Origin of the sequence: Pseudomonas sp. B3(2017) (assembly GCF_002113595.1) — a bacterium.
Classification (GTDB): Bacteria; Pseudomonadota; Gammaproteobacteria; order Pseudomonadales; family Pseudomonadaceae; genus Aquipseudomonas; species Aquipseudomonas ekonensis.
Genome location: NZ_NEIU01000005.1, coordinates 162,837 through 278,179, shown reverse-complemented (window position 1 = coordinate 278,179; position 115,343 = coordinate 162,837). Strand labels below are relative to the sequence as shown.

Genomic DNA, 115,343 nt, shown 5'->3' with positions numbered 1-115,343 from the left:
GGCATAGCCGGCCGGGTCGCTGCCGTCCCAGACCTTGCCGTCGATCATTTGGCTGCTGCGCATGTCGGCGAAACCTGCCGGCACGCCAACGGCAGCGGCGGCGTCGCGGTACAGCGCCAGTTGCTGCACCTGGCGGGCGACGCCGAGGTAGTCCGGGTCGTCGCGCAGCAGGCCCCAGCGACGGAACTGGGTCATGAACCACATGCCGTCGGAGAGGTACGGCAGGTTGACGGCGCCTTCGCGGTGGAAACTCAATGCATGCGGATCCTGCCAGCGGTGGCCGAGGCCGTCGGCGTAGTCGCCGAGAAAGCGCGGCTCGATGCACGAGGCCGGCGCGTCCAGGTAGGGCGGCGCGCTCAGGAGTTGCGCGGTGCTGCGCCGGTTTTCCGTACTGGCCTCGATGAAGCGGCTGGCTTCCAACACGGCCATCACCAGGGCCCGGGCGGTGTTGGGGTATTGCTCGACGAACGCGCGGGTGCAGCCCAGCACTTTCTCGGGGTGATCGGGCCACAGGGCCTGGGTGGTCGCCATCGTGAAGCCGAGGTCCTGCTGCACGGCTGCGGCGGCCCAGGGCTCGCCGGCACAGAAGCCGTCGATGCGCCCGGCCTGCAGGTGGGCGACCATCTGCGGCGGCGGCACCACCACGCTGTCGACGTCCCGCAACGGGTGAATGCCCTGGCTCGCCAGCCAGTAATAGAGCCACAGGGCGTGGGTGCCGGTGGGGAAGGTCTGGGCGAAGGTCAGTTTTGCCCGGGATTGGTGCACATGGGCCACCAGCGCTTCAGGAGCGGTCACCCCCAGGCGTTGCAGACCGTGGGACAGGTTCAGGCTCTGGCCGTTCTGGTTCAGGCCCATCAGTACCGCCATGTCGGTGGGCGCCACGCCGCCGATGCCCAGGTGCACGGCATAGATCAGGCCGTACAGGCTGTGGGCGGCGTCCAGTTCGCCGCTGACCAGCCTGTCGCGCAGGTTGGCCCAGGAGCTCTGGCGCTTGAGGTTCAGGGTCAGGCCATAGGGCTGGGCGAAGCCCTGGGTGGCGGCGACCACCACCGAGGCGCAGTCGCTCAGGGCCATGAAGCCGAGGTCGATCGCGTTCTTTTCCGGAGCGTCGCTGCCGTTGACCCAGGCCAAGGGCCCGGCGGAGGGTTCATTCATCGCAAGCACCTGCCAAAGCGGCTTCAAAAAAAACGTCGTCCCCCGGCCTTGTCCGTGCAATGCCGGGTGACGACGCCCTTGTCTTTGCCCGCCGGCCGACGTTGGCTCGCGGGCGGATGGAATGGTGGGTGCAAGGCATATGCCAGCGCGGGCCGATTTGCGCGTGCGCCTCGCGCGCCAGGCGGATGCCCGGCTATAATCGCCGCCTCTTTTCGCCGCCCGAGTCATCGCCGACCATGTACACCCTGGCCCGTCAGCTGTTGTTCAAACTCTCCCCGGAAACCTCCCACGATCTGTCGCTGGACCTGATCGGCGCGGGCGGGCGTTTGGGCCTCAACGGCTTGCTGTGCAAGGCCCCGGCGCAGGTGCCGGTGAATGTCATGGGCCTGGACTTCCCCAACCCGGTGGGCCTGGCGGCCGGCCTGGACAAGAACGGCGCGGCCATCGACGGTTTCTCGCAGCTGGGCTTCGGCTTCGTCGAGATCGGCACCGTCACCCCGCGCGCGCAGCCGGGCAACCCCAAGCCCCGGCTGTTCCGCCTGCCGGAGGCCGAGGCGATCATCAACCGCATGGGCTTCAACAACCTCGGCGTGGACAACCTGCTGGCGCGGGTCGCGGCGGCCAAGTACAAGGGCGTGCTGGGGATCAACATCGGCAAGAACTTCGACACCCCGGTCGAGCGCGCGGTGGACGACTACCTGATCTGCCTGGAGAAGGTCTACGCCCACGCCAGTTACGTCACGGTCAACGTCAGTTCGCCGAACACCCCGGGCCTGCGCAGCCTGCAGTTCGGCGATTCGCTCAAGCAACTGCTGGCGGACCTGGCGGCGCGCCGCGCCGAACTGGCCCTGCAGCACGGCAAGCATGTGCCGCTGGCGATCAAGATCGCGCCGGACATGAGCGATGAGGAAACCGCCCAGGTGGCGCAGGCGCTGATCGAGACCGGGATGGACGCGGTGATCGCCACCAACACCACCCTGAGCCGCGCGGGCGTCGAAGGCATGGAGCACGGCGACGAGGCGGGCGGCCTCTCCGGCGCGCCGGTCCGCGACAAGAGCACCCACACCGTCAAGGTGCTGGCTGCCGAACTGGGCGGGCGTCTGCCGATCATTGCGGCCGGCGGCATCACTGAAGGCAAGCACGCGGCGGAGAAGATCACCGCGGGCGCGAGCCTGGTGCAGATCTATTCCGGCTTCATCTACAAGGGCCCGGCGCTGATCCGCGAGTCCGTGGACGCGATCGCCGCCCTGCGCTGAAGTCTAGGACGCCATCGCCGGCAGGCTGGCTCCCACAGGGATTTTTGGCGACCGCCGGATTCTGTAGGAGCCAGCCTGCTGGCGATGGTGTCGGCGGGAGCGCTGCCGGGATACGGTCAGGCATAAAAAAGGGCTCCTCGAAGGAGCCCCTGGGCCGTAGCCCGCCGTCCGGGAAGGACGTGCGTGGTTAAATCGTTGCGAATTCAGATTGTCGTGTCGGAATTAGTGCCCTGTGTCAGCCGACGGCGTGAAGTTCGTTGAGTCTGTGGATTCCCGCAGTGCCGGTCATACCGTCCCAGTTGTCGCCGCGTCCTTCCCGCCAGCCGTTGATCCAGGCTTGGCGTACCGACGGTAGAGTAAATGGGCAAAGCTCACGGGATTTGCCACCAACGCCATATTGATATCCGCGCAAAAATGCTCTTTCCAACGGATCACGCTTAAGTCTTCTCATAGGGTGTTTCCCTCACTTGTTGACTGTTTGTGTCGCGTCGACCCCCATCGGGGTCAGGCAGAAAAACTCTGCCGTTGGCGGCTCGCTGCCGGCGTGGCGAGCCAAGGTGTTGACGCCGTTGCGACGTCAACCTGGAGTCAGTTCTAACCAATGAGTCACATCGAGGGAATGACCGTTTTGTCATAAGGACGTAACGAAAAGCGTGCTATGGCGATAAGTAACAGCGTATTTTTCCAATGTTTATTGGCTAAACCCCGGTATGATCGGCGCTGCGTCGGATGATGGGGTTAATCCATTAGTGAGAATGACCCACGCTTGCAGTCAGGTACTATTCGACGAAGGGTTGCTTTGAGTCATTTTGTTGCATCAACTTTTTTATCTGTCCCGGCATCTAAGCTCTTTTGACCCGAGCAGCGGGGGATGGAACGGCACACCTTCGTGCCACGCGGGCGCTCTTGCAGAAAAGCGCCTGATTGAAAACCGGGTCGGCGATGCGTTGCCGGCCCACACAGCCAAAGGCTCTGGAAATACCATGTCCGATCGTTTCGAACTCTTCCTCACCTGCCCAAAAGGCCTTGAAGGCCTGCTCATCGAGGAAGCCGTCGGGCTTGGCCTTGAAGAGGCCCGCGAACACACCTCCGCGGTGCGTGGCATGGCCACCATGGAAACCGCCTACCGCCTGTGCCTCTGGTCGCGCCTGGCCAACCGCGTGCTGCTGGTGCTCAAACGCTTTTCGATGAAGAACGCCGACGACCTGTACGACGGCGTGCACGACATCGACTGGCAGGATCACATGCTCAGCGACGGCACCCTGGCCGTCGAGTTCAGCGGCCACGGCTCGGGCATCGACAACACCCATTTCGGCGCCCTGAAAGTCAAGGACGCCATCGTCGACAAGCTGCGCACGCCGCAGGGCGACCGTCCTTCCATCGACAAGCTGAACCCGGACCTGCGCATCCACCTGCGCCTGGACCGCGGCGAAGCGATCCTGTCCCTCGACCTTTCCGGCCACAGCCTGCACCAGCGCGGCTACCGTCTGCAGCAGGGCGCGGCGCCGCTCAAGGAAAACCTGGCGGCCGCGGTGCTGATCCGCGCCGGCTGGCCGCGCATCGCCGCCGAGGGCGGCGCGCTGGCCGACCCGATGTGCGGCGTCGGCACGTTCCTGGTCGAAGCGGGGATGATCGCCGCCGACATGGCGCCCAACCTGCGCCGCGAGCACTGGGGCTTCACCCACTGGCTGGGCCATGTGCCGGCGCTGTGGCGCAAGCTCCATGACGAAGCCCAGGAACGCGCCGCCGCCGGCCTGGCCAAGCCGCCGCTGTGGATCCGCGGCTACGAGGCCGATCCGCGGCTGATCCAGCCGGGCCGCAACAACGTCGAGCGCGCCGGCCTGAGCGAGTGGATCAAGATCTACCAGGGCGAAGTGGCGACCTTCGAGCCGCGCCCGGATCAGAACCAGAAAGGCCTGGTGATCTGCAACCCGCCGTACGGTGAGCGTCTGGGCGACGAAGCCAGCCTGCTGTACCTCTACCAGAATCTCGGCGAACGCCTGCGCCAAGCCTGCCTGAACTGGGAGGCGGCGGTGTTCACCGGCGCGCCGGACCTGGGCAAGCGCATGGGCATCCGCAGCCACAAGCAATATTCCTTCTGGAACGGTGCGCTGCCGTGCAAGCTGCTGCTGATCAGGGTGCGCCCTGACCAGTTCGTCACCGGCGAGCGCCGCACCCCGGAGCAGCGCCAGGCCGAGCGCGAGCAGGCGGCCTACGACCAACTGCCGGACGCGCCGCAGGAACGCCAGTTCAACAAGAACGGCAACCCGATCAAGCCGGCGCCGGCCCCGGCGGTCGAGCAGCCGCGCCTGAGCGAAGGCGGGCAGATGTTCGCCAACCGCCTGCAGAAGAACCTCAAGGCGCTGGGCAAGTGGGTCAAGCGCGAGGGCATCGATTGCTACCGGGTCTACGATGCGGACATGCCGGAATACGCCATGGCCATCGACCTGTACCAGGACTGGGTGCACGTCCAGGAATACGCCGCGCCGAAGTCCGTCGATCCGGAAAAGGCCTCGGTGCGCATGTTCGACGCCCTGGCGGCGATTCCCCAGGCGCTGAACATCGACAAGAGCCGCGTGGTGGTCAAGCGCCGCGAGCGTCAGAGCGGCACCAAGCAGTACGAACGCCAGAGCGCCCAGGGCAAGTTCAATGAAGTGACCGAGGGCGGCGTGAAGCTGCTGGTCAACCTCACCGACTACCTCGACACCGGGCTGTTCCTCGACCACCGTCCGATCCGCATGCGCATCCAGAAGGAGGCCGCCGGCAAGCGGTTCCTCAACCTGTTCTGCTACACCGCGACCGCCAGCGTGCACGCGGCCAAGGGCGGTGCGCGCAGCACCACCAGCGTCGACCTGTCCAAGACCTACCTCGACTGGGCGCGGCGCAACCTGTCGCTCAACGGGTTTTCCGACAAGAACCGCCTGGAGCAGGGCGACGTGATGGCGTGGCTGGAGAACAGCCGTGACGAGTACGACCTGATCTTCATCGACCCGCCGACCTTCTCCAACTCCAAGCGCATGGAAGGCGTGTTCGACGTGCAGCGCGACCAGGTGCAACTGATCGACCTGGCCATGGCCCGCCTGGCGCCGGGGGGCGTGCTGTACTTCTCCAACAACTTCCGCAAGTTCCAGCTGGAGGACAACCTGGCCGAGCGGTATGCGGTCGAGGAGATCACCGCCAGCACCATCGATCCGGATTTCGCCCGTAACGGCAAAATCCACCGCGCCTGGAAAATCACGGCCCGTTGACGCCCGGCCTGATTGGATCCACAGAGCCTTGATTTTTAAAGGCTCCTGGATCCGATCAGTGCTAGCCAAATTAGTGGCTAATAGCTATAACTCAACTCACGGCCAATGAGGGTTTCCAAGGAAACACTGGCGTAGTGAGTGGCCTCTATGTCGTTGCACCCCGTGCGCCCAAAGATCCTGGGTTTCATCAGCGAAGAAGTCTCGGCCTGGCTGGTCGCGCTGCTGGTTCTGCTCGCCGGTGCGATTCTCACGGGGTTGCTGGCCTGGGCCACCGTCAATCAGTTCCACAACCAGTTGCGCCAGCGCTTTCAGTTGCTGGCCAGCGAACGCTACAGCCGCATCGAAGAACGCTTTCAGGACCAGGAGCAGCGTCTGGACGGCCTGCGCCGGTTCTTCACCAATTCCGATTCCGTGTCCCGCGCCGAATTCGACGGCTATGCCAAGCCGCTTCTGCTGCGCACCCAAGCCTATTCCTACGCGCCCCGGGTGAGCCGTGCTCAACGTCCGGCGCTGGAGCAAGCGGTGCGCGACGAGGGCCTGCCGACGTTCACGTTCCGTGAGCTTAACGCCGACGGTCAATTGCAGGTGGCCGGGGATCGCGACGTCTATGTGCCGGTGCTCTACACGCAGACCCAAAGCCGCCTGCCCACGCCGCTGGGCTACGACCTGCTGGCCCAGCCGCTGCGCCGCACCACCCTGGAGCGCGCCGACCGCAGCGGGCGCATGGCGGTGTCGCAGCCGCTGCACCTGGTGGGCATCGAGCCGGCCTATGCCCGGGGCGTGCTGCTGCTGGCGCCGGTCATCCGCGCGGGGGCGGCGGATCGCCAGCCGCAGGGGTACGTGATGGCGGTGATCAGCATGCGCCAGTTGCTGGCGGACGGCTTGCCGGCCGAAGACCATGACTTCCTGACGGTGCGCATCCTCGACCTGTCCACCGACGACCAACATGAGGTGCTGTACGAATCCTCCAACAAACCGGGGGACAGCGATCTGTCGTCCACCCAGTTGCTGCGCTTGGCCGACCACGACTACCAGGTGGACATCCAGCCCAGCGCCGCCTTCATGCAGGCCAACCATTCCTCGGTGAGCAGCCAGATCGTCCTGGGGATTTTGCTCAGCGTGCTGTTGAGCGCCTTGCTGTACGTGCTGGTCAGCCAGCGTCAGCGCGCCCTGCGCATGGTTGAGCAGCGGACTCAGGAACTGCACGCCAGCGAGCGGGAACTGCGCGGCACCCACGGCCAGTTGCGCGGCGTGCTCAACGCGGCGACCCAGGTGGCGATCATCGCCACCGACCTGCGCGGGGTAATCAACACCTTCAACCCCGGCGCCGAACAGATGCTCGGCTACCGCAGCAGCGAAGTCATCGGCCACATGACCCTGGAGAACCTGCACTTTCCCCGGGAACTGAGCGCACGGGCCGCGGAGTTGAGCGCCCGCTACGGCAAGACCATCCCGGCCTGCCAGGCGATGCTGGTGGAGGGCGGCGAGGTCGGCGGCCACGAGGCCCGGGAGTGGACGCTGGTGCGCAAGGACGGCAGCCACATCCCGGTGAACATGCTGGCCACGCCGGTGCTCGACGAGCAGGGGCTGTGGGTCGGGCATCTGGCGATCTGCATCGACATCACCGAACGCAAGCGCGTGCACGAAGCCCTGGCGGCGCGGGACGTGCTGCTCAAGAAGCTCAGCGCCCACGTTCCCGGCGGCATCTATCAGTTCAAGATGGAGTTCGACGGCCGCTTCAGCGTGATCTACGCCAGCGACGGGATCCGCGAGATCTACGAACTGGAGCCGGACGTGCTGCTGCTCAACGCCGAGGCGATCTTCACCCGCATCCACCCCCAGGACACCACGCGCGTGCGCTCATCGATCCGCGCCTCGGCCGACAACCTCAGCCCGTGGCGCGAGGAATACCGCGTGCAATTGCCCGAGCGCGGCCTGCGCTGGGTGCGCGGCGAAGCGACCCCGGAAGAGCTGCCGGGCGGCGGGGTGCTGTGGCACGGCTACATTTCCGACATTTCCGACCTCAAGCGGGTAGAAGAGGAACTGCGCGCCCTGTCGGTGACCGACGCCCTGACCGGCATCCACAACCGGCGCTACTTCCAGGAGCGGCTGACCACTGAGATGGCCCGGGTCGAGCGGGGCGGCGGGGAGCTGTCGGTGATCATGCTCGACATCGACCATTTCAAGCGGATCAACGACCAGTACGGGCATGCGGTGGGCGACAGGGTCCTGCAGGCCGTGTGCGAGCGCATCGGCCATCGCCTGCGGCGCACCGACGTGTTCTGCCGTCTGGGCGGCGAGGAGTTCATGGTGCTGTGCCCGGACATCGACGGCGACCACGCCTACATGCTGGCGGTGGAGCTGTGGCAGGGCCTGCGCAGTGCGCCGGTGGACGTGGTCGGCACGGTGACCGCCAGTTTCGGCATCGCCAGCTGGCGCCCGGGAGAGGGCGCCGACGCCTTGCTGCTGCGGGCAGACTCCGGGGTGTATGCGGCGAAGCAGGGCGGCCGCGACCGGGTGGAGCGGCAGACGAACTGAGCACCGATCCCTGGTAGGCGCGAGCCCGCTCGCGATGGCGTCACCCGTCCACCGCTGGCACACGGCTGTGCGGCGACCACGGATTCTGGCGTCGCCGATGTCCCGGTGGGAGCCAGCCCGCTGGCGATGGCGTCAGCCAAGGCACCGCCCGGCAGGCGCCCCCACAGAGAAAACGCTTAAAGAACCGACGCGGTCTGCGGCGCCTTCGGCTGGCGGTACAGGTCCAGCAGCACCTGGTCGAGCACCGACGAGGCGCCGAACGGGGCCTTGTCGTTGAGGATCGCCACCACCGCCCAGGTATTGCCGTTATTGTCGCGGCTGAAGCCGGCGATCGCCCGCACGGTGTTCAGGGTGCCGGTCTTGATGTGGGCCTCGCCGCGCATCGCGGTGTTCTTCAGGCGCTTGCGCATGGTGCCGTCGGTGCCGACGATCGGCATCGAGCTGATGTACTCGGCGGCATACGGGCTGTGCCACGCGGCCTGCAGCATGCTGGCCATCTCGCGGGCGCTGACGCGCTCGGCGCGGGACAGGCCGGAGCCGTTCTCCATCACCAGGTGCGGCGCGGTGATGCCTTTCTTCGCCAGCCACTGGCGCACCACGCGCTGGGCCGCCTTGGCGTCGTCGCCGTCGGCCTCGTTGCGAAAGCGCTGGCCCAGGCTCAGGAACAACTGCTGGGCCATGGTGTTGTTGCTGTACTTGTTGATGTCGCGGATGACTTCCGCCAGGTCCGGCGAGAAGGCACGGGCCAGCACCTTGGCGTTGCCCGGCGTCGCGCCCTGGCGATCCTTGCCCTGGATGCTGCCGCCCAGTTCCTTCCAGATCGCCCGCACGGCGCCGGCGGTGTAGGTGGCATGGTCGAGCAGCGACAGGTAGGTCTGCGAGCTGCAGCCTTCGCCCAACTGGCCGCCGACGGTCACGGTCACGCTGCCGTCGGCCTGAGGCACCGGGTTGTAGCGCACGCCGCCGGTGCATTGCTTGGAATTGAGCGCCTTGACCTGGTTGTCGATGCGGATGCTGGCGATCGGCGGCTCCACGGACACCAGCACCCGGCCGTCGTCATTGCGGGCCACGAAGCGCAGGGCCTTGAGGTTGACCAGCAGGGCGTCCGGCTTGACCAGGAACGGTTTGTTCTCGTCGTTGCCGTCGTCGTTGAATTCCGGCAATTGCGGCTGGACGAAGAAATTGCGATCCAGCACCAGGTCGCCGGTGATCTGGGTCACGCCGTTGGCGCGCAGGTCGCGCATCAGCAGCCAGAGTTTCTCCATGTTCAGCTTCGGATCGCCGCCGCCCTTGAGGTAGAGGTTGCCGTTGAGGATGCCGCCGCTCAGGTCGCCGTCGGTGTAGAACTCGGTCTTCCACTGGTGGTTGGGGCCGAGCATTTCCAGGGCCGCGTAGGTGGTCACCAGTTTCATGGTCGAGGCCGGGTTGACCGACACGTCGGCGTTGTACACGGTCGGGGTGCCGGGGCCTTCCAGCGGCACCATCACCAGCGACAGCGCACTGGGCGGCAGCTTGCTGGCCTTGAGGGCCTTTTCGACGTTGGGGGTCAGGGACGTGTTGATGGCGGCGGCGGAAACGGGCAGGGCCAGGGGCAGGAGAAGGCTGGCCAACAGCAGGGGACGCAACGATTTGATCATGTGAAATAAAACCCTACAGCCGAGGGGAAAAAAGAAGGAGGCATGGATGAAAAGGCCCCCGATGGTCATGAAAGTGTCGGCATTATGCCCCAAGGTGTAACAGCTTGTGCCTTTCGCAGGCGGGCCATTTCATGATTTTTTTACAGATGGCCGGGTGCTCGCGCCAGAGAGTCGGGCAATCGGCGCCTTAAACTGCTAAAGTGCCGCCCGTATTTACTCAAGAGGATTGTTCCAATGGCGACTAACCGTTCCCGGCGTCTGCGCAAAAAACTGTGCGTCGATGAATTTCAAGAGCTGGGATGCGAGCTGAACCTGGAGTTCAAAGAAGACCTGTCCGAAGAGGCCATTGATGCGTTCCTCGACGCTTTCCTCAAGGAAGGCATGGAAGCCAACGGTCTGGGCTACGTCGGCGGCGACGACTACGGTCTGATCTGCTCGATCAAGCGCGGTTCGGTCAGCGAAGAGCAGCGCGCCAAGGTTGAAGCCTGGCTGAAGGCCCGCTCGGAACTGACCAGCGTCGAAGTCAGCCCGCTGCTGGACGTGTGGTACCCGGAAAAGCCGATCAATCAGGCTTGATTCCATGAAAGACGGCGACCTGAGGGTCGCCGTTTTTTTATGCCCGTTCTTTCGCGCTCACGCCTTGCGGCCGTTGAGGATCAGCAGGGTCAGCACGCCGGCGACGATGCCCCAGAAGGCCGAACCGATGGAAAACAGCGTCAGCCCCGATGCCGTGACCATGAAGGTGATCAGCGCCGCTTCCCGTTCCTTGACCTCGCTCATGGCGATGCTCAGGCCGTTGATGATCGAGCCGAACAGCGCCAGCGCGGCGATCGACAGCACCAGTTCCTTGGGCAGCGCGGCGAACAGCGCCGCCAGCGTGGCGCCGAACACCCCGGCGATGCCGTAGAACACCCCGCACCACACCGCGGCGGTGTAGCGCTTGTTGCGGTCTTCATGGGCGTGGGGGCCGGTGCAGATCGCTGCGCTGATGGCCGCCAGGTTGATGCCGTGGGAGCCGAACGGCGCCAGCAGCAGCGACGCCACCCCGGTGGCGGTGATCAGCGGCGAGGCCGGCACGTTGTAGCCGTCGGCGCGCAGCACGGCGACGCCGGGCATGTTCTGCGAGGTCATGGCCACCACGAACAGCGGGATGCCGATGCTGATGGTGGCGGCGAGGGAGAAGTGCGGGGTGGTCCAGACCGGCGTCGCCACTTCCAGGCGGAAACCGCTGAAATCGAGCAGGCCCAGGACTCCCGACAGCGCGGTGCCCACCAGCAGCGCGGCCAGCACCGCATAGCGCGGCGACAGACGCTTGACCGCCAGATAGGTGAAGAACATCCCCAGCACCAGCCCGGTGCGGTGCTGCGCGGCGACGAAGATTTCGCTGCCGATCTTGAACAGGATCCCCGCCAGCAGCGCCGCCGCCAGCGACGCCGGGATCTTTTTCACCAGCCGCTCGAAACTGCCGGTCAGGCCGCAGACCGTCACCAGCACGGCGCAGGTGATGTAGGCGCCGATGGCCTCGCCGTAGCTGACGCCGCCCAGGCTTGTGATCAGCAGCGCCGCGCCCGGCGTGGACCAGGCGATGGTGATCGGTGTGCGGTAGCGCAGGGACAGGCCGATGGAGCACACCGCCATGCCGACGGAGATCGCCCAGATCCACGAGGAGATCTGCCCGCTGGTCAGGCCCGCCGCTTGCCCGGCCTGGAACATCAGCACCAGCGAACTGGTGTAGCCGGTCATCATCGCGATGAACCCGGCGACGATGGCCGAAGGGGAGGTGTCGGCCAGCGGGCGCAGCCGGGCGTGGGTGACGTCGTTCATGACGGCGGTGTTCCTTGTACTGATGAAGAGGCCCGCCATCGCCGGCAGGCTGGCGCCCACGGGGGACGGGGACAGGGGCGGGCGGCGGATTCTGCGAACAAGCCTAAACTCAAACGTAACGAAGCGTTGCGATACAGCCGAAGCCGCAAACAGCCGTACAGTCGTGTTGCCACCTTCCATTGTGTACAATCGCGCTGTTTTTTACGCGATACTTGCCAGCGACCCACTGCGCCGTATTACAGTTTCCGCTAATCCGCCGCCGTTCTCCCGACCCGAGTGCCCATGAACGATCAGTTGCAACCCCTCAAGAAACAACCGCGAGCAGGCAAAGCCGGCCGCAGCGGAACCCAGGACGACATCGTCTATGCGCATATCTTCGAGGCCATCCTCGAACAGCGCCTGGCGCCCGGCACCAAGTTGAGCGAAGAAGCGCTGGGGGAAATCTTCGGGGTCAGCCGCACCATCATCCGCCGCGCGCTGTCGCGCCTGGCCCATGAAGGCGTGGTGCTGTTGCGGCCGAACCGTGGCGCGGTGGTGGCCAGCCCGAGCGTCGAAGAGGCGCGGCAAGTGTTCCTGGCCCGTCGCCTGGTGGAGCGGGCGATCACCGAGCTCGCCGTGCAGCACGCGACCGCCGAGCAGATCGCCGAATTGCGCCAGATGGTCAACGACGAACGCGACAGCTTCTCCCGCGGCGACCGCGGCGCCGGCATCCGGCTGTCGGGCGAGTTCCACCTGAAACTGGCCGAAGCGGCGAAGAACGCGCCGTTGATCAGCTTCCAGCGCAGCCTGGTCTCGCAGACCTCGCTGATCATCGCCCAGTACGAAAGCGGCAACCGTTCCCACTGTTCCTACGACGAACACACCCAACTGATCGACGCCATCGAAAAGCGCGACGGCGAGCTGGCGGTGAACCTGATGATGCACCACATGGATCACATCGACAGCAAGCTCAACCTCGATGAGGAAAGCGCGTCGGACGACCTGCACGCGGTGTTCTCGCACCTGTTGCAGACCAAGAAGCCGGGGCGTCCTGCGGCCAAGCTCTGAGCCGCAAGCATCCTCAGCCCGCTGCGGTGCCCTGACTGACGCCATCGCCAGCAGGCTGGCTCCCACGGTGTCATGCAGTGGCGACAGATTCTGCAAACACCCCAACTCCTGTGGGTTCCAGCCTGTTGGCGATGGCTGCATGCACAATCCTGTGGGAGCTGGCTTGCCAGCGATGAGGCCCTGACCGGCAACAAAAATCCCCCGGACCGAAAAGGCCCGGGGGATTTTTTATGCCTCAACGACTCAGCGCTGATGCACCAGCGCACCGGCGGCGTAGGTCTGCGCCACAGTGCGGTCATCCCCCAGCGTCATCAGCACGAACAGCGTCTCGGCGATGTTGTTCGCCTGCTTCAGGCGATAGCCCAGCAGCGGCGTGGCGTTGTAGTCCAGCACCAGGAAGTCGGCGTCGGTGCCCGGCTGCAGGTTGCCGATCTTGTCTTCCAGGCGCAGCGCCCGGGCACCGCCGAGGGTGGCCAGGTACAGCGACTTGAACGGGCTCAGGCGGGCGCCTTGCAGCTGCATCACCTTGTAGGCTTCGTTCAGGGTCTGCAGCAGCGAGAAACTGGTGCCGCCGCCCACGTCCGTGCCCAGGCCGACGTTGAGCTTGTGCTTCTCGGCCATCGGCAGGTTGAACAGGCCGCTGCCGAGGAAGAAGTTCGAGGTCGGGCAGAACGAAATCGCCGAGCCGGTCTCCGCCAGCCGCGCGCATTCCTCGTCGCACAGGTGCACGCCGTGGGCGAACACCGAGCGCTCGCCGAGCAGCCGGTAGTGGTCGTAGACGTCCAGGTAGCCCTTGCGCTCCGGGAACAGTGCCTTGACCCACTCGATTTCCTTGAGGTTTTCGCTGATGTGGGTCTGCATGTACAGATCCGGGTATTCGGTGAGCAACTGGCCGGCGAGGGTGAGCTGTTCCGGGGTGCTGGTGGGGGCGAAGCGCGGGGTGACCGCGTAGTGCAGGCGGCCCTTGCCGTGCCAGCGCTCGATCAGCGCCTTGCTGTCCAGGTAGCTGGATTCGGCGGTGTCGGTCAGGTAGTCCGGCGCGTTGCGATCCATCATCACCTTGCCGGCGATCATGCGCAGGTCCAGCTTCTCGGCGGCCTCGAAGAATGAGTTCACCGACTGCGGGTGCACGCTGCCGAACACCAGCGCGGTGGTGGTGCCGTTACGCAGCAGTTCCTTGATGAAGATGTCGGCCACCTCGTCGGCGTGGGCCTTGTCGCCGAACTGGCTTTCGCATGGGAAGGTGTAGGTGTTCAGCCAGTCCAGCAGTTGCTCGCCGTAGGCGCCGACCATGCCGGTCTGCGGCAGGTGGATGTGGGTGTCGATGAAGCCCGGGGTGATCAGCGCGTCCTGGTAGTGGGTGATCTCGATGTCCGCCGCCAGGGTCGGCAGCAGTTCGCTGGCGTGGCCCAGGGCGCTGATCTTGCCGTCGTCGACCACCAGCAGGCCGTCCTCGAAGTATTCGTGGGAGGCTTCGATGCCGACCTCGGCGGGGTCGGCGATGCTGTGCAGGATGGCGGCGCGGTAGGCTTTGCGGGTCAAAGGCATGACGGTTCTCAATTTGAGGCTTTAAGGTGGGCGGCCTGGCTGCGGCGGGAAACCGGCAGCAGCTTGGCGATCGGTTCGGCGCCGGCGGTGTGCTGGCCGAAGTTGGCGTTGTAGGTGGCGATGATCTCGCCGGCGATGGAGATGGCGATTTCCGCAGGCAGCTTGCCTTTGACTTCGCCGATGCCCATCGGGCAGCGCATGCGTTGCACGACGCCGGCGTCGAAGCCGCGGTCACGCAGGCGGTGTTCGAACTTGGCGCGCTTGGTCTTGGAGCCGATCAGGCCGAAGTAGGCGAAGTCGTTGCGCTTGAGGATCGCGGCGGTGAGCTCCAGGTCCAGCTGATGGTTGTGGGTCATGACGATGCAGTAGCTGCCGGCGGGCAGGTCGTCGATTTCATCCACGGGCTCTTCGGCGACGATCTTGCGCACGCCGTGGGGGATCTGTCCGGGGAATTCCTCTTCCCGCGAATCGATCCAGCGCACCCGGCACGGCAGGCCGGCGAGCAGCGGCACCAGCGCCCGGCCGACATGGCCGGCGCCGAATACGGCGACCTGCGCCTGCACCTGGCCCATCGGCTCGAACAGCAGCACGGTGGCGCCGCCGCAGCACTGGCCGAGGCTGGCGCCGAGGCTGAAGCGCTCCAGGTGGGTGTCCTGCCGGCCGCTGGCGAGCATGTCGCGGGCGATCTGCATGGCCTTGTATTCCAGGTGCCCGCCGCCGATGGTGTCGAACGCCTGACGGGCGCTGACGACCATTTTCGAGCCGGCGTTGCGCGGCGTCGAGCCGAGCTCTTCGATGATGGTCACCAGCACGTAGGGCTCGCCCTGGTTCTGCAGGTCGGCGAGGGCGTCGATCCAGTTGTACATGTTCACCTCGACATCGTCGTTGTCTGTTCGGGCCTTATCGCTGGCAAGCCAGCTCCCACAGTGTTTGGTGGTGCTCACAGAATCCGGAATCTATCCGGACCTGTCGGAGCTGGCTCCACAGTGTTTGGTGGTGCTCACAGAATCCGGAATCTATCCGGCCCTGTCGGAGCTGGCTCCACAGTGTTTGGTGGTGCTCACAGAGTCCGGAATCTATCCGGACCTGTCGGAGCTGGCTCCCACAGTGTTTTGTGGTGTCCACAGAAACCGGATTCCACCCGGATCCTGTGGGAGCTGGCTTGCCAGCGATCGGCGCGCCTCGGTCTCAGAGCGGAGCCAGCTCGGTTTCGGCCTCGACCGCTTTCGCGACCTTCAGCCGGCGCATCTGCTCGCAGCCCCACAGCACCCGCTCCGGCGTCGCCGGGGCGTCGATCTTGGGCTGGTGCCTGTAGTCGCCGAGGCTCGCCACGGCATCCTTGATCGCGCACCAGGCCGCGATGCCGAGCATGAACGGCGGCTCGCCCACGGCCTTGGAATGGAACACGGTGTCTTCCGGGTTCTTGCGGTTCTCCACCAGCTTCACCCGCAGGTCCACTGGCATGTCCGCCACGGCCGGGATCTTGTAGCTGGCCGGGCCGTTGGTCATCAGCTTGCCCTTGTTGTTCCACACCAGCTCTTCGGTGGTCAGCCAACCCATGCCCTGGACGAAGCCGCCCTCGACCTGGCCGATGTCGATGGCCGGGTTCAGCGAGGCGCCGACGTCGTGGAGGATGTCGGTGCGCAGCATCTTGTACTCGCCGGTCAGGGTGTCGACGATCACCTCGCAGCACGCCGCGCCGAAGGCGAAGTAGTAGAACGGCCGGCCGCGGGCCTGGCTGCGGTCGTAGTAGATCTTCGGGGTCTTGTAGAACCCGGTGCTCGACAGCGACACCTGATTGAAATACGCCTGCTGGATCAGCGCCTCGAAGGTCAGGATGTGATCGCGGATGCGCACATGGCCGTTGTGGAACACCACGTCCTCTTCGCTGACCTTGTACTGGCGGGCGGCGAATTCGATCAGGCGTTTCTTGATGGTCTCGGCAGCGTTCTGCGCGGCCTTGCCGTTGAGGTCGGCGCCGCTGGAGGCGGCGGTCGGCGAGGTGTTCGGCACCTTGTCGGTGTTGGTCGCGGTGATCTGCACCCGGTCGATCTCGACCTGGAACACTTCGGCCACCACCTGGGCGACTTTGGTGTTCAGGCCCTGGCCCATTTCCGTGCCGCCGTGGTTCAGGTGGATGCTGCCGTCGGTGTAGACGTGCACCAAGGCCCCGGCCTGGTTGAGAAAACTGGCGGTGAAGGAAATGCCGAACTTCACCGGGGTCAGCGCCAGGCCTTTCTTCAGGATCGGGCTGTTGGCGTTGTAGCGGCGGATCGCTTCGCGGCGCTCGGCGTACTGGCTGCTCTCTTCCAGCTCGGCGGTCATTTCCTCGAGCATGTTGTGCTCGACCGTCTGGTAGTAGTGGGTGACGTTGCGCTCGGTCTTGCCGTAGTAGTTGGCTTTGCGCACCGCCAGCGGATCGAGGTTCAGGTGGCGGGCGATGGCGTCCATCACCTCTTCGATGGCGACCATCCCCTGCGGGCCGCCGAAGCCGCGGTAGGCGGTGTTCGAGGCTGTGTTGGTCTTGCAGCGGTGACCGTTGATGGTCGCGTCGCCCAGGTAGTACGAGTTGTCGGAGTGGAACATCGCCCGGTCGACGATGGACGCCGACAGGTCCGGTGAGCAACCGCAGTTGCCGGCCAGTTCCATGGCGATGCCGTGCAGGCGCCCGGTGCTGTCGAAGCCGACGTCGTACTCGACGTAGAAGGGGTGGCGCTTGCCGGTCATCAGCATGTCCTCGACCCGCGGCAGGCGCATCTTGGTCGGCTGGCCGGTGAGGTGCGCGACCACCGCGCACAGGCACGCGGGGCTGGCGGCCTGGGTTTCCTTGCCGCCGAAGCCGCCGCCCATGCGGCGCATGTCGACCACCACCTTGTTCATCGACACGTCCAGCACTTCGGCCACCAGCTTCTGCACTTCGGTGGGGTTCTGCGTGGAGCAGTAGACGATCATGCCGCCGTCTTCGGTGGGCATCACCGAGGAAATCTGCGTCTCCAGGTAGAAATGCTCCTGGCCGCCGATGTGCAAGGTGCCCTGGATGCGGTGTTCGGCGGTGGCCAGCGCGTTGGCCGAGTCGCCGCGTTGGTGGGTGTGGCTGTCCAGGACGAAGTGGCGTTTGCGCAGGGCTTCGACCACGTCCAGCACAGGCTCCAGGTCTTCGTATTCGACGATCGCGGCCATGGCGGCCTTGCGAGCGGTCTCAAGGTCCCGGGCGGCCACGGCCAGCACCGGCTGACCGACGAACTGCACGTCATCGATGGCCAGCAGCGGGTCGCCCGGCAGCAGCGGGCCGATGTCCTTCAGGCCCGGCACGTCCTCGTGGGTGATGGCGATGCGCACGCCTTCGAAGGCGTAGCAGGGGCTGGTGTCGATGCGCAGGATCTTCGCGTGGGCGCGGTCCGACAGCCGCGCGTAGACGTGAAGCTGGTTGGGGAATTCCAGGCGGTCGTCGATGTACTGCGCTTCACCGGACACATGCTTGGCGGCGCTGTCGTGCTTGACGCTGCGGCCGACACCGGTGGTCAGGTCCTGGGCGAACAGTTGCGCCAGCTCGGCCTGGGACTTCTCTGCGGCGTGATGGTTAGACATAAGCGGTCACCCGGGTCTCGATGTGCGGTGTTTGCAGTTCGATGAAGTACTTGCGCAGCAGGTTCTGCGCGCTGAGCAGGCGGTATTCCTTGCTGGCGCGAAAGTCCGAGAGCGGCGTGAAGTCATCGGCCAGGGCGGCGCAGGCGCGTTCGACCACGGCGTTGCCGAACGGCTGGCCCAAAAGGACGGCTTCGCAGTGGGTGGCGCGTTTGGGGATCGCGGCCATGCCGCCGAAGGCGACGCGGGCGTCGGCGATCACGCCGTTGTCGATGCGCAGATTGAACGCGGCGCAGACGGCGGAGATGTCGTCGTCCAGGCGCTTGGACACCTTGTACGCACGGAAAAGCTGCTCGGCGCTGGCGCGGGGCACGATGATCTTCTCGATGAATTCGCTTTCCTGGCGGGCGGTCACCCGGTAATCGATGAAGTAATCCTCCAGGGCCAGGGTGCGCCGGGTGTCGCCCTTGCACAGCACGATCTGCGCGCCGAGGGCGATCAGCAGGGGCGGGGAGTCGCCGATCGGCGAGGCGTTGCCGATGTTGCCGCCCAGGGTGCCCTGGTTGCGGATCTGCAGGGAGGCGAAGCGGTGCAGCAGTTCGCCGAAGTCCGGGTATTCGGCGTTCAGGGCGTCGTAGCAGTCGGAGAGGGCGGCGGCCGCGCCGATCTCCAGGCGGTCGTCGAAGCGCTCGATGCGCTTCATTTCGGCGACATTGCCCACGTAGATCATCACCGGCAGCGGCCGGTGGAACTGGGTGACCTCCAGCGCCAGGTCAGTGCCGCCGGCCAGCAGGCGGGCCTGTGGATAAGCGTCGTAGAGGTCGGCCAGGTCGGCGACGGTCAGCGGCACCAGGCAACGCTTGTCGCCGCTGTTGAGTTCGCCGATGTCGGTGGGGGCGATGGCCTTGAGGCGGGCGATGGTCTCGGTTTCGCGGGCGTCGAACTGGTCCGCCTGCTTGCCGCAGCACGACTGCTCGGCGGCGGCCAGGATCGGCCGGTAGCCGGTGCAGCGGCAGAGGTTGCCGGCCAGCGCTTCGTGGGCCTTGTGGGTGTCCGGCGCGTCGCTGTTCTTTTGCAGGGCGAACAGCGACATCACGAAACCGGGGGTGCAGAAGCCGCACTGCGAACCGTGGCACTCGACCATGGCCTTCTGCACGCTGTGCAGTTCGCCCTTGTGCTTGAGGTCTTCGACGCTGATCAACTGCTTGCCGTGCAGGGACGAAACGAACGTCAGGCACGAGTTGAGGCTGCGGTAGCGGATGCGTTCGCGGCCATCGTCATCCGTCTGCAGTTCGCCGACCACCACGGTGCACGCGCCGCAGTCGCCGCTGGCGCAGCCTTCTTTGGTGCCGGTCTTGCCCACGTGTTCGCGCAGGTAGTTGAGCACCGTCAGGTTCGGGTCCAGGGCGTGCTCGCTTCGGAGTTCCTGGTTGAGTAAAAACTGGATCACGGATGGCCTCGCAGACTCATTATTGTTGTTGACCGATGGGAACCGAATTTAGCAGGTCTGACTTTTCGGTCAATGGTTTTCTGACTTAAAGGTCAGGAAAACTGCTTTTGTCGATCGGCAACGTGTCTCTTCAGTATTGACCCTTGCCGGGATACCCGCTTTTTTGCGGGATTCGTGCCAAAAACCGCCGAGTGGGCACTCCGCCACACCCCCTCAATTGCGCTACACTGCGCCGCTTGTGCAGATCGAAGAGTTTGAAGGACAACCATGACGTTCAAGGCGCCGGACAGCCTCGCCGAGCAAATCGCTCACCACCTCGCCGAACGGATCATCCGCGGCGAAATGAAGCCGGGAGAGCGCATCCAGGAACAGAAGGTCACGCAGGCGCTCAACGTCAGCCGCGGTTCGGTCCGCGAAGCCTTGCTGATCCTCGAACGCCGCCACCTGATCGCGATCCTGCCGCGCCGCGGCGCCCACGTGACCGAGCTGACCGCGCACAAGGTGCGCAGCCTGTGCACGCTGATGAGCGAGCTGTACATCCTGCTCGGCAACTCGGTGGCCAACGGCTGGCAGGTGCAGGCCGACATGGCGCCGTTCGTGCAGATCCAGCAGCGCCTGGCCGCCAGCTACGCGCGCCAGGACATCCGCTCCTTCGTCGACGACAGCTTCAGCGTGATGCGCGCCGCCTACCCGTTCGCCGACAACCCGTACCTGCAGGAAACCGTCGAGAACCTGCAGCCGGCCATGAGCCGCGCCTACTTCCTGGCGCTGGAGCAGCGCAAGGCCGAGATGAGCGAGTTCCTCGAACTGTTCGAACGCCTGCTGGCCGCGGTGCTCGCCCGTGACCTGCCGCAGATCCGCATCGTGCTGACGGCGTACGCCCAGCGCAGCTGCGATCTGGTGGTGTCTGCCCTGACGGCGGCCTGACCTTGCGGCTCAAGTGCATCAAGCTGGCGGGGTTCAAGTCCTTCGTCGATCCGACCACGGTCAACTTCCCCAGCAACATGGCGGCGGTGGTCGGGCCGAACGGCTGCGGCAAGTCGAACATCATCGACGCCGTGCGCTGGGTCATGGGCGAGAGCTCGGCCAAGAACCTGCGCGGCGAGTCGATGACCGACGTCATCTTCAACGGTTCGACCAGCCGCAAGCCGGTGAGCCAGGCCAGCATCGAACTGGTGTTCGACAACGCCGACGGCACGCTGGTCGGCGAGTACGCGGCCTACGCCGAGATCTCGATCCGCCGCAAAGTCACCCGCGACAGCCAGAACAGCTATTACCTCAACGGCGCCAAGTGCCGCCGCAAGGACATCACCGACATTTTCCTCGGCACCGGCCTCGGCCCGCGCAGCTACTCGATCATCGAGCAGGGGATGATCTCCAAGCTGATCGAGGCCAAGCCGGAAGACCTGCGCAACTTCATCGAAGAGGCGGCGGGGATCTCCAAGTACAAGGAGCGCCGGCGCGAGACGGAAAACCGCATCCGCCGCACCCACGAGAACCTCGCCCGCCTGACCGACCTGCGCGAAGAGCTCGAGCGCCAGCTCGAACGCCTGCACCGCCAGGCCCAGTCCGCCGAGAAGTATCAGGAATACAAGGCCGAAGAGCGTCAGCTCAAGGCGCAACTGTCGGCCCTGCGCTGGCAGGACCTGAACGATCAGGTCGGCCAGCGCGAATCGGTGATCGGCAGCCAGGAAGTCAGCTTCGAGGCGCTGGTCGCCGAGCAGCGCAACGCCGATGCGGCCATCGAACGCCTGCGCGACGGTCACCATGACCTGTCCGAGCGCTTCAATCTGGTGCAGGGGCGCTTCTATTCGGTCGGCGGCGACATCGCCCGGGTCGAGCAGAGCATCCAGCACGGCCAGCAGCGCCTGCGCCAGTTGCAGGACGACCTGAAAGAGGCCGAGCGCGCAAGGCTTGAAACCGAATCGCACCTGGGCCACGACCGCACGCTGCTGCTGACCCTGGCCGAAGAGCTGGACATGCTCACCCCCGAGCAGGAAGTCACCAGCGCCGCCGCCGAGGAATCCGCCGCGGCCCTGGAAGAAGCCGAGCTGACCATGCACGGCTGGCAGGAGCAGTGGGACACCTTCAACCTGGCGTCCGCCGAGCCCCGGCGTCAGGCCGAGGTGCAGCAGGCGCGGATCCAGCAGCTCGAAACCAGCCTGGAACGTCTGGCCGACCGTCAGAAGCGTCTTGGCGAGGAGCGGGCGCTGCTGTCGGCCGATCCGGAAGACGCGGCGATCATGGAATTGAGCGAGCAGCTCGCCGAATCCGAAGCGACCCTCGAGGATCTGCAGACCAGCGAAGAGGCGCAGGTCGAGAAGCTCGAACAGCTGCGCCAGGACCTGCAACAGGCGTTGACCGCCCAGCAGCAGGCCCAGGGCGACCTGCAACGGCTCAACGGCCGTCTGGCGTCGCTGGAGGCCTTGCAGCAGGCGGCGCTCGATCCGGGCACCGGCACCGCCGAGTGGCTGCGCGAGCACCACTTGGCCGAGCGTCCGCGTCTGGCCGAAGGGCTGAAGGTGGAAGCCGGTTGGGAGCTGGCGGTGGAAACCGTGCTTGGCGCCGACCTGCAAGCGGTGCTGGTGGATGATTTCGCCGGTTTGGACCTGTCCGGGTTCGAGCAGGGCGACCTGCGGCTGCTCACCCTGGCCGGCGACGGCGCGCGGATGCCGGGCAGCCTGCTGGACAAGGTCGAGGCGCAGGCCGATCTGTCGCCGTGGCTGGGCCAGGTCAAGCCGGTGGACAGCCTGGAGCAGGCCCTGGCCCTGCGCGCTCAGTTGGGCGCCGGGCAAAGCGCGATCAGCCGCGACGGCTACTGGGTCGGTCGGCATTTCCTGCGGGTGCGCCGTGCCAGCGAGGCCGAAAGTGGCGTGTTGGCGCGGGGGCAGGAAATCGACAACCTGCAGCTCGAACGCGAAGAGCGCGAAGCCACGGTCGAGGCCATGGAAACCCGCCTGCAGAACCTGCGTGCGCAACAGCGCCAGCAGGAGAACGGCCGCGAGCATCTGCGCCGGCTGCTGCAGGACGAGGCCCGTCAGCAAGGCGAGCTCAAGGCTCAGCTATCCGCCGGCAAGGCCAAGATCGAACAATTGACCCTGCGCCGCACCCGCCTGGACGAAGAGCTGATCGAGCTCGACGAGCAGCGGGCGCTGGAGCACGAACACATCGGCGAATCGCGGATGCAGCTGCAGGACGCCCTCGATGCCATGGCCCTGGACACCGAGCAGCGCGAACTGCTGCTGGCCCAGCGCGACAGCCTGCGCGAGCGGCTCGACCGGGTGCGCCAGGAGGCCCGCCAGCACAAGGATCACGCCCATCAACTGGCGGTGCGCCTGGGGTCGTTGCGCGCCCAGCATGATTCCACCCGGCAGGCGCTGGAGCGTCTGGAGATGCAGGCCGAGCGCCTCACGGAAAAGCGTGAGCAGTTGAACCTGAACCTGGAGGAGGGCGAGGCGCCGCTGGAAGAGCTGCGCCTCAAGCTGGAAGAGTTGCTCGAAAAGCGCATGAGCGTCGACGAAGAGCTCAAGACCGCCCAGATCGCCCTGGAAGACGCCGACCGCGAACTGCGCGACGCGGAAAAGCGCCGCACCCAGGCCGAGCAGCAATCGCACCTGATCCGCGGCCAGCTCGAACAGCAGCGCATGGAATGGCAAGCCCTGACCGTGCGCCGCACGGCCCTGCAGGACCAACTGCTGGCCGACGGCTACGACCTGCACGGCGTGCTCAATACCCTGAGCGCCGAAGCCAACGAGAAGGACGCCGAAGAGGAACTGGAACGCATCGCCGCGCGCATTCAGCGCCTGGGTGCGATCAACCTCGCGGCGATCGACGAATATCAGCAACAATCCGAGCGTAAACGTTATCTGGATGCCCAGGACGCCGATCTGGTGGAAGCGCTGGAGACCCTGGAAAACGTCATCCGCAAGATCGACAAGGAGACCCGCAACCGCTTCAAGGATACCTTTGATCAGATCAACGGCGGTTTGCAGGCCCTTTTCCCGAAAGTTTTCGGTGGCGGCAGCGCGTATTTGGAACTGACGGGCGAAGATCTACTCGATACAGGGGTGACGATCATGGCGCGGCCGCCAGGAAAGAAGAACAGCACCATCCATTTGCTCTCCGGCGGCGAAAAGGCCCTGACCGCGTTGGCACTGGTCTTTGCGATCTTCAAGTTGAATCCGGCGCCGTTCTGCATGCTCGATGAAGTTGACGCGCCACTGGATGACGCTAACGTTGGACGCTACGCACGATTGGTCAAAGAGATGTCGCAGACGGTGCAGTTCATCTATATCACCCACAACAAGATCGCCATGGAAATGGCCGATCAGCTGATGGGGGTGACGATGCACGAGCCCGGTTGCTCGCGGTTGGTGGCGGTGGATGTCGAGGAGGCGATGGCGATGGTGGATGCCTGAGCCGGTGGGTTGTCGGAAAGGTGTTTTCGGTCTGTAGGACTTCATAACCGGTTCCGACTTGCTGGCCAATCGACATAAACGCGCAAGCCAATGTGACAGACGGTGTAAAGTTGCCTTTGGTCGTGCTAGTTTAATGTCAATTTTTCGTATACGTGGGCAAAACGCCTGTCAGAACATAGAGTTGGCGCCACGTTTTAAAGCGGTTTGCACAATGTAAACCCCTTATTTTTCAGCATTTTTCATAGAGGCACGGGATTACATGGAAATCGGTCTGCGCGAGTGGCTGATCGTCATCGGCATCATTGTGATAGCCGGTATTCTTTTCGATGGCTGGCGCCGCATGCGCGGCGGCAAGGGAAAACTGAAATTCCGTCTTGACCGCAATCTGTCCAACCTGCCGGACGAGGACAGCAATGCCGAGTTGCTGGGCCCGGCCCGCGTGCTGGAAACCCACAAGGAACCGCAGCTGGACGAGCATGATTTGCCGTCGGTGAGCATGCCCGCCCGTGAGCCGCGCGAGCCGCGTGAGTCCGGCTCCAAGCGCAGCAAGCGCGGCAGCAACAGCCCGGCCCAGGGCGACCTCGACCTGGACGTGGACGCCGGCCCGAGCTTCAGCAGCCGTGACGACGACTTCATCGCCGACACCAAGCCGTCGCCGGCGGTGGGCGACAAGGATCAGCCGCAGGCCGAGGAAGTGCTGGTGATCAGCGTGATCTGCCGCGACCCGGCCGGCTTCAAGGGCCCTGCGCTGTTGCAGAACATCCTGGAAAGCGGCCTGCGCTTCGGCGAGATGGACATCTTCCACCGCCACGAAAGCATGGCCGGCAACGGCGAAGTGCTGTTCTCCATGGCCAACGCGGTCAAGCCGGGCATCTTCGATCTGGACGACATCGACCATTTCAGCACCCCGGCCGTGAGCTTCTTCCTCGGCCTGCCGGGCCCGCGTCATCCGAAACAGGCCTTCGACGTGATGGTGGCCGCCGCCCGCAAGCTGTCCCAGGAACTGAACGGCGAGCTCAAAGATGACCAGCGCAGCGTCCTGACCGCGCAGACCATCGAGCACTACCGTCAGCGCATCGTCGAGTTCGAACGTCGCGCCCTGACCCAGAAACGTTGATCCAAAAGGTTGCCCTGCGATGCACCGGGCAATCGGCAAAACAGATTGAGCAGCTTCGGCTGCTCTTTTGCTTTATGAGAGAACACCCATGACTGCCGTCGAAACCCGCATTCTAGAGCTGCGCGCCGAGCTCGATCAGCACAACTACCGTTACCACGTCCTCGACGAGCCGAGCATTCCGGACGCCGAGTACGACCGGCTGTTCCACGAGCTCAAGGCCCTGGAAGCGGCCCACCCGGAACTGGTCACCCGCGACTCGCCGACCCAGCGCGTCGGCAGCGTGGCGCTGACGGCATTCACCCAGGTGCGCCATGAAGTGCCGATGCTCAGCCTCGGCAACGCCTTCGAAGAGACCGACATGCGCGAGTTCGACCGACGGGTGACCGAAGGCCTGGACCTGCCGGCCGGCGACCTGTTCGGCGGCGGTGCGGCGGTGGAGTACAGCTGCGAGCCGAAGCTCGACGGCCTGGCCGTCAGCCTGCTGTACCAGGACGGCCTGCTGGTGCGCGGCGCCACCCGTGGCGACGGCACCACCGGCGAAGACATCAGCGTCAACGTGCGCACCGTGCGCAACATCCCGCTGAAGCTGCACGGCAGCGGCTGGCCGGCGACCCTGGAAGTGCGCGGCGAAGTGTTCATGTCCAAGGCCGGTTTCGAGCGCCTCAACGAGTCTCAGCTGGAGAGCGGCGGCAAGACCTTCGCCAACCCGCGCAACGCCGCCGCCGGCAGCCTGCGTCAGCTCGACTCGAAGATCACCGCCAACCGCCCGCTGGAATTCTGCTGCTACGGCATCGGCCAGGTGTCCCACGACATCGCCGACACCCACATCGGCAATCTCAAGCAGCTCCAGGCCTGGGGCATGCCGATCAGCCACGAGCTGAAACTGGCCAAGGGCATCGACCAGTGCCTGGACTACTACCGCGACATCGGCGAGCGGCGCAACGGGCTGGCCTACGAGATCGACGGCGTGGTGTTCAAGGTCAACAGCATCGCCGACCAACGCGAGCTGGGTTTCCGCGCACGGGAGCCGCGCTGGGCCATCGCACACAAGTTTCCGGCCATGGAAGAGCTCACCGAACTGCTCGACGTGGAATTCCAGGTCGGCCGCACCGGCGCCGTCACGCCGGTGGCGCGCCTCAAACCGGTCAAGGTCGCCGGCGTCACCGTGGCCAACGCCACGCTGCACAACATGGACGAAGTGGCGCGCCTGGGCCTGATGATCGGCGACACCGTGATCATCCGCCGCGCCGGCGACGTGATCCCGCAGGTGGTGCAGGTCGTCGCCGAGCGCCGGCCCCACGATGCGCGTCCGGTGCAGATCCCCGAGAACTGTCCGGTCTGCGGCTCCCATGTCGAGCGCACGCAACTGGTCAAGCGCAGCAAGGGCCGCGAAACCGTCAGCGAGGGCGCGGTGTACCGCTGCGTCGGCCGTCTGGCCTGCGGGGCGCAGCTCAAGCAGGCGATCATCCACTTCGTGTCCCGTCGGGCCATGGACATCGAAGGGCTGGGCGACAAGAGCGTCGAGCAGTTGGTGGATGAAGGGCTGGTGAATTCGCCGGCCGATCTCTACGCGCTCAAGTTCGACGACATCGTCGATCTGGAAGGCTTCGCCGAGGTGTCGAGCAACAAGCTGCTGGCCGCCATCGACGACAGCAAGAAGCCGGGGCTGGCGCGCTTCATCTATGCGCTCGGCATCCCTGACGTCGGCGAGGAGACGGCCAAGGTGCTGGCGCGTTCGCTGGGTTCCCTTGAGCGCGTGCAGCAGGCCTTGCCGCAGGTGCTGACCTACCTGCCGGACATCGGCCTGGAGGTGGCGCACGAAATCCACAGCTTCTTCGAAGACGACCACAACCGTCAGGTGATCGGCGAACTGCTGGGCCATGGCCTGCAGATTCAGGACCAAGGCGAGCTGGGGGCGGAATTCGCCGCCAGCACCACGCTGGGCGGTTTGCTCGACAAACTGCACATTCCGTCGGTCGGCCCGGGCGGAGCGCAGAAGCTGGCGGACAAGTTCGGTTCGCTCGAAGGGGTGATGAACGCCGACTGGCTGGACATGCGTCAGGCATTGCCGGAGAAGCAGGCCAATTCGGTTCGCGAGTTCTTCGCGTTGCCCGAGCACCGTCAGCTGGCCGAGTCCGCCGAGCGACAATTGCGCGATTTCGGCATGCACTGGCAGAGCGAAAAGAAAGTCGTCGAAGGCCTGCCGCTGGCCGGCCAGACCTGGGTGCTGACCGGCACGCTGGAGCTGATGAGCCGCGACATCGCCAAGGAAAAGCTCGAAAGCCTCGGCGCCAAGGTGGCCGGCTCCGTGTCGGCCAAGACCCACTGCGTGGTCGCCGGCCCCGGCGCAGGCTCGAAGCTGATCAAGGCTAATGAGCTGGGGCTCAAGGTGCTGGACGAAGAGGCGTTCGTGGCGTTCCTGAAGGGGCACGGTATCGCTGTTTGATCGAATGCCCTGCGGGAACGGTCAAGGCGCCGCAATGATCTAGTCTTGGCTAACCCCAGGGAGAGATCGCCATGTATCGCTTTTTCGAGCAGCTCGGTTCCCGCCTCATCGCGCCGTTCGCGGGCGAACCTTCGCGCAGCAGCAAAGTCTGGCCGTGCCGTTGCGGCCAGTCGCTGTTCTTCCGCAACAGCCAATGTCTGGCCTGCAATGCGGTGCTCGGCTACCAGCCGGGCCGGGCGCTGCTGACCTCGCTGCAGCCGGGGCCGGAGCAGGGCACCTGGACGCTGGATGCGGCCCCGGACGCCGGCCTGTTCCGCCGCTGCGCCAACCTCGACACGCCCGCCGCCTGCAACTGGCTGCTGCCGGCCATCGGCGATGATGTCCTTTGCGCTGCCTGCCGGCTCAACCGCACCGTTCCGGACTTGTCCGATGCGCAGAACCCCGAGCGCTGGCGCAAGGTGGAGATCGCCAAACGACGGCTGGTGGCGCAACTGATCAGCCTCGGCCTGCCGGTGATCCCCAAGTCCGTGAATGAGGACACCGGCCTGGCCTTCGACTTCATCGGCATCGACCGCGAGGGCAACGCGCCCGTCACCGGCCATGCCAACGGCCTGATCACCCTCGACATCAAAGAAGCCGACGACGCCCACCGCGAGCAGGTGCGGGCGGCGATGCACGAACCCTACCGCACGCTGCTCGGGCACTTCCGTCATGAGGTCGGGCACTATTACTGGGATCGGCTGATCGCCGACGGGCCCTGGCTGGGGGCGTTCCGTAACCTGTTCGGCGACGAGCGGGCCAGCTACGCCGAAGCATTGGAGCGGCACTATCGGGAAGGCGCCCCGGCGGACTGGCAGCAGAGCCACGTCAGCGCCTACGCCACCATGCACCCTTGGGAAGACTGGGCGGAAACCTGGGCGCACTACCTGCACATGATGGATGCCGTCGACACCGCGCTGGGCTTCGGCATGAGTGCGCGGGAGGTGGAGCTGGACTATCCGCCGTTCCCGGCCAGCGTGCTGTATGACCCGGAGCATCCCGAAGGGCCGGCGTTCCTTTCGTTCGTCAACGCCTGGATCGAGCTGGCGGGGATGCTCAACGAACTGTCGCGCAGCATGGGCCAACCGGATTTCTATCCCTTCGCGCTGCCGGCGGCGGTCATCGCCAAGCTGCATTTCATCCACCTGGTGACCCAGCAGGCGGGCGGCAGGGCGGACGAAGTGCTTCAGGCGCAATAGCAAGTGCTTGAACCTCTTCATGTTTTTATTCTGCAACCAGCGGTTGTAACTTCGCCTCAGATAGGTACAATGGCGCGGCTCGCCGACAGGTGAGCGTCGTTATGGTGACCCTATCGGTCCCCCCGCAACGATTACCCGTGAACCTGGTCAGAGCCGGAAGGCAGCAGCCACAGCGGGAACATTGTGTGCCGGGGTGTGGCTGGTAGGGTTGCCACCTTAACGAACACCGAACGCGTCAACACCGAACTGCATGGGTTTCGCCCACTGCGGTTTTTTTGTGTCTGCGATTTGCCTGTTTGGCCTCGATCCTTTGCGCAGGCGGGCCTGCCCGCGGTGGCGCCATCGTGGCGTTAATATTTCCAATCAGGTTCCCGTGCCTGCGTCGAGGACGGGGGTGGCATACTCCAGCACCTGTCATCGAGAAAGTGGAGCGGACGAAATGGATGACTTGATCCGAGAAAGGATCCGCGACTGGCAGTTCAGGCGCCTGGAGATCAAGGAGCGGATGCAGTCGCACCCCGAGGAGACGCTGGAGCTGGCGCAGGTGCTGGACCTGATGGATGAAGAGCATGCCGCGATCCTCAGCGGCGCGGCCGGCCATGAAGCGGACGCCGGCGTCGCAGCCGACGAGGCGCCGCAGCCGGCTGCCGGTGCGTTCAGCCTGCAACTGCATGTGGCTGCGCACAGCGGCGAGGACTTGAGCCGCCTGCTCGACCTGGCCGTCCACGAGCTGCAGAAGCGCATCCAGGCCAACGAGGCACCGGGAGGCTGCCCCGGCAACATGTCGGGCACCCTCGGCGACTATCGTTTCGAGCTTCACCTCAACGACGGGGTCGCCGATGAATGACCCTGTGACCCGTTTTCTGCCGGCGACGAGGGCGTATGCACCCGGAACACGTTGATCTGTCCAGCCCCGTGTACTTGCCGGTCACCGATGACACCTGCACAGGGCTGCTGCAGGCGGACGGCGCCACCCTGCTCGGCACCCTGACGGATCCGGAGCTGGCGGCGGTGCTGGTCATCCAGAACCTGGCGCAAGCGGCGCAGCAGGCGCTGACCGCCAGTGCGGCGGAAGCGGTGCTGACCAGGCTGATCGCCTGGTCCGTCGAGGCGCGGCCCGGTGGCGGGGCGGGCTTGCTGGCGGAGGCGCAACGGCTGTTCGACCCGCGCAAGCTGTACTTCGGCCTGAACGTCATCAAAGGCTTGGGACTGCGCCTCCTGCCGGCCGACGAGGTGGCGGCGAAGCGTTACCTGCTGCCCGACGGCCAATGGGATACCGGATTCAAGATCCGCCATTTCACCGCCAACAATCCGTTCAGCCAGCAGATGGTGACGCCCCGGCACCGCGAGCGCTGGCTGAGCCCTGCGCAAGACAAGCTGATTCGAACCTTCCGCGCCAACCTGGACGAAGACCTGCACGTGCAGGGCTACGCCGGCATCGGCAAAAGCCACGTGCTGGGCGCCCTGATGGAGTGCCTGCGGCCGGGCGCCACGCTGGTGCTGGCGCGCACCGCCGAAAAGCTGGCGACCCTGCGCGAGCGGGCTGGCCAGGGGCGGATGGGCAGCGCGTGCGCCACCTTCGAGGGGTTTGCGCGCAACCTGTTGCACGAGCCGGTTTCCCGATCGGCGGGTAAGCGCTCGGCAGGGCCGGGCCGGCAAGCGCTGTGCGAAGCGTTGAACATCCTCGGTTTTCAGGCCCGTGACGTTCAGGCGACTCTGGATCTTTGCCTCAAGGTGGTTGAAACCTACTGCGGCTCACGGGATCGCAGCCTGTCGAGCAGGCATTTCCCCGTGTTCAGGACGCCGTTGACCGGTCTGGAGGCCAACGTGCTGCTCGAGTATTCGAGTCGGCTGTGGGGCTATCTGCAGGCCGATCCGGCGTGGGCCGGCCAGACCGGCTTCGAGGCGCTGCTGCTGATCAAGCGGGCGAGCCTCGCAGGCTGCCGGGTGCCCGACCGTTACACGCATGTGCTGATCGACGAAAGCCAGGACGTTCCAGCCTCCCTGCTGCAGATGCTGGAGCGGGGCCGGCAGGTGCTGATCACTTTGGGGGATGAGTACCAGCACGCCAGCCGCGACATCGTCAAAAGAAAGCGTGAAGTGCGCCGCAGTGACATCAACTGCTCCGTGCGTTCTGGCCGCAGCGTCGAGCGCCTGGTCAACCCGTTGATCTTGCTGCACTCGCAAAAGAGCAAGGTGCCCTTTGAAGGCGCCCGCGACGCCGATGTCGGCATCGAGCATTACCCGCAAGGCTTTGTGCCGCCTGAAGGCTGCGTAGTGTTGACGGCCTCCCGCTGGGACACCATGAAGTGGGCCCTGGAGCTGCTCGACGCCAACTGCCCGTTCAGCTTTGCGGACGCGGCGGCGCAGGCGGGCTTCATGACGTCGGCCATCGAGCTGTTCAGGTCGGAGCGCTACGGCGGCGGATTGCGCGAAGGCGCGCTGCATCCGGCGTTCAGCGATCTGCCCGACTGGCGGCAGGTGCGTGAGGCCAACCGGTTCGACGGGTCGTTCCTGTGGGTCGAGGCCAGACTGGAAAAGGGCCTGACGGTAGCCGACCTGAACCGCATTCACCTGATGGCCGGCATCCCGGGCAAGCGCTGCCTGCTGATGCGGGCGGAGGAGGCGGGTGGCATGGAGTTCGACCGGGTTCTGCTGACGCCCGAGCTGCTCACCACCGAGCCATTCAGGGACGCCGACGAATTCGACCACCGGATCTGCGCCGTGTACATCGCCGTGTCCCGCGCCAGGCAGCAGCTTTACCTGCCGTTCGATGCCGTCGAATGGGTCGAGTACCACAAGGACCGGCCGTTCCGGGAGCGGCAGGGTTACTGACCGGGACCGCCACAAGGCCCCTGTGGGAGCCTGTTGGCGATGGCGATGGCGGTGGGTCAGGCGCCGGCGATGTCGGCCGTGATGGCCCAATCGCTGGCAAGCCAGCTCCCACAGGTTTTTGTGGCGTACCTAGATCCTGCAAACACCCGGGATACCTGTGGGAGCCAGCCTGCTGGCGATGGCGGCGGGGCAGGCACTGGTGATGCCGGATGTGCCGGCCTCATCGCTTGCAGGCAAGCTCCTACAGGTTTGCGGTGGCCGCTGATCTGGCTTTCATAGGGTCATTTGGAGCTTTCGGGCGTGCCGGTGTAGAGCCGGATGATGTCATCGATCTCCCCCGACATTTTCATCCTCAGCAGCGTGCGCAGGATCCGCTGCGCCGGCACCTGCGGATCGTTCCTCACGTAGCAGCCGACATGCTGCTCCTGCAGCACCGCCACCCCTTGCAGTTGCTGCCCCGGCAGCAGGCGTTGGTTGAACCAGTCCAGGGTCCATTGATTGCTCACGGCGTAGCGGTAGCGCCCGGCGATGAGCTTCTCCAGCACCTGTTCCTGGTTGCGTGCGTCTTCGCGTTGCAGGCGGCCGCTGTCGAACAGCGGTTGCAGGGTGGGGTAGGCGTAACCCAGCACCGTGCCGACGGGTTGGTGCGCAAGGTCAGCGGGGTCGATGCCGGTGGGCGGGCCCTGAAGGCTGATCAGCAGGTCGCGCTGGAACAGCAGCGGCACGCTCCAGAGGTAGTCGCCGGACTGGTTGGGCAGCCAGGACTGCGCGGCATAGCAGCGCACGTCGACCTCGCCGTGCTCCATGGCGTTCTGCACCCGGGTGCGGGGTAGCACATGAAATTGCGCCGGCACGCCGACCTGGGTCGCGAGGCTGAGCATCATGTCGTACAGGATGCCCTGGGTCGGGCGGCCGCGTTCGAACTGCACCATCGGCATCGCCCAGCTGTCGGCGACGACGAAGCGCAGCGGCGCGTCCGACGCCGCCACATTCAGGCTGATCCCCAGCATTGTCCCCAAGGCCCACCGCATAAACGCTCCGGCAATTCCCGATCCCGAACCGATAAACGCCTCTGAGCATGCAGCTTAGCCAGATTAGGCGAGGACACCGGATGCAATTTTGCCCTTGCTCCGCTAGCATTAGCCGCTTCTGCTTCCTTTGCCGCGACGGTTTTCGATGAGTTATCAGGTTCTTGCACGTAAATGGCGTCCGCGCTCGTTCCGCGAAATGGTCGGCCAGACCCATGTGCTCAAGGCTCTGATCAATGCCTTGGACAGCCAGCGGCTGCACCACGCCTACCTGTTCACCGGCACCCGCGGGGTCGGCAAGACCACCATTGCGCGGATCATCGCCAAATGCCTGAACTGTGAGACAGGCATCACTTCCAGCCCCTGCGGCGAGTGTTCGGTGTGCCGCGAGATCGACGAAGGCCGTTTCGTCGACCTGATCGAGATCGACGCCGCGAGCCGCACCAAGGTCGAAGACACCCGCGAGCTGCTCGACAACGTGCAGTACGCCCCGAGCCGCGGACGCTTCAAGGTCTACCTGATCGACGAAGTGCACATGCTCTCCAGCCACTCGTTCAACGCGTTGCTCAAGACGCTCGAAGAGCCGCCGCCCTACGTCAAGTTCATCCTGGCGACCACCGACCCGCAGAAACTTCCGGCAACGATTCTGTCGCGCTGCCTGCAGTTCTCCCTGAAGAACATGACCCCGGAGCGGGTGGTCGAGCACCTGACCCACGTGCTCGGCGCCGAAAACGTGCCGTTCGAGGACGACGCCCTGTGGCTGCTGGGCCGCGCGGCGGACGGCTCGATGCGCGACGCCATGAGCCTGACCGACCAGGCCATCGCGTTCGGTGAAGGCAAGGTGCTGGCCGCCGATGTGCGGGCGATGCTCGGCACCCTGGATCACGGCCAGGTCTACGACGTGCTGCATGCGTTGATCGAAGGCGATGCCAAGGCCTTGCTCGAAGCCGTGCGCCATCTGGCCGAGCAAGGGCCTGACTGGAACGGCGTGCTCTCGGAGATGCTCAACGTGCTGCACCGCGTGGCCATCGCCCAGGCGCTGCCGGACGGCGTCGACAACGGCCACGGCGACCGTGACCGCGTGCTGGCGCTGGCACAGGCGCTGCCTGCCGAAGACGTGCAGTTCTATTACCAGATGGGCCTGATCGGCCGCCGCGACCTGCCGCTGGCGCCGGATCCGCGCGGCGGCTTCGAGATGGTGCTGTTGCGGATGCTGGCCTTCCGGCCCGCCGACGCGACGGACGCCCCGAGGCAAACGCTAAAGCCGGTGGGGATCAGCCAGGCCACAGTTGATTCCGCGAACGCAGTGGCTGCCGCGCCGAAGGCTGCTCCGGTGGCGGCGGTTGCTCCCGATCCTGAGCCGGCCCCCGCGCCGGCGGCCGTTGCGCCGGTGCCCGCACCTGCGCCTGCCCCGGAACCGGCCCCGGAGCCTGTCCAGGCCGCTCCAGCAGCGGAGCCCGAGCCGGAACCCGTCGCCGAGCCCGAGCCGGTCGTCGACCTGCCGTGGAACGATCCGGTGGATGCGGTTCCGGTGCAGCAGCCGGCCGTCGAGCCGGTGCTGGATACCGTCGCCGAGCAGCCGGACCTGCCGCCGGTGCTGTCGCCGACCCCGGACAGCGTGGTGCCGGACGCGCCGGAGTGGGCCTCGGCGGCGATTCCCGAGCCGTCCATGGCCGATGTCGATGCCGCGACCCCCGGCATGGACGCCGACGACGAACCGCCGCTGGACGAGGACTACATCGAGCCGGACATGGATTCGGCCTACAGTTACCTCGATGACCTGGCCAGCGAACATGCCGCCGAACCTGCGCCGGAGCCCGAGCCTGAACCCGCTGCGGCACCGGCCACCGGCCTGGCCCTGCAATGGCTGGAGCTGTTCCCGAAACTGCCGGTCTCCGGCATGACCGGCAGCATCGCCGCCAACTGCACGCTGATCGCGGTCGACGGCGACCATTGGCTGCTGCACCTGGACCCGGCCCACAGCGCGCTGTTCAACGCCACCCAGCAACGCCGGCTCAACGATGCGCTGAACCAGTACCACGGGCGCACGCTGAGCCTGTCCATCGAGCTGATCAAGCCTGAGCAGGAAACGCCGGCCCAGGCCGCGTCCCGCCGACGCGCCGACCGTCAGCGCGAGGCGGAGGAGTCGATCCACGGCGATCCGTTCATCCAGCAGATGGTGCAGCAGTTCGGCGCGGTCGTGCGGCACGATACTATTGAACCTGTCGATGCCCTGGTCGCCCAGGGCTAACCAATGAAGGCGCCGGGCCGCGAACGCCGGGCGCCGTTTTGATCCAAGTACTTTTTGAGGTGATTCCCATGATGAAAGGTGGCATGGCCGGCCTGATGAAGCAGGCGCAGCAGATGCAGGAAAAAATGGCCAAGATGCAGGAAGAGCTGGCCAACGCCGAAGTCACCGGCAAGGCGGGCGGCGACATGGTGAGCGTGGTCATGACCGGCCGTCACGACCTCAAGCGCGTCAGCATCGACCCGAGCCTGCTGCCGGGCCTGGACGATGACGACCGCGAAGTGATCGAAGACCTGGTGGCCGCCGCCGTCAACGACGCCGTGCGCAAGATCGAAGCCAACAGCCAGGAGAAAATGGGCAGCATGACCGCCGGCATGCAACTGCCGCCGGGCATGAAACTGCCGTTCTGATCGGCTTCGCGCATCGCACGCAACACGAAAATGCCAGGCGTTTGCCTGGCATTTTTGCAGGTGCCGCCTTCAAGAGGCGTCCCGGGCCCGTAGGGCCGGACAATTGACGCTGTCCGGAGGCGCGGGTATAAACCGCGTCTCGTTGTTTTGTCGGACTTTTCCCCATGAGCTTCAGCCCTTTGATTCGCCAACTGATCGACGCCCTGCGAACCTTGCCGGGAGTGGGTCAGAAAACTGCCCAGCGCATGGCGTTGCAGTTGCTCGAACGCGACCGCAGCGGCGGTACGCGTCTGGCCCAGGCGCTGAGCCAGGCCATGGAGGGGGTCGGGCATTGCCGCCAGTGCCGCACGCTGACCGAAGACGACCTGTGCCCGCAATGCGCCGATCCGCGCCGCGACGACACGCTGCTGTGCGTGGTGGAAGGGCCGATGGATGTCTACGCGGTCGAGCAGACCGGGTTCCGCGGGCGCTACTTCGTGCTCAAGGGGCACCTGTCGCCGCTGGACGGCCTGGGTCCTGAGGCCATCGGCATTCCCCAACTGATGGCGCGCATCGAAGAGGCGGGCACCTTCACCGAAGTCATTCTCGCCACCAACCCGACGGTGGAAGGCGAGGCCACGGCGCACTACATCGCCCAACTGCTGCACAACAAAGGCCTGGTCGCCTCGCGCATCGCCCATGGCGTACCGCTGGGCGGCGAGCTGGAGCTGGTGGACGGCGGGACGCTGGCCCACTCGTTCGCCGGGCGCAAGCCGATTTCCCTCTGAAGGTCGGCTGCCGGTTTCGGCCCCATCGCCAGCAGGCTGGCCCCCACACTATTTCAATGTGGGAGCCAGCCTGCTGGCGATAGAATCCCCTCGATCCTTCTGATACCCACACAATCCTGTTGAAAACCAAGCAAGCGCTCGGTTAACGTCGGCGAACCTTTCCGTGGAGTTCGCCGATGCCCGCCTTCCAGGAATACTTCGACCCCAGCCACCAGATGATCCGCGACAGCGTCAGACGTTTCGTCGAGCGCGAGATCCTGCCCGACATCGATGCGTGGGAAGAAGCCGAAAGCTTCCCCCGTGAGCTGTACCTGAAGGCCGGCGCCGCCGGCATCCTCGGCATCGGCTATCCAGAGGCGCTGGGCGGCAGCCACGAAGGCGACCTGTTCGCCAAGGTCGCCGCCAGCGAAGAATTGATGCGCTGCGGCTCCGGCGGCCTGGTGGCGGGCCTCGGCTCGCTGGACATCGGTTTGCCGCCGATCCTCAAGTGGGCCAGGCCCCACGTGCGTGACCGCGTGGTGCCGGCGGTGCTGCGCGGCGAGAAAATCTGTGCCTTGGCCGTCACCGAGCCCGGCGGAGGATCCGACGTCGCCAACCTGCAGACCCGCGCCGTGCGCGACGGGGACGTCTACCGGGTCAGCGGCAGCAAGACCTTCATCACCAGCGGCGTGCGCGCGGACGTCTACACCGTCGCGGTGCGCACCGGCGCGCCCGGGTTCGGCGGCATCAGCCTGCTGATGATCGAGAAGGGCACGCCGGGTTTCACCGTGGGTCGGCAACTGAAGAAAATGGGCTGGTGGGCGTCGGACACGGCCGAGTTGTTCTTCGACGATTGCCCTGTGCCGGCGGGCAATCTGATCGGGGCCGAAAACATGGGCTTCGCCTGCATCATGGGCAACTTCCAGAGCGAGCGCCTGGCCCTGGCGCTGATGGCCAACATGACCTCGCAGATGGCCCTGGAGGACAGCCTGGCCTGGGCCCGGGAGCGTGAAGCGTTCGGCAAGCCCATCGGCAAGTTCCAGGTGATCCGGCACAAGCTGGCCGAAATGGCCACGGCGCTGGAGGTGTCGCGGGAGTTCACTTACCGGCAGGCGGCGAAGATGGCGGCGGGGCAGAGCGTGATCAAGGAGATCTCCATGGCCAAGAACTTCGCCACGGACACCTCGGAGCGCATCACCACCGAAGCCGTGCAGATCCTCGGCGGCCTGGGCTACATGCGCGAGAGCCGGGTGGAGCGGCTGTACCGGGATAACCGGATCCTGTCCATCGGCGGCGGGACGCGGGAAGTGATGAACGAGATCATCGGCAAGCAGATGGGGCTGTGAGGCTGCGGTGCTGCAACAGGGGGGGAGCACGATCCCCACCCCTGTGGGAGCCAGCCTGCTGGCGCTGACGGCCGAACAGGCGCCGCTTACTTGTCGGTCAGGGCGAACCGGGTCAGGCAGAACGTAGGAATCCCCATGTCCTGCAGACGCTGGGAACCGCCCAGCTCCGGCAGGTCGATGATCGCGGCCGCCTCGTGCACCCGGGCGCCCATGCGGCGGATCAGGTTGGCGGCTGCGATCAGGGTGCCGCCGGTGGCGATCAGGTCATCGAACATCACCACCGAATCGCCTTCGCACAGGCTGTCGGCATGCACTTCCAGGAAGGCTTCGCCGTACTCGGTCGCGTAACCCTCGGCCAGCACGTCGGCCGGCAGCTTGCCCTGTTTGCGGAACAGCACCAGCGGCTTGTTCAGCTGGTAGGCCAGCACCGAACCGATCAGGAACCCGCGTGCGTCCATCGCCCCGATGTGGGTGAAGTCGGCTTCCACGTAGCGGTGGGCGAAACTGTCCATCACCTGGCGCAGGGCGGTCGGGGACTGGAACAGCGGGGTGATGTCGCGAAAGATCACGCCCGGTTTCGGAAAGTCGATCACGGGGCGGATCAGGGATTTGATGTCGAAGGAATCGAAGGGCATCGTCGAGGTGTCCTGGCAGGGCTGCAAACGGCGCAGTATACCCGCGGCTGAAACGGTTCGCTCGGCCGCGGGTCGAGATCAGCCTTCGATGGAGCCGCCGGCCAGCGCGCACAGCTGGATCGGGTCGAGGATGTGGATTTCCTTGCCTTCGGCGGCGATCAGCTCGTTCTGCTGGAAGCGGGTGAAGACCCGGGACACGGTTTCCACCGCCAGGCCCAGGTAGTTGCCGATCTCGTTGCGCGACATGCTCAGGCGGAACTGGTTGGCCGAGAAGCCGCGGGCGCGGAAGCGGGCGGACAGGTTGACCAGGAACGTGGCGATGCGCTCGTCGGCGGTCTTCTTCGACAGCAGCAGCATCATCTGCTGGTCGTCGCGGATCTCGCGGCTCATCACCCGCATCAGTTGGCGGCGCAGCTGCGGCAGTTGCAGGGCCAGTTCGTCGAGGCGCTCGAACGGGATCTCGCAGACCGACGTGGTCTCCAGGGCCTGGGCGGACACCGGGTGCTTCTCGGTGTCCATGCCGGACAGGCCGACCAGTTCGCTGGGCAGATGGAAGCCGGTCAGTTGCTCCTCGCCGGTGTCGCTCAGGCTGAAGGTCTTGAGGGCGCCGGAGCGTACTGCAAAGACGGAATCGAACACGTCGCCCTGGCGGAACAGGAACTCGCCCTTTTTCAGCGGACGGCCGCGTTTGACGATTTCGTCCAGCGCATCCATGTCTTCCAGATTCAGAGAAAGTGGCAGGCAGAGAGGGGCCAGGCTGCAGTCCTTGCAATGGGCCTGGTTGTGAGCGCGCAGTTTAACTGGCTCGGACATTTCTTTGATCCTTGTGGGAAAACACACATAAGGCGTAAGGGTAACTCAGCACAGGACATTCAGGCCAGCCTGTGGCGAGACGGCCCCAGGGATGTAAAGCCCACGGGGCTGTGGCCGATAACCTGCTATCAGAAGGCATGCAAGGAACCGTTCCGATGGCCGCCATTGGCACGTTGAACCCCGGCAGCAGCGGTGTTGTGCCGTTGCCGGAAGGTGTTAGAGACTCCGCCGGCGCCGAGCCGGAAACCGTATCGGCGCTGTCGGCAACCCCGACCTTGGTCGAGAGCGTCAAAGTGTCGCTGTCCGGCGAGGCCTTGGAGAAGTCCGCCGGTTTCGGCGGCGACAACCATGACATCGAAGGCAGCGACTTGCCGGAGAACGTCCAGCAGTTGCTCAAGATGATCCGCAAGTTTCGGCAGCAGATCACCGAGAAGAACGCGCGCATCAACGCCGTGATGGCCGACAAGACCCTCTCCAACGAAGAGCGGACGGCCAAGATCGCCGCACTCAAGAGCGCCATCTCCGCCCTCAACACTGGCCTGATCACGGCCAACCTGTCCCTCGCCAAGGTTGTGGATCAATCGGGCCTGACCTCGGAGCAGAACATGAAGACCGCCTCGCTGCTGACGAAGGACTAGATCACCCGGGAAAAGCGCTGGCGGTTCTGCTGCTCAAGGTAGGCGTCGAACACCATGCACACCGAGCGCACCAGCAAGCGTCCTGCAGGCAGTACGTTGATCCGTTCGCTGTCCAACTCGATCAGGCCGTCCCGGGCCATGTCCTGCAGTTGCGGCCAGAGCGCGCCGAAGTAGCCTTGGAAGTCGATGTTGAAGGCGCGTTCGATGTCGGCGAAGTCCAGGCTGAAATTGCAGATCAACTGCTGGATCACCGCCCGGCGCAGACGGTCGTCGGCGTTGCAGACCAGGCCGCGGCTGGTGGCCAGCTGGGCCCCGGCCAGGGTGTTCTGGTACTGGTTCAGGTCGCTGCTGTTCTGGCAGTACAGATCGCCCACCTGGCTGATCGCCGACACGCCAAGGCCGATCAGGTCGCAATGGCCGTGGGTGGTGTAGCCCTGAAAGTTGCGTTGCAGGGTCGACTCTTCCTGGGCCACCGCCAGTTCGTCGTCGGGCAGGGCGAAATGGTCCATGCCGATGTAGCGGTAACCGGCGGCGGTCAGTTGCTCGATGCTGCGTTGCAGCATCTCCAGCTTCTGCGCCGGGCTCGGCAGCTCGTTGCCGTTGATCCGCCGCTGCGGCATGAAGCGTTCCGGCAGGTGCGCGTAGTTGAACACCGAGAGCCGGTCCGGTTGCAGGTGGATGACTTCCTCGACGGTGCGGGCGAAGTTGTCCGGGGTCTGCTTCGGCAGGCCGTAGATCAGGTCGATGTTGATCGAGCGAAACTGCAGGGTGCGTGCCGCATCGATCACCGCACGGGTTTCCTCCAGGCTCTGCAGGCGGTTGACCGCCCGCTGCACGGCGGGGTCGAGGTCCTGCAACCCGATGCTGACCCGGTTGAAGCCCAGTTCGCGCAGAAGGCCCATGGTCGACCAGTCGGCTTCGCGGGGATCGATCTCGATGCCGTAGTCGCCGGAATCGTCGTCCAGCAGGTTGAAGTGCTTGCGCAGGTGCGCCATCAGTTGGCGCAGCTCGTCATGGCTGAGGAAGGTCGGGGTGCCGCCGCCGAAGTGCAGCTGCTCGACCTTCTGCGCAGGATCCAGGTGGCAGGCGATCAGCTGGATTTCCTGCTCCAGGCGTTGCAGGTAGGGCAGCGCGCGGCCGCGGTCCTTGGTGATGACTTTGTTGCAGGCGCAGTAGTAGCAGATGTTCGCGCAGAACGGCACGTGCACATACAGCGACAACGGGCGCAGGGCCTTGCGGCTGTCGCGCAGGGCGTGGAACAGGTCGAAGGTGCCGACCTGGCTGTTGAATTGCACGGCCGTCGGGTACGAGGTGTAGCGCGGCCCCGCCAGGTCGTAGCGGCGGATCAAATCGGTGTCCCAACGAATGGCGTCGAGCATGCGGGCATTCCCCCGGATAGGCTGGCAGTGTCGGCGAGTCTAGGGGAGACGGCGAGGGGGCATCTTGATTTGCATCAAGGCCGGTCGGCGGGCCGGCCTGGAACCTGTGGCGAGGGGGCAAGCCCCTTGCCACTCAGTGGCCCATCAGCCAATGCTGATGCGGTCCGGGCAGGGTCCACAGGCCGAACAGCAGCACCAGCACACCGCCCGCCACACGTACGCTGCGCTGGCGCAGCAGCGCCGTGACCCGCTCGGCGGCCAGCCCGGTGGCCAGCAGCACGGGCCAGGTGCCGAGCCCGAAGGCGAGCATCAGCAGCGCGCTGTCCAGCGCATTGCCTTGGCTGGCCGACCACAGCAGGGTGCTGTAGACCAGCCCGCAGGGCAGCCAGCCCCACAGCGCCCCGAGCAGCAGGGCGCGGGGCAGGCTCGACACCGGCAGCAACCGGTTGGCCACAGGCTGGATATGGCGCCACAGCCCGCGGCCGAGGCTTTCGATGCGAGTCAGGCCGCTCCACCACCCGGCCAGGTACAGCCCCATGGCGATCAGCAGCAGCCCGGCCAGCACCCGCATGAACAGCGCGGCGGGGCTGTTGGCCACGGCCCAGCCCGCGAGGCCGATCAGCAGGCCGGCGGCGGCGTAGCTCAGGATGCGCCCCAGGTTATAGGCCAGCAGCAGGCGAAAGCGCCGGCTGCGCTGTTCCTTGGGGCTTGCCAGGGTCAAGGCGCCCATCAGGCCGCCGCACATCCCCAGGCAATGCCCGCCGCCCAGCAGGCCGAGGATCAGCGCAGACACCAGCAGCGGCGCAAGCTCAAGCATGGGGCGGCGCCTTGTCGTCCGGCGGGGTCGCCTTGGCTTCGTCCACCGCGGCGGTGTGGTTCGGGTCCTGGTCGTCGAACAGGATGCTGTGGGCCGGGCCGTCGAGGTCGTCGTACTGGCCGCTGTCCACCGCCCAGAAGAAGATGTACACGGCGATGGCCACGATCAGCAGCGCGGCCGGGATCATTACGTAAAGAGCTGGCATCTGTACTCCATGCCCGCGCGGCTCAGGCCGGCAGCGGGCGGGTTTCTGACGTGGCGTGGACGGCCGGCGCGCCCGGCAGGCGGGTCAGGCGCAGGGCGTTGAGCACCACGGTCAGCGAACTGATCGACATGCCGACCGCCGCCCACACCGGGGTGATCCAGCCGAGGGCGGCGAACGGCAACATGAGGCCATTGTACAGCGCGGCCCACAGCAGGTTCTCGATGATCACCCGGCGTGTGCGGCGGGCCAGGGTGAAGGCCTGCACCAAGGCGTCCAGACGGTTGGAGAGCAGCACCGCGTCGGCGCTGGTCTTGGCCAAGTCCGTGGCCGAGCCCATGGCCACGCTGATGTCGGCGGCGGCCAGCACCGGCACGTCGTTGACCCCGTCGCCGAGCATCAGCACCTTGCGGCCTTCCTTGTGCAACTGCTGCAGCACCTGCAGCTTGTCGTCCGGGCGCAGGCCGCCGCGGGCCTCGTCGATGCCCAGCTCGGCGGCTACGCCGGCGACCATCGGCGAACTGTCGCCGGACAGCAGCAGCGTGCGCCAGCCCCGCGCCTTGCACGCGGCCAGCAAGGCCGGCGCATCGGCGCGCAGGCGGTCGTCGAGGACAAACCAGGCCAGCGGGCCTTGGGTGTCGCCCAGCAGCAGCCATTGGCCGGGCTCGTCCGGCATCGGCGGCACGCCGGCGCCGCTCAGGCCGCAGACGAAACCGGCCTGGCCGATCCGCAGCCGCTGTTCGCCGACCCGGCCTTCAAGGCCCAGCCCCGGCAGGCTGTGGACTTCCTCGGCGGCCAGCGGGGCGCGGCCGAAGGCCCGGGCGATCGGGTGTTCCGAGCGGTTCTCCAGGGCAGCGGCGAGGCTCAGGCAACGGTCGCCGTCCAGCGCGCCGAGAGGACGCACCGCGCGCAGCATCAGGCGTCCCTCGGTGAGGGTGCCGGTCTTGTCGAAGATCACCGTGTCGATCTGGTTGAGGCCTTCGAGCACATGGCCGCGGGTCAGCAGCAGGCCGAGCTTGTGCAGGGTGCCGGTGGCGGCGGTGAGCGCGGTCGGCGTGGCCAGGGACAGCGCGCAGGGGCAGGTGGCGACGAGCATCGCCAGCACGATCCAGAAGGCCCGCGACGCGTCCAGTTCCCACCACAGCAAGCCGATGGCGGCTGCGGCGATCAACGACAGCAGCAGGAACCATTGGGCGGCGCGGTCGGCGATTTCCGCCAGCCGGGGCTTTTCGGCCTGGGCGCGGTCGAGCAGGCGGACGATGGCCGACAGCCGGGTGTCCTGGCCCAGGGCCTGCACCTGCACGGTCAGCGCGCCTTCGACATTGAGGGTGCCGGCGGTGACCGCGTCGCCCACGCTGCGCGCCTGCGGCAGGTATTCGCCGGTCAGCAGCGACTCGTCGACGCTGGAGCGGCCGTCCAGGATCCTGCCGTCCGCCGGCAGGACTGCGCCGGGCGGCACCAGCACATGGTCGCCCAGGCACAGTTCGCTGAGCAGGATGCGCTCGCTCTGCCCGGCGGCGTCGAGCCGCAGGCACGAGGCCGGCAGCAGGTTCACCAGTTGCGCGGTGGCGGCGGCGGTGCGTTCCCGGGCGCGGCGCTCCAGGTAGCGTCCGGCGAGCAGGAACAGGGCGAACATGCCCACCGCATCGAAATACAGTTCGCCGACCCCGGTGATCGAGGTCCAGATCCCGGCGACGTAGGCCGCGCCGATGGCCAGCGACACCGAGACGTCCATGGTCAGGTGGCGGGTGCGCAGGTCGCGCATGGCGCCCTTGAAGAACGGCGCGCAGCTGTAGAACACGATGGGCGTGGTGAGGAACAGCGCGACCCAGCGCAGGATGGTGTGCAGCTCGGGGCTCAGGTCGATGTTGAACTCCGGCCAGGTGGCCATCGTCGCCATCATGGCCTGGAACCACAGCAGGCCGGCGACGCCGAGCTGACGCAGGGCCCGGCGGTTTTCGCCGGCCAACTGCTCGCTGGCGCGATCGGGCTGGTACGGGTGCGCGGCGTAGCCGATCTGGCGCAGTTCGGCGAGGATCCGGCTCAGCGGCAGTTGCGCGTCGGCCCAGCGCACGTGCAGGCGATGGTTGGACAGGTTCAGGCGTGCCTCGGCCACGGCCGGCAGCGTGCGCAGGTGTTTCTCGATCAGCCAGCCGCAGGCGGCGCAGCTGATGCCTTCCATCAGCAGCGTGGTTTCGGCCAGCTCGCCTTCGTGGCGCACGAACGGTTGCTGCACGTCGGCGCGGTCGTACAGCGCCAGTTCATCCACCAGTTGCACCGGCAGCGCCTCGGGGTTGGCCGAGGCTTCGCTGCGGTGCCGGTAGTAGCTGTCCAGGCCGCCGGCGACGATGGCTTCGGCCACGGCCTGGCAGCCGGGGCAGCAGAACTCGCGGGGCTCCCCGAGCACGACGGCGGTGAAGCGGCTGCCGGGCGGGACGGGCAGGGCGCAGTGGTAGCAGGGGAGTGGGGTGGTCATCAGGTGGAGTCTTTCATGTCCGGGAGGGCCTCATCGCGAGCAGGCCCGCTCCCACAGGTTCTGTGAACGCCGCAGATCCGGTGTGGGAGCGGGGCTGCCCGCGAATGCACTTCGTGCAGCCTTTTACTTGTCCAGGTCTTCCGCGCCTTGCAGCGGCTCGTCGCCCAGCAGCAGGTCCTTGTCGTGGCTGACCAGCTCTTCTTCGAACATGCGCCAGACGTGGTCGTCCTGGCTGCCGAGCAGCTCGACGAACCGGCGTCCTTCGATCTTGTCCGCCAGTTGGCCGATGTAGCGGCCGTTCTCGGCCTCGCTGCGGGTCAGGACGATCTTGCGGTCCTTTTCCGGCTGGGTCGGCGAGATCAGGTTCAGCTCCAGGGTCTTGGGTTGGCTGTTGCCGCTCAGGCGCAGGTCGACCTCGCCGGTGACGCCGTCCAGGTGCACGCTGGCGCGCAGGTTCAGGGTCTGGGCCAGCAGTTCGCGGTCCAGCGAACGGTTGATGCCTTTGCCGGCCTCGTAGTAGTTGTCGTTGACCAGGTTGTCCGGGTGGTTCACCGCAATGGTCACCATGGACAGGGTCAGGGTCACCGAGCAGGCCAGGATCCCGATGATGATCCAGGGCCAGAGGTGCTTGTACCATGGGTTTGCGGCAGTGGCTGCGGGCATGTTCACTTCTCTCAACGGTTTTGTGGGCCGATGAATCGGCTCTTGGCTTCAACGTGGACGCTGTCGTCATCGGCGTCCTTGAGGATGAATTTCACCTCGTTGGTGCTCGACGGCAGTTGCTCCGGTGCGCTCGACAGCTCGACCGGCATGCTGAAGATTTCGCCGGCAGGCACCTTGATCTCGCGCTTGCCCTGCAGGCGCAGGTCCGGCAAGCCGGCGGCCTCCAGCACGTAGGTGTGGTCGCGCTGGTCCTTGTTCATGATCTTCAGGCTGTAGACGTTCTCGATCCGGCCTTCGGCGTTCTCGCGGTACAGCACGCGGTCCTTGCTGACGTCGAACCCGACCAGCGAGCGCATCAAGAACGCGGTCACCAGCAGGCTGATCATGGCCAGCAGCACCACGGCGTAGCCGATCAGGCGCGGACGCAGCTTGTGGGTCTTCTGTCCGGACAGGTTGTGCTCGGTGGTGTAGCTGATCAGGCCGCGCGGATAGTCCATCTTGTCCATGATGCTGTCGCAGGCGTCGATGCACGCGGCGCAGCCGATGCATTCGATCTGCAGGCCGTCGCGGATGTCGATGCCGGTCGGGCAGACCTGGACGCACATGGTGCAGTCGATGCAGTCGCCCAGGCCCTGGGCCTTGTAGTCCGTGCCTTTCTTGCGCGGGCCGCGGGTTTCGCCCCGGCGCGGGTCGTAGGAGACGATCAGGGTGTCCTTGTCGAACATCACGCTCTGGAAGCGGGCGTACGGGCACATGTAGATGCACACCTGCTCGCGCAGCCAGCCGGCGTTGCCGTAGGTGGCGAGGGTGAAGAACCCCACCCAGAAGTACGACCAGCCGTCGGCCTGGCCGGTGAAGAACTCGAACACCAGTTCGCGGATCGGCGAGAAGTAGCCGACGAAGGTCATGCCGGTGACGAAGCCGATCAGCAGCCACAGCGCATGCTTGGCGAACTTGCGCAGGAACTTGTTGGCGCTCATGGGCGCCTTGTCCAGCTTGATGCGCTGGTTGCGGTCGCCTTCGGTGACTTTCTCGCACCACATGAAGATCCACGTCCACACGCTTTGCGGGCAGGTGTAGCCGCACCAGACGCGGCCGGCGTACACGGTGATGAAGAACAGGCCGAACGCGGCGATGATCAGCATGCCCGACAGCAGGATGAAGTCCTGGGGCCAGAAGGTTGCGCCGAAGATGAAGAACTTGCGCTCCGGCAGGTTCCACCACACGGCCTGATGGCCGCCCCAGTCGAGCCAGACTGTGCCGAAGTACAGCAGGAACAGCACGGTGCCGCCCATCATCCGCAGGTTGCGGAACAGGCCGGTGAAGGCGCGGGTGTAGATCTTTTCTCGTGAGGCGTAAAGGTCGACGCTGGTGCTTGCGTTCTTGTTGGGGGGCGTGACGTCGTGTACCGGAATCTGGTTGCTCATCATTGCATCCCACGGCAGTGGAAAAATGCCTCGGTCGATGCGTGCCGACCGGGGTCAGAAAGGGGTGTTGCAGTGGCGCAATGATACGCCTGTCGCTCTGGCTCAAGGGTGCGACCTTTGGTCGCGTTGGGGAAAAATCTTGAATGGTGTAGCGAATGCAGCAAAGCATGATGCAGGTCAATTGACTATAGACGATTACGTCTGTCGACCTGGCGGTTGCCGGTGGAGCGCAGCACAGGTGCCGCGCTCCGTTGATCCCTGGAGTGATCAAGGAAGGTGACCGCCTCCCAGGCTGTCGAGCCCGCTGTTGCGGGGTTTCTTGCGGGGAGGCTTTCGGGGTCCGTCGCTGTGTGCCCGGAAGGAAAGGGCGCCGAACTCCACCTTCGCCTCGATCAGGGGCGCAGGCCCTGGGTTCGGGATGTCGGTGTCTGCCGTTGAGGGTGTCTTGCGTCGGGTCATCGAGTTGCTTCCTTGCAGCTTGATTGGTGGGTGTCGAATGTGGGTGCCGGCCCGCCATACGGGGACGGAAACTATCGTCTTAGCCGGTTCGGGCCCAATCAATTTGGGTTGCGAAATGTAAGGGGATTGCAGGCTGGCGAGCGCGCCACCCAGCGGTGACGGCCGCCTGGAACGAAAAAGCCCCGCCAGGGATCTGGCGGGGCTTTTTGTTGCAGCATGCGTCGGGATTACTCGGCCTGAGTTTCCGGCGCCTTTTCACCGTGGGACAGGCTGTAGACGTAGGCGGCCAGCAGGTGCACCTTGTCGTTGCCTTGCAGCTGTTCCTGGGCAGGCATCTGGCCCTGGCGGCCGTAGCGGATGGTCTGCTGCAGCTGGGCGAAGCTCGAACCGTAGATGAACGCCGCCGGGTGGGTCAGGTTGGGCGCGCCCATGGCAGGGGTGCCTTTGCCTTCCGGACCGTGGCAGGCCACGCAGTTGGCGGCGAACAGCTTCTGGCCGTTGGCCGGGTCGGCCTTGGTGCCTTCAGGCAGCTTGCGCCCGTCGAGGTTGGTCAGCACGAACGCGGCCACGTCGGCCACGCCTTGCTCGCCGATCACGTCGGCCCAGGCCGGCATCACCGCGTGGCGACCGCCCATGATGGTGGTCTTGATGGTTTCCGGCTCGCCGCCCCAGCGCCAGTCGGCGTCGGTCAGGTTCGGGAAGCCGTAGGCGCCCTTGGCGTCGGAGCCGTGGCAGACCGAGCAGTTGGAGGCGAACAGGCGGCCGCCCATCTTCAGGGCCTGGGGATCCTTGGCCACTTCTTCGATCGGCATGGCGGCGAACTTGGCGAAGATCGGACCGAACTTGGCGTCCGAACGGGCCATTTCCTTCTCCCATTCGTGCACGCCGGTCCAGCCGGTCTGGCCGTTGGCGAACGCGGTCTGCTTCTCGGTGTCGAGGTAGTTGTAGCCCGGCAGCAGGCCTTTCCAGTTGCCCAGGCCCGGGTACAGCACCAGGTAGCCCAGGGCGAAGACGATGGTGCCCACGAACAGCATGAACCACCATTTGGGCAGGGGGTTGTCGTACTCTTCGATCCCGTCGAAAGAGTGGCCGACGGTCTCGTCGGTCTGCTCGGCGCGCTGGCCCTTGCGGGTCGACAGCAACAGCCAGGTCAGGGAAAAGATCGTACCGAGACTGAGGACTGTGACGTACAGACTCCAGAATGTAGTCATTCTTTGTTACTCCTAGAAGCTTGCTCGACGTGCTTGATGGCTTCGGGATCATCCGCAAAAGGCAGCAAGGTCGCGTCTTCGAACTCTGACTTGCGCTTGGGGCTGAACACCCACAGCGCCAGACCGATGAAAGCCACCATTACGACAACGGTGCCCAGGCCGCGAATCATCCCGATATCCATGAAGAATCACCGTTTGCTTTTGATGATGGTGCCCAGGCCTTGCAGATAGGCCACCAGCGCGTCCATTTCGGTCTTGCCTTTTACGGCATCCTTCGCACCGGCGATGTCTTCGTCGGTGTAAGGGACGCCGAGCGAGCGCAGGACCTCCATTTTCTTGGCAGTGTCTTTGCCGTCGAGCTTGTTTTCCACGAGGAACGGGTAAGCCGGCATCTTCGACTCGGGGACGACGTTGCGCGGGTTGTACAGGTGCGCACGCTGCCAGTCGTCGGAGTAGCGGCCGCCGACGCGGGCCAGGTCCGGGCCGGTGCGCTTGGAGCCCCACAGGAACGGGTGGTCCCAGACGCTTTCGCCGGCGACGGAGTAGTGGCCGTAACGTTCGGTTTCGGCGCGGAACGGACGGATCATCTGCGAGTGGCAGCCGACGCATCCGTTGGCGATGTAGACGTCGCGGCCTTCCAGTTCAAGGGCGGTGCGCGGCTTCATGCCTTCGACCGGCTTGTTGGTGACATCCTGGAAAAACAGCGGGACGATCTGGGTCAGGCCGCCGACGCTGACGGCGATGACCATGAAGAAGGCCAGCAGGCCAATGTTCTTCTCAACGGCTTCATGCTTCATCAGTGAGCTCCAACGACAGCGATCTTGGCGGCGGCTTCGGCTTCAGCCGGGTTCGAGGCGCGCACGGTGCGCCATACGTTGTACGCCATCAGCAGCATGCCGCTGGCGAAGAACGCACCGCCCAGGGCGCGGACGATGAAGCCCGGATGGCTGGCCTGCAGCGCTTCGACGAACGAGTAGGTGAGGGTGCCGTCGTCGTTGATCGCACGCCACATCAGGCCTTGGGTGATGCCGTTGACCCACATCGAGGCGATGTACAGCACGGTGCCGATGGTGGCGAGCCAGAAGTGCGCGTTGATCAGGCCGGTGCTGTGCATCTGCGCGCGGCCGAACAGTTTCGGGATCATGTGGTAGATCGCGCCGATGGAGATCATCGCCACCCAGCCGAGGGCGCCGGCGTGCACGTGGCCGATGGTCCAGTCGGTGTAGTGGGAGAGCGAGTTGACGGTCTTGATGGCCATCATCGGGCCTTCGAAGGTCGACATGCCGTAGAACGCCAGGGAGACCACGAGGAAGCGCAGGATCGGGTCGGTGCGCAGCTTATGCCAGGCGCCCGACAGGGTCATCATGCCGTTGATCATGCCGCCCCAGCTCGGGGCCAGCAGGATGATCGACATCGCCATGCCCAGCGATTGTGCCCAATCCGGCAGCGCGGTGTAGTGCAGGTGGTGGGGACCTGCCCAGATATACAGGGTGATCAGGGCCCAGAAATGCACGATGGACAGGCGATAGGAGTAGATCGGACGCTCGGCCTGCTTCGGCACGAAGTAGTACATCATCCCCAGGAAGCCGGTGGTCAGGAAGAAGCCCACGGCGTTGTGGCCGTACCACCACTGGATCATCGCGTCGGTCGCGCCGGAGTAGGCGGAGTAGGACTTGAACAGGCTGACCGGCAGCGACATGTGGTTGACGATGTGCAGCATCGCGGTCACGACGATGAATGCGCCGTAGAACCAGTTGCCCACGTAGATGTGCTTGGTCTTGCGCTTGGTGATGGTGCCGAAGAACACCAGACCGTAGGTGACCCAGACAATGGCCAGCAGAATGGCCAGCGGCCACTCCAGTTCAGCGTATTCCTTGGTGGTGGTGAAACCCATCGGCAAGGTAATGATCGCGCCGACGATCACCGCTTGCCAGCCCCAGAAGGTGAAGGCCGCGAGGCTGTCGGAAATCAGTCGCGTCTGGCAGGTTCGCTGCACGACATAGTAGGAAGTGGCAAACAGTGCACACCCGCCGAAGGCAAAAATCACCAGGTTTGTGTGCAACGGGCGAAGGCGTCCAAAGCTCGTCCACGGCAGACCGAAGTTCAGTTCCGGCCAGACCAGTTGCGAGGCGATGAAGACACCGAGCCCCATGCCAAGGATCCCCCAGACCACCGTCATGATGGCGAACTGGCGGACTACCTTATAGTTATAAGCAGTCGGACTGATTGCTGTGCTCATTCTAAGGTTCCACGGTTTGGGTGTTTTATTAGGATTGAAATCGGCCGCAAGTATGGAGAAAGCAGGGGGTCAATGCAACGCGCCATGACCTGGGTCAATGCTTTCCAACGCTGATTCTGCGGCCTTTCCATGTTCCGCGTAGGGACAAAATCACCCTCGGGAAAAATGTCCCGGCGGAGCGGAAAAGTGATCGGTCCAGAGCACCTGTAACGGGGTGTGTTCAAAAGCCCGGTTCGGGCGACGGACGGCATTCGGCACGACAGCCGGTATTCACCGGCGCTTGCGGCCATCCCGTCAGCCGATTCGTCGAACACATCCGTTGGGGTCGACCTGGAACCGGCACGGACCGGTCCGCATCGAGCAAGCGTAGTCGTGAATCCGGGGATTCGAAAGGCAGGCGCCAGACAGGGTGCGACAATGGGTCGCAAAGGGGAAGGGAACTGCCGCATCCGGACGGAGGCGGCAGTGGAGGGGCAGGGACTACTCTTTTTTGCCTTCGGCTTGCAGGTTCTCTGTATTCAGTTTGTGCGACAGGCTGTACACATAAGCGGCCACTAACTGCACTTTATCGTTGCCGAGCAGTTCGCTCTGTGCCGGCATGTGGCCCTGGCGGCCATGGCGGATGGTCTGCTCCAGTTGGGTCAGGCCGGTGCCGTAGATGAAGCCGGCCGGGTGCGTCAGGTTCGGCGCGCCCATGGCTTCGGTGCCCTGGCCGTTGGCCCCGTGGCAGGCGACACAGGTGGTGCTGAACGCTTGCTGCCCGGCCTGCAGGTCGGCCTTGCTGTCCGCCGGCAGCGGCAGGCCGGCCAGGCTATGGCGCACGTACGCAGCGACGTTCTTCACGCCGGCCTCGCCCAGCACTTCGCCCCAGGCCGGCATCGCCGCCATCCGCCCGCCCATGATGGTGGCCTTGATGGTGTCGGCGCTGCCGCCCCAGCGCCAGTCGCTGTCGGTCAGGTTGGGGAAGCCGAAAGCGCCCTTGGCGTCGGAGCCGTGGCACACCGAGCAGTTGGAGGCGAACAGGCGGCCGCCCATCTTCAGCGCCTGGGGATCCTTCGCCACTTCTTCCACCGGCATCGCCGCGAACTTGGCGAAGATCGGCCCGAACTTGGCGTCGGCCTTGGCCATTTCCTTTTCCCACTCATGCTCGCCGGTCCAGCCGTTCTCGTAGCCGGGCAGGATGCCTTTCCAGTTGCCCAGGCCCGGATACAGGATCAGGTAGCCCACGGAAAACACCAGGGTGCCGGCGAACAGCATGAACCACCACTGAGGCAGCGGGTTGTCGTACTCCTCGATGCCGTCGAAGCTGTGGCCCATGGTCTGGTCGACGCTGCCTTTGGTCTCGCCCCGGCGGGTGCCGACCAGCAGCCAGGTCAGGCCGATCAGGCTGCCGATGGTCAGTACGCAGATCCACGTACTCCAGAAGGTGGTCATGGCCGGGTACTCCTTGTTGGTGCAGATTCTTGGGGGGTGTCGGGTTGCGGCTCGTCGGCGAACGGCAGCAGGCGCGCTTCGGCGAATTCCGGCTGGCGCTTGCCGTTGAACACCCATAGGGTCAGGCCGACGAAGGCCACGAACACGACAACGGTGCCCAGGCCGCGGATCAGCCCTGTGCTCATTTCAATGACCATGGCTCACCTCTTGCTCTTGATCGCAGTGCCGAGCACTTGCAGGTAGGAGACGAGGGCGTCCATTTCGGTCTTGCCCTTGAGGCTGGCCACCGCGCCGCCGATGTCGTCGTCGGTGTACGGCACGCCGAGGGTGCGCATGGCCTTGAGCTTGGTTTCGGTGTGGCTGCTGTCGACCGCCTGGGTCACCAGCCACGGGTAGGCCGGCATCTTCGACTCCGGCACCACGTTGCGCGGGTTGTACAGGTGCGCGCGGTGCCAGTCGTCGGAGTAGCGGCCGCCGACGCGGGCCAGGTCCGGGCCGGTGCGCTTGGAGCCCCACAGGAACGGGTGATCCCACACGCTTTCGCCGGCTACCGAGTAGTGGCCGTAGCGTTCGGTCTCGGCGCGGAACGGACGGACCATCTGCGAGTGGCAGCCCACGCACCCTTCGCGGATGTAGATGTCGCGGCCTTCCAGCTGCAGCGCGGTGTAGGGCTTCATGCCTTCGACCGGCTTGTTGGTCACGTCCTGGAAGAACAGCGGGACGATCTGGGTCAGGCCGCCGATGCTCACGGCGAACACCATCAGCAGCATCAGGAGGCCGACGTTCTTTTCAATCGTTTCGTGTTTCATGGCGGACTCCTCAGGCCATCTGCGCGGCGGCAACGACGTCTGCAGGCTGCGAGGCCCGCACGGTGCGCCAGGTGTTGTAAGCCATCAGCAGCATGCCGCTGAGGAAGATCGCGCCGCCGACCAGCCGTACGACGAAGCCTGGGTGGCTGGCCACCAGGGTCTCGACGAAGGAGTAGGTCAGGGTGCCGTCCTCGTTCACCGCACGCCACATCAGGCCCTGGGCGATGCCGTTGACCCACATCGAGGCGATGTACAGCACGGTGCCGATGGTGGCGAGCCAGAAGTGCGCGTTGATCAGGCCGATGCTGTGCATCTGCTCCTTGCCGAAGACTTTCGGGATCATGTGGTACAGCGCGCCGATGGAGATCATCGCCACCCAGCCGAGGGCGCCGGCGTGCACGTGGCCGATGGTCCAGTCGGTGTAGTGGGAGAGGGCGTTGACGGTCTTGATGGCCATCATCGGGCCTTCGAAGGTCGACATGCCGTAGAACGCCAGGGAGACCACGAGGAAGCGCAGGATCGGGTCGCTGCGCAGCTTATGCCAGGCGCCCGAGAGGGTCATCATGCCGTTGATCATGCCGCCCCAGCTCGGGGCCAGCAGCACCAGCGACATCACCATGCCCAGCGACTGCGCCCAGTCCGGCAGCGCGGTGTAGTGCAGGTGGTGGGGGCCTGCCCAGATGTACAGGGTGATCAGCGCCCAGAAGTGCACGATCGACAGGCGATACGAGTACACCGGACGTTCGGCCTGTTTCGGCACGAAGTAGTACATCATCCCCAGGAAGCCCGCGGTGAGGAAGAAGCCCACGGCGTTGTGGCCGTACCACCATTGCACCATGGCGTCGGTGGCGCCGGCGTACACCGAATAGGACTTGGTCAGGCTCACCGGCAACTCAAGGTTGTTGACGATGTGCAGGATCGCCACGGTGATGATGAAGCCGCCGAAGAACCAGTTGCCCACATAGATGTGCTTGGTGTTGCGCTTCATCACCGTGCCGAAGAACACGATGGCGTAGGCGACCCAGACGATGGTGATCAGGATGTCGATCGGCCATTCCAGCTCGGCGTATTCCTTGGAGCTGGTGTAGCCCAGCGGCAGGCTGATGGCCGCCAGCAGGATCACCAGTTGCCAGCCCCAGAAGCAGAACGCGGCGATCTTCGGCGCGAACAGTTGGGTCTGGCAGGTGCGCTGGACCGAGTAGAACGAACTGGCGAACAAGGCACAGCCGCCGAACGCGAAGATCACCGCGTTGGTGTGCAGCGGGCGCAGGCGGCCGAAGCTGGTCCACGGCAGGTTGAAGTTGAGTTCGGGCCAGACCAATTGGGCCGCGAGAAAAACCCCGAGGCCCATGCCGACGATGCCCCACACCACCGTCATAATGGCGAATTGGCGGACCACCTTGTAGTTGTAGGCGGTACTGATAGAAGTGTTCATGGTTCCCCATCCACGGTTCAGCCGAAGAGCACGCGCGTGCAGAAAAGCCGCGCGCCCTTCGCCTGGAGTTATAGGCAGACTAAAAGCGAGGCAAGCATGGACAAACAGCACAAGGCCAGTATTGACGGGGATCAATGGGCGCAGTGCGTGCGGGATCATGGATGGCTGTGGGACGCGGCTGCGGGCGAGGCTCACGCGACGTTGATCCTCGCCCATGGCGCCGGCGCGCCGATGGACAGCGACTGGATGACCGACATGGCCCGGCGCCTCGCCGCGCATGGCGTCAACGTGCTGCGTTTCGAATTCCCCTACATGGCCCAGCGCCGCGTCGACGGCGGCAAACGCCCGCCGAACCCGGCGGCAAAACTGCTGGAATGCTGGCGCGGGGTGTACGCCGACGTGCGACGACATGCCGCCGGCCCGCTGGCCATCGGCGGCAAGTCCATGGGCGGGCGCATGGCCAGCCTGCTGGCCGATGAGCTGGGCGCGGATGCGCTGGTGTGCCTGGGGTATCCGTTCTATGCGGCGGGCAAGCCTGAGAAACCGCGGGTGGAGCATCTGGCGGCTTTGCAGACGCGGACGTTGATTGTTCAGGGGGAGCGGGATGCGCTTGGCAATCGCGAGACAGTCGAGGGGTATGCGTTATCGCCGAGTGTCGAGCTGTGTTGGTTGGCGGCGGGGGATCATGACCTGAAGCCGCTGAAGGCGTCGGGGTTCAGCCATGAGCAGCACTTGGCGACGGCGGCGGGGAAGGTGGCTGCGTTTCTTCGGTGAGCGTGAGGGCCTCCCACACGGGATCTGCGTCGTGCGCCTATCCCTGTGGGGGCCCGCCTGCTGGCGATGGCGTCAGCCCAGGCGCCGCCGTGTCGGATCAAGACGTTCCTGACAGCGGCAAAGCGAAGTGGCCCTCACGATGCCTCAGCTTTCTTCCTTGTTAGTAAATTGCGTCAGGGTGAATTCCCCCTCCGGAAAAAGGCGATAGCCATGGCTTTTGAACAGTGCCTTGAAATTGCCTTTGACGACTTTTGTGACAAGGTTATATTCGCTGATCTCCAGGGTTGCCGAATCGGCATCCTCAGCATGGAAACCTTCGAACCCGGGCGGGGCGGGGATGGAGTGGACGTGTGTGCATGTGAGGCCATTTTCCAGGTTGTAGGTGCCGACGAGCGATTCGTCCCCCTCATAGGGCAGGGTGAAGCTGAAGCTGAAATAGTCCTCGGCTTCAGACGTCCCCGTTCCGCCGCTGATTGACCAGTAGTACTTGCCATCTCCGGGAAACAGGAACCTATAGAATTCGCTGAATTCAGCAGTCTTTTCGATATCACCGTAAGTCCACTTAAAAGAGCTGTCATGCTTGGCCTTGGGCTTTTTTGCGATCAGCAGGGTTTGCGCAGTCATTTGGGCACCTTCCTTCTCAGATTTGGATGATGTTCGACCGACTGCTCTAACGGTCACGCACTTAATATCCACTGATAGGGCGGGCGTCTACTGTCAAACCTGACAGGTGTTTTGCCTGTGAAGGCGGCAGCCAGGCGACGTCAGAAGAGAGGCGTGTCTGGCGTTTTCATGCGCGTAAACATGATTTCGTGAGCGCGTTTAAAGTACACGAGGCGTTACGTCATAAGGGCCACAGTGCCTTGCGTCGTTGCCTACGCCTACGCCAGAATCCGCCGGCTTACGCGGCTTGGAGAGGGCTCTATCGTGTCCCTGTCACTGAGAAACAGTGATCGGGTTTGGTAGCCCGCTTCGAGTTGTGATGACAGCGACACCGTCAATGCTGCCTCTTTTTTGGTTCAGCGTTCTATGGTGGACGTGCGTGGGGCTCATTCGTGAGCGCCGGGTTTTCCAATTCGACCGGTCTACCAACCCGCGCATGGCCACCGCCCGCCGTTTGGTAGCGAGGGTGATGGCTCCCATTTTTCGAATTGGAGTCTTATCTATGTTCAAAGCTACGCCCAACCCTCCAGCTACAGATCCAACCTCCCACGACCCCAAGCTTGAGTCTCAAAAGACAAAAGAAGCCGTCGACCGCGCACTCGACTATTACCTGGGCCCTGAAATCCCGGAGTACTTCCCTCCGAAGGCCCGTCCCATCTACTTCGTCGATCCCACGCTGGATGACGAAACGCTGCTGATCGAAGCCTGCGAATCGCTGTCGACGGCCAACGCCATGGCCGGCAACATCGCGAACTCGGCGAGAGGCCCGGAGCGTAAACCGCTGCTGGCGCTGCAACAGCTGATCATGTTGAACGAGTTGTTGGTGAATCGACTGCTAGACAGGCTGCGCTTGCTGCAGTAATCGCAGGTTACCGTGATCAACGCCCAATCAAAAAAAACCGGATGGCTCACGCTATCCGGTTTTTTGTTATCTCCCATTCAATCAACGATTAACCCGCTCCGCCAACGGGCAATGAGCCTGAACCATTCAGCAATGCCAAATTCTGCTGCTCCGTAACAGGCAACTTGCCGGACGTCACAAACTCATCGAACGCTTTCTTCCCATCACTCGCGGCTTGCCGGACATCGAGAAAACTCAACTGATCGCAAACCGTCTTTTCGTCGTTCTTTCTGATGGTGGTCATTGGCGCCGCCCGATTTTGAGTTCTTGATGAGTGCGAACGATGGCGCCTGCTCCTTCGGCACGCAAGTCAGTCGATTCTGGTTTGGCTGTCGGGCGGGGAGGGTGTAAACGCAATTCTGCGGGCGCGTTGAAAGTACACGGGACGTTACGCCATAAGGGCCACAATGCCTTGCGTCGTTGCCTACGCCTACGCCAGAATCCGCCGGCTTACGCGGCTTGGAGAGGGCTCTATCGTGTCCCTGTCACTGAGAACAGTGATCGGGTTTGGTAGCCCGTCTGTAATAGCTGTGTGGCAACACCGTAAGCAGTCCCCTTTTGTGTGGGCTCGTTTTCATGGTGGTCATGCGTGGGGCTCATTCGTGAGCGCCGGGTTCCTATTGCAGCCGGTCTACCAACCCGCGTATGGCCGCCACCCATCGTTTGGTAGCGTGGGTGAAGGCTCCTTGAAATCTGCGATAGGAGTTACATCCATGTTCAAAGCCACACCCAACCCGCCAGAAACCGATCCAACCTCCCACGACCCCAAGCTTGAGTCTCAAAAGACAAAAGAAGCCGTCGACCGCGCACTCGACTATTACCTGGGCCCTGAAATCCCGGAATACTTCCCCCCGAAGGCCCGTCCCATCTACTTCGTCGATCCCACGCTGGATGACGAAACGCTGCTGGTCGAAGCCTGCGAGTCGCTGTCGACGGCCAACGCCATGGCCGGCAACATCGCGAACTCGGCGAGAGGCCCGGAGCGTAAACCGCTGCTGGCGCTGCAACAGCTGATCATGCTCAACGAACTGTTGGTCAATCGACTGCTGGATAAGCTGAAGTTGCCACAATAATTTCGCTGGCTGTTTTGGCCTCATCGCGAGCAGGCTCGCTCCTACAGTGGATTTGTGTACGACGCATTTCCCTTGTAGGAGTGAGCCTGCTCGCGATGGCGATTCACCCGTCAGCCTTGATTCCAGATTGGCAATAAAAAACCCGGAAGCGTTCGCTGTCCGGGTTTTCTTGTTGCCAGTCCAATCAGCGGTTAAACCGCTCCACCAACGAGTACTGCGTGTTCGCCGTCTTCGTCAGCTCTTCGCTCAGCAGCGCCGAGTTGTGAGCCTGTTCCGAGGTCTGATCCGCCAGTTCCGAGATGTTGCTGATGTTGCGGCTGATTTCTTCAGCCACGGCACTTTGCTCTTCGGTCGCGGCGGCGATCTGGGTGGTCATGTCGGTGATGTTGGCCACCGCTTCGCTGATGCCCACCAGGGCCTGGTCCGCTTCCAGCACCCGCGCCACGCCTTCTTCGGCCTGGCGGTGCCCGGCTTCCATGGTCTGTACGGCGCTGGTGGCGGTCTGTTGCAGCTTGGCGATCAGGGCGTGGATCTGCCCGGTGGATTCGCTGGTGCGCTGCGCCAGTTGGCGGACTTCGTCGGCCACCACGGCGAAGCCGCGGCCCATCTCGCCGGCGCGGGCCGCTTCGATGGCGGCGTTGAGCGCCAGCAGGTTGGTCTGGTCGGCGATGCCTTTGATCACGTCTACCACGCCGCCGATCTCGTCGCTGTCCCGGGCCAGTTGGGTCACGGTCAGGCCGGTTTCGCCCACCACCACCGACAGGCGCTGGATGGCTTCGCGGGTTTCGCCGGCGATGTCGCGGCCGCGGCCGGTCAGGCGATTGGCTTCCTGGGTGGCGTCGGCGGTGCGCTGCACGTGGCTGGCCACTTCCTGGGTGGTGGCGGCCATCTGGTTGACGGCGGTGGCGACCTGTTCGGTCTCCACGCGCTGGCGTTCCAGGCCGCTGGAGCTGTTGTGCGCCAGGGCGTCGGACTGCTTGGCCTGATCGGTCAAGTGCTCGGCGGTGTCCTGCAGGCGGGTCAGGCAGGTCTTCAGGCGCGCTTCCTGGCTGAGGATCGACATCTCCAGGCGCGCCTGGGCGCCGCGGCTGTCGGTGTACATCTGCGCGATCAGCGGGTCGGAGGTGGTCTGCTCGGCCAGGCGCAGCAGGCGCTTGAGGCCGCGCTGCTGCCATTGCAGGCCCATCAGGCCCAGCGGCACCGAGAGGCCGGCGGCGAGGGCGAAGCCCCACTGGGAGTTGAGCGTGGCGCCGATCATGAAGCTCAGCTGGCTGACCAGGATGAACGGCAGCCAGTCCTGGAGCACCGGCAGCCATTTGTCCGCTTTGGGAATCGCCGACTTGCCCTGGTTGATGCGTTGGTAGAGCGCTTCGGCACGGCGGATCTGCTCGGCGGTGGGTTTGACCCGCACCGATTCGTAGCCGACCACCTGACTGCCTTCGAACACCGGTGTCACATAGGCGTTGACCCAATAGTGGTCACCGGTCTTGCAGCGGTTCTTGACAATGCCCATCCATGGCAAGCCTTGTTTCAGTGTGCCCCACATGTGCGAAAACACCGCGGCCGGGACGTCGGGGTGACGGACCAGGTTGTGCGGCGCACGGATCAGTTCCTCGCGCGAGAACCCGCTGATTTCGACGAAAGCGTCGTTGCAGTAGGTGATCACGCCCTTGGCGTCGGTTGTGGAGATCAACCGTTGCTGAGCCGGGAAAGTCCGTTCGCGCTGTGTAATGGGCTGGTTATTACGCATGGTTTTTCAATCCGCAAGGCTTTGAAAGGTTGTCGGCGGGCTTGGCCGTTTATTGAAGTTTTTTTTCATTAATCAGTACGGCGTCGCAAAACGGGGCTTGCCTCACCCGGCGAGCATCGGGTAGGTGAACAGTCCGAAATGCAGCAGGTTCAGCGCAAAATGCGTGGAGATCGCCGCGCCCAGGCCGCCGAAACGGTAGGCCAGACCATAGCCGACCCCCGCCAGGCTCGCCAGCAGCACCCACGTCCAGCCGGCGCCGATGTGCGCCAGGCCGAACAGCAGCGACGCCAGCAGCAGCGCGAGGTTGTCGCCGTAGGGCAGGGACTTGAAGCGCTGGCTCAGGCCGCCCTGTATATAGCCGCGAAACAGCGCTTCCTCCACCAGCGTCACCAGCAGCAGGTTGTTCAGCACCCACAGCCAGGCCTGGTCCGGCCACTTCGGCGTCCAGGCGATGATGCCGAGCGCCAGCGCGCCGCCCAGAGCCAGCACCACGGTCAGCACCAAGGCCAGCGCGGCGGCGTACACCTGCAGGCGCAGCGGCCTGCGCGCGACGATCCACGGGCAGGCCAGCAGCAGCCAGAAGCCGATCAGGGGTTTGTCCAGGTTCAGGTACATCGAGAACGGCACGGCGTCGTCGGTGAAGCGTTGCGGCTCGATGGCCCGACCGTTGTGAAAGCCCGGCAGCCAGTGCAGGGCCAACGCCAGCGCCAGCACGACAAACAGCCCGTGGCCGAGGTAACGGGCCACCGGCAGGTGCTGCTGGCGGACGGCGAAACCGGCGGCCAGCAACAGGCCCACGGAAATGAGCGCCAGCCAACCGAGGGCGCCGACGCTCAGCGCCCATCCGTAACCGAGGCCGAGAAGGCCGAGATAGAGCCATGGCAAGGCAGGCATGGGAAGTCCTTGTGCGCAGAATGTGGGGTTGCTTTCTACACGGCAAGGCACGGGGGGACAAGTGAAGATGCGCAGAGTCCCGGTATGCAGGTTGTACCTCTGGGACAGGGATTGCCCGCGTGGGTGGCATGTCAGCATCCATGTTGGAGGCTGACAGACCGTCATCGCGGGCAAGCCCGCGCCCACAGGGTTTTGCGGTGCCTCCTCACTTTGCATTCAATCGAGAACTCTGTGGGAGCTGGCTTGCCAGCGATGGCGGCAGTCCAGGCGCCGCAGGGCAGAAGCAAGACAGTTGCTCCCACAGGGTTTTGCGGTGGCCGCAGATTTTTCAGTCAAACGGGATAACTGCGGGAGCCAGCCTGCTGGCGATGGCGTCCGCCAAGGCGCCGCAGGGCTGGGGCAGATAATGAATCCTGGTGGTTCAGCGCAAGCCAAGCTTCGCCGCAGCGCGTTCGGTGATTTCCCGCCGCTTGCTCAGCGACGGAGCGGCGAGCCGCACGGCTTCTTCGACGATGTGGCCGGGCGCGCGTTCCGGGCTGCCCGAATCGAACGGCGGCGCCGGCGCGTATTCCAGCTGCAGCTGCACCCGCTGCGCCGTGTCGGCGCCCACCAGCTCAGCCGCCAGCACCAGCGCAAAATCGATCCCGGCCGTGATGCCGCCACCGGTGAACAAGTTGCCGTCGCGCACCACGCGATCCTTTACCGGGATCGCCCCCAGCGTTTCCAGCAGGTCGTGATAGGCCCAATGGGTGGTCGCCCGTTTGCCCTTGAGCAGGCCGGCCGCCCCGAGCACCAGGGAGCCGGTGCACACCGAGGTCACGTACCGGGCCTGAGCGGCCTGCCGCTTGAGGAAGCTCAAGGTCTGATCGTCCTCCATCAACGGCCCGACGCCTGCGCCGCCGGGCACACACAGCACATCGAGCGCCGGGCAGTCGTCGAAGGTCACGGTCGGCTTGAGCACCAGGCCGGTGCTGGCGGTGACCGGAATCAGATCCTTCCACACCAGGTGCACCTGTACGCCCGGCAGCGAGGCCAGCACATCGTAGGGGCCGGTCAGGTCCAGTTGCTGCACCTGGGGAAACAACAGAAAGCCGATCTGCACGGTCATGGCGTTTTACTCCTGTAGTGGGGGTGGACGGCTTCACTGTAGGCGCGTAGCGTTTGGCGCATACGCCAATCAACCCACGAATCTCGCCAAATGCCCAAATCCATCCATGTCCTCGCGTTCGCCGATGTCCAGGTGCTCGATGTCACAGGTCCCTTGCAGGTGTTCGCCTCGGCCAACGACATCTTCCGTCGGCGCGGCCAGCCGCTGCCCTATGCGCCGTCGGTGGTCGCCAGTGGCGGCGGGGCGGTGAATTCGTCGGCCGGTCTGGCGCTGCTGGCCGAGCCGTTGCCGCAGGCGCCCAGCGACACGTTGATCATCGCCGGCGGCTGGGGCATCTACGCGGCCGCCGACCATGCGCCGCTGGTGGACTGGGTGCGCGTGCACGCCGCCACGTGCCGGCGCGTGGCGTCGGTGTGCACCGGCGCCTTCCTGCTGGCCGCCAGCGGCTGGCTGGACGGACGCCGGGTGGTCACCCATTGGACGCGCTGCGAGCAACTGGCCCGCCAGCACCCCAAGCTTCGGGTCGAAGCCAATCCGATCTTCATCAACGACGGCCCGGTCTGGACCTCGGCGGGCGTCACCGCCGGCATCGACCTGGCGCTGGCCATGGTGGAGGAGGATCTGGGCCGCGACATCGCCCTGGAGGTCGCCCGCCATCTGGTGGTGTTCCTCAAGCGGCCCGGCGGGCAGTCGCAGTTCAGCGTGATGCTGTCGCTGCAGAACCAGTCGCTGCACCGGCAAGGCAACCGGTTCGACAACCTGCATGTGTGGATCACCGAAAACCTCACCCGTGACCTGGGCATCGCCGCCCTGGCCGAGCAGGCCGGCATGAGCGAGCGCAGCTTCGTGCGCCACTACCGCGCCGACACCGGCCAGACCCCGGCCCGGGCCATCGAGCAAATCCGCGTCGAAACCGCCCGGCGGCTGCTGAGCGACACTGGACTTGCGGTCAAGCGGATCGCCGCCAACTGCGGCTTCGGCAGCGAAGAGACCCTGCGCCGCAGTTTCCTGAGGGCCATGGGGGTGACGCCGCAGGCGTACCGGGAGCGGTTTTCGGTGGGGTTGGCGCAGGCTTGATGACGGCAGGCGTCCCGCTCACACTGCCGTGCTCATGCTGGAGGGAGTGGCGGTCATGACATTGGGTGTTTCTTATTCCATCCATCAGCAACCTGTGGTGCTGGGGGATCTGTTGTTGTCGGGTGACGAACGGGAGCACGACGTGTTCGTCCCGTCGGTGGGCAACGTCGAGGAAGTGTTCTGCAAGGGGTCGGGCTATTCGATCACGGGCATGACCCAGAAAGTCATCGTGATCAGCAAGGACATGGCGATCACTTGGGCGGGCAACGAAGTGGCGGCCAGGCTGGCCATCGCAGAACTCAGGGCGCTGGCCGCCAAGGGGCTTGATCCGGATCGGGTTCAAGCATTGCTCGATGGATTGCCCGCGGTACTGATGACGCTGGACCTGGAATTGACGGGTTGGTACGTTTACGAGAACTGCGGTTATCCCATCGAGTTCAGGTCGAGCGAAGGCCACTCCTGCGACTGTGATCACCTACGTCTGGTCGGCAACGGCGCGCCGCTGTTCCAGGCGCTGCTGGACGGCCATCAATGGGTCACGGGCGCGAACCGTGGCATGGACGCCGAAGGGGGAAAGTGCCTGAGCACCACCTGCGCGTTTGCCGGCATGCTGCTGGAGTTGGAACTGAAGAAAAGCCCCACCTCATTGTTGAATTTCTTCGGTGGAGGTTATGAAGTGGCGCTGTTCGACGAGGGTAGCTTTCGCAAGCTGGATGATGTGACCCACGTCTACTGGAATGTTCAGGTGTCCGAAAAGGGTGTCGGAATCACCCAGCCCTTTCATATCCGCAAGCAGTTCTACCGCGACGCAAACCTGATGATCATGCCTGTGCGGTTCGTGCGGGACGGGGCGAAGACGGGCATCGTCCATCAGGAACTGTATGTGGTTCAGGAACCGGGAGGCACGCTCAAGCGTGAGGACGTGAGCGTCGACGATCTGCCTTCGCTCAACTCGCGGCACACCTGCCATTACTTCATTCAAGGCGAGGCTGCGCAGGTCTTCACGCGGGTGCAGTACCGCGAACGTCCGGAAGACAATGACTTGACGATCAAGGAGACCGCAACGGGCCTGCAATTGAAGATCCGCAAGCGCTTCTTCAACGAGATCGGCGCAATCCTACAAAGCGACCCCCGCTGGCATCCCCAAACCTGAACCTCAGGCGCGCAACAGATCCCGCAACGCCCTGAGCGTCTCCTGCGGCGCCTCTTCGGGAATGTTGTGCCCCACGCCCGCCAGCACCCGGCGCTCGTAGGGGCCGGTGAAGCGGTCGGCGTCTTCGTCTTCCTCCGGCGCGGGGCCGACGCCGTCGTCGGCGCCGCACAGGGAAACGGTCGGCACGCTGATCGCCGGCTGCTGCTCCAGGGCCTTTTCCATCCACTCCAGCGCGGGATCACCCGGTGCGTACATGAAGCGGTGACGGTAGGAGTGGATCACCACTTCGACGAAGTCCGGATTGTCGAAGGCCGGGGCGGTCAGGGGATAGCGCTCGGCATTGCGGGCCCAGGTGGGCGACCACAGGCGCCAGAGCAGTTCGCACAGCGCCCGCCGGTTCTGCGTCAGGCCTTCGACGCCGCGGGGTGTGTGGAAGTAGTACTGATACCAGTACAGGTGCTCGGTGGCCGGATCCAGCGGCCGGACGGAGGCCGGAATGTTCTGGAGGTTGTAGCCGTCGCCGGTGACCAGCCCGCGCACCCGCTCGGGAAACAGCGCCGCGACGATGCACGCGGCCCGGCCGCCCCAGTCGTAGCCGCACAGCGTGGCCTGGGCGATGCCCAGTGCATCCATCAGGTCCAGCAGGTCCTGGGCCAGCGCCGCCTGTTGGCCGGAGCGCAACGTGTCCGCACGGTTGAACCGGGTCGGGCCGTAGCCGCGCAGGTACGGCACGATCACCCGGCAGCCCTCGGCGGCGAGGGCCGGGGCGACCTCGTCGTAGGCGCGGGGGGAGTAGGGGAAGCCGTGGAGGAGAATCACCGCAGGGCCGTCGCTCGGGCCGTGCTGCTCATAGGCGATGGTCAGGGTGGGCGTTGTGCTGAACAGGATCGCGTCACGGCTCATGCGGCACTCCTCGTTGTCAGGCCTCTTCCGCCACCTGATTGAAATACTTGCTCCGGTCCGGCGTGAACGTCACCACCATGCGGGTGCGTGAGCAGGTCAGCGCCCGTTCCTCACCCAGGTCGATGTCCAGAGGCTCGCCGCGCAGGCCCTGCCATTCGGCCAGGTATTTGAGGGAGCCGTACTTTTCGTTCTTCTTCAGGCTGCGGCTGACCCCGCCTTTCCAGCCCAGCACCGGCAGTTCGTCGGCCAGGCAGCGCTTGGCCAGATCGGGAAAGCGCACGGCGCGCTGGCGGCCGATCTCCCAGCATTTGATCAGGCCTTTGTCGTGGGCTTCCCACAACTGGCTGCGGGTCAGGCCCGTGCGAAGGGGAACGTCGATCTGACGGTGGATGCGCTGGCTCATTCTGGTTCCTTGAAATCGGGTTTTATTGGACAGCTCCGCTGTGCCCGTTGCGGTGGATGGTAGGGGCGGGCGACACGGCTGGCAACAAGGTATTTCAGGGTGTAAGTGCAAGTTACGGGGGGAGGCATTGCGCGACTTTTGTTGAACATTTGTAGGCCTTCACTTGTGCGCTTATGGCGAGGGCGCTGGCTCCCGCTCGACCGCGAAATAGCCGCAGATCAGGGCCCTGCGCTGTTCCAGTAAAAATCCGGTGGCACAAAGAGGGGGCCGCTTCGCCCACCTGCCGGAGCCAGAGTCTTCGCCGCAGAGGGGGTGAAATGTTTAATTGTTGTAGGAATTCATTCCGCTAACCGGGATTGATGCGGGAGATGTCTGACAGTCTCTGGCGAAAAACGATGACGCCTTACGGTTGCCAACAGTTCTTCGCGCCGCTCAGTTTGCGGTCGAGGAAGCACGCCGCGCTGATCAGCGCCAGGTGCGTCAGGGCCTGGGGCGTGTTGCCCAGGTGGCGGCCGCGGCTGTCGAACTCTTCGGCGTACAGGCCCAGCGGATTGGCGTAGCGCAGCAGCTGTTCGAATTCCAGGTGGGCCTTGTCCACTTGGCCTGCGCGGGCCAGGCATTCGACGTACCAGAACGAGCAGGCGGCGAACGCACCTTCGGTGCCGGGCAGGCCGTCGATGCCGGTGTCGTCGTTGCGGTAGCGGTAGACCATGCCGTCGCGCACCAGGTGCCGTTCGATGGCGTCCAGGGTCGAGAGCCAGCGCGGATCCTTGGCGCTGACGAAGCGCACCAGGGGCATCAGCAGCATCGAGCCGTCGAGGGCGGTGCCGCCCAGGTACTGCACGAAATGGCCGCGCTCTTCGTTCCAGAAGTTGTCCCAGATGTCGCTGTGGATCGCCTGGCGCGTTTGGTCCCAGCGGGCGAACGGCGCCGGCAGCGAACGCTTCGAGGCCAGGCGGATGGCCCGGTCCAGCGCCACCCAGCCCATCAGCCGCGAGTGCAGGAAGTGATGCTGCTCACCGCGCATTTCCCAGATGCCCACGTCTTCGTTCTGCCAGGTCTCACAGACCTGATCGACCACTTCCTGCACGTGCTTCCAGCCCTCGTGGGAAATGGCGTCGCCGTACTTGTTGACCAGGTACACCGCGTCCATCAGTTCGCCGAAGATGTCCAGCTGGATCTGTTCATAGGCCTGGTTGCCGATGCGCACCGGCCGGGCCCCGCCGTGGCCGGACAAATGGGTGAGTTCGGTCTCCGGCAGTTCCTGACGCCCGTCGACGGCGTACAGGATGTTGAGTTTCATCGGCTGGCCCCGGCAGTCGCTGACCCGGCCGCGCAGCCAGCGCATGTAGTCGTTGGCCTCGTCGACGAAGCCCAGGCGCATGAAGGCGTACACGGTGAAGGAGGCGTCGCGGATCCAGGTGTAGCGGTAGTCCCAGTTGCGTGTGCCGGCGGGCGTTTCCGGCAGGCCGAACGTGGCGGCGGCGAGGATCGCGCCGTGCTCGCGGGAGGTCAGCAGTTTCATCGCCAGGGCCGAGCGGTTGACCATTTCCCGCCAGCGTCCGCGGTAGGTGGATTGGCGGAGCCAGTCGCGCCAGAACTTCAGCGTGCGCTCCAGGTAGAGGTCGCCGTGGTCTTCGCCCAGGCGCGGGTCGTCGCCGGCACCGAGCATGAAGGCGGCGCGCTGATCCTGCTTGAGGGTGAATTCGGCGACGGCGGCCTGCGCCTCGATGCGCATCGGCTGATCCGAGGTCAGGCGCAGGGTCGGCTGGCCGGCGGCGCTGAAGGTCACGTCCTGTTTGTCCACTTGGGCGCGGGTGGCGGCGCGGCCATAGTCGTGGCGCACCGCGCAGCGCAACCGGAACGTCGCCTGGCCGCTGACCACCCGCACCCGGCGCATCAGCAGCGGCAAGGTGTCGCTGCGGTCGCCGACCGGCAGCAGGTCAGTGATCTCGACCACGGCGCGCTCACTGAGCCAGCGCGTCTGCAGGACGTTGGTGTCCGGCAGGTAGATCTGTTCCCGGCGTGCCTCGGGCAGGTCCGGCGCCAGCTGGAAGATCCCCGCGTCGGGGGTGTCCAGCAGCGAGCAGAAGATCGACGGGCTGTCGAACTCGGGCCAGCAGAAGAAATCCACGCTGCCCTGGTCGTTGACCAGCGCGGCGCTGCGCATGTCGCCGATGATGCCGTGGGCATCGATGGCGCTCTGGCGTTCCGGTTGATGCTCGGCCATGGCGTGGGGGCTCCGGGGCAGGGGATGTATTCAGCTGACCGGAGCGTGGCGGTCAGAGTTCATCCCCGAACATGAAAACCCAGACCGCTCCAGAGCCGTTCGCGGCCGCTGTGGCGGTGCCGGTCGAGGCTGCCCGCCCCCCAGCGTGTGACCGCTCTCAGGTGGCGGGCCGGCAGCGGGCCGTTTCGGCCCAGCGTGCGACGGTGTCGACGCCGAACGTCTCGACGATGCGTCGCAGCCAAACGGTGAAACGCTGCGGATCCGCTTGCAGTTGCTGCGTCAGCGTCTCCAGCGTCAGCCATTGCCAGTCCTGGGCCTCTTCGGGATTGGCCTGCGGGTCGGCCGTGCCGAGCCCGATCAGGATGTGGTCGTATTCATGTTCGATGAGCTGGTCGGTCACCTGTTCGCGATAGAGCATCGCGGTGACTTCTTGCAGTTCGCAGTCGAGCCCCATCTCCTCCCGGAGGCGCCGTCGGGCGGCCGCCGAGGTGCGTTCGCCCGGCCGGGGATGGCCGCAGCAGGTGTTGGTCCACAGGCCGGCGGAATGGTATTTGCCGGCCGCGCGCCGCTGCAGCAGCAAGCGCCCGTGCAGGTCGAAAATGAAGATGGAAAAGGCGCGGTGGCGCAGGCCTTGGCGGTGCACCTGCATCTTGGGCGCGCTGCCCGTGGGGCGGTCTTGGGGGGAGACCAGGATCAGCATCTCTTCCATGGCTTTGGCTCGCATGAAGGCCTTCGCGGCTGGGCGTGACGGCTGACCCGACTGGCGGGTGAACAACAGGCGCGGGTGATCGGTACCGTTGAAAAAATAGCCCGACGCCACCGGTTTCGCCAAACGGCCCGACGGACGCGGGCTTCACACTCCACCAACAAATCGGCGCTTTTGCGCCCACGGGCCTTTGTGGCAAGTTGCAGGCCCCTGACGAGACCGCACCCGATGGCCAACCCTTACCGCGAACTGTTCAACGCCCCCGGCGCCCGCAATTTTGTGATCGCCGGGATGATCGCGCGCATGCCGATCTCCATGACCGGCATCGGCGTGATCACCATGCTGTCCCAGCTCAAGGGCGGCTACAGCCTGGCCGGTGGGGTGGCGGCGACGTTCGCGCTCGCCACGGCGTTTTGTGCGCCGCAGGTGTCGCGGCTGGTGGACCGGTTCGGCCAGGGCCGGGTGCTGCCGGTGTCGGCGCTGATCGGCGGCGGGGCGCTGCTGATGTTGCTGCTGTGCACCCGCTTGCAGATGCCGTACTGGACGCTGTTCGTCTGCGCCGCGTTGGCCGGCTGCATGCCGAGCATGTCGGCGATGGTGCGGGCGCGCTGGACCGAGATCTACCGCGGCCAGCCGCAGTTGCAGACCGCCTATGCGCTGGAGTCGGTGCTCGACGAGGTCTGCTTCATCGTCGGCCCGCCGCTGTCGGTGGGCCTGTGCGTGGCGGTGTTCCCCGAGGCCGGGCCGCTGGCGGCGCTGCTGATGCTGGCGGTGGGCGTCACGGCGTTCGTGGCCCAGCGCGGCACCGAGCCGCCGGTGCATCCTCATGAAGAACACCATCAGGGCTCGATCATCCGTTCCCCGGATATCCGCCTGCTGTTGCTGCTGATGGTCGCGATGGGCGTCATCGTCGGCGTGGTGGATGTGGTCAGCGTGGCCTTCGCCCAGCAGCAGGGCCAGCCGGCGGCGGCGAGCATCGTGCTGTCGGTGTACGCCATCGGCTCGTGCCTGGCCGGCATCGCGTTCGGGGCGATGCGCTCGCGGCTGCCGCTGCCGCAACTGTTCATGTACGGCGGGATAGCGACGGCAGTGACCACGCTGCCGTTGTTGCTGGCGGGCAACATCGTCGGGCTGTCGGTGGCGGTGTTCATCGCCGGGCTGTTCTTCTCGCCGACCCTGATCGTCGCCATGGCGCTGGTCGAGCGCATCGTGCCGCCGGCCAAGCTCACCGAAGGGCTGACCTGGCTGGTCACGGGCCTGAGCATCGGCGTGGCGGTGGGCGCGGCCGGTTCCGGCGCGCTGGTGGATGCCTTCGGCGCCCGCAGCGGGTTCTGGCTGGCGATCGCGGCGGGGGCGGTGGTGCTGGGTTCTGCGATCCAGAGCTACCGACACCTCAAGTAACGCCCGATCTTCTGTGGAAGTCGCTGTCCGGCGGTGCCCATACTGACGTCATCGCTGGCAAGCCAGCTCCCACAGGTTAGCCTGCACGACACAGATCCGATGTGGGAGCCAGCCTGCTGGCGATGGCGTCAGCGAGGGCGCCGCCGGGCAGGGTCAAGGCTGCCGCTTCACCAGCCCCGGCCGGAATTCACCCAGAAGTTCACCGACAGCGACGTCGAGACCGACTCCACCTGATGGAACCAGCCCTCAGGCAGGAACAGCAGGTCCCCGGCCTCCAGCACCACCCGCAGGAACGTCACGTCGCGGGCGGCGGGGAAGCGCCCGTAGTCCGGCGCGTCCGGGTTGAAGTCGCAGCCGTCCAGGCCGCCTTCCGGCGCGGTGGACCAGGTGCCCAGCGCTTCGCGGTGATGGGGCGCGGCGAGGGTGAACCGCTTCTGGCCCCAGACCTGGGCGAACAGGTTGTCGGTGTCGTCGCGGTGCAGCGGCGTGAGGGTGCCTTTGGGGCCGATCCAGATCCGGGGCGGGATGAACAGCCCGGCGTCGAAGTAGGCCGGCAGGCGGATTTGTTCCATCAGCTTGGCCGGCAGGATGTTGTTGCCCATGTAGGCCGGCGGTTCGCCGTTTTCGCCCTTGACCGCCGGGCTGTCGAGGGAGGCGATGAACTCGGCCATGGATGTGGAGCGAAAGTCCCGCTCCGTGGAGAACGTCTTCTTCACGTAGTCGCCGTGGCGGGTGATGCCTTGCAGCTCGGCGAAGTGCTCCAGCGATTCTTCACGGCTGAGGTTGAACAGCGGCCAGTCGTGCAATGCATTGCTGATCACCACGGGAATGCCCTGGGGCAGGTAGCGGCGCCTGAATTCGTCCACCGGCAATTCGCTGCGCGGGCGCCGTTCGATCTGGGTCTGCACCGGCAGCCCCGCGGTGAGTCGCTCGCTTACGCGCGCCGGCGTCGGGTAACGTTTGTTCATGTCGACCTTTTCGGTCGGGGCGCCGCCGTGCATGGCTTGGTCGATGATTTGCGGCAGCAGCGTGGCCAGGCCCATGTTGCCGCCGATCTTCAGGCGACCGCTGGCGAACAGTTCCTCGACGTTGGCCGTGCCGCCCATGATCCCGAGGAAATCCTGCTGCGCCACCTCGATGGTCACATCGGGGCTGGCATGGCGCCCGGGCCCGGTGCGGCTGGTGGTTCCGACCTCGGCCCAGTACGCCGCCTGCGGGCCGAACACGAATTGGAACACGCCTTCGATGCCGACGGCGCCGGCATTGGCGAACAGTTTGCCCAGAATGCTGTGCAGATCCACGGTGATTCCCCGCTGTGACGTTGTTGTTTTGGTCTGAACGGTTAACGAGCGCTTGTCGGGGGAATTTACCGGGCGCCGACTAATTTGCCGGGCGGGCCATCCGTCCCCCCTCTATAGAGACGTTCATGAGAGGGAAGCGTGGTGACCAAGTTGACCCTGCTGTGCCTGCCGTATTCCGGCGCCAGTGCCATGGTCTACAGCCGCTGGCGGCCCAAGCTGCCGCAATGGCTGCAATTGCAGCCGGTGGAACTGCCGGGGCGCGGCGCCCGGTTCGACGAGCCGCTGCACACCGACATGCGGGGGCTGGCGATGCAGTTGGCCAAAGAATTGCGCCCGACGCTCAAAACCCCGTACGCATTGTTCGGCCACAGCCTGGGCGCGTTGCTGGCCTGCGAACTGGCCCATGCCCTGCGCGCCTTGGGCTGCCCGGAGCCGGTGGCGCTGTTCGCCTCCGGCACGGCGGCGCCGACCCTGCGGGCCGACTACGACCGCGGCTTCGCCGACCCCAAGACCGATGCCGAACTGATCGAGCAGCTGCGCACGCTCAACGGCACCAGCGAAGAAGTGTTGGCCAACAAAGAGTTGATGAGCCTGACCCTGCCGATCCTGCGCGCGGACTTCCTGCTCTGCGGCACCTTCGAGCCTATGCAGCGCCCCTTGCTCAACTGCCCGGTGCACGTGCTGGGCGGCAAGGCCGACCGCGCCACCACCGAACAGCTGATCGGCTGGAGCAAGGAGACCCGCGGCAGCTTCTCGGTGGACATGCTGGCCGGCGGGCACTTCTTCATCCATGAGCACGAGGCCAAGGTGCTGAAGGTGATCAAGGACCAACTGGAGATCCATCACCGGCGGCATGCCCTGGCCGTGAGCGCCTGACATTCCCCTCCAGTCCGGCAGGCGGTGCCCTCACTGAAGCCATCGCCAGCAGGCTGGCTCCCGCAGAGTGCCGGGTGAATGCAAAATCTGCGGCCACCGCAGCCCGGTGGGAGCCAGCCTGCTGGCGATGGCGTCAGCCCGGGCGCCGCCGAGCAAGGGCAAGACAACCCCTCCCGCCTTCAAGAATTCCCTCCTGCGCCCCCGCTTTACCTTCCCGCTGACAGTTGTTCTCAATCGCTAATTTTTCAGGTCTGGGTTCGTTTTATAGGGACGACGTGCCTTTGTGCTTCTTGCCTACTGAATCCGGATCCCAAGAAATGAATGCTGATGACTCCTTGAAACTCGCTCGCCGGTTTATCGGGTTGCCGCTGGAAAAGCGCCAGATGTTCCTCGCCGCCCTGCAACGCGAAGGCGTGGACTTTTCAAGGTTTCCGATTCCGGCCGGGGTCGAGGCCGAGGATCGCCAGGCGCTGTCCTACGCCCAGCAGCGCATGTGGTTTCTCTGGCACCTGGATCCGCAGAGCGGCGCCTACAACCTGCCGGCGGCGGTGCGCCTGACCGGGCGCCTGAACCGGCCAGCGCTGGAGCAGGCCTTCGCCAGCCTCATCGAGCGTCACGAGACCCTGCGCACCGTGTTCCGCCAGCAGGCCGACGACAGCCTGCTGCAAGTGCCGCTGCAACAGCCGCTGGAGATCCGCCGCATCGACCTGTCGACCCTGCCGGCCAACGAGCGTGAGGTACAGGTGGCGGCCGCCGCCCAGGAACAATCGCTGATGCCGTTCGACCTGGCCAACGGTCCGCTGCTGCGGGTGGTGCTGCTGCAACTGGGCGAGCAGGAACACGTGCTGCTGCTGACCTTGCACCACATCGTGTCCGACGGTTGGTCGATGAACGTGCTGATCGACGAGTTCTGCCGCTTCTACGACGCTCACGACCAGGGCATCGTCGCCGAACTGCCGCCGTTGCCGGTGCAGTACAGCGACTACGCACTGTGGCAGCGCCGCTGGCTGGAGGCCGGCGAGCAGCAGCGCCAGCTCGACTACTGGCTGGCGCAGATGGGCGATGAACACCCGGTGCTGGAACTGCCGCTGGACCGTCCGCGCCCGGTGCTGCCGAGCAACCTGGGCCGGCGCCTGGAGCACGTCGTCGAGGCCGGGCTGGTCGAGCAGTTGCGCGGCGTGGCCCGCCAGCACGGCGTCACCCTGTTCATGCTGTTGCTGGGCACCTTCAATGTGCTGCTGCACCGCTACACCGGGCAGACCGACCTGCGCGTCGGCGTGCCCATCGCCAACCGCAACCGCCGCGAGATCGAAGGGCTGATCGGCTTCTTCGTCAACACCCAGGTGTTGCGTGCGCAACTGGACGGCCAGACCCGCTTCGCCGACCTGCTGCGCGACCTCAAGGAAACCGCCCTCGGCGCCCAGGCCCACCAGGACTTGCCGTTCGAGCGCCTGGTCGAGGCGCTGAAGCTGGAGCGCAGCCTGAGCTACAACCCGCTGTTTCAGGTGATGTACAACCACCAGCCGGAAGTCGCCGACGTCACCGCGCTCAAGGTCGGCAACGGCCTGGAGCTGGGCGTCATCGAGTGGGAAAGCCGCAGCACCCAGTTCGACCTGAGCCTGGACACCTACGAGAAGGGCGGCCAGCTGCACGCGGCGTTCACCTACGCCAGCGACCTGTTCGATGCGCAGACCATCGAACGCATGGCGCGGCACTGGAGCGAGCTGCTGCGCAGCGTCGCCGCCGATCCGCAGCAGCGGGTCGGCGACATCGGCCTGATGCAGGCGCAGGAACACGAGCAGTTGATCCGCCAGTGGGGCCGTCATGACGCCGCATGGCCGAGCGAGCGCCCGGTGCATGAGCTGTTCGAGGCCGAGGCGGCGAAGACCCCGGACGCGGTCGCCCTGATCTTCGACGGCGAGCAACTGACCTATGCCCAGCTCAACGCCCGGGCCAACCGCCTGGCCCGCACGCTGCTGGCCGAAGGGGTCGGCCCGGAGGTGCTGGTGGGCATCGCGGTCGACCGGGGGCTGGAGCTGATCGTCGCCATCCTCGCCGTGCTCAAGGCCGGCGGCGCCTATGTGCCGCTGGATCCGCAATACCCGCGCGACCGCCTGCTGTGCATGATCGAAGACAGCGGCAGCCGCCTGCTGCTGACCCAAAGCCATCTGCTCGGGCGTCTGCCGGTGCCCGAGAACGTCCGGAGCCTGTGCCTGGACCAGGCCGAAGCCTGGCTGCACGACGAGGACGGCAACCCGCAACGCACCGTCTGGGCCGACAACCTGGCCTATGTGATGTTCACCTCCGGCTCCACCGGGCGCCCGAAAGGCGTCGGCATCAGCCATGGCGCCCTGAGCAAGCACGCCTTCGCTTCGCAGCACTACTACGGCCTGAGCGCCGCCGATTGCGCGCTGCAGTTCGCCACGTTCAACTTCGATGCGTTCGGCGAGCAACTGTTCGGCCCGCTGACCTGCGGCGCCCGCGTGCTGCTGCGCGGCAACGAGGTGTGGGACAGCGAAACCCTGTACCGCCAGATCGTCGGGCAGGGCATCACGGTGATGGACCTGACCACCGCCTACTGGAACATGATCGCCAAGGAGTTCGCCGCCGCAGGCCCGCGCGACTACGCCGCGCTGCGCCAGGTGCACAGCGGCGGCGAGGCGATGCCGCCGGAAGGCGTGCAGGCCTGGCGCGAGGCGGGCCTGGGGCACGTGAGGCTGCTCAACACCTACGGCCCGACCGAGGCCACCGTCACCGCCACCACCCTCGATTGCAGCGACTACGTCAGCGGGCAGCAGGCGCTTCCGCTGACGATGCCCATCGGCCACCCGCTGCCGGGCCGCCATGCCTACCTGCTGGACGCCGAGGGCCAGCCGACCCCGGTCGGCGTGGTCGGCGAACTGATGCTCGGCGGCGAACTGCTGGCGCGGGGTTACTTCCAGCGCGCCGACCTGACCGCCGAGCGCTTCATCCCCGATCCGTTCTCCGCCGACGGCGCGCGCCTGTACCGCACCGGCGACCTGGCGCGCTACAACGCCCTCGGCCAGATCGAGTACGTCGGCCGGGTCGACCATCAAGTGAAGATCCGCGGCTTCCGGATCGAACTGGGCGAGGTGGAGGCGCGCCTGCTGGCGCTGGACGCGGTCAGCGAGACCGTGGTGCTCGCGGTGCAGGGCGGCAGCAGCCTGCAACTGGTCGCCTACGTGGTGCCGGCGGACGCCGCCGTGGTCGACGCCTCGGCCGACGGCCAGGGCGCAACCCGCGAGGCGATCAAGGCGCAGCTCAAGGACAGCCTGCCGGACTACATGGTGCCGACCCAGATGGTGTTCCTCGCCGCGCTGCCCCTGAGCCCCAACGGCAAGCTCGACCGCAAGGCCTTGCCGGCGCCGGACGCCAGCCAGATGCAGCAGGCGTTCGTCGCGCCGCGCAGCGAGCTGGAACAGAAGATCGCGGCGATCTGGCAGGACGTGCTCAAGCTCGACCAGGTCGGCCTGACCGACAACTTCTTCGAGCTGGGCGGCGACTCGATCATTTCCATTCAGGTGGTCAGCCGCTCGCGTCAGGCCGGGATTCACTTCAGTCCGCGCGACCTGTTCCAGCACCAGACCGTGCAGGCGCTGGCGGCGGTGGCGCAGCAGGGCAGCGGCGGGGTGAGCATCGATCAGGGGCCGGTGACCGGCGAGCTGCCGCTGCTGCCGATCCAGCAGACCTTTTTCGAAGACGACATTCCCCAGCGTCACCACTGGAACCAGGCGGTGCTGCTGCGCAGCCATCAGGCCCTGAATGCCGACGCGCTGCTGCAAGCGCTCAACGGGCTGGCGGCGCACCACGACGGCCTGCGTTCGCGCTTCGTCGAGGGCACCGACGGTTGGCGCGCCGACGTGGCGCCGGTGGCGGCCGACCCTGAGCTGCTGTGGACGGCGGACGGCTTGGCCGATGCCGACCTGCAAGCGCTGTACGGCAAGGCCCAGCAGAGCCTGAGCCTGCAACATGGCCCGCTGCTGCGTGCGGTGCTGGCCACCGTCGCCGACGGCAGCCAGCGCCTGTTGCTGGCGGTGCATCACCTGGCGGTGGACGGCGTGTCGTGGCGGATCCTGCTGGAGGACCTGCAACAGGCCTATCAGCAAGCGGCGCAAGGCACGGGCATCCAGCTGCCGGCCAAGACCAGCCCGTACAAGGCCTGGGGCGAGCATCTGCAGGCCTACGCCGCAACCGACGCGGTGCAGGCCGAACTGGGCTTCTGGCAACGTCAGCTCGACGGCGCCGAGCTGGCGCTGCCGTGCGACAACCCGCAGGGCAGCCGCCAGAGCCGTCACGCCAAGGTTGTCCACAGCCGCCTCGACAAGCGCCTCACCCAACAGCTGCTGCAACAGGCCCCGGCGGCCTACCGCACCCAGGTCAACGACCTGCTGCTGACCGCCCTGGCGCGGGTGATCTGCCGCTGGACCGGCCACGCCGACACCCTGATCCAACTGGAAGGCCACGGCCGCGAAGACCTGTTCGACGACATCGACCTGACCCGCACCGTGGGCTGGTTCACCAGCCTGTTCCCGGTGCGCCTGACCCCAGCGCAATCCGTCGCGGCGGCGATCAAGCAGGTCAAGGAACAGCTGCGCGCGATCCCCAACAAAGGCATCGGCTTCGGCGTGCTGCGCCACCTGGGCGAGGCTTCTGTGCAGGCCAGCCTGAAAGCGCTGCCGATGCCGCGCATCACCTTCAACTACCTCGGCCAGTTCGACGGCAGTTTCGATGCCGAAGAGGGCGCGCTGTTCAGCCCGGCCGGCGAGGGCGCCGGCGGCGAGCAGAGCCCGGACGCGCCGCTGGACAACTGGCTGGGCGTCGAAGGCCAGGTCTACGACGGCGAGCTCGACCTGCGCTGGACCTTCAGCCGCGAGCAGTTCAACGAGGCGACCATCGCCCGTCTGGCCGCCGAATACGAAACCGAGCTCCAGGCCCTGATCCGCCACTGCTGCCTGCCGGAATCGATGGGCGTGACGCCGTCGGACTTCCCGCTGGCGCACATCGGCCAGGCGCAGTTGGACGCGATCCCGGTGCCGGCCGCCGCCATCGAAGACCTCTATCCGCTGTCGCCGATGCAGCAGGGCATGTTGTTCCACACCCTGTACGAGCAAGGCACCGGCACCTACATCAACCAGCTGTGCGTGGACGTCGACGGCCTCGACCCCGAGCGCTTCCGCGCCGCGTGGCAGGCGACGATGGATGCCCACGACATCCTGCGCAGCGGCTTCATCTGGCAGGGCGAACTGCAGGAGCAACTGCAGATCATCCACCGCCGCCTCGAACTGCCGTACACGCTGCTCGACTGGCGCGAACGCGACGACGTCGCCCAGGCGCTCAAGGACTTCACCGCCGCCGACCTGGCCCAAGGCTTCGACCTGACCCGGGCCGGGCTGCTGCGCGTGACCCTGATCCGCGTCGCTTTACACCGCCATCACCTGATCTTCACCAACCACCACATCCTGATGGACGGCTGGAGCAGCGCGCAGATGCTCGGCGAGGTGCTGCAACGTTACGCAGGGCTTGAGCCGGCGCGTCCGGTGAGCCGCTACGCCGATTACATCCAGTGGCTGCAACGTCAGGACGCCGCCGTCAGCGAAGCGTTCTGGCTGGCGCAACTGGCGGACTTCCAGGAGCCGACCGTGCTGGCGCAGGCTGCGGCGGCCGGCGGCGAGGTGCGCACCGAAAGCGGTCATGCCCTCACGCATCACGACCTCGACGCGGCGCGCACCCGGCGCCTGAACGCGTTCGCCCGTGAACAGAAAGTCACTGTCAACACGCTGGTGCAGGCCGCCTGGCTGCTGCTGTTGCAGCGCTACACCGGCAGCGCCTGCGTGGCGTTCGGCACCACCGTGGCCGGGCGTCCGGCGGAGATTGCCGGCATCGAGCAACAGGTGGGCCTGTTCATCAACACCTTGCCGGTGATCGCCGCCAGCCGTCCGGACCAGACCGTGGCCGCGTGGTTGGCCGCCGTGCAGGCGCAGAACCTGGCGCTGCGCGAGTTCGAGCACACGCCGCTGGCGAACATCCAGCGCTGGGCCGGGCAGGGCGGCGAGTCGCTGTTCGACACCTTGCTGGTGTTCGAGAACTTCCCGATCTCCGAAGCTTTGCAGCACGGCACCGCCGAAGGCGTGGTGTTCGGTCCTGTGGCCAACCAGGATCAGACCCACTACCCGCTGACCTTGGGCGTCACCCTGGGCGACACCCTGGCGCTGCACATGAGCGTCGACCGGGCGCACTTCAGCGCCGCCACCGTCGAGCGCCTCAGCGCGCAACTGCTGCACCTGCTGGAGCGGTTCGCCGAATCCGGCGAGCGCCGCCTCGGCGAGATCGCCCTGGCCACTGCCGAGGAACACGCCCGGCAACTGGCCGAGAACCGGCCGCAGGCCTACCCGACGGACATCGCCGTGCATCAGCGCTACGCCCGACTGGCGGCGCAGCAGCCTGAACGCACCGCCGTGATCTTCGACGGCCAGCACTACAGCTATGGCGAACTGGATGCCCGGGCCAACCGCCTGGCCCATGAGCTGGTGGCCCGTGGCGTGGGCGCCGAAGTGCGGGTCGGCGTGGCCATGCCGCGCAGCGAAGGCCTGATCGTCGCGCTGCTGGCGGTGCTCAAGGCCGGCGGCGCCTATGTGCCGCTGGACACCAGCTACCCGCGCGAGCGCCTGGCATACCTGATGCAGGACGCCGGGCTGGCGCTGCTGCTGACCGATTCGCGGGTGTCGGCGCAACTGCCGGTCGGCGAGGCGCTGAGCGTGCTGGAACTGGACCGCCTCGACCTCAGCGACCGTCCGGCCCAGGCGCCGGACGTGGCGCTGGATCCTGACAACCTCGCCTACGTGATCTACACCTCCGGCTCCACCGGCAACCCCAAAGGCGTGAGCGTCACCCACGGCCCGCTGGCGATGCATTGCCTGGCCATCGGCGAGCGCTACGAGATGCGCGACACCGACTGCGAATTCCACTTCATGTCGTTCGCCTTCGACGGCGCCCACGAACGCTGGCTGACCAGCCTGACCCACGGCGGCTCCCTGCTGATCCGCGACGACAGCCTGTGGACGCCGGAGCAGACCTACAACGCGATGCTCGAACACGGCGTGACCGTGGTCGCGTTCCCGCCGGTGTACCTGCAACAGCTGGCCGAACACGCCGAGCGCGTGGGCAACCCGCCGAAGGTGCGCATCTACTGCTTCGGCGGCGACGCGGTGCCGAACGCCAGCTTCGAACAGGTCAAGCGTGCGCTGAAGCCGGAGTACATCATCAACGGCTACGGCCCGACCGAGACCGTGGTCACCCCGCTGATCTGGAAGGCCGGCCGCGATGAACCGTGCGGCGCCGCCTATGCGCCGATCGGCAGCCGCATCGGCGACCGAAGCGCCTATGTGCTCGACGCCGACCTGAACCTGTTGCCCCAAGGCATGGCCGGCGAGCTGTACCTGGGCGGCAGCGGCGTGGCCCGCGGCTACCTGAACCGGGCGGCGATGACCGCCGAGCGTTTCGTCGCCGACCCGTTCGGCCAGGCTGGCGGCGTGCTGTACCGCACCGGCGACCTGGTGCGCCAGCGCGCCGACGGCACCTTCGACTACCTGCAACGCATCGACAACCAGGTGAAGATCCGCGGCTTCCGCATCGAGCTGGGGGAAATCGAGGCGCGCCTGCAAGCCCTGGAGGGCGTGCGCGAAGCGGTGGTGGTGGCCCAGGAAAGCGGCGGCAGCAAGCGCCTGGTGGCCTACGTGGTCGGCGACGCGCAGCGGGCGGACTTCGCCGAGGGCCTGCGCGAGCAACTGAAGGCGACGATGCCGGCGCACATGGTGCCGGCCTACGTGCTGACCCTCGAACGCATGCCGCTGACGCCCAACGGCAAGCTCGACCGCAAGAACCTGCCCAAGCCCGACGTCAGCCAACTGCAGCAGGCTTACGTGGCGCCGCAGACGGCGCTGGAGCAGCAACTGGCGACGATCTGGCAGGACGTGCTCAAGCTTGAGCGGGTCGGCCTCGGCGACAACTTCTTCGAACTGGGCGGCGACTCGATCATCTCGATCCAGGTGGTCAGCCGCGCCCGCCAGGCCGGGCTGCGCTTCACGCCCAAAGACCTGTTCCAGCACCAGACCGTCCAGGCGCTGGCGACCGTGGTGCAGACCGGCGAGCCGTTGCTGGCGATCGACCAGCGGCCGGCCAGCGGTGCGACCGCGCTGCTGCCGATCCATCAGTGGTTCTTCGCCCAACCGATCCCGGACCGGCACCACTGGAACCAGTCGGTGATGCTCAAGGCCCGCCAGCCGCTGGACGGGCAGGTGCTGGAGCAAGCGTTGCAGGCCTTGGTGGCGCACCACGACAGCCTGCGCCTGGCATTCACCGAGCAGGCCGACGCCTGGTCGGCGCAGTACCGCAGCGCGCAGGCGCCGGCGGGCGAAGCCATCCTCATCCCGGCCGAGGTCGCTGACCTTGCGGCGCTGGAGGCCTTGGGCAACCAGGCCCAGCGCAGCCTGAAGCTGAACGGCGGCTCGCTGATCCGCGCCGTGCTGGCGGATCTGGCCGACGGCAGCCAGCGCCTGTTGCTGATCGTCCATCACCTAGTGGTCGACGGTGTGTCGTGGCGGATCCTGTTCGAAGACCTGCAAAGCGCTTACCGGCAGATCCTGGCCGGCGCCGCCGTGCAGTTGCCGGCCAGGACCAGCTCGGTCAAGGCCTGGGCCGAAGCGTTGCAGGGCTATGCCGCCAGCGAGCCGTTGCAGGCTGAGCTGGGCTTCTGGCAGCAGCAGTTGCAAGGCGCGTCGGTGGCGCTGCCGTGCGACAACCCTGAGGGCGGCCAGCAGCACTGCCAGGCGCAGGCGATCCGCACGCCGCTGGGCAAAGAGCTGACCCGCCAACTGTTGCAGGAGGCCCCGGCGGCCTACCGCACCCAGGTCAACGACCTGCTGCTGACCGCGCTGGCGCGGGTGATGGTGCGCTGGACCGGCGATGACAGCGTGCTGGTGCAACTGGAAGGGCATGGCCGTGAAGACCTGTTCGACACGGTCGATCTGACCCGCACCGTCGGCTGGTTCACCAGCCTGTTCCCGGCGCGCCTGACGCCGGCCGCAGACCTGGGGGCCTCGCTCAAGCAGATCAAGGAACAGCTGCGGGCGATCCCGAACAAGGGCATCGGCTTCGGCGCCCTCGCGCACCTGGGCGACGACCACGCGCGCCAGACCCTGCAAGCCTTGCCGACGCCGCGCCTGACCTTCAACTACCTGGGCCAGTTCGACGGCGGTTTCGAGGCCGAAGGCGATGCGCTGTTCGCGCCGACCGCCGAATCCGGCGGCGAAGAGGTGAACATGCAGGGCCCGCTGGGCAGCCCGTTGGCCCTGGACGGCAAAGTGTTCGGCGGCGAACTGGACCTGAGCTGGACGTTCAGCCGCGAGATGTTCGAGCCGGCGACCATCCAGCGCCTGGCCGACGACTACCTGCAAGAACTGACCGCGCTGATCGCCCATTGCTGCGACAGCGCCAACCGTGGGGTGACGCCGTCGGACTTCCCGCTGGCCACGCTGACCCAGGCCCAGCTCGACGTGCTGGCGCCGCAGCCGCAGGCCATCGACGACATCTACCCGCTGTCGCCGATGCAGCAGGGCATGCTGTTCCATACCCTGCTCGAACACGGCAACGGCGACTACATCAACCAGATGCGCCTGGACGTCGACGGCGTCGATCCCGAGCGTTTCCGTGCCGCGTGGCAGGCAGCGATGGATGCCCACGACATCCTGCGCACCGGGTTCGTCTGGCAGGGCGACCTGGAACAGCCGGTGCAAGTGGTGCAACGCCAGGTGGCGGTGCCGTTCCGCGTGCTCGACTGGAGCGGCCGGGACGACCTCGACACGGCCCTGCAATCGCTCGCCGACGAAGAGCGTGCCCAAGGCCTCGACCTGACCCGCGCACCGCTGCTGCGTCTGGTGCTGGTGCGCACCGGAGCCGGGCGCCATCACCTGATCTACACCAACCATCACATCCTGATGGACGGCTGGAGCAGCGCGCAGTTGCTCGGCGAAGTGCTGCAGCATTACAGCGGCGACGCGGTGCCGCGTCCGGCGGGCCGTTACCGCGACTACATCGCCTGGCTGCAGCGCCAGGACGCCGCAGCGGCCGAAGTCTGGTGGCGGGCGGCGCTGGACAACCTGCAAGAACCGACCCGCCTGGCCGATGCCATGGCGCGTCCGGCGGCGGGGTTGCCGGCCACCGGTTACGGCGATCACTACCAGGTGCTGGACGCCGGGCTGACCCAGCGTCTGGGCGAGTTCGCCCGCGCCTCGAAAGTCACCGTCAACACCGTGGTGCAGGCGGCGTGGCTGCTGCTGTTGCAGCGCTACACCGGCAAGGACTGCGTGGCGTTCGGCGCCACGGTCGCCGGGCGTCCGGCGGATCTGCCGGGGGCCGAGCAGCAGATCGGCCTGTTCATCAACAGCCTGCCGGTGATCGCCGCGCCGCGTGCGCAGCAGAGCCTGGCCGATTGGCTGGCCGCCGTGCAGGCGCAGAACCTGGCGCTGCGCGAGTTCGAGCACACGCCGCTGGCGCAGATCCAGCGCTGGGCCGGGCAGGGCGGCGAGGCCCTGTTCGACAGCCTGATGGTGTTCGAGAACTACCCGATCGCCGAGGCGCTGGAGCAGGGCGCCCCCCAGGGCCTGCGGTTCGGCCCGGTGGTCAACCATGAGCAGACCAACTACCCGTTGACCCTGCTGGTGCACCTGGGCAGCGAGCTGTCGGTGCACTTCAGCTACCAGAACGACCGCTTCGCCAGTGCCGGCGTGGCGCAGTTGGGTGCGCACCTGCAGCGTCTGCTCAGCCAGATGACCGATGCGGGCGAGCGCTCGTTGAGCGAACTGACGCTGTGCGATGTCGAGCCTGCGGACAACCGCTTCGTCACCGACCGGTGCATCCACCAGGCCGTCGGCCGTCAGGTGGCCGCCACCCCGGACGCGCTGGCCGTGACCTTCGCCGAACGGCAACTGAGCTACGCCGAGCTGGACGCCCGAGCCAACCGCCTGGCGCACAAGCTGATCGAACTGGGCGTCGGCCCGGAAGTGCGGGTGGGCGTGGCGATGCCGCGTTCCGAGCACTTGCTGGTGGCGTTGCTGGCGGTGCTCAAGGCCGGCGGCGCCTACGTGCCGCTGGATCCGGACTACCCGGCCGACCGCGTGGCCTACATGCTCGAAGACAGCCGCGCGCGGGTGCTGCTGACCGAGCGGGACATCGCCGCCACCCTGACCGTGGGCGCCGGCACCGACGTGGTGCTGATGGACGAGGTCGCGCTGGACGGCTATGCCCGGGAGACGCCTCGTACGCAGGTGACGCCGGACAACCTGGCCTACGTGATCTACACCTCCGGATCCACCGGCAAGCCGAAAGGGGTGGCGATCGCCCACCGCAACGTCATGGCGCTGATCGACTGGTCGGCGCAGGTGTACCGCCGCGAGGACATCCAGGGCGTGCTGGCGTCCACGTCGGTGTGCTTCGACCTGTCGGTGTGGGAGCTGTTCGTGACCCTGGCCAACGGCGGGTCGCTGATCATCGCCCGCAATGCCCTGGAGCTGCCGCACTTGCCGGCGCGGGACCAGGTGCGCCTGATCAACACCGTGCCGTCGGCCATCGCCGCGCTGCAGCGTGCCGGGCAGATCCCGCCGGGCGTGCGGATCGTCAACCTGGCCGGCGAGCCGCTGAAGCAGGCGCTGGTGGAGGCGCTGTACCAAACGCCGGGCATCGAGCACGTCTACGACCTCTACGGGCCGTCGGAAGACACCACCTACTCAACCTGGACCCGCCGCCGCGCCGGTGGCCAGGCGCGCATCGGCCGGGCGCTCGACCATTCCGCCAGCCATCTGCTGGACGCCGATCTGCAAGCGGTGCCCCAGGGCGTGTCGGCGGAACTGTACCTGTCCGGTGCCGGCGTCACCCGGGGCTACCTGGGCCGTGCGGCGATGACCGCCGAGAAGTTCGTGCCCAATCCGTTCGCCGGCGACGGCGAGCGCCTGTACCGCACCGGCGACCTGATCCGCCTGCGCGAGGACGGCGAGCTTGAGTACATGGGCCGGATCGACCACCAAGTGAAAATCCGCGGCTACCGCATCGAGCTGGGCGAAATCGAGGCGCGCCTGCTGGCCCAGCCGGGCGTGCGCGAAGCGGCGGTGCTGGCGGTGGACGGCGAGGGCGGCGCGCAACTGGCGGCGTACGTGGCCGCCGCGCAACTGGATCTGTCCGACGGCGAGGCGCAACGCCGACTGCGCGAGGGACTAAAGACTGGCCTCAAGTCTTCGTTACCTGACTACATGATTCCCGCGCACCTGTTGTTCCTCGAACAGCTGCCCCTGACCCCCAACGGCAAGCTCGACCGCAAGGCGCTGCCGGCGGTGGACGCCAGCCAAATGCAGGCCGCGTACGTCGCGCCGCAGTCGGAGCTTGAGCAGCAGGTCGCGGCGATCTGGCAGCAGGTGCTGTCCGTCGGACGGATCGGTCTGAACGATCACTTCTTCGAACTGGGCGGGCACTCGCTGCTGGCGGTGAATGTCGTGTCGCGAATGGCCCTTGAACTGGGGCTGAGCCTGACTCCGCAACTGCTATTCCAGCACCCCGTCCTGGGCGACTTCGTCGCTCACCTCAATACAGGAGGCGGGGCTATCAATGAACAGAAACTGAGCAAGCTGGAAGCCCTGCTTGACGATATGGAGGAGGTCTGATGGACACGAGTGTTGCTTTGAGGATTGCCAAGCGCTTTATCACTCTGCCGCTGGACAAACGTAAGCTGTACCTGGAAAAGATGCTCGAAGAGGGCGTCTCGCCGGCCAACCTGCCGATTCCGGAAACCCGTACAGGCTTCGAGGCGATCCCGCTGTCGTATGCCCAGGAACGCCAGTTGTTCCTGTGGCAGATGGACCCGCACAGCACCGCGTACCACATCCCCAGCGCCCTGCGCCTGAAGGGCGCGCTGGACGTCGCGGCGCTGGAGCGCAGCTTCAATGCCCTGGTGGCGCGCCACGAGAGCTTGCGCACCACCTTCGTCGAGCACGATGAAAAGACCTGCCAGGTGATCCACCCGCACATGCCGTTGAGCGTGTCGGTGCAGCCGTTGGCGCCGGGGCTGGACGCGGCGGCGGTGGACGCCGCCGTCAAGGCGTTCGTCGAAGGCGAGACCGCGCGCCCGTTCAACCTCCAGCAGGGCCCGCTGCTGCGGGTCGCGCTGCTCAAGGTGGCGGACGACGACCATGTCATGGCGTTGATTCAGCACCACATCATTTCCGATGGCTGGTCGATGCAGGTGCTGGTCGGCGAACTGATCAAGCTGTACGCCGCCGACACCGCCGGCCAACCGCTGACCCTGCCGCCGCTGGCGGTGCAGTACGCCGACTACGCGATCTGGCAACGGCACTGGTTGGAGGCCGGCGAACGTGAGCGGCAACTGGCGTACTGGGTCAAGACCCTGGGCGGCGAGCAGCCGGTGCTGGAACTGCCGATCGACCATCCGCGCCCGGCGGTGCAGAGCTTCCGTGGCGCGCGCCTGGACCTGAACCTGCCGACGGACCTGGCCGACGGGCTCAAGCACCTGGCGCAGCGCGAAGGCGCCAGCCTGTTCATGGTGCTGCTGGCCTCGTTCCAGGCCTTGCTGCACCGCTACAGCGGCCAGCCGCAGATCCGCGTCGGTGTGCCGACCGCCAACCGCAACCGGGTCGAGACCGAAGGCCTGATCGGCTTCTTCGTCAACACCCAGGTGCTCAGCGCCCAGGTGCACGGGCAACTGCCGTTCAACCGTCTGCTGGCCGAGGTCAAGCAAGCGGCGATGGAGGCCCAGGCCCATCAGGACCTGCCGTTCGAGCAACTGATCGAAGCCCTGCAACCGGAGCGCAGCCTCAGCCACAGCCCGGTGTTCCAGGTGATGTACAACCACCAGGCGGTCAACGACCGGGCCCAGCGCCAGAGCCAGGTGCAGCTGCCGCAACTGAGTGTCGAGGACATCGTCTGGGAGGGCCGCACCGCGCAGTTCGACCTGACCCTGGGCACCTACGAGTCCAGCGAGGGCGTGGCGGCGGAACTGACCTACGCCACCGACCTGTTCAAGCCTGAAACCATCGAGCGCCTGGCCCGTCACTGGCTCAACCTGTTGCGCGGCATCGTCGCCGCGCCAAACCAGCGTGTCGGCGAACTGCCGCTGCTGGACGACAGCGAACACAAAGTGCTGCTGCAGGACTGGAACCGCGTGGTCGACCACGCCGCGCCGGCGCCGTGCGTGCACCAGCGCATCGCCTTGCAGGCCCGGCAGACGCCTGACGCCGTCGCCCTGATCGTCGGCGACGCGCAGCTGACCTACGCCGAACTGGACACCCGCGCCAACCGCCTCGCGCACAAGCTGATCGAGCTGGGCGTCGGCCCGGACCGGCTGGTGGGCATCGCCGTCGAGCGCAGCGTGGAAATGATCGTCGGCCTGCTGGCGATCCTCAAGGCCGGCGGCGCTTACGTGCCGCTGGACCCGGCCTACCCGGAAGATCGCCTGGCCTACATGATCGAGGACAGCGGCCTTGAGCTGCTGCTGACCCAATCCCACCTGCAGACGCTGCTGCCGATCCCGGCCGGCCTGGCCACCGTGCTGCTGGATGGGCCGCAGGACTGGCTGGCGGATTACCCGACATCGGCCCCTGCCGTGGCGCCGGACGCCGAACACCTGGCCTACACGATCTACACCTCCGGCTCCACCGGCAAACCGAAGGGCGTGATGGTGCGCCACGGCGCCCTGAGCAACTTCGTCGTCAGCATGGTCGGGCAACCGGGGATCGCCGCTGCCGACCGCATGCTGTCGCTGACCACGTTCTCGTTCGACATCTTCGGCCTTGAGATCTACGGCCCGCTGCTGGCCGGCGCCGCCGTGGTGCTGACCGGCAAGGACGTGCACCAGGACCCGCAGGCGGTGCTGGAGCTGATCGCCCGCCACGGCGTGAGCATGCTGCAAGCCACTCCGTCCACCTGGCGCATGCTGCTGGACAACGAACACGCCGCCCTCCTCGACGGCCGCACCTTCCTCTGCGGCGGCGAGGCGCTGCCTCAGGAGCTGGCGCAGCGCATGCTGGCGCGCTCGGCGAAGGTCTGGAACCTGTACGGCCCGACCGAAACCACCATCTGGTCGGCGCTGCATCCGCTGAGCCCGGACAGCAGCCGTCCGTTCCTCGGCAAGCCCATCGACAACACCGCGCTGTACATCCTGGGCAGCGACCTGGAACTGAACCCCCTCGGCGCGCCGGGCGAACTGCTGATCGGCGGCGACGGCCTGGCCCGCGGCTACTTCCAGCGTCCGGCCCTGACCGCCGAACGCTTCGTGCCGGATCCGTTCTCCGGCACCGGCGAACGCCTGTACCGCACCGGCGACCTGACCCGCTACCGCGCCGAAGGCGTGATCGAGTACATCGGGCGGATCGACCATCAGGTGAAGATCCGCGGCTTCCGCATCGAACTGGGGGAAATCGAAGCGCGCCTGCTGGCCCTCGACAGCGTGCGCGAAACCGTGGTCGTCGCTCAGGACGGCCCGACCGGCCCGCAACTGGTGGGCTACGTGGTGCCGGCCGACGGCGCAAGCCTGGACGCCGACGGCGAGGCCGCGTTGCGCGCCGCGCTCAAGGCCAGCCTCAAAGCCGAACTGCCGGAGTACATGGTGCCGGCGCATCTGCTGTTCCTCGCGCAACTGCCGCTGACGCCCAACGGCAAGGTGGACCGCAAGGCACTGCCGGCGCCTGACGCCAGCCAACGGCAATCGGCCTACATCGCGCCGCAGACCGCCACCCAGCACACCGTGGCCGGCATCTGGCAAGCGGTGCTGAAGCTTGAGCAAGTGGGCCTTGGCGACAACTTCTTCGAGCTGGGCGGGCACTCGCTGCTGGTGACCCAGGTGGTGTCGCGGGTGCGTCAGGCGCTGAACGTGCAGGTGCCGCTGCGCACCCTGTTCGAGCACAGCACCCTGGCGGACTTCGTCGCCGCGCTCGGGGTCGATCAGGCCCGTCAGGAGCCGCCGATCGTGGCGTTGCCGCGCCTGCAACCGCTGGCGCTGTCCTACGCCCAGGAGCGTCAGTGGTTCCTCTGGCAACTGGAGCCGACCAGCACCGCCTACCACGTGCCGGCGGCGCTGCGCCTGCGCGGCGAGCTGGATCTGGCGGCGTTGCGGCGCAGCTTCGATGCACTGATCGCCCGCCACGAATCCCTGCGCACCTGCTTTGTGGAGGAGCAGGGCCAGACCCTGCAAGTGATCCAGGCGCAGAGGGCGCTGGAGCTGCCGGTCGAGGTGATCGACGGCGGCCTGGACGACGCCGCGCTGCAAGCGTTGGTCGCCGCCGAGACCCTGCACCTGTTCGATCTGCAGAAGGGCCCGCTGCTGCGGGTCAAGCTGCTGCGCCTGGCCGCCGATGACCATGCGCTGATCATCACCTTGCACCACATCGTCTCCGACGGCTGGTCGATGGGCATCATGGTCGATGAGCTGGTGGCGCTGTACGCCGCCTACAGCCAGGGCCAAAACGTCGAACTGCCGGCGTTGCCGGTGCAGTACGCCGACTACGCCGTGTGGCAACGCCAGTGGATGGACGCCGGCGAACGCGAGCGCCAACTGGACTACTGGACCGCGCAACTGGGCGACGGCGAACAGCCGCTGCTGGAGTTGCCGACCGACCGTCCGCGTCCGCCGGAGCAAAGCCACCGCGGCGCGCGTCAGGACATCCCGCTCAGCGCGGAACTGGCCGCCGGCCTCAAGCAGGTGGCGCAACGGGAGAACGTCACCCTGTTCGCGCTGCTGCTGGCCTCGTTCCAGACCTTGCTGCACCGCTACAGCGGCCAGGCCGACATCCGCGTCGGCGTGCCGGTGGCCAACCGCAACCGGGTCGAGACCGAAGGCCTGATCGGCTTCTTCGTCAACACCCAGGTGCTGAAGGCCGAGTTCGACAGCCAGCAGACCTTCCGCAGCCTGCTGCAGCAGGTGAAGAACACCGTGCTCGGCGCCCAGGCCCACCAGGACCTGCCGTTCGAGCAACTGGTGGACGCCCTGCAACCGGAGCGCAGCCTCAGCCACAGCCCGCTGTTCCAGGTGCTGCACAACCACCAGAGCCAGGCCCGCCGCGCCTCGGGTGCCACGCGCCTGGCGAAGGTCGAGATCGAAGGCCTGGGCTGGGCGTCGCACACCGCCCAGTTCGACCTGACCCTGGACACGTTCGAATCGGTGGACAACGTCTGGGCCGAACTGACCTACGCCACCGACCTGTTCGATGCCGCCACCATGGCGCGCTTCGCGCAGCACTGGACGACGCTGCTGCACGGCATCGTCGCCGACTGCGGCCAGCGCATCGCCGACCTGCCGGTGCAGGACGCCGCTGAGCGTCAGGCCACGCTGGCGCAATGGAACCCGGCGCTGACCGCGTTCCCGGGCGAGCGCTGCCTGCACCGCCTGATCGAAGACCAGGCCGAGCGGGCCCCGCACGCGGTGGCCGTGACCTGCGACGGACAGGCCCTGACCTACGGCGAGCTCAACGCCCGCGCCAACCCGCTGGCGCACAAGCTGATCGCCAGCGGCGTGGGGCCAGACGTGCGCGTCGGCCTGGCGGTGGAGCGCAGCCTCGACATGCTCGTCGGCCTGCTGGCGATCCTCAAGGCCGGCGGCGCCTACGTGCCGCTCGACCCGACCTATCCGCAGGACCGTCTGGCCTACATGATCGGCGACAGCGGCATCGGCCTGCTGCTGACCCAGAGCCATCTGCTCGGCCGCTTGCCGGTGCCGGAATCGGTGCGCAGCCTGATGCTCGACCAAGAGCGCGACGGCCTGGAAGGCTACAGCGACGCCAACCCGAACGTGGACATGAGCCCGGACAACCTGGCCTACGTGATCTACACCTCCGGCTCCACCGGCCAGCCGAAGGGCACCTTGCTCGCGCACCGCAACGTGCTGCGTCTGTTCGAGGCCACCGACGCCTGGTTCGGCTTCGGTGCCCAGGACGCCTGGAGCCTGTTCCATTCCTACGCCTTCGACTTCTCCGTGTGGGAGATCTTCGGCGCGCTGCTGTACGGCGGCAAACTGGTGGTGGTGCCTTACGAGGTCAGCCGTTCGCCGGAAGACTTCTACGCCTTGCTGTGCCGCGAAGGCATCACCGTGCTCAACCAGACCCCGTCGGCGTTCAAGCAACTGATGCAAGTGGCGTGCGCCCCGGAACACGCGGCGCTGCAACCGGCGCTGCGCTACGTGGTGTTCGGCGGCGAGGCGCTGGAGGTCAAGAGCCTGCGGCCGTGGTTCGACCGTTTCGGCGACCGCGCCCCGCAACTGATCAACATGTACGGCATCACCGAAACCACGGTGCACGTGACCTACCGGCCGATCTCGCTGGCGGATCTTTCGCGTGAGGCCAGCAGCCCGATCGGCGAGCCGATCCCGGATCTGTCGTGGTACTTGCTCGACGGCGACCTCAACCCGGTGGTCAAGGGCTGCATCGGCGAGCTGTACGTGGGCCGAGCTGGCCTGGCCCGGGGCTACCTGAACCGGCCTGACCTGACCACGCTGCGCTTCATTCCCGACCCGTTCGCCGCCGACGGCGGTCGCCTGTACCGCACCGGCGACCTGGCGCGCTACCGCGCCGACGGCGTGATCGAATACATCGGGCGGATCGACCATCAGGTGAAGATCCGCGGCTTCCGCATCGAGCTGGGCGAGATCGAAGCACAACTGCTGGAGCAGGCGGCGATCACCCAGGCCGTGGTGCTGGCGCAGCCAGGCCCGAGCGGCCAGCAACTGGTGGCGTACCTGGTGCCGGCCGATGCCGCGCTGCTGGACGCCGACGCGACGGAGCAAGCCCGCTGGCGTGACGACGTGCGCGCCGCGCTCAAGGAAAACCTGCCGGACCACATGATCCCGGCGCACCTGTTGCTGCTGGCGCAGCTGCCGCTGACCGCCAACGGCAAGCTCAACCGCAGCAGCCTGCCGTCGCCGGACGCGAGCCAGGCGCAGCAAGCCTACCAGGCCCCGCAAAGCGAGCTGGAGCGGCGTCTGGCCGACATCTGGCAGGACGTGCTCAAGCTTGAGCAAGTGGGCCTGAACGACAACTTTTTCGAACTGGGCGGCGATTCGATCATCTCGATCCAGGTGGTCAGCCGCGCCCGTCAGGCCGGCATCCGCCTCAACCCCAAAGACCTGTTCCAGCACCAGACCGTGCAGCGTCTGGCCCTGGTGGCGCAGATCGGCGAGGACGTGTCCGGCATCGACCAGCAAGCGGTCACCGGTGCAGCGTCGCTGCTGCCGATCCAGCAGCAGTTCTTCGAGGATGACATCCCCGAGCGTCACCACTGGAACCAGTCGGTGCTGCTCAAGCCGCGTCAGCCGCTTCAGGCCGACAAGATCGAGCAGGCGCTGCAGGCCCTGGCGGTGCATCACGATGCCCTGCGCCTGAGCTTCCGCCGGGAGGGCGAGGCCTGGCAGGCCGAGCACCTGGCGGTGGAGGCTCTGCCGCAAGCCTTGCTCTGGCAGGAAGACATCGCCGACATCGCGGCGCTCGAAGCCCTGGGCAACCGTGCCCAGCGCAGTCTTGACCTGCAAGACGGCCCGTTGCTGCGCGCGGTGCTGGCCACCCTGGCCGACGGCAGCCAGCGTCTGTTGCTGGTGATCCATCACCTGGCGGTGGACGGCGTGTCGTGGCGGATTCTGTTGGAAGACCTGCAGAACGCCTACCGGCAAGCGGTCGACGGCCAGGCGCCGGAACTGCCGGCCAAGACCACGGCGTTCAAGGACTGGAGCGCGCACTTGCAGCGCTACGCCAATGGCCCGGTGCTGCAGCAGGAACTGGCCTACTGGCAGGCCTGCCTCTGCGGCGCCGCCACCGACCTGCCGTGCAAGCGTCTCGACGCCGGCCAGCAGAACCGTCTGGCGCAGACCGTGCAGACCCGCCTCAGCGCCGAGCTGACCCGGCAACTGCTGCAAGAAGCCCCGGCGGCCTACCGCACCCAGGTCAACGACCTGCTGCTGACGGCGCTGGCGCGGGTGATCGGACGCTGGAGCGGCCAGCCGTCGACACTGATCCAGCTGGAAGGCCACGGCCGTGAAGAACTGTTCGACGGCGTCGACCTGACCCGCACCGTGGGCTGGTTCACCAGCCTGTTCCCGGTGCGCCTGACCCCGGCCGAAGGGGCGGGCGAGTCGATCAAGCGCATCAAGGAGCAACTGCGCGGGATCCCGAACAAGGGCATCGGCTTCGGCGCCCTGCGCCACTTGGGCGATGCCCAGGCCCAGGCCAGCCTGCGGGCGCTGCCGAGCCCGCGCATCACCTTCAACTACCTGGGCCAGTTCGACGGCAGCTTCGAGGCCGACGACGGCGCGCTGTTCGCGCCGGCTCCGGACAACGCCGGCCTGGAGCAGAGCCCCGATGCGCCGATGGGCAACTGGCTGACCCTCAACGGTCAGGTGTACGGCGGCGAACTGAGCGTCGGCTGGACCTTCAGCGGCGAGCGCTTCGACAGCGCCACCATCGAACAGCTGGCTCAGGACTACGCCGACGAACTCGCCGCGCTGATCGCCCATTGCGTGACGCCGGGCGCCGAAGGCCTGACGCCGTCGGACTTCCCGCTGGCCGGGCTGACCCAGGCGCAGCTCGACAGCCTGCCGTGGCCGGCCCAGCAGATCGCCGACATCTACCCGCTGTCGGCGATGCAGCAAGGCATGCTGTTCCACAGCCTCTACGAGCAAGCGTCCGGCGACTACATCAACCAGGTGCGCCTGGACGTCGAAGGCCTCGACCCGCAACGCTTTTGCCAAGCCTGGCAGGCGGCGGTGGACAGCCACGACATTCTGCGTACCGGGTTTGTCTGGCAAGGTGACCTGGCGAGGCCGGTGCAGGTGGTGCACAAGCAACTGCCGATGCCGTTCCGCGTGCTCGACTGGCGCGGTCGCGTCGACGCCGAAGCCGCGCTCGACGCGTTGGCGGCCGACGAGCAGGCCGAGGGCTTCGACCTCGGCCAAGGGCCGCTGCTGCGCATGGCGGTGGTGCGTCTGGATGACCGGCGCTGCCACCTGATCTACACCAACCATCACATCCTGATGGACGGCTGGAGCAACTCGCAGCTGCTCGGCGAAGTGCTTCAGCGCTACGCCGGCGAAACGCTGCCGGCGCCGACCGGCCGCTACCGCGATTACATCGAATGGCTGCAGCGTCAGGACGCCACGGTCAGCGAACGGTTCTGGACGGCGCAACTGGCCCACCTGCAAGAGCCGACGCGCCTGGCCCAGGCGATCGCCGCTCCCCATGGCGACGCGCCGCGCGACGGTCACGGCGAACGCTACGTGTTCATCGACGCCGCGCAGACCCGCCGCCTGGGCGAGTTCGCCCGGCAGCAGAAGGTCACCCTCAACACCTTGATCCAGGCGGCGTGGCTGTTGCTGCTGCAACGCCTGACCGGGCAGGAGAGCGTGGCGTTCGGCGCCACCGTGGCCGGCCGTCCGACCGAGCTCAAGGGCGTCGAGCAGCAGATCGGCCTGTTCATCAACACCTTGCCGGTGATCGCCAGCCCGCGTTCCGAGCACAGCGTCGGCCAGTGGCTGCAGAGCGTGCAGGCGCAGAACATCGCCCTGCGCGAGCACGAGTACACGCCGCTGTTCGACATTCAGCGTTGGGCCGGGCAGAGCGGCGAGGCGCTGTTCGACAACATTCTGGTGTTCGAGAACTACCCGGTGTCCCAGGCGCTGGAGGAGGGCGCACCGCAGGAGCTGCACTTCGGCGGCGTCGACAACCACGAGCAGACCAACTACCCGCTGACGCTGGCGGTGAACGTCAGCGATGAGCTGTCGCTGCACTACAGCTACCGACGCGGCGCGTTCACCGATTCGGTGATCGAACGCCTGAGCGCGCAACTGAACAACCTGCTGTCGCAGATGGTGCAGTCGGGGGACATCCGTCTCGGCGCCCTGGACCTGCTGGACGCCGCCGACCGCCGCTTGATGGTCGAGCAGTGGAACGCCACCGGCATCGACTATCCGCTGGAGCAGGGTGTGCACAGCCTGATCGAGGCCCAGGCCCTGCGCACCCCGGACGCCCCGGCGCTGGTGTTCGCCGGCCAGACCCTGAGCTACGCCCAGCTCAACGCCCGGGCCAACCAGTTGGCCCACGGGCTGATCGCCCGGGGCGTCGGCCCGGACGGGCTGGTGGGCATCGCGGTCGAGCGCAGCCTGGAAATGGTCGTCGGCCTGCTGGCGATCCTCAAGGCCGGTGGCGCCTACGTGCCGCTGGATCCGGAATACCCGCGCGACCGCCTCAGCCACATGATCGGCGACAGCGGCATCGGCCTGTTGCTGACCCAGCCGCATTTGCTGGCCAGCCTGCCGATCCCCGAGGGCGTGCAGACCGTGTGCCTGGAGCCGACGGGCGCGGACTTCGCCGACCTGTCGACCCACAACCCGCAGGTGCCGTACGACGCCGCCAACCTGGCCTATGTGATCTACACCTCCGGTTCCACCGGGATGCCGAAAGGCGCGGGCAACTCGCACCGGGCCCTGACCAACCGCCTGATGTGGATGCAGCAGGCTTATGGCCTGGACGCCGCCGACACCGTGCTGCAAAAGACCCCTTTCAGCTTCGACGTGTCAGTGTGGGAGTTCTTCTGGCCGCTGATGACCGGTGCGCGGCTGGTCGTCGCCGCACCGGGCGACCACCGTGATCCGGCGAAGCTGATCGCGCTGATCAACGCCGAGCGCGTCACCACGCTGCACTTCGTGCCGTCGATGCTCCAGGCCTTCCTGCAGGACGCCGGGGTGTCGAGCTGCACCGGCCTGACCCGCATCGTGTGCAGCGGTGAAGCGCTGCCGGTGGATGCGCAGGTGCAGGTGTTCGCCAAGCTGCCGCAGGCCGGCCTGTACAACCTGTACGGCCCGACCGAGGCGGCCATCGACGTGACCCACTGGACGTGCCGCGACGAGGGCCGCGACGGTGTGCCGATCGGCCAGCCGATCGCCAACCTGTCGACCTTCATCCTCGACAGCGGGCTCAATCCGCTGCCGGCGGGCGTGGCCGGCGAGCTGTACCTGGGCGGCGTGGGCTTGGCCCGCGGCTACCACCGCCGGCCGGGGCTGAGCGCCGAGCGTTTCGTCGCCAGCCCGTTCGGTGCCGGCGAGCGCCTGTACCGCACCGGTGACCTGGCGCGCTACCGCGCCGACGGCGTGATCGAGTACGTCGGCCGGATCGACCATCAGGTCAAGCTGCGCGGCCTGCGCATCGAGCTGGGCGAAATCGAGGCGCGGCTGGTGGAGCACGCCGCCGTGCGCGAAGCCGTGGTGGTCGCCCGTGACGTGCTGGGCAGCCAGCAACTGGTGGCCTACCTGGTGCCGAGCGATCCGGCGACCGTGGACGCCGCCGAGGCCGTGCGCAATGCGCTGCACGACAGCCTGTCGGACTGGCTGGGCGCGAGCCTGCCGGACTACATGGTGCCGGCGCACCGGGTCTGGCTGGCGCAGATGCCGCTGAGCCCCAACGGCAAGCTGGACCGCAAACGCCTGCCGGCCCTGGAATTCTCGGCGGCGCAGCACCACGTCGAGCCGTCCGGTGCGGTGGAGCAGGCGCTGGTGGACATCTGGAAAGAGGTGCTGGGCCTTGAGCGGGTCAGCACCACCGACAGTTTCTTCGCCTTGGGCGGCGATTCGATCGTCTCGATCCAGGTGGTCAGCCGCGCCCGTCAGCAGGGCATCGAACTGAGCCCGAAAGACCTGTTCCAGCAGCCGACCATTCAGCAACTGGCCCTGCGTGCCCAGGCCGCCGAAGGCACACCTGCGCCGCAGACCGCGCTGGTGGACATGCCGCTGCATGGCCTGAGCGAGGCTCAGGTCGCCGCGCTGCCGTTGCCGCAAGGCCGGCTCGACGGCCTGTACCGGTTGTCGCCGATGCAGCAGGGCATGCTGTTCCTGGGCCTGAACTCGCCGGAAGCCGACCTGTACATCAACCAGGTGAGCATTCCGGTGCAGGGTCTTGAGCCCGCGCGGTTCAAGGCGGCGTGGGAGGCGGTGAGCCGCCGCCACGACATCCTGCGCACCGGTTTCCTCTGGCAGGACATGGCCGAACCGCTGCAGTTCGTGCTGGCCGATCCGCAATTGCCGGTGAGCCTGCTCGATTGGCGCGACCAGGACCATTCTGAAGCGGCCTTGCAGGCGCTGGCCGCCGACGAGCGGGCCAAGGGCTTCGACCTCGACCGTCCGCCGCTGCAACGCCTGACGCTGGTGCGGGTGGGCGAGGACAGCCATCAGCTGATCTGGACCTATCACCACATCCTGATCGACGGCTGGAGCAGTTCGCAGCTGATCGGCGAGGTGCTGAGCCAGTACTCCGGCCAGCCGCTGGCTGCGGCCGTGCCTTACCGTCGCTACATCAACTGGCTGCAACAGCAGGACGCCAACGCCAGCGAAGGCTTCTGGCGCGGGCACCTGAGCCTGCTCGACGAACCGACGTACCTGGCCGACACCGTGGCGCGCACCGGCGAGGGGCGCGGTCACGAGGCGCTGTACAGCCGACTGGGCGGAGCGCGCACCGAACGGCTCAAGGTATTCGCCCAGGCCCAGCAGGTCACCCTCAACACCCTGGTGCAGGGCGCGTGGCTGATGCTGCTCAGCCGCTACAGCGGCCAGCGCACCGTGACGTTCGGCGCCACCGTGGCCGGACGGCCGGCGAGCCTGCCGGCGTCGGAGTCGATCCTGGGCCTGTTCATCAACACCTTGCCGGTGATCAAGGACGTGCCGGCCGAACAGGCGGTGGGCCCGTGGCTGCGCGATCTGCAGGACTTCAACCTGGAAATGCGCGAGCGCGAGTACACGCCGCTGTCCGACGTCCAGCGTTGGGCCGGGCGCACCGGGCAGTCGCTGTTCGACAGCATCATCGTGTTCGAGAACCATCCGATCGACCAGGCGCTGCGCGAGTGGCGCGACGATTCGCTGACGTTCGGCGAGAGCGATAGCGCCGGCCTGACCAACTTCCCGATGGACCTGATGGTCACGCTCGAAGACGGTCTGGTGATCGAATACATGTTCCTGCGCGAGCACTTCGACCGGGCGACCGTGGAAGGCATCCGCAGCGACATGGAAGGGCTGCTGGAAGCGTTGGCGCAAGACGCCGCGCAACCGCTGGGCCGCATCGGTCTGCCGACCGCCCAGGTTGTGGCGCCGGCCGAAGCCGCGCCACAACCGCCGGCACCGGCGGTGCATGAGCGCATCGCGCAGTGGGCGATCCAGCGCAGCGAGCAGACCGCCGTGGTGTTCAATGACCAGGCCTTCAGCTACGGCCAGATCGAGGCCCGGGCCAACCGCCTGGCCCATGCGCTGATCGCCGAAGGCGTCGGCCCGGAAGTGCGGGTCGGCGTGGCGCTGCCGCGCAGCGAAAACATGATCGTCGCCCTGCTGGCGGTGCTCAAGGCCGGCGGCGCCTATGTGCCGCTGGACGCGACGTACCCGCGTGAGCGCCTGAGTTACCTGATGCGCGATTCGGGCATCGCGTTGATGCTCAGCGATTCGGGCCTGCGGCAGGTGATGCCGGTGCAGGACGGCCTGCGGGTGCTGGAACTGGACCGCCTGGCGCTGGGCGACCGACCGGACCGCGCGCCAGAGGTCGCGGTGCAGCCGGGCAACCTGGCCTACGTGATCTATACCTCCGGCTCCACCGGCCTGCCCAAGGGCGTCGGTGTCGCCCACGGGCCGCTGGCGATGCATTGCCGGGCCATCGGCGAGCGCTACGAAATGAGCGAAGCGGACTGCGAGCTGCACTTTATGTCGTTCGCCTTCGACGGCGCCCATGAACGCTGGCTGACCACGCTGACCCACGGTGCGCGCCTGCTGATCCGGGACGACAGCCTGTGGACCGCCGAGCAGACCTACAGCGCGATGCACCGGCACGGCGTGACCGTGGCGGCGTTCCCGCCGGTCTACCTGCAGCAGTTGGCCGAACACGCCGAGCAGGACGGCAACCCGCCGCCGGTGCGCATCTACTGCTTCGGCGGCGACGCGGTGCCGGTGGCGAGCTTCGAACTGGCCAAGCGTGCGCTCAAGCCGCAGTACATCATCAACGGCTACGGCCCGACCGAAACCGTGGTCACGCCGCTGATCTGGAAGGCCGGCGCGCAGGATGTGTGCGGGGCGGCGTACGCGCCGATCGGCAGCGTGGTCGGTGAGCGCAGCGGGTATGTGCTCGACAGCGACCTCAACCGCTTGCCGGTCGGGGTGGCGGGCGAACTGTACCTGGGCGGCGCGTTGGCCCGGGGTTACCTGGGACGCGCCGGCGGCACCGCCGAGCGCTTCGTGGCCAACCCGTTCAGCGCCGACGGCAGCCGCCTGTACCGCACTGGCGACCTGGTGCGCCAGCGTGCGGACGGCACCGTCGACTACCTGGGCCGGATCGACCATCAGGTGAAGATCCGCGGGTTCCGCATCGAGCTGGGTGAGGTCGAGGCGCGGCTCAAGCAACTGCCGGGCGTGCGCGACGCCGCCGTGGTGGCCCGCGAGGGTGCCGGCGGCAAGCAATTGCTCGGCTATGTGCTGGCCGCCGCCGATGCACCGGCGGACGGTTTGTGCGAACGCCTGCGCGAGCAGCTCAAGGCCAGCCTGCCGGACTACATGGTGCCTGCGCACCTGATGTTGCTTGAGCGCATGCCGCTCACCCCGAACGGCAAGCTCGACCGCAAGGCATTGCCGGATCCTGGCGCCGAACAGCGTCAGGACTACGTGGCGCCGCGCACCGAACTGGAGAAGGCCTTGGCGGGCATCTGGCAGGACGTGCTGAAGATCGAACGCGTCGGCCTGACCGACAACTTCTTCGAACTGGGCGGCGATTCGATCCTGAGCCTGCAAGTGGTGGCGCGCAGCCGCGTGCTGAAGGCCCAGGGCCTGAGCCTGAAGCTGCGCGACCTGATGCAGAAGCCGAGCATCGCGGAACTGGTGGCCAGCGTTCAGGGCAGCGCCGAAAAGGCCTCCGGGCTGCTGGCGATGAACGCCGACGTCAAGGGCCGGGCGCCGCTGTTCTGCATTCACGCAGGCTTCGGCACGGTGTTCGACTACGAGCCGTTGGCCCGTCGTCTGGGCGGTCGGCGCCAGGTGCTGGCGATCCAGTCGCGGATGCTGCTGGACCCGGCCTTCAGCGATGTGTCGCTGGAGCGCATGGCCAGCGACTACGTGGCGCAGATCCGCGCGAAGCAGCCGCAGGGGCCGTATCACCTGTTGGGCTGGTCGCTGGGCGGGACGCTGGCGATGCTGATGGCCGCGCAGTTGGAGCAGGCCGGCCAGCAGGTCGAGTTCGTCGGCCTGGTGGACAGCTTCGTGCCGTCGGCGGCCGTGAACGCCGGGGCGGTGGACGACTGGCAGGCCGACCTGCGCGACTTCCTGCGGGTGACCCTGCCGCAGGCGGCTGCGGGCGCGGCCATCGACGGCGAAGAGTCGGCGCAGGCGGTGCGGGCGGTGTTCGAGGCCGCCCTGGGGGCCGAGCGTGGGGCATCGACCTACGTGGCCCTGGGCGCCGATGAACTGGCCCATGTGTTCAGCGTCGCGCGCCGGCTCAAGCGCTTGTCGCTGGAGCTGGAGCGCTGCCCGCCGCTGGCCGTCTCGCCGGTGTGCTGGTGGACGCTGGGCCGGGAAGAGGAGGCCATGGAACTGGCGGCGCAACTGGAGCAGCCGGGCATGGGCGGGGAATGGCTCGATTGCGGGCACTTCGAGATCCCGCGCCATGAAACTTTCCTGTCGGAGGCTGAAGAAATGCTCGGTGAGATCGTTGAACCTGTAGTCATGTCCTGAAACCTGTCCTGAAACCGGAAACACCGAACGGGCGCCCATGGCGCCCGTTCGGTTTGGAGAATTGAATGTCGTTGAATCCTGATATCGCCGCGTTCCTGCAACTGGTCGGCAACGGCCGGGCCAGCGGCAAGCGCGTGGGCATGCATGAGCTGACCCCGGAGCAGGCCCGTGAGCAGTTCGATCAATCGTCGCTGCTGATGGACGCCGGCGGCGAAGACCTCGCCGTCGTCGACGAGCTGCGCTTGCCGGTGCGCGACGGCGCGCTGCTGGATGCGCGGATCTACAGCGACCAACCGCTACAGCCTGGGGCCAAGCGCCCGGCGCTGCTGTACTTCCATGGCGGCGGCTACGTGGTCGGCAGTCTCGATTCCCATGACTCGCTGTGCCGGGCATTGGCGTCGATGGCCGGTTGCGTGGTGCTGTCGGTGGCTTACCGGCTGGCGCCGGCGTTCCGTTTCCCGACCGCCGCCGACGATGCGCGGGACGCCTGGGACTGGCTGGTGGGCAGCGCCCAGGACCTGGGCATCGACACCGCCCGCCTGGCGATCGCCGGCGACAGCGTCGGCGGCAGCCTGGCGACGGTGCTGGCCGCGCAACTGACCCAGGCGCCGGTGCGGCCCCTGTTGCAGGTGCTGATCTATCCGGTCACCGACGCCAGCCGCAGCACGCCGACCATCGAGCGTTACGCCGAAGGCTATCTGCTGGAGAAGGCGTCCCTGGAATGGTTCTACAGCCATTACCAGCGCAGCGCCGAAGACCGCCTCGACCCGCGCTTCTCGCCGCTTTTGGGCGAGCCGTCGGCGCAGGTGGCGCCGGTGCTGCTGGTGTTGGCCGAATGCGATCCGCTGCACGACGAGGGCGTGGCGTATGCCCGTCATCTGCAGGCGGCGGGGGTGGCGGTGGAGCTGAAGGTCTACGAGGGCATGACCCACGACTTCATGCGCATGGGCGCGATCGTCGATGAGGCCGAAGAGGCGCAGCAGCACATCGCCGAGCGGTTGAGGGCGGTGTTCGGCCTGTAGGCTGCATGTTGAGGGACGGAGAAGGCCGCTGACAGCGGCCTTTTTTGTGGGCGGGGCTTTTGTGGCCGGTGGAATCGCAGACAGCAAAACGCCGGCAGATGCCGGCGTTTTGCATGACGCGGGACGTGTTACCAGTTGTAGGTCACGTCGGCGGTCATGGTGCGGCCTTCGCCGTAGTAGCAGTCCAGCGTGCTGTTGCAGCTGGCGACGTATTTCTCGTCGGTGAGGTTTTCCAGGTTCATCTTCACTTTCACGCCTTTGATGTGCAGCGGCGATTTTTCCAGGTCGTAGGAGACCATGGCGTCATACACGGTGTACGACGGGATCTGGAAGGAATCCTCTTCGTAGTCCGAGCCGTAGCTGCTGCGCACGTAGCGGGTGCCGAGGCCCATGCCCAGGCCGGCCAGCGAGGTGGAGAGGTCGAAGTCATAGTTGATCCAGGCCGACGCGGTCAGCGGCGGGCTCATGGCCAGGGTGCGGCCTTCGCGGCCGTCGTTCACGCTGCGCCACTTGATCTGGTTGCGCGACACGGACGCCAGCACGCGCACGTTCTGGGTCACGTTGACCTTGCCTTCCAGCTCAACGCCGCGCGAACGCACCGAACCGCTCTGGTTGCTGAAGCCAGGGTTGAGCAGGTCGTTGGTGAGCATGTTGTTCTGGTCGATCTGGTACGCCGACAGCTGGATGAAGCCGTCGATGGACTTCGGCTCGTACTTGATGCCGACTTCGTACTGCTTGCCTTCGGTCGGCTCGAACCCGCGGCCGTTGAGGTCGGCGCCGGTCTGCGGCAGGAACGACTCGGCGTAGCTCACGTACGGCGTCATGCCGTTCTCGAATTCGTAGCCGAAGCCGGCGCGGCCGGTGAACTTCTCGTCCTTGATGTTGGAACGGTTGCCGCCCAGCGGTTCCTTGTTGATGGTCTCGGCCCAGTCGTAGCGGCCGCCCAGGGTCAGGAACCACTGGTTCCAGCGCATCTGGTCCTGGGTGTACAGGCCGGTCTGCTTGACGGTGTTGTCCCACTTGTACGGCTGGCGGAAGTTGAACTGGCTGCCGTAGACCGGGTTGTACAGGTCGATGGCGGGGCCGGTGCGGTCGTAGCGGCCGAGGAACTTGGAGTTGAAGTGGTAGTAGTCCACGCCCAGCAGCAGGGTGTGGTCCACGTCGCCGGTCTTGAACTTGGCCTGGGCGATGTTATCGATGCCGTAGACCGTGTTGTGCTGGGCCCAGTCCACGCCGTAGCGGGTCTGGTAGCTGCCGTCATTGATGCCGGTGTTGGGGTTGGGCAGGAACGAGTAGCCGTGCAGCGGTGCGACGTAGCGGTCGTTGAGGTCGGCGTAGCGGGCGTTCTGCTTGAGGGTCCAGACGTCGTTGAGCTCGTGGGCCAGCTCGTAGCCGACCACGAACTGCTCGCGGTCGTACTTGTTCAGGCCCGGCTCGCCGAGGAACAGGCTGCGGCTGATGCGGCCGTTCGCGCTGCGGTGCACGGTGCCGTCGGCCGGCAGGCCTTGCGCCTCGGGGGTGTCGCGGTCTTTCTGGTACTGGCCGTAGACGGTGAGGCTGGTGCTGTCGTTCGGCAGCCAGGTCAGGCTCGGCGCGAGCAGCATGCGGTTCTGGTCGGCGTGGTCGATCTGCGAGTTGCTGTCGTTGATCACGCCGGTGAGGCGGTAGAGGAACTCGCCCTGGTCGTCGATCGGGCCGCCGAGGTCGAAGGCGCCGTATTTGCGGTCATAGCTGCCGCCGCCGATGATCACTTCGTGCAGCGGCGTGGCGGTCGGGCGCTTGCCGACCATGTTGACGATGCCGCCGGGCTGGTTCTGGCCGTACAGCACCGACGCCGGGCCCTTGAGCACTTCGATGCGCTCCAGGGTGTACGGGTCGATCTGCAGCGAGCCGCCGGTGCTGCCGCCGCCGTAGGGCAGGTGCAGGCCGTCGAGGTACAGCGGGGTCGGCGAGAAGCCGCGGGAGGTCGGTTCGTCGAAGATCTTCACCCGGTCGGAGAAGCCGCCGCCGGTCATGCCGGCGGTGTAGCGCAGGGCCTCGGTGACCGACTGCGAGCCGCGCATCTTGATCTCGTCCTGGGTGACGACGTTGATGGTCTGCGGGATCTCGTTGAGCGGAGTGTCGGTCTTGGTGCCGGTGGCGCTGCGCTTGGCCACGATCCCGTCGACCGGGCCCCAGGCCGATTCCTGTGCGGCGGTGATGCTGGTCGGCGCCAGGTCCAGGCTGGCGCCGCTGCTGCGCACGCGCAACGCGACGCTGTTGCCCTGGACGCTGTAGGCGATGTCCGTGCCTTGCAGCAGTTGCGCCATGGCGGCGGTCGGTTCCAGGTTGCCGCTGACGGCGGTGCTGCGCAGGCCGCTGACTTCGTCCGGGCTGTAGAGCACTTGCAGGTTGGTCTGGCGGCCGAATTCCTGCAAGGCGCTCCCCAGCGACTGGGCAGGAATGTCGATCGCCACGGCGGCGGCCTGGGCCATGCCGGCCATCGGCAGGGTCATGGCCAGCGCGCAAAGTGCCGGAAGCGTCGGGCGGAAGGAGCGGCGGATCAGCAGAGCCTTGGCGAGCGGGTGGAGTCCGTGCGGTGCGGGCATTGTTCTTCTACTCTTCAAAGTGTTGACTGAGAACTATTTCTATTAACTGTAAGTAAGACGTTGAGCCTCCGGAAAACCGGAAAGGCTCAACGCACTTTTTTTACGAATGTTTCACAGTCAGGCGGGTTGCGGCTCGGTGACCACTTTGCCGGCGTTCATGCGCACCAGTTGGTCGGCGATGTCGAAGTAACGGTCGTCGTGGGAGATGACGATGATGGTCTTGCCCAGGCGCTTCAGGTCCGGCAGCAGTTCCGTGTAGAAGATCCGGCGGAAGGTCGGGTCCTGGTCGGCGGCCCACTCGTCGAACACCAGCACCGGACGCTCTTCGAGCCAGGCGTTGATCAGCGCCAGGCGCTTGCGCTGGCCGGTGGACAGGTCGGTGGTGGTGAACGAGCCGTCGCGCACGCTGACCTTGTGGGCGATCTCCAGGCGCTGCAGGTATTTGTTGGCGTCGTCGGGAATGTGCGTGTCGCCCTGCACCACATCGTCGAACAGGTAGTAGTCGGCGAAGATGGTGGTGAACAGTTGGCGGTAGTCGTCGCGGGTGAGGGCGGTGACCGGTTGGCCGTTGAGGCGGATCTCGCCTTGCTGCGGCGCGTACAGGCCCAGCAGCAGCTTGATCAGCGTGGTCTTGCCGCAGCCGTTCTCGCCGACGATGAAGATGATGTCGCCCTGTTCGATCTTCAGGTTCACGGGCCCCAGGCGGAACGGCGCGGCGCCTTCCACGGTGGGGAAGCTGTACGACACGTCGGACAGCTCCAGGCTGTGCACCGGCGTCTTGCGGTTGCCTTGGTCGCTGAGCAGCAGGTGCGGCTCCGGCGAGGAGAACTGCTCGGACAGTTCGGCGATGCGGCGGAACGCGATCTGCGCGCGGCTGACGATCGGCAAGGTGCCGATGATGTGCTCCAGCGGGCCTTTCATGTACAGCAGCACCAGCACGAAGCCGCTCATCACCGCCTTGTCGGCGCTCGGCCACAGCGATTGCAGGGCCAGCGCCAGGCCGATCACCACGAAGAACAGCATCGAGCCCAGGGTCTTGGCGACCACGAAGATGTTCACCGAGCGCACCTGGGTGTCGCAGATGCGGTCGGCGGTGGCCTTGATGCCGGAAACGAACATGCGGTGCCGGCGCGGGCGGTGGATGCGCAGTTCCTTGGCGCCTTCGGCGACGGCGTTGTAGTGCTTCTGCAGCTCGTCCTCGTGGTCGCGGGCCTTCATGAAGCCCTGCATGCCGCGCCCGCGGGCGATGTACTGGATGACGGTGCCGATCAGGATCGCCGCCGCCATCAACAGGAACATCGGCCACGACAGCATCGCCAGGTAGCCCATGCAGCCGAGGGTGACGGTCAGGGAAATGGCCAGCGGCGCGAAGGCGAAGGCGAAGTCGCTGATGGTGTCGACGTCGTGGGTCAGCACCGGGATCAGGCGGTGGCTGCGGTAGCGTTCGATCTGCTCGATGGGCGCCGACAGCACCTTTTCGCCCAGCTCTTTGCGCAGCTTGGCGATGATGTGCTGGCCGACGAAGTTGGTGCCGATGTCGGAGAAGATCGAGCTGGCCAGCGCCAGCAGGCACAGGCCGGCGAAGGCGGCGACCACGGTGCTGGTCAGGCCGCCTTCGTCGTGCAGGGCGCCGTTGATCGTCGCCAGCAGGGCGGTGACGCTCAGGCCACCGACCATGCCGAGCAGGATCGAGCCGGCGACGATCAGCCGAAAGGGTTTGAGCAGGGCGAACAATTCATTGATCACCCCGCGTGTTGGTTTGCTCATGGAGGTTCCCTGCTTGAAAAAGCGGCGAAGGCCGACAGCGGTGGCGGCTTAGCCTGGGTGACGTAGAAGAGGGCGGGGGCGCGCCGCAACGGATCGCGCCCACCTGTAGAACGACTGGAGAGAGGGTTAATTTAGCGGTGCTGCGGGCTCACAGATCCCGGGCGACGCGGAAGCCGATCCAGTCGCCGCGCTCGGTCGGCACCAGCGCGTTGCGGTTGCCGGAGCGGGAGAACACCGGCGCTTCGCCCCAGTCGTTGCCGCGGATGCGCTTGAATTCGCACTTGCCGGTCTGCCAGGCGCTGCCGTCGTTCGGTGCGCCGACGTAGTTCTCGTTGTAGCAGTCGGCGGTCCACTCGTAGACGTTGCCGTGCATGTCGTACACGCCGAAGGCGTTGGCCGGGAAGCTGCCGGCCGGGGCGGTGAAGTTGTAGCCGTCCGCCGCGCCGTAGGTGTTGGCGTGCTTGGCGATGCTGTATTCCTTGCCTTCATCGAACGGGAACGGGAACGGTCCTGCGGTGCCGCCGCGGGCGGCGTATTCGCGCAGGGACTCGCTGACCAGGCGGTACTGCTTGCCGGTCTTCTTCGACAGCCACGCCACGTAGGCGTTGGCCTCGGCGAAGTCCATGCACACCGCCGGGTGGCGGTCGGTGTACTGCTTGCGCGGGTCGCTGCCTGCGTAGTCCGGAATCCCGGCCTTGCATGCGCGGCCCGGGCGGTCGTCGCCGTCGGGCATGCGGTAGCCGGTCTCTTGGAGGTAGGCGAACCATTCGCCCTTGAGCACCTGGAAGCGGCTGATGGCCAGCGGCTTGGCGAACGTCACCTCGTGCATCGGGCCTTCGTCGGGTTCGCGGCCGACCTCATCGTCCGGGGTGCCCATGGTGAAAGTGCCGGTGGGCAGCACGACCATTTCCGGGCAGTCCTTGCAGTCCTTGAACACCTTGCCCGGCGCCGGCGGGGTGGCGGCTTGGGCGGCGCCCGGCAGGAGGGCGGCGGCCAGGGCGGTCAGCGCCAGGGCCGGCAGGGCCTTCAGGGAAAAACGTCGCGGTTCGCGGTTCATTTCATGCCTCTCAAAAAGGAAATCGCCAAAAGGAAGCGGGAAGGGCGGGGTCACAGGGCCCGGTCGAGCACGGCCAGCAGGCGGTCGATCTGCGCCTCGTCGTTGAGCAGCCCCGGCGCGGTGCGGATCACCGGGCCCACGTCACGGTGCACGGCGTCGGCCACCACCCGGTTGGCCATCAGGTGCGCGGCGACCTTGTCGCTGTCCTTGCCCTTGACCCGGAAGAAGGTGAAGCCGGCGGAGAACGCCGGGCTCAGCGGCGTGACCAGTTCGATCTGCGGCCGCTGCAGCAGGCGTTGCTTGAGGTAGCTGTTGAGGGCGTGGATGCGCGCCTGCACATCGGCCTTGCCCAGCCGCAGGTGCAGCTTGAACGCCTCGCTCAAGGCCCAGCGGTGCTCGAAGGCGTGGAAGCCGCCGGGGGTCATGGTGGTGGAGAAATGCTCGGCTTCGGAAAACGTCGGAATGATCGGGGTGACGTACTTCACCTCCGGCGTGCGGCTGACCACGATCCCGGTGCCGCGCGGGCCGAACATCCACTTGTGGGTGCCGGCGATGAAGAAGTCGCAGTTCATCGCCGGGAAGCTCAGGTCTTCCACGCCGAAGCCGTGCACGCCGTCCACCACGTAAACGATGCGGTCGGCCTCGCTGCGGCCACGGTTGTGCTTGTCGACGAGGGCGCCGATGTCGGCCAGCGGCAGTTTCACGCCGCTGCCCGAGTGCACCCAGCACATGCCCAGCACGCGGGTTTCGGGGCGGATGCTGCGGTCGATGGTGGCCAGCAGCTGTGCCTTGTCGATTTTCTGCGGGTCGTCGAACAGGCGGATCTTGCGCACCCGGGTGCCTTCGCGCTCGGTGCGCAGCTCAAGGATGGTGTGGGTGGCGTAATGCTCGTGTTCGGTGGTGAGGATCTCCTGGTCGGCGCGCACCCGCACGCCGCCGTAGATCATCGCCAGCCCCTGGGTGGTGCTGCCGGTCAGGGCGATCTGCCGGGCGTCGGCCTGCACGTACTTGCCGGCCCAGGCACGGACTTCTTCCTCGCGCTGCTCGGTGACGCCCAGGTCCCAGTCCATCGACAGGCCGGGGTTCTTGTCGATCGCCGCCCGGTGCAGGGCGATGGCATCGCGCACGGGGCGCGGGTGGGTGGTCACCAGAAAGTTGGAGAAGTGCAGGTAATCCGGATCCTGGTCGAACAGCTGCCGCAACTGCGTCCACTTGTCGCCCAATGCCGATGCCAATGCCGGCGACTGGGCAGCGGCGGCCAGTTCCGGCAGGCCGGCGCCCAGCGGCAGTGCGGCGGCCAGCAGCCCGGCCTGTTTCAGGAATTCGCGACGGTTGCTCATGGCTTGGCGGCTTCCCGGTTCTGGGCCAGCGCAGGCCTGGCGGATTTCTCGACCTGATCCCACACCCGCAGGAAGTTGCCGCCCCACAGTTTGGCGATGTCCGCCTCGGAGTAGCCGCGCGACAGCAGTTCGGCGGTCACGTTGCGGATCTCGCCGACGTTCTCCCAGCCTTTGACGCCGCCGCCCTCGTTGAAGTCGGAACTGATGCCGACGTGGTCGATGCCGATCTTGCGCACGGTGTAGTCGATGGCGTCGCCCAGATCCTTGAGGCTGGCCTTGGGTTCCTCTTCGAGGATCGCGTAGAGCTGGCCGGCGTACTCGCCGAAGCGTTGTTCGGGCCACGCGGCGATGATCGGGTCGCCCGGCATCAGGGCCACGGCCAGGTTCGGCAGCGGCGGCAGGTCGAAGCGCTTGCGCAGTTCGTTGAGCTTGTCCTGGGTCTGCTGGGTCAGCGGGCGCAGGTACTGCGAGAAGCCGACGATCTGCACCACGCCGCCGCTGTTCTTGATCAGTTGCAGTTCCTTGTCGCTGAGGTTGCGCGGAATGTCGACCATGGCCCGCGGCGCCGAGTGCGACGCCACCAGCGGCGTACGGCTCAGTTGGGCGACCTGTTCCAGGGCCTTGGTGGACATTTGCGAGACGTCGATGATCACGCCCAGGTCGTTCAGGCGCTTGACCGCCTGCTTGCCCAGGTCCGAGAGGCCGTCGAGGGCGTCGGGCGAGTCGTTGAAGAACGGCAGCGGCCGCGAGGAGTCGGCCCAGTCGTTGTTGCCGATGTAGCTGAAGCCGAACATGCGCATGCCGCGGGCGGTCCACAGGTCCAGCTGGTTCAGGTCGTGGCCCAGCGGGTAGGCGTTGAGCATGCTGATGAAGATCGCGAACTTGCCTTCGCCGTGCAGGCGGCGGAAATCGTTGGCGGTGTAGGCGATGCCGACCTGGTTGGGGAAGTCGCGCACCATGCCGGAAATGATCTTGTAGCGGATTTCCTGCTGGTTGCGCGCCTCGTCGACGAAGCCGGCGGTGGGGCGGTGCGGGGCGTTGGCGCCGTTCCAGATCTCCGGCCAGCCGAAGATGGTCAGCGCCGCGCCCGACAGCCGCCCGCGGTTGGCCTTGACCAGGTCGAACTGCTCGCTGCCGTCCTTGTCGATCTCGTTGCCGGTGGTGCCGAAGCTCTGGGTGATGGTGATGTGGCTGTCGAACGACAGCATGTGCTCGTGCAGCGCCTCGGCCTGTTGCATCACTTTGTGCGGGTAGCCGGGATTGTCCTTGAATAAAGTGTCCCAGACCGCGAAGCCGGCGCCGGCGGCGACCGCCAGGGCCAGCGGCAGGCCGATGAAAAGAGCCTTTTTCGAACGTGGTTTTGTCATTGCCGTCTCAGTCAGGTTCGCTGTCGGGATGCAGGCGCAGAGGCCTTCGCTATCTGGGAAGAACGAGCGGTCGGCGACGGAATTTAGGCTGGCCGGCGAAGTGCCCGGCGCGGTGGGCCTTATGGGAGCGAGCCTGCTCGCGATGAGGGTCTGTCGGTGACATCGAGGTGGCTGATGCATCGCCATCGCGAGCAGGCTCGCTCCCACAGGGGGGGAGGTGCGGCGGCCCATTCGCGCGCGCACCGTAAATTTGTCCGCGCAGCAAACGTTCTTGCTGGGATAAGGCCTGCTTCAAGGCTGACACAGGTAGGGCAATGAGAATTTCTCGACGATGGTTCATGGCAGGCCTGGCGCTGACCGGCGCTGCCGTACCGGCGGCCTATTTCGGGCATCGCGAATGGACGAAGCCGGATCCGACGGTCACCCCCGGCGAGGCGTCGTTCGACGTGGCCGACGTGGCCGGGCAGCGTCTGGCCAATGCGCTGCGCGGGGTCTGGAAGATCCGTTTCACGGGGGCCGACGCCGGCCTCGAAGGGTTGCCGCCCAAGGGGCTCGAAGTGTTTCTGGACATCGGTCAGAAAGGCCGGGGTGTGTGCGGCTTTCTCGACACCCCGGAGCGTCTGCGCTCGGATGAAACACCCCGTTACCGAATTCTCGGCGACCTGGCCGGGGCTGACGCCTCGACGCTCAGTTGGCGCCTGATCGGCGCGGGCGGGCGGGTCGACTATGAACTGAACATGGTGCTCGACGAGGTCTGGGCCGATTTCGGCAATGCCGGCAGCGGCAGCCTCAGCGGCACGGTGCAGCGGCTGGACCGTTCGCTGGCGCTGCCGGCCCAGGATCACCGCTTCATCGCGGTCAAGTGCCTGTTCCCGGAGGCGCGCCAGCGCACGCCGCTGAACCCGACGCTGCTGGCCTGGCTGGTGTCGCCTGAGCATCGCCTGTTCCATCAGGTCTGGCATGCGACCCGGGACAAGTGGCACACCTTGTCCGAGGACAAGCGCAATGCCCTGCGCGGCCTCGGCTGGCAGCCCGGCCCGCGTGACCAGGAGCGTGACGCCCGTGGTCCGCGCAAGGACCGCAACGGCTCGGGGATCGATTTCTTCTTCATGCACCGGCACATGCTCGGCACGGCCCGCTCCATGCAGGACCTGCCGTCATGGGCATTTTTCCCGTTGCCGCAGCCGGAGCTGGTGCGTGACCGCCAGGGCTTCGCCCGCTACTTCGACAACCACGACGGCACCGCGCTGCCGCCGACCTGGCTGGCCGAAGGCGATGACGAGTACACCCAGTGGGTCAGCAACATCAAGACGGCCGAGACGTACCAGAGCAATTTCGAGGTCTGGGAATCGCAGTACCGCGATCCGCAGTACCTGTCGAAGCTGACCCTGGGCCAGTTGGGCTCGGAGATGGAACTGGGCCTGCACGACTGGCTGCACATGCGCTGGGCCTCGGTGCCGCGGGATCCGTCCAACGGTCAGCCGGTGCCGCTGGCCCGGGACCTGGACGACTTCGCCGCCCGCTGGTTCGCGCCGGAGAACGACTTCCTCGGCGATCCGTTCTCTTCCCATGTGAACCCGGTGTTCTGGCATTTCCACGGCTGGATCGACGACCGCGTCGAGGACTGGTTCCGCGCCCACGAGCGCTTCCATCCGGGCCAGGTCGAGCGGCTTGAGGTCAACGGTGTGCAGTGGTTTGCGCAAGGGCGTTGGGTCGAGGTGGCCGATCCGTGGCTGGGGCCGACCACCCATGGCTGCAGCACCACGCCGGGGCTGCAGGTGGGCAAGTCGGTGGAGATGGATCCGGAGACCATGAAACTGGCGCTGCGCATCACCTTCGGCGAAGACGAGAAGAAGCTCACCGAACTGTTCCGGCGCGTGCCGCAGCGGCCGTGGTATGCGCGCAACCTGAAGGCCAAGCAGAGCCAGGCCTGACCCGCGCGTCACCGTTCATTCGCGCACTGCCGGCATCGTAGATGTCGGCAGTGCCGGCCTCATCGCCAGCAGGCTGGCTCCCACAGGTTTTGGGGTGTGCAGGGCATTTGTGGCTGCCCCGGATCCCTTGTGGGAGCCAGCCTGCTGGCGATGGCGGTGGAGCAGGCAACAGAGATGCCGACAGTTCGGGCCTCATCGCTAGCAAGCTAGCTCCCACAGGTTTTTGGGGTGTGCAGTGCATTTGTGGCTGCCCCGGATCCCTTGTGGGAGCCAGCCTGCTGGCGATGGCGATGGCGGTGGAACAGGCAACAGAGATGCCGACAGTTCGGGCCTCATCGCTAGCAAGCTAGCTCCCACAGGTTTTTTGGGTGTGCAGGGCATTTGTGGCTGCCCCGGATCCCTTGTGGGAGCCAGCCTGCTGGCGATGGCGATGGCGATGGCGATGGCGGTGGAGCAGGCAACAGAGATGCCGACAGTTCGGGCCTCATCGCTAGCAAGCTAGCTCCCACAGGTTTTTGGGGTGTGCAGTGCATTTGTGGCTGCCCCGGATCCCTTGTGGGAGCCAGCCTGCTGGCGATGGCGATGGCGGTGGAACAGGCAACAGAGATGCCGACAGTTCGGGCCTCATCGCTAGCAAGCTAGCTCCCACAGGTTTTTTGGGTGTGCAGGGCATTTGTGGCTGCCCCGGCTCCCACAGGAGTTACAGCGCCCGCCACCCGCCTCCGAGCGCCTTGTACAGGGCAATGCTCGCCTGTAGCCGCGACAGCCGCAGTTGCACGTTCGAATCCTGGGCCGCGTACAGGGTGCGCTGGGTCTCCAGCACTGTCAGCAGATCCTCGGCGCCGGCCTGGTAGCGGCTCTGGGCGATGTTGAACGCGGTCTGGGCCTGGTTCAGTTCTTCGGTCTGCCACTGGCGCTGTTCGTCGAGCCCCCGAATGCTGTTGAGGGCTTTTTCGACGTCGGCAAAACCGCTGACGATCGCGCCGCGGTAGGTTTCCAGCAGTTCTTCCTGGCGGGCCGTGGCCTTGTCGCGCTCGGCGCCCAGGCGGCCGTTGTTGAAGATCGGCGCCACCAGCCCGGCGGTCAGGTTGTAGAAGGGGCTGCGAACCAGGTTGCTGAACCGGTTGGCGCCCGAGCCGAGCTGGGCGGTCAGGGTGACGGTGGGCAGCATGGCGGCGCGGGCCACTTTCACGTCGGCTTCGGCGGCGGCCAGTTGCGCTTCGGCGCGGGCGATGTCGGGACGGCGGCTGAGCAGGTCGCTGGGGACGCCGGCCGCGATGGTCGGCCAGGTCAGCCGGTCGAACGGTTCCGGCGACGGCGCCAGCGCCTGCACGGGTTGGCCGAGCAGGACGGCGAGGCTGATCAGCGCTTCCTGGGCCTGTTGCTGCACCAGGGGCACCTGACGCTCCTGGGCGGCCACCAGGCTTTTTTGCTGGGCCAGTTCCAGGGCGGTGGCCGAGCCTGCGTCGAAGCGGGTCTGCACCAGCTTCAGCACGCTGCGGGCGTTGGTCAGGTTCAGTTCGGCGATGCGGCTGCGTTCGCCCAGGGACAGGGCCTGCGCGTAGGTGTCGGCGACGTTGCCCAGCAGCGTCAGCTCGACGGTCGCCCGGTCGAACTCGCTGGCTTGCAGGCTGAACCGTGCGCTGTCCCGGGAGGCGCGCTTGCCGCCCCAGAAATCGATCTCGTAGCTGGCGCTCAGGTTGGCGTCGAAGTAGTCCACAGCCTTGTTGCTGTTGTCGGCGTCGAGCTGGCTGTAGCCGTTGCCGCGCAGCAGCTTCTGCCGGTTGGCGTTGGCCCCGGCCTTGATCTCGGGCAACTGCGAGCCGCCGGCGATCACCGTGGCGGCACGGGCCTGACGCACCCGGGCCATGGCGGCGGCCAGGTCGTGGCTGCCGAGCCGGGCCTGTTCGATCAGACGGTCCAGCTCGGGGCTGCCGAATTGCGTCCACCACTGCGCGTCGTGGCGGGCGGTGGCGTCGGAGTGGGGCGATTGCCAGGCGGCAGGCGGTTGCAGGCCGCTGTCCGGACGCTGGACGTGGCTGGAGCAGGCGCTGAGCATCAGGCACACGGTCAACAGGCTGAGGCGTGGTTTCATCAAGCGATCATTCACTGGTAAGGGCCGTGACCGGATCGAGCCGGGCGGCTTTGCGGGCGGGCATGAAGCCGAAGACGACACCGGTCACTAGGGCGCAGCCGAAGGCGCCCAGCACCGCCATCAGGGAAAACGCGACGGCGACTTCGCTGAGGATCAGCACGCCGCCGATGATCAGCGCCAGGGCGATCCCGGCGAGGCCGCCGACCACCGACAGCATCACCGCCTCGGTGAGGAACTGGCGCAGGATGTCGCGCTGGCGGGCGCCGGTGGCCATGCGGATGCCGATCTCGCGGGTCCGTTCGCGCACGGTCATGAGCATGATGTTCATCACGCCGATGCCGCCCACCAGCAGCGAGATCGCCGCGATCGAGCCGAGCATCAGCGACAGGGTGTTCTGCGTGCGGGCCTCGGCCTGGATCATCGCGGCGTTGTTGGTCAGCTCGAAGTCCTTCTTGCCGTTGTGCAGGCGCAGCATCAGTTGCTCGATGGCGTGCTCCGCTTCCTTGACCTTGCGCGCGTCGGCGGCGGCGATGGCCACGTATTCCGGATTGCGCGTGCCGAACAGCCGGACGCTGGCGGCGGAGTAGGGGATGGCGATGCGGTCGTCGCTGTCCTGGTCGCCGGAGCTGGCGCCCTTTTCCTGGAGCACGCCGACCACCTGGAACGGCACGTTCTCGATCAGGATGTACTGGCCCAGCGGGTTGGCGACATCCTTGAGCAGCTTGTCGCGCACCTTCTTGCCGATCACCGCGACGGCCGTGGCGTTGCGTTCGTCGGCCTCGGTGAAGTAGCTGCCCTCGACCACCGGCCAGTTGAAGATCGCCGGGAAGTTGGTGTCGTTGCCGCCGACATAGCTCAGGTGGTCGACGTTGCCGAAGCGCACCCCGGCCTCGGCGCCGTTGACCGGCATGATGCGTTTGACCTGCGGCAGGCTGGCCAGCGCCGCGACGTCGTCCAGGGTGACGATGCCGGGCGGCGTGCGCGGGTTGGGGGCCGAGCCGCTGAGGTAAATGATGTTGGAGCCGAACGCGCCCATCTGCGCCATCACCTGGCGCTTGCTGCCTTCGCCGACCGCCAGCATCACCACCACCGAGGCCACGCCGATGATGATGCCGAGCAGGGTCAGGGCGGTGCGGAAGCGGTTGATCCACATCACCCGCCAAGCGGCGTGCAGGGCGTCCACCAGTTCGCCTTTCCAGGCGCCGTTGGCTTGCGCGCCTTCGGCCAGGCGCTTGCGCAGGTCCACCGCCTGCAGGGCGCCGGGGTTGGCGGCGGCCTGGACGGCGGGGGCGTCGGCGGCGCTGTCACTGATGATCAGGCCGTCACGGACTTCGATGATGCGCTTGGCCCGGGCCGCGACTTCGCGGTCGTGGGTGATGAGGATCACCACGTGGCCCTGGCCCGCCAGTTCATCGAGCAGCGCCATGACTTCCTTGCCGCTGTGGCTGTCGAGGGCGCCGGTGGGTTCGTCGGCAAGGATGATGTGGCCGCCGTTCATCAGGGCGCGGGCGATGGACACCCGCTGCTGCTGGCCGCCGGAGAGCTGGTGCGGACGGTTGCCGGTGCGCGTGGCCAGGCCGAGGCGGTCGAGCAGGGCGGCGGCGCGGGCGTGCCGCTCGGCCGCTGGCGTGCCGGCGTAGATCGCCGGCATCTCGACGTTTTCCTGGGCCGAGCCGGACGGGATCAGGTGATAGCCCTGGAACACGAAACCGAACGCTTCGCGGCGCAGCCAGGCCAGTTCGTCGCTGTCCAGGCCGGCGACGTTTTCGCCGGCGAAGCGGTATTCGCCGGACGTCGGCCGGTCGAGGCAGCCGAGGATGTTCATCAGCGTCGATTTGCCGGAGCCCGACGCACCGACGATGGCCACGAACTCGCCGGCGTGGATCGACAGGTCGATGCCGCGCAGCACGTGGACTTCAGGGGCGTCGCCGCCGCCGTAGGCCTTGCGGATGTCCCGCAGTTCGATCAGGGGCGTCTGCATTCAGCCTCCGTTGCCGTCGGCGGGGCCGATCAGCAGGTGATCGCCCTCGTTCAGGCCTTCCAGCACCTGCACGTTCAGGCGGTCGCTGATACCGGTGCGCACTTCGCGGGGCTGCACCTCGCCGTTGGCGGCGACCACCCGGGCGGTTTGCAGGCCGGCGGCGGCACTGCCCTGCAGGGCGGCGACCGGCGCGGTGAGCACGTCCTTCGCCTGGCCGGCGACAAAGAACACCTGGGTGGTCATCTCGGCCATCAGGGCGTTGTCGGCGTTGTCGACATCCAGCAGCACGGTGTAGAGCACCACCCGGGCGCTTCCGCTTTTGCTGGTGCTGGCGGGGCTGCCGCCGCCCTGGCTGGTCTGGTCCAGCGGCTTGGGCGGCACCGGCAGGATCTGCCGCACCGTGCTGCTCCAGCGCCGCTGGCCGCCGCTCAGGGTGGTGAAGTAGGCGCTCATGCCCGGTTTGACGTGGCCGATGTCGGCTTCCGAGACTTCGGCCCAGACCGTCATCGGCGACAGCTTGGCGATGCGCAGGATCAGCGGCGTCTGCTGCTGGGCGTTGAGGGTCTGGCCTTCGCGGGCGTCGAGGGCGACGACGGTGCCGGCCATCGGCGCGAAGATGCGCGTGTAGCCGAGTTCGGCCTGGTCGCTGCGCAGGCTGGCTTCGGCCTGGCGGATCTGTGCCTGGATCATGTCGATGCGCGCCTGGGTGGCCTTCAGCTCGGCGCGGGCGGTCTGCACGTCTTCTTCGCGGGTGGCGCCGCCGGCGGCGAGGTGCTGCTGGCGTTGGTGCTTCTGCTGCGCCAGTTCGTGCTGGGCCTTCTGTTCCTGCAGCTGCGCCTTGAGGTTCTCGATGGAGAAGCGCCCGGCGTCGAGCTTGGCCTTTTGCGTGGACGGGTCGATCTCCACCAGCAACTGACCTTCCTTGACCGTGTCGCCGACCTCCACATGGATCTTCTTGATCTGGCCCGAGGCCTGGGCGCCGACGTCCACGTAGCGTCGCGGCTGCAGGGTGCCCAGGGCGGTGACGCTGCTTTCGATGTCGCCGCGGGTGACTTGCACGGTGGCGAACTTGTCCCGGCCGGGGGGCAGCATCTGCCAGGCCGCATAGGCGGCGACGGGGATCAGACAAAGGGTGGCGAGCAGGGCGCGTCGGGCGGGGCGGGGACGTTTCATGCAGGGTTCCGGCCAGTGGGAATCGGCCCGTCGTTCACGGGGGTGCGCAGGATCGGGCACCGCTGAACACTGTCGCAGGGCGCGGCAGAGACGGGGAGCTGTCCTGTTAACGAGGGGTGGGCGAGGGAATTTAAGCGGGGACACACGATGTTACAGGTATAGGACGGGACTATTTGTCGGGCAACGTGAAACATCACTTTAAATCTATATGAGAATTACTATAAATTACGCGCCTCAAGCTGCCACTATC

The 115,343-nt window shown here is 66.2% G+C and carries 71 protein-coding genes and 1 other RNA gene (1 of these 72 only partly in view); 29 read left to right on the top strand and 43 right to left on the bottom strand.

Features of this window, described 5'->3' with window-relative positions:
- A protein-coding gene (locus CAG33_RS10070) for a CmpA/NrtA family ABC transporter substrate-binding protein (protein WP_085638216.1) crosses the window boundary here: on the bottom strand, positions 1-1,155 show its 5' portion. 57 nt of this gene lie to the left of the window's left edge; the window shows 1,155 of its 1,212 coding nt (coding positions 1-1,155); it begins with the start codon at positions 1,153-1,155; the stop codon falls past the left edge of the window.
- Between the two features lie 236 nt (positions 1,156-1,391).
- Between CAG33_RS10070 and CAG33_RS10065 the strand changes: the two genes are divergently transcribed.
- Positions 1,392-2,411: a quinone-dependent dihydroorotate dehydrogenase gene (locus CAG33_RS10065; RefSeq protein ID WP_085638213.1), complete on the top strand. Its 1,020-nt coding sequence runs from the start codon at positions 1,392-1,394 to the stop codon at positions 2,409-2,411.
- 235 nt (positions 2,412-2,646) lie between these two features.
- Here CAG33_RS10065 and rmf read toward each other — a convergent pair whose 3' ends face one another.
- Positions 2,647-2,862: a ribosome modulation factor gene (gene rmf / locus CAG33_RS10060; RefSeq protein ID WP_003223300.1), complete on the bottom strand. Its 216-nt coding sequence runs from the start codon at positions 2,860-2,862 to the stop codon at positions 2,647-2,649.
- A 532-nt stretch (positions 2,863-3,394) separates the two neighbouring features.
- Between rmf and rlmKL the strand changes: the two genes are divergently transcribed.
- Positions 3,395-5,659 carry a bifunctional 23S rRNA (guanine(2069)-N(7))-methyltransferase RlmK/23S rRNA (guanine(2445)-N(2))-methyltransferase RlmL gene (gene rlmKL / locus CAG33_RS10055; RefSeq protein WP_085638210.1) on the top strand — a complete coding sequence of 755 codons (2,265 nt, stop codon included), beginning with the start codon at positions 3,395-3,397 and terminating at the stop codon, positions 5,657-5,659.
- A gap of 147 nt (positions 5,660-5,806) precedes the next feature.
- The gene (locus tag CAG33_RS10050; protein ID WP_085577589.1) at positions 5,807-8,197 is read left to right on the top strand and encodes a diguanylate cyclase; all 2,391 of its coding nucleotides are present in this window, start codon (positions 5,807-5,809) and stop codon (positions 8,195-8,197) included.
- A gap of 176 nt (positions 8,198-8,373) precedes the next feature.
- On the opposite strand, the gene dacB is transcribed toward CAG33_RS10050, so the two are convergent.
- Positions 8,374-9,834: a D-alanyl-D-alanine carboxypeptidase/D-alanyl-D-alanine-endopeptidase gene (gene dacB / locus CAG33_RS10045; RefSeq protein ID WP_085577588.1), complete on the bottom strand. Its 1,461-nt coding sequence runs from the start codon at positions 9,832-9,834 to the stop codon at positions 8,374-8,376.
- 234 nt (positions 9,835-10,068) lie between these two features.
- Here dacB and CAG33_RS10040 point away from each other — a divergent pair, with 234 nt between their 5' ends.
- A complete protein-coding gene (locus CAG33_RS10040; RefSeq protein WP_085577587.1) occupies positions 10,069-10,410 on the top strand; it encodes a YggL family protein in 342 nt (113 codons plus the stop codon).
- Positions 10,411-10,467: 57 nt separating this feature from the next.
- On the opposite strand, the gene CAG33_RS10035 is transcribed toward CAG33_RS10040, so the two are convergent.
- On the bottom strand, positions 10,468-11,658 hold the full coding sequence (locus CAG33_RS10035; RefSeq protein ID WP_085638207.1) for a benzoate/H(+) symporter BenE family transporter: 1,191 nt from the start codon (positions 11,656-11,658) through the stop codon (positions 10,468-10,470).
- 282 nt (positions 11,659-11,940) lie between these two features.
- On the opposite strand from CAG33_RS10035, the gene CAG33_RS10030 reads away from it, so the two are divergent.
- Positions 11,941-12,705, top strand: coding sequence for a GntR family transcriptional regulator (locus CAG33_RS10030; protein WP_085577585.1), 765 nt, complete (start codon positions 11,941-11,943; stop codon positions 12,703-12,705).
- 243 nt (positions 12,706-12,948) lie between these two features.
- On the opposite strand, the gene guaD is transcribed toward CAG33_RS10030, so the two are convergent.
- The 4 genes from guaD to xdhA all read right to left on the bottom strand — a co-directional run bounded on the left by guaD (position 12,949) and on the right by xdhA (position 19,288).
- Entirely contained in the window at positions 12,949-14,253 is a 1,305-nt protein-coding gene (guaD, locus tag CAG33_RS10025) for a guanine deaminase (protein ID WP_085638204.1), read from the bottom strand.
- Positions 14,254-14,261: 8 nt separating this feature from the next.
- On the bottom strand, positions 14,262-15,119 hold the full coding sequence (xdhC, locus tag CAG33_RS10020) for a xanthine dehydrogenase accessory protein XdhC (RefSeq protein ID WP_085638201.1): 858 nt from the start codon (positions 15,117-15,119) through the stop codon (positions 14,262-14,264).
- Between the two features lie 322 nt (positions 15,120-15,441).
- The gene (gene xdhB / locus CAG33_RS10015; protein WP_085577582.1) at positions 15,442-17,841 is read right to left on the bottom strand and encodes a xanthine dehydrogenase molybdopterin binding subunit; all 2,400 of its coding nucleotides are present in this window, start codon (positions 17,839-17,841) and stop codon (positions 15,442-15,444) included.
- Positions 17,834-19,288 carry a xanthine dehydrogenase small subunit gene (gene xdhA, locus CAG33_RS10010; protein WP_085638197.1) on the bottom strand — a complete coding sequence of 485 codons (1,455 nt, stop codon included), beginning with the start codon at positions 19,286-19,288 and terminating at the stop codon, positions 17,834-17,836. The genes xdhB and xdhA overlap by 8 nt, the downstream gene beginning before the upstream one ends.
- A gap of 267 nt (positions 19,289-19,555) precedes the next feature.
- Between xdhA and CAG33_RS10005 the strand changes: the two genes are divergently transcribed.
- From CAG33_RS10005 to CAG33_RS09970, 8 genes are all read left to right on the top strand, one after another.
- Positions 19,556-20,215, top strand: a complete 660-nt coding sequence (locus tag CAG33_RS10005; protein WP_085577580.1) for a GntR family transcriptional regulator — start codon at positions 19,556-19,558, stop codon at positions 20,213-20,215.
- 2 nt (positions 20,216-20,217) lie between these two features.
- A complete protein-coding gene (gene smc / locus CAG33_RS10000) occupies positions 20,218-23,706 on the top strand; it encodes a chromosome segregation protein SMC (RefSeq protein WP_085638194.1) in 3,489 nt (1,162 codons plus the stop codon).
- A gap of 259 nt (positions 23,707-23,965) precedes the next feature.
- On the top strand, positions 23,966-24,823 hold the full coding sequence (gene zipA / locus CAG33_RS09995; RefSeq protein WP_085577578.1) for a cell division protein ZipA: 858 nt from the start codon (positions 23,966-23,968) through the stop codon (positions 24,821-24,823).
- A gap of 88 nt (positions 24,824-24,911) precedes the next feature.
- On the top strand, positions 24,912-27,269 hold the full coding sequence (gene ligA, locus CAG33_RS09990; protein WP_085577577.1) for an NAD-dependent DNA ligase LigA: 2,358 nt from the start codon (positions 24,912-24,914) through the stop codon (positions 27,267-27,269).
- Between the two features lie 71 nt (positions 27,270-27,340).
- Entirely contained in the window at positions 27,341-28,507 is a 1,167-nt protein-coding gene (locus tag CAG33_RS09985) for a putative zinc-binding metallopeptidase (protein ID WP_085638191.1), read from the top strand.
- Between the two features lie 111 nt (positions 28,508-28,618).
- Positions 28,619-28,715: signal recognition particle sRNA small type (gene ffs, locus CAG33_RS09980), an RNA gene on the top strand.
- Positions 28,716-28,946: 231 nt separating this feature from the next.
- Entirely contained in the window at positions 28,947-29,354 is a 408-nt protein-coding gene (locus CAG33_RS09975) for a hypothetical protein (protein ID WP_085577575.1), read from the top strand.
- A 35-nt stretch (positions 29,355-29,389) separates the two neighbouring features.
- Entirely contained in the window at positions 29,390-31,342 is a 1,953-nt protein-coding gene (locus tag CAG33_RS09970) for a hypothetical protein (protein WP_085638188.1), read from the top strand.
- Between the two features lie 281 nt (positions 31,343-31,623).
- On the opposite strand, the gene CAG33_RS09965 is transcribed toward CAG33_RS09970, so the two are convergent.
- Complete coding sequence (locus CAG33_RS09965; protein WP_085631371.1) at positions 31,624-32,373, bottom strand: ABC transporter substrate-binding protein; 750 nt, start codon at positions 32,371-32,373, stop codon at positions 31,624-31,626.
- Positions 32,374-32,518: 145 nt separating this feature from the next.
- Here CAG33_RS09965 and dnaX point away from each other — a divergent pair, with 145 nt between their 5' ends.
- From dnaX to CAG33_RS09945, 4 genes are all read left to right on the top strand, one after another.
- On the top strand, positions 32,519-34,621 hold the full coding sequence (gene dnaX, locus CAG33_RS09960; RefSeq protein ID WP_085638184.1) for a DNA polymerase III subunit gamma/tau: 2,103 nt from the start codon (positions 32,519-32,521) through the stop codon (positions 34,619-34,621).
- Between the two features lie 68 nt (positions 34,622-34,689).
- A complete protein-coding gene (locus CAG33_RS09955) occupies positions 34,690-35,028 on the top strand; it encodes a YbaB/EbfC family nucleoid-associated protein (RefSeq protein ID WP_085577571.1) in 339 nt (112 codons plus the stop codon).
- 164 nt (positions 35,029-35,192) lie between these two features.
- On the top strand, positions 35,193-35,795 hold the full coding sequence (recR, locus tag CAG33_RS09950; protein ID WP_085577570.1) for a recombination mediator RecR: 603 nt from the start codon (positions 35,193-35,195) through the stop codon (positions 35,793-35,795).
- Between the two features lie 176 nt (positions 35,796-35,971).
- Positions 35,972-37,120, top strand: coding sequence for an acyl-CoA dehydrogenase family protein (locus tag CAG33_RS09945; RefSeq protein WP_085631373.1), 1,149 nt, complete (start codon positions 35,972-35,974; stop codon positions 37,118-37,120).
- Between the two features lie 86 nt (positions 37,121-37,206).
- On the opposite strand, the gene CAG33_RS09940 is transcribed toward CAG33_RS09945, so the two are convergent.
- Entirely contained in the window at positions 37,207-37,755 is a 549-nt protein-coding gene (locus tag CAG33_RS09940) for an adenine phosphoribosyltransferase (protein WP_085577568.1), read from the bottom strand.
- A 78-nt stretch (positions 37,756-37,833) separates the two neighbouring features.
- Positions 37,834-38,568: a fumarate/nitrate reduction transcriptional regulator Fnr gene (gene fnr, locus CAG33_RS09935; protein ID WP_085577567.1), complete on the bottom strand. Its 735-nt coding sequence runs from the start codon at positions 38,566-38,568 to the stop codon at positions 37,834-37,836.
- Positions 38,569-38,723: 155 nt separating this feature from the next.
- On the opposite strand from fnr, the gene CAG33_RS09930 reads away from it, so the two are divergent.
- Positions 38,724-39,206: a hypothetical protein gene (locus CAG33_RS09930; RefSeq protein ID WP_085577566.1), complete on the top strand. Its 483-nt coding sequence runs from the start codon at positions 38,724-38,726 to the stop codon at positions 39,204-39,206.
- Here the strand turns inward: CAG33_RS09930 and hemN are convergent.
- From hemN to ccoN (CAG33_RS09860), 14 genes are all read right to left on the bottom strand, one after another.
- Positions 39,203-40,585, bottom strand: coding sequence for an oxygen-independent coproporphyrinogen III oxidase (hemN, locus tag CAG33_RS09925; RefSeq protein ID WP_085577565.1), 1,383 nt, complete (start codon positions 40,583-40,585; stop codon positions 39,203-39,205). The two genes, CAG33_RS09930 and hemN, sit on opposite strands and share 4 nt — an antisense overlap.
- Before the next feature lie 133 nt (positions 40,586-40,718).
- The gene (locus tag CAG33_RS09920; protein ID WP_085638181.1) at positions 40,719-41,402 is read right to left on the bottom strand and encodes a sulfite exporter TauE/SafE family protein; all 684 of its coding nucleotides are present in this window, start codon (positions 41,400-41,402) and stop codon (positions 40,719-40,721) included.
- Complete coding sequence (ccoS, locus tag CAG33_RS09915) at positions 41,395-41,607, bottom strand: cbb3-type cytochrome oxidase assembly protein CcoS (protein ID WP_085631377.1); 213 nt, start codon at positions 41,605-41,607, stop codon at positions 41,395-41,397. Before ccoS ends, CAG33_RS09920 begins: the two co-directional genes overlap by 8 nt.
- A gap of 22 nt (positions 41,608-41,629) precedes the next feature.
- A complete protein-coding gene (locus CAG33_RS09910) occupies positions 41,630-44,080 on the bottom strand; it encodes a heavy metal translocating P-type ATPase (RefSeq protein ID WP_085577562.1) in 2,451 nt (816 codons plus the stop codon).
- Between the two features lie 123 nt (positions 44,081-44,203).
- Complete coding sequence (locus tag CAG33_RS09905) at positions 44,204-44,743, bottom strand: FixH family protein (protein ID WP_085577883.1); 540 nt, start codon at positions 44,741-44,743, stop codon at positions 44,204-44,206.
- Positions 44,744-44,754: 11 nt separating this feature from the next.
- Positions 44,755-46,170 (bottom strand): cytochrome c oxidase accessory protein CcoG, encoded by a 1,416-nt coding sequence (ccoG, locus tag CAG33_RS09900; protein WP_085577882.1) that lies wholly within the window; start codon positions 46,168-46,170, stop codon positions 44,755-44,757.
- Positions 46,171-46,856: 686 nt separating this feature from the next.
- Positions 46,857-47,840: a cytochrome-c oxidase, cbb3-type subunit III gene (gene ccoP / locus CAG33_RS09895; protein WP_085577561.1), complete on the bottom strand. Its 984-nt coding sequence runs from the start codon at positions 47,838-47,840 to the stop codon at positions 46,857-46,859.
- Positions 47,837-48,022, bottom strand: coding sequence for a CcoQ/FixQ family Cbb3-type cytochrome c oxidase assembly chaperone (locus CAG33_RS09890; protein ID WP_003175465.1), 186 nt, complete (start codon positions 48,020-48,022; stop codon positions 47,837-47,839). Before CAG33_RS09890 ends, ccoP (CAG33_RS09895) begins: the two co-directional genes overlap by 4 nt.
- A 6-nt stretch (positions 48,023-48,028) precedes the next feature.
- On the bottom strand, positions 48,029-48,637 hold the full coding sequence (ccoO, locus tag CAG33_RS09885) for a cytochrome-c oxidase, cbb3-type subunit II (protein WP_085577560.1): 609 nt from the start codon (positions 48,635-48,637) through the stop codon (positions 48,029-48,031).
- A complete protein-coding gene (gene ccoN, locus CAG33_RS09880; protein WP_085577559.1) occupies positions 48,637-50,079 on the bottom strand; it encodes a cytochrome-c oxidase, cbb3-type subunit I in 1,443 nt (480 codons plus the stop codon). The genes ccoO (CAG33_RS09885) and ccoN (CAG33_RS09880) overlap by 1 nt, the downstream gene beginning before the upstream one ends.
- A 480-nt stretch (positions 50,080-50,559) precedes the next feature.
- On the bottom strand, positions 50,560-51,513 hold the full coding sequence (ccoP, locus tag CAG33_RS09875; RefSeq protein WP_085638178.1) for a cytochrome-c oxidase, cbb3-type subunit III: 954 nt from the start codon (positions 51,511-51,513) through the stop codon (positions 50,560-50,562).
- The gene (locus CAG33_RS09870; protein WP_085577557.1) at positions 51,510-51,710 is read right to left on the bottom strand and encodes a cbb3-type cytochrome c oxidase subunit 3; all 201 of its coding nucleotides are present in this window, start codon (positions 51,708-51,710) and stop codon (positions 51,510-51,512) included. Before CAG33_RS09870 ends, ccoP (CAG33_RS09875) begins: the two co-directional genes overlap by 4 nt.
- 3 nt (positions 51,711-51,713) lie before the next feature.
- A complete protein-coding gene (gene ccoO / locus CAG33_RS09865; protein WP_085577556.1) occupies positions 51,714-52,322 on the bottom strand; it encodes a cytochrome-c oxidase, cbb3-type subunit II in 609 nt (202 codons plus the stop codon).
- Between the two features lie 10 nt (positions 52,323-52,332).
- Positions 52,333-53,757 (bottom strand): cytochrome-c oxidase, cbb3-type subunit I, encoded by a 1,425-nt coding sequence (gene ccoN / locus CAG33_RS09860; RefSeq protein ID WP_085577555.1) that lies wholly within the window; start codon positions 53,755-53,757, stop codon positions 52,333-52,335.
- A gap of 96 nt (positions 53,758-53,853) precedes the next feature.
- Between ccoN (CAG33_RS09860) and CAG33_RS09855 the strand changes: the two genes are divergently transcribed.
- Positions 53,854-54,531, top strand: a complete 678-nt coding sequence (locus CAG33_RS09855) for an alpha/beta family hydrolase (RefSeq protein ID WP_085638176.1) — start codon at positions 53,854-53,856, stop codon at positions 54,529-54,531.
- A gap of 144 nt (positions 54,532-54,675) precedes the next feature.
- Here the strand turns inward: CAG33_RS09855 and CAG33_RS09850 are convergent, their stop codons facing one another.
- The gene (locus CAG33_RS09850; RefSeq protein ID WP_085577553.1) at positions 54,676-55,155 is read right to left on the bottom strand and encodes a hypothetical protein; all 480 of its coding nucleotides are present in this window, start codon (positions 55,153-55,155) and stop codon (positions 54,676-54,678) included.
- Between the two features lie 541 nt (positions 55,156-55,696).
- Between CAG33_RS09850 and CAG33_RS09845 the strand changes: the two genes are divergently transcribed.
- The gene (locus CAG33_RS09845) at positions 55,697-56,056 is read left to right on the top strand and encodes a DUF6124 family protein (protein ID WP_085638174.1); all 360 of its coding nucleotides are present in this window, start codon (positions 55,697-55,699) and stop codon (positions 56,054-56,056) included.
- 88 nt (positions 56,057-56,144) lie between these two features.
- Here the strand turns inward: CAG33_RS09845 and CAG33_RS09840 are convergent, their stop codons facing one another.
- On the bottom strand, positions 56,145-56,339 hold the full coding sequence (locus CAG33_RS09840) for a hypothetical protein (RefSeq protein ID WP_085631387.1): 195 nt from the start codon (positions 56,337-56,339) through the stop codon (positions 56,145-56,147).
- 469 nt (positions 56,340-56,808) lie between these two features.
- On the opposite strand from CAG33_RS09840, the gene CAG33_RS09835 reads away from it, so the two are divergent.
- The gene (locus CAG33_RS09835) at positions 56,809-57,168 is read left to right on the top strand and encodes a DUF6124 family protein (RefSeq protein ID WP_085631389.1); all 360 of its coding nucleotides are present in this window, start codon (positions 56,809-56,811) and stop codon (positions 57,166-57,168) included.
- 184 nt (positions 57,169-57,352) lie between these two features.
- Here the strand turns inward: CAG33_RS09835 and CAG33_RS09830 are convergent, their stop codons facing one another.
- From CAG33_RS09830 to inhA, 3 genes are all read right to left on the bottom strand, one after another.
- Positions 57,353-58,918 (bottom strand): PAS domain-containing methyl-accepting chemotaxis protein, encoded by a 1,566-nt coding sequence (locus CAG33_RS09830; protein ID WP_085577551.1) that lies wholly within the window; start codon positions 58,916-58,918, stop codon positions 57,353-57,355.
- Positions 58,919-59,020: 102 nt separating this feature from the next.
- Positions 59,021-59,812 carry a CPBP family intramembrane glutamic endopeptidase gene (locus CAG33_RS09825; RefSeq protein WP_085638170.1) on the bottom strand — a complete coding sequence of 264 codons (792 nt, stop codon included), beginning with the start codon at positions 59,810-59,812 and terminating at the stop codon, positions 59,021-59,023.
- A 421-nt stretch (positions 59,813-60,233) separates the two neighbouring features.
- A complete protein-coding gene (gene inhA, locus CAG33_RS09820) occupies positions 60,234-60,920 on the bottom strand; it encodes an isonitrile hydratase (protein WP_085638167.1) in 687 nt (228 codons plus the stop codon).
- A 90-nt stretch (positions 60,921-61,010) separates the two neighbouring features.
- Between inhA and CAG33_RS09815 the strand changes: the two genes are divergently transcribed.
- Together CAG33_RS09815 and CAG33_RS09810 are read left to right on the top strand one after the other, a co-directional pair.
- Positions 61,011-61,997 (top strand): GlxA family transcriptional regulator, encoded by a 987-nt coding sequence (locus CAG33_RS09815; RefSeq protein ID WP_085631391.1) that lies wholly within the window; start codon positions 61,011-61,013, stop codon positions 61,995-61,997.
- A 55-nt stretch (positions 61,998-62,052) separates the two neighbouring features.
- A complete protein-coding gene (locus CAG33_RS09810; RefSeq protein ID WP_085577547.1) occupies positions 62,053-63,150 on the top strand; it encodes a hypothetical protein in 1,098 nt (365 codons plus the stop codon).
- A gap of 3 nt (positions 63,151-63,153) precedes the next feature.
- Here the strand turns inward: CAG33_RS09810 and CAG33_RS09805 are convergent, their stop codons facing one another.
- The 4 genes from CAG33_RS09805 to idi all read right to left on the bottom strand — a co-directional run bounded on the left by CAG33_RS09805 (position 63,154) and on the right by idi (position 67,410).
- Entirely contained in the window at positions 63,154-64,053 is a 900-nt protein-coding gene (locus CAG33_RS09805) for an alpha/beta fold hydrolase (RefSeq protein ID WP_085631396.1), read from the bottom strand.
- 16 nt (positions 64,054-64,069) lie between these two features.
- Positions 64,070-64,456, bottom strand: coding sequence for a hypothetical protein (locus CAG33_RS09800; RefSeq protein WP_085577545.1), 387 nt, complete (start codon positions 64,454-64,456; stop codon positions 64,070-64,072).
- Positions 64,457-64,859: 403 nt separating this feature from the next.
- Positions 64,860-66,686 carry a glycoside hydrolase family 15 protein gene (locus tag CAG33_RS09795; RefSeq protein WP_085638161.1) on the bottom strand — a complete coding sequence of 609 codons (1,827 nt, stop codon included), beginning with the start codon at positions 66,684-66,686 and terminating at the stop codon, positions 64,860-64,862.
- Positions 66,687-66,843: 157 nt separating this feature from the next.
- Entirely contained in the window at positions 66,844-67,410 is a 567-nt protein-coding gene (gene idi, locus CAG33_RS09790; protein WP_256576728.1) for an isopentenyl-diphosphate Delta-isomerase, read from the bottom strand.
- 210 nt (positions 67,411-67,620) lie between these two features.
- Between idi and CAG33_RS09785 the strand changes: the two genes are divergently transcribed.
- Entirely contained in the window at positions 67,621-68,793 is a 1,173-nt protein-coding gene (locus tag CAG33_RS09785; protein ID WP_085577543.1) for an MFS transporter, read from the top strand.
- Between the two features lie 167 nt (positions 68,794-68,960).
- Here CAG33_RS09785 and CAG33_RS09780 read toward each other — a convergent pair whose 3' ends face one another.
- Positions 68,961-70,094 carry a cupin-like domain-containing protein gene (locus CAG33_RS09780; RefSeq protein WP_085577542.1) on the bottom strand — a complete coding sequence of 378 codons (1,134 nt, stop codon included), beginning with the start codon at positions 70,092-70,094 and terminating at the stop codon, positions 68,961-68,963.
- Between the two features lie 138 nt (positions 70,095-70,232).
- On the opposite strand from CAG33_RS09780, the gene CAG33_RS09775 reads away from it, so the two are divergent.
- From CAG33_RS09775 to CAG33_RS09760, 4 genes are all read left to right on the top strand, one after another.
- The gene (locus tag CAG33_RS09775; protein WP_085638158.1) at positions 70,233-70,970 is read left to right on the top strand and encodes a thioesterase II family protein; all 738 of its coding nucleotides are present in this window, start codon (positions 70,233-70,235) and stop codon (positions 70,968-70,970) included.
- Between the two features lie 317 nt (positions 70,971-71,287).
- Positions 71,288-83,698: a non-ribosomal peptide synthetase gene (locus CAG33_RS09770; RefSeq protein WP_085638155.1), complete on the top strand. Its 12,411-nt coding sequence runs from the start codon at positions 71,288-71,290 to the stop codon at positions 83,696-83,698.
- Positions 83,698-98,769 carry a non-ribosomal peptide synthetase gene (locus tag CAG33_RS28900; protein WP_085638152.1) on the top strand — a complete coding sequence of 5,024 codons (15,072 nt, stop codon included), beginning with the start codon at positions 83,698-83,700 and terminating at the stop codon, positions 98,767-98,769. Before CAG33_RS09770 ends, CAG33_RS28900 begins: the two co-directional genes overlap by 1 nt.
- A gap of 65 nt (positions 98,770-98,834) precedes the next feature.
- Entirely contained in the window at positions 98,835-99,791 is a 957-nt protein-coding gene (locus CAG33_RS09760) for an alpha/beta hydrolase (protein WP_085638149.1), read from the top strand.
- A 128-nt stretch (positions 99,792-99,919) separates the two neighbouring features.
- Here the strand turns inward: CAG33_RS09760 and CAG33_RS09755 are convergent, their stop codons facing one another.
- From CAG33_RS09755 to pvdM, 5 genes are all read right to left on the bottom strand, one after another.
- Positions 99,920-102,379, bottom strand: coding sequence for a TonB-dependent siderophore receptor (locus CAG33_RS09755; protein ID WP_085638146.1), 2,460 nt, complete (start codon positions 102,377-102,379; stop codon positions 99,920-99,922).
- Positions 102,380-102,496: 117 nt separating this feature from the next.
- Positions 102,497-104,146 carry a cyclic peptide export ABC transporter gene (locus CAG33_RS09750; RefSeq protein ID WP_085638143.1) on the bottom strand — a complete coding sequence of 550 codons (1,650 nt, stop codon included), beginning with the start codon at positions 104,144-104,146 and terminating at the stop codon, positions 102,497-102,499.
- Positions 104,147-104,294: 148 nt separating this feature from the next.
- Positions 104,295-105,203: a formylglycine-generating enzyme family protein gene (locus CAG33_RS09745; protein WP_085577535.1), complete on the bottom strand. Its 909-nt coding sequence runs from the start codon at positions 105,201-105,203 to the stop codon at positions 104,295-104,297.
- A 50-nt stretch (positions 105,204-105,253) separates the two neighbouring features.
- A complete protein-coding gene (locus CAG33_RS09740) occupies positions 105,254-106,543 on the bottom strand; it encodes an aminotransferase class V-fold PLP-dependent enzyme (protein ID WP_085577534.1) in 1,290 nt (429 codons plus the stop codon).
- Positions 106,540-107,910 (bottom strand): pyoverdine-tailoring dipeptidase-like protein PvdM, encoded by a 1,371-nt coding sequence (gene pvdM / locus CAG33_RS09735; protein WP_085638140.1) that lies wholly within the window; start codon positions 107,908-107,910, stop codon positions 106,540-106,542. The genes CAG33_RS09740 and pvdM overlap by 4 nt, the downstream gene beginning before the upstream one ends.
- 314 nt (positions 107,911-108,224) lie before the next feature.
- On the opposite strand from pvdM, the gene CAG33_RS09730 reads away from it, so the two are divergent.
- Positions 108,225-109,844 carry a PvdJ/PvdD/PvdP-like protein gene (locus CAG33_RS09730; RefSeq protein WP_085638137.1) on the top strand — a complete coding sequence of 540 codons (1,620 nt, stop codon included), beginning with the start codon at positions 108,225-108,227 and terminating at the stop codon, positions 109,842-109,844.
- Positions 109,845-110,544: 700 nt separating this feature from the next.
- Here the strand turns inward: CAG33_RS09730 and CAG33_RS09725 are convergent.
- The 3 genes from CAG33_RS09725 to CAG33_RS09715 are packed head-to-tail and all read right to left on the bottom strand — an operon-like array spanning position 110,545 to position 115,093.
- Positions 110,545-111,939, bottom strand: a complete 1,395-nt coding sequence (locus tag CAG33_RS09725) for an efflux transporter outer membrane subunit (protein ID WP_085638134.1) — start codon at positions 111,937-111,939, stop codon at positions 110,545-110,547.
- Between the two features lie 7 nt (positions 111,940-111,946).
- Positions 111,947-113,920 (bottom strand): MacB family efflux pump subunit, encoded by a 1,974-nt coding sequence (locus CAG33_RS09720; protein WP_085638131.1) that lies wholly within the window; start codon positions 113,918-113,920, stop codon positions 111,947-111,949.
- A complete protein-coding gene (locus tag CAG33_RS09715; protein ID WP_085631412.1) occupies positions 113,921-115,093 on the bottom strand; it encodes an efflux RND transporter periplasmic adaptor subunit in 1,173 nt (390 codons plus the stop codon).
- Between the last annotated feature and the right edge of the window lie 250 nt (positions 115,094-115,343).

What these genes read in the sequence shown, in the direction of transcription:
- CAG33_RS09835 (WP_085631389.1), top strand. Translation starts at nt 56,809, where the DNA reads ATGTTCAAAGCCACACCCAACCCGCCAGAAACCGATCCAACCTCCCAC.
- CAG33_RS09945 (WP_085631373.1), top strand. Translation starts at nt 35,972, where the DNA reads ATGCCCGCCTTCCAGGAATACTTCGACCCCAGCCACCAGATGATCCGC.
- CAG33_RS10050 (WP_085577589.1), top strand. Translation starts at nt 5,807, where the DNA reads ATGTCGTTGCACCCCGTGCGCCCAAAGATCCTGGGTTTCATCAGCGAA.
- CAG33_RS10030 (WP_085577585.1), top strand. Translation starts at nt 11,941, where the DNA reads ATGAACGATCAGTTGCAACCCCTCAAGAAACAACCGCGAGCAGGCAAA.
- CAG33_RS09870 (WP_085577557.1), bottom strand. Translation starts at nt 51,710, where the DNA reads ATGGTCATTGAAATGAGCACAGGGCTGATCCGCGGCCTGGGCACCGTT.
- pvdM (WP_085638140.1), bottom strand. Translation starts at nt 107,910, where the DNA reads ATGACAAAACCACGTTCGAAAAAGGCTCTTTTCATCGGCCTGCCGCTG.
- ccoO (WP_085577560.1), bottom strand. Translation starts at nt 48,637, where the DNA reads ATGAAGCATGAAGCCGTTGAGAAGAACATTGGCCTGCTGGCCTTCTTC.
- CAG33_RS09920 (WP_085638181.1), bottom strand. Translation starts at nt 41,402, where the DNA reads ATGCTTGAGCTTGCGCCGCTGCTGGTGTCTGCGCTGATCCTCGGCCTG.
- hemN (WP_085577565.1), bottom strand. Translation starts at nt 40,585, where the DNA reads ATGCTCGACGCCATTCGTTGGGACACCGATTTGATCCGCCGCTACGAC.
- xdhB (WP_085577582.1), bottom strand. Translation starts at nt 17,841, where the DNA reads ATGTCTAACCATCACGCCGCAGAGAAGTCCCAGGCCGAGCTGGCGCAA.
- guaD (WP_085638204.1), bottom strand. Translation starts at nt 14,253, where the DNA reads ATGCCTTTGACCCGCAAAGCCTACCGCGCCGCCATCCTGCACAGCATC.
- CAG33_RS28900 (WP_085638152.1), top strand. Translation starts at nt 83,698, where the DNA reads ATGGACACGAGTGTTGCTTTGAGGATTGCCAAGCGCTTTATCACTCTG.
- CAG33_RS09815 (WP_085631391.1), top strand. Translation starts at nt 61,011, where the DNA reads ATGCCCAAATCCATCCATGTCCTCGCGTTCGCCGATGTCCAGGTGCTC.
- fnr (WP_085577567.1), bottom strand. Translation starts at nt 38,568, where the DNA reads ATGTCCGAGCCAGTTAAACTGCGCGCTCACAACCAGGCCCATTGCAAG.
- ccoS (WP_085631377.1), bottom strand. Translation starts at nt 41,607, where the DNA reads ATGCCAGCTCTTTACGTAATGATCCCGGCCGCGCTGCTGATCGTGGCC.
- CAG33_RS09840 (WP_085631387.1), bottom strand. Translation starts at nt 56,339, where the DNA reads ATGACCACCATCAGAAAGAACGACGAAAAGACGGTTTGCGATCAGTTG.
- CAG33_RS09930 (WP_085577566.1), top strand. Translation starts at nt 38,724, where the DNA reads ATGGCCGCCATTGGCACGTTGAACCCCGGCAGCAGCGGTGTTGTGCCG.
- CAG33_RS09725 (WP_085638134.1), bottom strand. Translation starts at nt 111,939, where the DNA reads ATGAAACCACGCCTCAGCCTGTTGACCGTGTGCCTGATGCTCAGCGCC.
- dnaX (WP_085638184.1), top strand. Translation starts at nt 32,519, where the DNA reads ATGAGTTATCAGGTTCTTGCACGTAAATGGCGTCCGCGCTCGTTCCGC.
- CAG33_RS09830 (WP_085577551.1), bottom strand. Translation starts at nt 58,918, where the DNA reads ATGCGTAATAACCAGCCCATTACACAGCGCGAACGGACTTTCCCGGCT.
- ccoO (WP_085577556.1), bottom strand. Translation starts at nt 52,322, where the DNA reads ATGAAACACGAAACGATTGAAAAGAACGTCGGCCTCCTGATGCTGCTG.
- CAG33_RS09720 (WP_085638131.1), bottom strand. Translation starts at nt 113,920, where the DNA reads ATGCAGACGCCCCTGATCGAACTGCGGGACATCCGCAAGGCCTACGGC.
- ccoN (WP_085577555.1), bottom strand. Translation starts at nt 53,757, where the DNA reads ATGAACACTTCTATCAGTACCGCCTACAACTACAAGGTGGTCCGCCAA.
- rmf (WP_003223300.1), bottom strand. Translation starts at nt 2,862, where the DNA reads ATGAGAAGACTTAAGCGTGATCCGTTGGAAAGAGCATTTTTGCGCGGA.
- CAG33_RS09770 (WP_085638155.1), top strand. Translation starts at nt 71,288, where the DNA reads ATGAATGCTGATGACTCCTTGAAACTCGCTCGCCGGTTTATCGGGTTG.
- zipA (WP_085577578.1), top strand. Translation starts at nt 23,966, where the DNA reads ATGGAAATCGGTCTGCGCGAGTGGCTGATCGTCATCGGCATCATTGTG.
- xdhC (WP_085638201.1), bottom strand. Translation starts at nt 15,119, where the DNA reads ATGTACAACTGGATCGACGCCCTCGCCGACCTGCAGAACCAGGGCGAG.
- CAG33_RS09810 (WP_085577547.1), top strand. Translation starts at nt 62,053, where the DNA reads ATGACATTGGGTGTTTCTTATTCCATCCATCAGCAACCTGTGGTGCTG.
- CAG33_RS09825 (WP_085638170.1), bottom strand. Translation starts at nt 59,812, where the DNA reads ATGCCTGCCTTGCCATGGCTCTATCTCGGCCTTCTCGGCCTCGGTTAC.
- CAG33_RS09805 (WP_085631396.1), bottom strand. Translation starts at nt 64,053, where the DNA reads ATGAGCCGTGACGCGATCCTGTTCAGCACAACGCCCACCCTGACCATC.
- CAG33_RS09785 (WP_085577543.1), top strand. Translation starts at nt 67,621, where the DNA reads ATGGCCAACCCTTACCGCGAACTGTTCAACGCCCCCGGCGCCCGCAAT.
- CAG33_RS10040 (WP_085577587.1), top strand. Translation starts at nt 10,069, where the DNA reads ATGGCGACTAACCGTTCCCGGCGTCTGCGCAAAAAACTGTGCGTCGAT.
- ccoP (WP_085577561.1), bottom strand. Translation starts at nt 47,840, where the DNA reads ATGACTACATTCTGGAGTCTGTACGTCACAGTCCTCAGTCTCGGTACG.
- CAG33_RS09795 (WP_085638161.1), bottom strand. Translation starts at nt 66,686, where the DNA reads ATGGCCGAGCATCAACCGGAACGCCAGAGCGCCATCGATGCCCACGGC.
- CAG33_RS09965 (WP_085631371.1), bottom strand. Translation starts at nt 32,373, where the DNA reads ATGCGGTGGGCCTTGGGGACAATGCTGGGGATCAGCCTGAATGTGGCG.
- CAG33_RS09910 (WP_085577562.1), bottom strand. Translation starts at nt 44,080, where the DNA reads ATGACCACCCCACTCCCCTGCTACCACTGCGCCCTGCCCGTCCCGCCC.
- CAG33_RS09755 (WP_085638146.1), bottom strand. Translation starts at nt 102,379, where the DNA reads ATGCCCGCACCGCACGGACTCCACCCGCTCGCCAAGGCTCTGCTGATC.
- CAG33_RS09985 (WP_085638191.1), top strand. Translation starts at nt 27,341, where the DNA reads ATGTATCGCTTTTTCGAGCAGCTCGGTTCCCGCCTCATCGCGCCGTTC.
- CAG33_RS09905 (WP_085577883.1), bottom strand. Translation starts at nt 44,743, where the DNA reads ATGCCCGCAGCCACTGCCGCAAACCCATGGTACAAGCACCTCTGGCCC.
- rlmKL (WP_085638210.1), top strand. Translation starts at nt 3,395, where the DNA reads ATGTCCGATCGTTTCGAACTCTTCCTCACCTGCCCAAAAGGCCTTGAA.
- CAG33_RS10065 (WP_085638213.1), top strand. Translation starts at nt 1,392, where the DNA reads ATGTACACCCTGGCCCGTCAGCTGTTGTTCAAACTCTCCCCGGAAACC.
- CAG33_RS09970 (WP_085638188.1), top strand. Translation starts at nt 29,390, where the DNA reads ATGCACCCGGAACACGTTGATCTGTCCAGCCCCGTGTACTTGCCGGTC.
- CAG33_RS09955 (WP_085577571.1), top strand. Translation starts at nt 34,690, where the DNA reads ATGATGAAAGGTGGCATGGCCGGCCTGATGAAGCAGGCGCAGCAGATG.
- CAG33_RS09750 (WP_085638143.1), bottom strand. Translation starts at nt 104,146, where the DNA reads ATGAGCAAACCAACACGCGGGGTGATCAATGAATTGTTCGCCCTGCTC.
- inhA (WP_085638167.1), bottom strand. Translation starts at nt 60,920, where the DNA reads ATGACCGTGCAGATCGGCTTTCTGTTGTTTCCCCAGGTGCAGCAACTG.
- CAG33_RS09845 (WP_085638174.1), top strand. Translation starts at nt 55,697, where the DNA reads ATGTTCAAAGCTACGCCCAACCCTCCAGCTACAGATCCAACCTCCCAC.
- recR (WP_085577570.1), top strand. Translation starts at nt 35,193, where the DNA reads ATGAGCTTCAGCCCTTTGATTCGCCAACTGATCGACGCCCTGCGAACC.
- CAG33_RS09740 (WP_085577534.1), bottom strand. Translation starts at nt 106,543, where the DNA reads ATGAGCAACCGTCGCGAATTCCTGAAACAGGCCGGGCTGCTGGCCGCC.
- CAG33_RS09855 (WP_085638176.1), top strand. Translation starts at nt 53,854, where the DNA reads ATGGACAAACAGCACAAGGCCAGTATTGACGGGGATCAATGGGCGCAG.
- CAG33_RS10035 (WP_085638207.1), bottom strand. Translation starts at nt 11,658, where the DNA reads ATGAACGACGTCACCCACGCCCGGCTGCGCCCGCTGGCCGACACCTCC.
- CAG33_RS09890 (WP_003175465.1), bottom strand. Translation starts at nt 48,022, where the DNA reads ATGGATATCGGGATGATTCGCGGCCTGGGCACCGTTGTCGTAATGGTG.
- ccoG (WP_085577882.1), bottom strand. Translation starts at nt 46,170, where the DNA reads ATGAGCAACCAGATTCCGGTACACGACGTCACGCCCCCCAACAAGAAC.
- ccoN (WP_085577559.1), bottom strand. Translation starts at nt 50,079, where the DNA reads ATGAGCACAGCAATCAGTCCGACTGCTTATAACTATAAGGTAGTCCGC.
- CAG33_RS09850 (WP_085577553.1), bottom strand. Translation starts at nt 55,155, where the DNA reads ATGACTGCGCAAACCCTGCTGATCGCAAAAAAGCCCAAGGCCAAGCAT.
- ccoP (WP_085638178.1), bottom strand. Translation starts at nt 51,513, where the DNA reads ATGACCACCTTCTGGAGTACGTGGATCTGCGTACTGACCATCGGCAGC.
- dacB (WP_085577588.1), bottom strand. Translation starts at nt 9,834, where the DNA reads ATGATCAAATCGTTGCGTCCCCTGCTGTTGGCCAGCCTTCTCCTGCCC.
- ligA (WP_085577577.1), top strand. Translation starts at nt 24,912, where the DNA reads ATGACTGCCGTCGAAACCCGCATTCTAGAGCTGCGCGCCGAGCTCGAT.
- CAG33_RS09800 (WP_085577545.1), bottom strand. Translation starts at nt 64,456, where the DNA reads ATGAGCCAGCGCATCCACCGTCAGATCGACGTTCCCCTTCGCACGGGC.
- CAG33_RS09745 (WP_085577535.1), bottom strand. Translation starts at nt 105,203, where the DNA reads ATGAACCGCGAACCGCGACGTTTTTCCCTGAAGGCCCTGCCGGCCCTG.
- idi (WP_256576728.1), bottom strand. Translation starts at nt 67,410, where the DNA reads ATGCGAGCCAAAGCCATGGAAGAGATGCTGATCCTGGTCTCCCCCCAA.
- CAG33_RS09760 (WP_085638149.1), top strand. Translation starts at nt 98,835, where the DNA reads ATGTCGTTGAATCCTGATATCGCCGCGTTCCTGCAACTGGTCGGCAAC.
- CAG33_RS09730 (WP_085638137.1), top strand. Translation starts at nt 108,225, where the DNA reads ATGAGAATTTCTCGACGATGGTTCATGGCAGGCCTGGCGCTGACCGGC.
- CAG33_RS09715 (WP_085631412.1), bottom strand. Translation starts at nt 115,093, where the DNA reads ATGAAACGTCCCCGCCCCGCCCGACGCGCCCTGCTCGCCACCCTTTGT.
- CAG33_RS10005 (WP_085577580.1), top strand. Translation starts at nt 19,556, where the DNA reads ATGACGTTCAAGGCGCCGGACAGCCTCGCCGAGCAAATCGCTCACCAC.
- CAG33_RS09975 (WP_085577575.1), top strand. Translation starts at nt 28,947, where the DNA reads ATGGATGACTTGATCCGAGAAAGGATCCGCGACTGGCAGTTCAGGCGC.
- CAG33_RS09940 (WP_085577568.1), bottom strand. Translation starts at nt 37,755, where the DNA reads ATGCCCTTCGATTCCTTCGACATCAAATCCCTGATCCGCCCCGTGATC.